Origin of the sequence: Brevibacterium aurantiacum (assembly GCF_007558825.1) — a bacterium.
Classification (GTDB): domain Bacteria; phylum Actinomycetota; class Actinomycetes; order Actinomycetales; family Brevibacteriaceae; genus Brevibacterium; species Brevibacterium aurantiacum_A.
In genome coordinates, this window is sequence record NZ_VLTK01000004.1 from 112725 (window position 1) to 228067 (window position 115343).

Consider the following 115343-nt stretch of genomic DNA (forward strand, 5'->3'; position numbering starts at 1 on the left):
GACATCGGCTTCCCGTCGAGTGTCTCGAAGTTCAACTCCAGAGGCTCCCCGCGTTTGTCCTTGGCCACCTGGGACACGACACCGGAGCCGGACACATATCCCTGATCGGATCCGGCCTGATCGGCCAGTTCGTCATTCTCACTGCACGCGCTGAGAACCACAGCGGTGCCAGCGACCAGTCCGGTCAGGAGGGTGCGACGGTTCATCGGGTTGGTGCGGTCGAACCGATTGGGGCGGGCATTCATGCTCCCGCCACCGCTTGCCCGGGCTGCAGATCTGCACAGATGCTCTCGTAACTCACGGATACAAGTGTGGACGATTCGAATGTGAAACTGGTGATAGATGCCAGGTCACACTCCCGTTTCCGAGGGTCGTGGACGAGCGAGCGCTCCTCCCCCGCCAAGCGTGTCATCCAGATCGGAAGCTGATGGGAGACGATGACGCCCTCGGCCTCGGGTCCATGCTTGGCGAGCTTTGTGCGCAGGCTGGCCATGCCTGCCTGCATCCGCAGAACGATCTGCCTGTAGGGCTCACCCCAGGACGGTGTCAACGGGTTGTACAGCCGGAGCAGATTGCGCGGTTCGGCCAACATGCGACCGTTGACCTTCTGGCCTTCAAAGGAGTTCGCCGCTTCGATCACGCGGTCATCGGTGAAGACCGGCAGCTCGAGTCGCTGGCGCAGCGGGGTGATCGTCTGCTGCGCCCGCAGCAGCGGGGAGCACACGAGCTCGACCGGGGGCGCCGAGGCTGCCGCGAAGTGCTCGCCGACCCGTCGGGCCATCTCGTGTCCGCGTTCGGTCAGACCGAAGTTCGGCAGCCGTCCGTAGAGGATGCGCTCCGGATTGTCGACCTCCCCGTGCCTGACCAGGTGGATCGTCGTCATCAGTTCCCCTGCGTGTTCGGTACACTCGCTGCCGCCTTGGCTGCGGCCGGCAGTGCCGAGATGATCCGATCGAGGATTTCATCGGTGTGGGCGTAGGAGAGGAACCAGGCTTCGAAGGCGCTCGGCGGCATGTGGATGCCCGCATCCAACATGGCGTTGAAGAACGCGGAGTAGCGCTCGACGTTCTGCGTCCGCGCGTCGTCGTAGTTGATGACCTCATGGTCGGTGAAGAACACGGAGAACATCGAATTCGCCGACTGTATGGTGTGCGCCACACCTTCAGCCTCCAGCGCAGAGGCGACTGCGGGGCGCAGAATGTCCGCAGCGCGGGAGATGTGTGAATACACATCGAGTTCAGTCGTCAGCTTCAGCGTGGTCAAGCCGGCGGCAGTGGCCACAGGGTTTCCGGACAGGGTTCCCGCCTGGTAGACCGGGCCTGTCGGTGCCAGATGCTCCATCACGTCGGCACGTCCGCCGAAGGCCGCGGCCGGGAAGCCGCCGCCCATGACCTTGCCGAAGGTGAACAGGTCAGCAGGTCCCTCCGGGTAGCCGAGAGATTCGGCTTCATAGCCGTACCAGCCTGCGGCCGAGACGCGGAAGCCTGTCATCACTTCGTCGCTGATCATCAGAGCACCGTGGGCCCTGGTCAGGCGGCGGATGGTGTTGGTGAAGCCGTCGCGAGGTGGCACGACGCCCATGTTGCCCGGACTCGCTTCTGTGATGACGCAGGCGATCTCATCACCGTGTTCGGCGAAGACGGTCTCCAGGCCGGCTGCGTCGTTGTAGTCGACGACGATCGTGTCCGAGGCCTGTGCACCGGTCACACCCGGGGTGTCGGGCAGGGAGAAGGTCGCCAGACCGGATCCCGCCTGGGCCAGAAGCGCGTCGACGTGTCCGTGGTAGCACCCGGCGAACTTCACGATCTTCGCCCGACCCGTGTATCCGCGGGCCAATCGGATGGCGCTCATGGTCGCCTCGGTGCCCGAGGACACGAGCCGGACCTGGTCGACGGGCTCGACTCGGGCGACGATCTCTTCGGCGAGTTCGACCTCGCCGGTCGACGGTGTGCCGAAGGAGAAGCCCTTGACGGCGGCTTCCTGCACAGCCGCGACCACCTCGGGACGGGAGTGGCCCATGATCATCGGACCCCACGAACCGATGAGGTCGATGTAGTCATTGCCGTCGGCGTCACGCAGCCATGCTCCGGTCGCCGAGGTGATGAAGCGCGGGGTGCCCCCGACGGCTTTGAAGGCCCGCACCGGTGAGTTCACTCCACCGGGGATGACATGTTCGGCGCGCTCGAACAGCGCAGCCGACTTCGCAGTCTCGTGTTTCATGGGTTCTCCTGAAGAGGTCGCCGGATCGGTGGTCGGTTCAGATGTTAGTCGAGTCCGTGAGCTCGGTTCGCAGACGTCGAAGGTTCGGCATCGGTCGGTGGTGAATCGACGGGCCCCTGGCCGATCTCACGCATGTGGGCGGTGACCTTGCCGAACACACGCCCCAGGGTCGCCATCTCCTCTGGCTCGAGCAGGTCGACGAGGTGATCGCGGACGCCTCCCACATGTGTGGGAGCCATTGTCACGAGAAGCTCCCAGCCGGCATCGGTCATCTGGCAGTTGACTCCGCGTCCGTCTTCGGGAATCGAGAAGCGCTCGAGGAGGCCCTTCTTCTCCATCCGAGCCACACTGTGCGTCAGACGCGAACGCGACATCGTCGTGTCCATTGCGAGCAGAGCCATGCGCATCGTCCGGTTCTCATGTTCGCTCAGCCGGACCAGGATCTCGTATTCGGGCATGCCGATGTTGTGGTGCTCCCGCAGTTCCTTGTCCAGCTGCGTGGTCAGCAGCTGGGACCCGGTGAGATAGCTTCTCCAAGCCTTCTGATCGGCGCCGCTGAGCCATCGTGGTTCGCTCATCAGAGTGCTCCGTCCTGCGTCTGCGAGGTCAGGCGCTGCGCGACCTCTGTGGCCCAGTAGGTGAGGATCGCGTCGGCTCCGGCACGTTTGAAGGCGATGAGGGATTCCTCGATGGCGCGTTCGCGGTCGATGGCTCCGGCGGAGGCTGCGAATTCGATCATCGCGTACTCCCCCGACACCTGGTAGGCCCACACGGGCACCGGCGACTCGCAGGCCACCTCGGCGAGGACGTCAAGGTAGGGCATGCCGGGCTTGACCATGACGATGTCGGCACCTTCGGCCAGGTCGAGGTCGAGTTCGCGCATGGCCTCGCGGCCGTTCGCAGGATCCTGCTGGTAGGTCTTGCGGTCGCCTTGGAGCTCCGAATCCACGGCTTCGCGGAACGGACCGAAGAACGCCGAAGCGTATTTTGCGGAGTAGGCCATCACGACCACGTCGGTGAAGCCTTCGAGGTCCAGTGCCTCCCGGCAGGCCGCGACCTGACCGTCCATCATCCCGGACAGTCCCACCACGTGGGCTCCGGCGCGAGCCTGCGACACAGCCATGGAGGCGTAGCGCGTCAGGGTTGCGTCGTTGTCGACTCCGCCCGCGGAATCGAGGACACCGCAGTGTCCGTGAGAGGTGAACTCGTCGAGGCACAGATCGGCCATGATGACCGTCGTATCGCCGAGGTTGTCCCGCAGCAGCGTCAACGCTCGGTTGAGGATGCCCTCGGGATCATCGGCCTGTGAACCGTCATTGTCCTTGTGCTCCGGAATTCCGAACAGCATCAGTCCGCCGACACCGGCGTCCACAGCTTCGTTGGCTGCCTCGAGCAGGGAATCCAGGGTGTGCTGGACGACGCCGGGCATGCTGGTCAGCGGTGCCGGTTCGCTCAGCGTCTCCTTGACGAACATGGGCAGGATGAGATCGGCCGGGTGCAGGCGCGACTCGGAGACGAGCCGGCGCAGGGCCGGTGTCGTCCGCAGGCGGCGGGGCCGAACAGTTCCGGGAACCAATGTCATGTCAGGCCTTCTTTCTGCGGCGTTTCTGGCTGGGGCGCGTCGGGGTGGTTCCCGCCGCCAGGTCGTCTTCGCGTGCGGACATCGCGAATTCGACCAATCCGTCGATGAGGGAGGTGAGGTTGGCTTCCTCGGCGAGGACGTCGACTCGCAGGCCGTGTTCAGCCGCGGTGTTCGCCGTGGCAGGTCCAATGCAGCAGATCACCGAGGTGGCTGCCGGCTTTCCGGCAATCCCGACGAGGTTGCGCACCGTGGAGGAGGACGTGAAGAGGAAGGCGTCGAAGTCACCGGCCTTGATGGCTTCCCGGATGGGAGCCGGAGGCGGCGAGGCGCGCACGGTGCGGTAGGCCGTGACGTCGTCCGGGTCCCAGCCCTTCTCCAGGAGACCGGCCACGAGCACCTCGGTGGCGATGTCGGCGCGCGGCAGGAGCACCGTGTTCATGGGGTCGATGTCGTCGACGTAGTCCGGCCAGGCCGCAGCGAGGCCACGGGCCGAGTGTTCTCCGTCGGGGACGAGGTCGGGGGTGATGCCCCAGTCGATGAGTGAAGCGGCGGTGCGACCGCCGACGGCCGCAACCTTGACACCGGAGAGTGAGCGGGAGTCGAGACCGAAGTCCTCGAACCACATGCGCACGGCGCGGACAGCGTTGACCGAGGTGAAACCCACCCATTCGTACGATCCGTCGACGAGGCCCCGGATCGCCTTCTCCATCTGAGTCGGCGTGCGCGGGGGCTGAACGGCGATCGTGGGGACAACGGTGCCGACAGCACCCAGCTCCCCCAGCGCCTCGGCGGTGGAGGTGCCCTGTTCCTTCGTCCGCGGGATGAGGACCTGCCATCCGAAGAGAGGCTTGGTCTCGAACCAGCTGAGTGCACCCCGCGATTCCACTCCCTGTCCCATGATGACCACCATACGATCTCCGCCGGACTGCGCCATCGTCAGGGCCTGCCCCAGGGTGGTCTCCACACTCGTCTGATCGGTTGTGGAGATGCCCCAGCCCAGGAGCACCTTCGTGTTCTCATCCCAGCCGTCGTCGAGCAGAGCGCGGATCGCCTGTTCCTGATCGGCTGTCGTGCCCGTGAGCACGTGGGTGGTGTTGCGGTGCCGGGACACGTCGACGTGGGTCTGAGGGCCCGCCTCGATGAAGCGGACCGAACGCACTCGGTTCGTCGTCAGCGCGGTGCCGGTGTAGGCGGAGGTTGCCGCCGAAAGTCCGACTCCGGGTACGATCTCGACGTCGACGTCGGCCTTGCGGCACACCGCGGCTTCTGCTGTCGTCGTCGTGAACAGGATGCCGTCATCGGAACTCAGCCGCACCACGGTTTTGTCTGGGCGAGCCAGCTCGGCCAGCTTGCGTCCCCGTGTCGAGGCCGTCGCACCGAGTTGAGCAGCCTCGATGATCTCGGTGGCCTGCGGAACATAGGCGGTGACGATCTCAGAATGCACGTGGGTGTCGTAGACGACGATCTCGGCGTTTGCGAGGATGTCGGCGCCGCGAATCGTCATCAGACCCGACTCACCGGGGCCGCTGCCGATGAAGACGACGCGGGGTGAGACGGGCAGAAGACGTCGGGGCTGAACCTGGCCGGTAGTCATACCTGCTCCTGGACCTTGACAGGGGTGAGGTGATCCGCGGAGTGTGCGGGATCGATGCCGAGCTGTCCCAGCAGATCTTCTGCCGCTGCGGTGCCGAGTTCGTCGGCGAGCCGAGCGAGCTCCTTGCCTGTGATCGACAGCTGGTTCGCGCTGCCCGAGTCCAGATCCACGTCCGGAGTCATGGGCAGCGGGGCGCTCTGGCGAGTGCGGGCGAGGTTTCCGTCGTCATCGGCCATGACCGCGTCGACGACGAAGTCCGAGCCCTGGATTGTGGCCAGCGCACCGATGGGGGCAGAACATCCGGCCTCTGCCCGGGACAGGATCGCCCGCTCGCAGGTCACGGCCAGGTCGGTGGCCTCATCGTGGAGGCGCTTGAGCTGATCGCGGACCTCGGCATCGGCTGCCATGACTTCGTTGTCGAGGGCGAAGGGGCTGTCTGCTCCCCGCGTCTCAACGGCCAGGGCTCCCTGCCCAGGGGCGGGAAGCATCGTGTCGAAGTCGAGGGAATCGGTGGCCTCGGCCAAGCGGCCGATCCGGCGGACACCGGCCGCGGCCAGCACGACTGCGTCGAGCCGTCCGTCACGGACGTGGGCGATTCGTGTGTCGACGTTTCCGCGGACCCCGCGGACCTCGATATCGGGTCTCGCGGCGCGCAGCTGCACAGCACGGCGCGGGGAGCCGGTGCCGACGACGCTGCCTGCGGGCAGGTCCGCAAAGCTCAGGCCGTCCCGGCCGATGAGGACATCGGCGGGATCGACCCGGGGCGGGATCGCAGCCATCTGGATGCCGGCCTCGGGTGTGGTGGGCAGGTCCTTGAGCGAATGCACTGCGATGTCGATCTTTCCCTGATGCAGCGCCTGCCGGACGGCGGAGACGAAGACGCCGGTACCGCCGAATCCGGTCAGGGGCGACATATTGACGTCGCCCTCGGTCACGACCTCGACGATCTCGACGCGCCAGCCGGTCAGTGCCGCCAACTGGTGGGCGATCGCTGTGGATTGGGAGCGCGCGAGCTTCGAGCGGCGGGTGCCCAGGCGGATCGTGCGACCGGAGAAGTGCTCGGGTTCGACGATGTCGAGGGTGTGGTCGGCAACGGGACGCACACCGTCGGCCTCAACGTGATTCGCGCTCGAGGCCGTGGCGATCTTGGTCTCCGGCTTCGCAATCGAGTGGGCGACCTTGTTCGTCGGCAGGTCGAACAGCTGCATCAGCGCCTGCGCGTAGTCGACGTCGGAGTCCGTGACGGCCAGTTCCTTGACCTTGACCGTCGGTGTGTGGATCAGCTTCTCTGCCACACGGTGCAGGGACTTGCGGATCTCGGCGAAGGCCTTGTCATCGACATCGGCGCCGATTTTCTTCTCCAGACGCTTCGTCTCCGCGGCGAGCACATCCTTGGCGTGGCTGCGCAGCGCCGTGACTGTGGGGGCGACCGATCGTTCCTTGGCACCGGACTCGAGCTTGGCCAGCTCTTCCTGAATGATCGCACGCACCGACTCGACGGTCTCGACGACCGCAGCGTCACGCTGGTTCGCGGAGCTGGTGAGCATGGTTCGGATCTCGGCAAGGCCGAAGAGTGCGACGTGTTCGAACTCGCGCACCGTGGGGTCGATGTCGTGGGGCAGGGCGAGGTCGACGAAGGCCTTGTTGGCTGCGCCCTTGGGGTTCTGGGACAGACCGGCCTGTATGTCCTCACGGGTGACCACGACTTCCCGGGCGCCTGTGCAGGAGATGATGAGGTCGGCGTCGGCGATCTCCTCGGCGAGGATCCGGGAGGTCAGTTCGCGGGCACGTCCGCCCACCTCGGCGACGAGGCGCTCTGCTTTGTCCACGGTCCGGTTGAGCACCGTGGTCTGCGACACGCCCTCCTTGTGCAGGCTCGAGACGACAAGGCCGGACATCGCTCCGGCACCGATGACCAGAGCATTCGCGGCCCGCAGGGATCCGATGTGGGCTTGGGCGGCTTCGAGAGCGGCGCTGAAGAGAGAGCGGGCGACCTCGTCGAGTCCGGTCTCCGAATGCGCTCTTTTGCCCACCCGCAGGCTCTGCTGCAATGCATGCGAGAGGTCGGAGGTCAATGCTCCGGCCGACAGCGACTCGGTGAACGTCGAACGCAGCTGTCCCAAGATCTGGGCTTCGCCGATCGCCATGGAATCAAGACCGCAGGAGACCTTGAGCAGGTGCTCCAGGGCTTGAGCATCGTAGTGGGCGTAGAAATGCCCGGCGATGTCCTGCCATTCCTTGTCGATGGAGGAGACAAGGGCATTGCCGAGATCGGCGAGGCCTCCGTGGAAGGCGGTGACATCGGCGATGAGCTCCAAGCGGTTGCACGTCGAGAGAACCGCGAGCCCCTCCACATTGTCGCCGGCCAACGCGTCGGTGCGCAGTGCTCCGACCTCACCGGTGCCGAATGCGAGGGCGTCCAACATGTCGATCGGGGCCGACTGATGGGAAATGCCGAGAACCAAGAGAGTCAATTCCTGTGCTCCTCAAAACCTGGGTTGAGCGGTGCCGAATCTAGCGCCGAATAGTATGCGAGTACTTGCAGCTCACTGGCCAGATCGACTTGATGCACACGGATCGAATCCGGGGCGTCGAGCACGGTGGGTGCGAAGTTCAGGATCCCGCGCACGCCTGCCTCGGCGGCGATGTGCGCCGCCGCCGGTGCCGCGGATGCGGGTACTGCCATGACGACGAGGTCGATGTCCTCGGGCCAGGTGGCAAGTTCGGTGAGGTCTGAGACCGGCAGAGTGCCGATCACGGTTCCGATCTTGGCCTCATCGGTGTCGAAGATTGCGGTGAGTGAAAGTCCGCGGCGTTTGAATCCTGCGTAGTCTGCCAGGGCTGAGCCCAGGCGACCGGCGCCGATGATGGCAACGGTGCGCGACCGGTCGAGACCGAGGAATGTGCGCAGAGTCGAGGCGAGATCCTCACAGGAGTAGCCGACCCCGCGCCGACCCGAGCGTCCCAGCTGGGACAGGTCCTTGCGCAGAATCGACGACGACACACCGCTGCGGGCCGCCAACGCCTCCGAGGAGATCGTTGACTGACCCGTTGCAGCGATCGTCTCAACCGTCTGCAGGTAGATCGGGAGTCGGGAGATGACGCGTTCGGGCACATCCTTGCGGACGACCCCCTCAATGCTGTTGGCGGACAGAATCTCGCCCACGAAAACGCGTCACTCCTTCAAACGATCTCATGCGCCCAGAGCCTCAAGGGCTCTCGACAGCCGGCCCGAATCGACCCGATGGAAGCTGTGCTGCCGGCCGTTGAGCAGGACCACTGGGACATCCCAGCCGTACTGCCCGGCAAGATCATCATCGGTATCGATGTCGATCTCACTCACGCTGACGTCTCTGCCGGCCACAGCCTCGGCGATGGCATCCCTTGCGGTCTCGCACAGGTGGCAGTCGGCGCGTGTCAGGAAGGTCAATGTGACCACTGCACACTCCTCATCGGGCGACAACAAACCCCGCCGAATTCAGATTCGAGCGGGGGCGTAGGACCGTGTCCGGTCTTACTTCTTGTTGCGACGCTGGTGACGTGTCTTGCGAAGCTGCTTACGGTGCTTCTTCTTCGACATACGCTTGCGGCGCTTCTTGATGACTGAGCCCACGCGGGTACCCCTTGTGATCGTCGGTGGAGGTGAACATCTGGTGCCCACCCTTTGAACTAACCGTGCAATTCTATCGCTTGGGCCTCTGCTTTCCCAAAACTGTGTCCAGATCCACAGCGCCGCCGGCACGATCCGCGGATTGGCGGTCTCGCGATCCCCGGGCACGCAAGCCTCAGTCGAAGCAGGCGGCCGACTTCAGTCGAAGTAGGCGTCGAGGCCGAAGAACGGGAACAGGTTCTTGCGGGTGCCCATCACGGCGCGGTCGAGTTCGGATTCGGGGTCGAACCCGTTCGACCAGCGGGTGAATGTGCCGTCGAAGCCATCGGTCATCGACAGGGGCGCTTCCCGCCCGGTCTTCGTCTGCGCGTAGTTGGCCCAGCGGCCAGGAATGCGGGCACCTGGATCGATGTCGAGCCCGGCGGAGATGGCGAGCACGTTGGTCCAGGCTCGGGGCACCACGTCGATGATCGCGTACCCCCCTCCCCCGGTCGCCAGCCATTTTCCGTCGGTGTATTCGGCGGCCAGGTCGCGGACCCATCCGGTGGCCACCCGCATCGCATCGACGCTCAGTCGCATGTGTGTCAGCGGGTCGCTGCGGTGTCCGTCGCAGCCGTGCTGGGAGATGATGATCTGCGGTTCGAATCCGCCGATGATCGCGGGGATCGTGGCGTCGAAGGCCCGCAGCCATTCCGCGTCGAGTGTGCGCGGCGGCAGTGCGATGTTCGCCGCCGAGGCGGCCGCGCGCAGTCCGCCGATGTCGGCGGGGAAGCCGGAGCCGGGGAACAGGAACTTCCCCGATTCGTGCATCGAGACTGTGAGCACCCGAGGATCATCCCAGAAGAACTTCTCAACGCCGTCCCCGTGGTGGGCGTCGAGGTCGATGTAGGCGATGCGCTCGTATCCCGCTTTGAGGAATTCGGTGATGGCGCCGGCGATGTCGTTGTACACGCAGAACCCGCTGGCGTGATCTGGCATCGCATGGTGCATTCCGCCGGTGAAGTTCACGGCGTGGCGGTAGTCCCCGGAGATGATGGCCCGCGCCGAGTCCACCGAACCCTGGAACAGCATCGCCGAGGCGGCATGCATGTTGTCGAACCCGGGCACATCCTCGGTGCCGATGCCGTACTTCTTCCCTTCCTCGTCGCTGAGTTCGGCACCGGCGCCGACCTTCTTCACCGCGGCGATGAAGTCGGCATCGTGGAGATTCGCCAGCGTGTCCTCTTCGACCTCACCGATGCCGTGGATATGAACGTTGTCGGCGTCGAAGAGGCCGAAGTCCATGGCCAATTTCGCAGTCAGATCAAGTCTGAGGGGGTGCATGGGATGGCTGGGACCGAAGTTGTACCCGGTCACCGCGTCGTCCCAGACGACATATACATCGCTATCGGCCATGAGCACCATGCTATATGGCACAGCTCACCTACAGAGATTCGCACGCTTCGGGATCTACCATAGAGTCTGTGTCCAAGAATTCCCCACAGCGCTTCGACCGGATCCTGCGCCCTGGCCGGTGGGTCCGCGACTTCGTCGACGACCTCGCCGTTGCCTCGCCCGCTCGCCTGGCGATCGGATCCTTCGTCGCGGTGGTGGCGTTCTTCGCGATCCTTCTGATGCTGCCGGCGAGCATGCGCGATCCCGGTTCGGTTCCCCAGGTCGAGCACATTGCAAACGCAGTGTTCGTGGCCGTCTCGGCCGTCTGCGTCACTGGACTGACTCCGGTGGTGACTGAGAACTACTGGTCAGACTTCGGGATCTCGGTCATCACCGCCGGAATCCAGGTCGGCGGCCTGGGCATCCTGACACTCGCCTCGGTGCTGGGTATGGCGGTCTCTCGGAGGCTGGGAGTCAGGCAGCGCCTCATCGCCCAGCAGGCCACCTCGGCGCTCAATCTGGGCCAGGTCGGCACCCTGCTGAAGACCGTTGTGATCACCATCTTCACCGCCGAGGCGATCCTTGCCGTGCTGTTCTTCCCACGGTTCCTCATGCGTGGGGAGGAGATCGGCGACGCCGTCTGGTATTCGGTGTTCTACTCGATCTCGGCATTCAACAACGCCGGCTTCACGATCCACCCTGGCGGTGGTGCCCATTTCGCCTCCGACCCGTGGATCCTCTCGCTGATCATGCTCGGCGTTTTCGTCGGCGCCTTGGGTTTCCCCGTTGTGCTCATGATCGCCATTCAGTGGAATCATCCGAGGAAGTGGGACCTGCACACGAAACTGACGCTGACGACGACGACCGCAGTCCTGGCCATCGGGCTCCTGTTCCTCCTCATCTTCGAATCGGCCAACCCGGACACTCTCGGTGACAAGAATGCCGGGCACACCTTCGTCGAGATTCTGTTCATGGCGGTGATGCCGCGTTCAGGCGGATTCTCGACCATGGAGATTGCGGATATGAACCAGTCCTCGCACCTGCTCATGGACCTGATGATGTTCATCGGCGGCGGATCGTCGTCCACGGCAGGCGGCATCAAGGTCACGACCGTGGCTGTGCTGGTGCTGGCCGCCTATGCCGAGGCCCGCGGTCTGCAAGATGTGCATGTCTTCGGCCGGCGCCTGACCTCGTCGACGATCAAGCTCTCGATCTCGGTTCTGCTCACAGGATCCATCATCGTCTTCATCGGCACCCTGGCGATGCTCCAGATCAGCGCCGAGCCGCTGGACAAGGTGCTGTTCGAGGTGATCTCCGCATTCGGCACCGTGGGATTGAGCTCCGGGGTCTCTGCCACGGTCAATGAGGCGGGCCTGTACTGTTTGTCCGTGATCATGCTTATCGGCCGACTCGGTACGATTACACTGGCGGCAGCCCTGTCCATGCAGGATTCGGCTCGCCTATACCGCTATCCCGAAGAAAGGCCAGTCGTTGGCTAACGAACACAACTCAATCCTGGTCATCGGACTCGGCCGCTTCGGGTCGTCGACCGCAGCCACGCTGGCGAAGCTGGGCCGTGAGGTCATGGCGATCGAGCACAGCGCCGAACTGGTCAAGGATTGGAGCGGAAAGCTCACCCATGTCGTCGAGGCCGATGCCACGAACATCGATGCACTGCGGCAAGTCGGCGCCGGTGATTTCTCCACGGCTGTGGTCGGCATCGGCACCTCGATCGAGGACAGTGTGCTGACGACGGCCAACCTCGTCGATCTGGGCGTGGGTCAGGTGTGGGCGAAGGCTATCTCCCCCTCACACGGCAAGATCCTCCACCGCATCGGTGCACACCATGTCCTCTACCCCGAATCCGATGCCGGCCGGCGGGTGGCTCACCTGGTGAGTTCGCGGATGATGGAGTACATCGAATTCGACGAAGGTCACTTCGCCGTCGTGAAGATGCGTCCCCCGCGTGAGATCCAGGGCTTCACTCTCAGCGAGTCCGGAGTGCGCGACAAGTACGGGGTCACGATCGTGGGCATCAAGAACCCCGGTCGCGACTTCACGTACGCTGAGCCCACGACCCGCGTCGGCAAGCAGGACCTGCTCATCGTCGCCGGCCACGTGGAGCTGCTGGGGCGCTTCGCCGGACGCCCGTAGGACAACTGGGCAGAGTGCAACTTCAGCCGCAGGCGAGGCGCGACCCGGCGGAGAGCAGCGCGAGTTAGCGGGGAACCGCGCAACCCGGCGGGGAGCAGTGTGAGCCGGCGCGAAACCGTGCGAGCCGACGGGGAGCAGTGCAGGCCGGCACCCTATGGGCTGGCGAACAGTACCAGCTTGCTGAAAGTGCATAGGTAGAGCACTTGTGCACTACTTATGCACTTATGCCAAGTGGTTGCTTCGTAGCGGCGTCATAATGCTTGGGTTCAGAAGCACTCAGCCCCGCGTAGCCACGGTGCCTGGCCGTACAGTTTGGTCGCTAGGGATTCCACGTCGACTGCCTCGGCGAAACTGAGGCGGACGATCCGGTAGCCCGTTGCGATGAGGCGATTGTATTGTGCAGACTCCTTGCGCATCAGGGAGAACCCGCTGTCGACATACTTCGACACGCCGTCCACAAAGATGATCGTCTTCGATGCCCTGTGCATGAAATCAACCCGCGCGATATGTCGGTGGCCATCGAATACATCGACCTGCTGCTCGACGCCCGCTATCGTGAGAATTGAGAGATTGTAGGAGCATAGACTTTCGGCATAGCTCTCCGACAGTGGGCTGATGGAGGCAAGCAGCCGTTCTGCCCGCCGGTGCCCCTTCGAAAGCCGTCCAACGACCGGAGCAAAGTCCTCTTCTATACACGTTCGCGCAAGCTGACCGGTGTTCTTCGGATATCCGAAACGTGCCGCATCGTCTGCACGGAGATCAGTGCCGAACACCGCTCTCCGCAGAACCTTCTCCAGCGCAGCGAACGCCGCTGACTCCCCCAAGTGCCCAATGAGGTCAAGGGCCGTTCTCACGGGTGAGGTGAGCATCATCTTGCCGATGCGAACCGTATCCTCTTGCGGTATCGATCTGGTCGTGCGGGACAGGTCGCTGCTCTTCCACCGTCGGGACGGATTCGCCACATGGATGAGTCCGCGTGGCGGTCGGTACAGCGGCAGATCATGAATGTAGGCCGCCGAGATTCCGCACACCACATCGTCGGACCGGTACAGCGGATAAGACGCAACTCTGAGTTTCTCGATGGTATCAAGCAGGGCGAAGCTCTTCCGTCCCGTGGCATCCGTCTGCTCGCCAACCGTCTTGATCCACGCTTCGTCAGTGATGAGGTCCATGATTCTGCCGTGACGAGGGCTTTGGCACCTAGCGACAATCGAATACATGCCAAACGTAAGTTTGAGCAGGCAGCAGTCGACCGCACTGCCGATTCGGCGGCTGTGGATCCCGTTGGCGTTCAATTCTCGAGTTCGCACAATGTTGTACATGGACCAATGCTCGAGTGCAGGTGCGACGCGATTCAATGGACGTGCTCAACGTTGTGGAAGCAGGTTTCTCCTCCACAGGGTTCACGCACTTGAGTCACGGCGTCATCCACAACGAAACGAGCCTGAGTCGCCAATGGATGCGGCGGCGACCGACGTGACTTCTGCCCTGGCTGACATGGGACGACGAGGAAAACGGGCTTCACCTATGCGCGCTCTTCCGCTGACATTCACCCGCCAGCAAACTGCAAAGGGCGCAGATCCCTGGTGGTCGCGTACACAACCGCTGGGAACAAGTGCGCAGGTAGAGCACAAGTGACGTACCTATGCACTTTGGGCAAGCGAGCATCGGGTTCACGCTGACTAAGGCGCAGGAACGAGCGCAGGAAGCGTAGGAACGGCAGGGGAACTCGACCCCACCTATATGTGCACGAGAGCGGGCGACGGGAATCGAACCCGCGTCATCGGCTTGGGAAGCCGAGGCTCTACCATTAAGCTACGCCCGCGATCTACCGGCAGAACACGTTCTCATCAGGAAATATACCCTAAAGTGGCGAAAGCGTTTCCACTGCGACTCCCTCAGTGTATGTTTCCACTGCGACTCCCTCAGTGTATATCGACTCACCCCGGGTAAATATTCGGGATGGAGTCCCTGCAGGGAAGGAATGCTGCAACAACGCCTGAGGGGGCGGCCGCAGCCACCCCCTCAGCATCATGTCGTACGAGCGTCATGTCGTACGAACACCATGTCTCACGCTCAGTGGTCGATGGCCTCTTCGGCGCCGAACCCGGTGTGGGCGCGAACGTCCATCTCCGCTGCCAGCTCGGGGCTCTCGACTGTCTTGTCGGTGATCGACGCGATCCAGCCGAGGAGGAATCCGAGCGGAATCGAGATGATGCCGGGATTCGACAGTGGGAAGAGCACGAAGTCTGCCCCCGCAATCATCGCAGTCTCGGAACCGGAGACGACGGGCGAGAACGCGATCAGCAGGATCGCCGATCCCAGACCGCCGTAGATCGACCACACCGCACCGCGAGTGGTGAAGCGCTTCCAGAACAGCGAGTAGACGATCGTCGGCAGGTTCGCACTGGCGGCAACGGCGAAGGCGAGCGCCACGAGGAATGCGATGTTCTGACCCTGCACTCCGATGCCGCCGATGATCGCCACGGCACCGATGACGATGACCGTGCGACGTGCGATCTTGACTTCGGCGTCGGGGTCTTCGACCTTGCCCTTCTTGATCACGCTCGCATAGATATCGTGGGCGAAGGACGCTGCCGCGGTGATCGCGAGGCCGGCGACCACCGCGAGGATCGTCGCGAAGGCCACTGCCGAGATGAAGCCCATGAGGATGGGCCCGCCGAGGTGGAGCGCCAGCAGCGGTGCCGCCGAATTCACTCCGCCCGGTGCGTTCTCAATCGCATCTGCACCCACGAGTGCTGCCGCACCGTAGCCGAGGATGAGGGTGAACAGGTAGAACGCGCCGATGAGCCAGATCGCCCAGACGACCGAACGGCGGGCTTCCTTCGCAGAGGGGACCGTGTAGAAGCGCATCAGAACGTGCGGCAGACCAGCGGTGCCGAGCACCAGGGCCAGAGCCAAGGAGATGAAGTCCAGCGGGTTCTCACCGTACTGCTGACCCGGTTCGAGGATTGCCTCACCGACGCCCGAATTGTTGACTGCCGAGGCCAGCAGGGTCGAGAGGTTGAACCCGTTGAGGGCGAGGACCCAGACGGTCATTGCGAAGGCACCGAGGATCAACAGGACCGCTTTGACGATCTGGACCCAGGTAGTTCCCTTCATACCGCCGACCAGCACGTAGATGATCATGAGAGCACCCACCACGGCAACGACCAGCGATTGGCCGACCTTGCCGTCGATTCCCATGAGCAGTGATACGAGCCCACCCGCGCCGGCCATCTGCGCCAGCAGGTAGAAGAAGCAGACAGCCAGGGTCGACAGTGCCGCAGCCATCCGTACCGGACGCTGCTTGAGGCGGAAGGACAGCACGTCGGCCATCGTGAATTTGCCTGTATTGCGCATCAGCTCTGCCACGATGAGCAGGGCGACGAGCCAGGCGACGAGGAATCCGATCGAGTACAGGAAGCCGTCGTACCCGTTGACCGCGATGGCTCCGCAGATACCGAGGAACGAGGCTGCTGAAAGATAGTCGCCCGCGATTGCGAACCCGTTCTGGGGGCCGGTGAAGGACCTGCCGCCCGCATAGTAGTCGGAAGCGGATTTGTTGTTCTTGCTCGCCCGCAGGACGATGAACATCGTGACCGCTACGAAGGCGGCGAAGATCGTGATGTTGAGAACCGGGTTATTCTCGACCTCGGTCACGCCCTGGGACACTTTGTCGAGGCCGGATGCGAAAATGTCTCCTATGGCAATGGCGCTCATGGGGTTGTTCCTTCCGACTGCTGCTGTAGACGTTCACGGATAGCCGAGGCCGGCGGATCGAGCTTCTTGTTCGCGAACGAGACGTAGAACATCGTGATCGCGAAGGTCGTCACGAACTGCAGGAGTCCGAGGATCAGCCCGAGGTTGATCTCACCGACTACCTTCGTGGACATGAAATCATGCGCGTAGGTACTCAGGATGACGTAGAGGAAGTACCACGCCATGAATCCGATCGACAGTGGTATCACCACCGAGAACCTTTTGCGTTTAAGTGCTTTGAATTCGGGATTCTCCTCTTCGACGAGGAAATCGACCCGATTGCTGACGGGATCGGTCATTGCTTCTCCATTCGAAACGTGCGTCGAGCATCAGTGGTCTGAATCACACAACTTTAAACTAACGGTCAGTCAGCGCTGGGGAATACCACCGAAAGTTGGTAGCTTGTTCACATGAATGCCAAAACCAGAGAATCTCGGGCGCTGAAGGCCGAGACTCGCCGACTCTTCGTCGAAGCCATCGACTCTCTGCACCGCAGCGGGACCGGTGATGTGGTCTTCGGCGGAACGGTCGACGAGGGCGAAGTCACCGTCGAGGCGGTAGCCGGAGGCGGCAAGGACCGCCTGTCCTCGCTCATCGTCAGCACCGGACGCGGGCTCGGTGGACGTGCGCTCACCGAAGGCACTCCACAGCTGACGAAGGACTACGGACTCGACCCCTTCATCACCCATCACTACGACGAAGAGATCCTCGGCGAGGGGATCAAGGTGCTCATCGCCGTCCCGACGCTGCGCGGCGGTGACGTCACGGGCATGATCTACTGCGGTCATCGCGCAAACTACAACTCTGCGGCGCCGCAGACGAGCGACCTGGTCAAGCGGGTCAGGCAGCTGTCGGTGGATCTGGGTCGGCTCGGTCAGCCCCCACAACCCGAGGAACCAGTCGAGCCCGAGCGCCTGTACTCCGATCTCGAGTCCTCGAGCCGGGAAGCTCTGCGGCGCACCTATGCGGAGCTGCGCTCGATCCGTTCAGGCGTCGATGAGAACGAGATGCGCCAGCGACTGAACGTCGTGGAGAACCGCCTGGCCGATATCCTCTCCGGCCACAATTCGGATCTCTTCCCGAACCCGACGCCCACTGTCAGCCTCTCCCCCAGGGAAACCGACATTCTCTCGCATGTGGCATTGGGATGGTCGAATGCCCGGATCGCCGAGGGGCTGGGACTGCGGGAGTCGACCGTGAAGTCCTACCTGAATACGGCCATGGTCAAACTTTCGGCCGGCACCCGGCACGAGGCAGTGTCCATCGCAAGGTCGGCCGGGGCCCTACCCTGATGCGGGGTCTCAGCCGTTGATGACTTCGGAGTTCTCCTTCTCCATTTCAAGGGACCGGTCGCCTGCAGCCTGGGCAGCCGCCTCGGCGATATCGAAGAGCCCGGCGTCGATGAAGGTCTGCAGTCCGGCGAGTGTGGTGCCGCCCTTGCTGCTCACCGCCTGACGCTGTGCGCTCGGGTCCGGCTTCTCGCTCAGGAGCCGACCTGCCCCATCGGCAGTGGCCACGACCATCTGCTTGGCCGTCTCCTCGCTCAGTCCCATCTTCACACCGGCGGCGATCATCGTCTCGGCCAGGAGGAAGAAGTAGGCCACTCCGGAGCCTGAGATTCCTGTCATGGCAGGGATCTCCGCTTCCTTCAGGGCCACAACGAGTCCGGCTCCGGACAGCAGAGTCCGCAGTGTGTCCACTGTGGTCTCGTCCACCTCGGAGGAGGGGGCGAGGGCGATGACGCCGTGTCCGATGGCGCTGGGGGTGTTGGGCATGATTCGCACGATCGGGTTCTTCGGCGCCAGCGTGGCCAGATCGTCCATGGCGACACCGGCAGCCATCGAGACGAGGACCGTGTTCGCGTCCAGGCTCGGGGCGAGCTCGCGCAGCGTGTCGGCCATCATCCACGGTTTGACGCCGAGGAAGACGAAGTCCGCACCTGCAGCGGCTTTCTGGTTCGCCTCGGCATCGTCTTCCAACGAGATGATGGTCGCGCTCGGGAGCTCCGCAGCGAGTCGCTTCGCCGAGGCGGCCGAATTGGTCGTCGCTCGAACGTCGAGCTTCTCGTCGGCGCTCAGGATTCCCTTGATCAGTGCCGAGCCCATGTTTCCCGTGCCGATGGAGGCGATGGAGGTCAAATCAGACCTGCCTTTCTGTGGTGGTTCAATCGGTGTGCGTGCTGTGTTCAGGTGTTCGACTGTCTCTCGCTCGTGCGCAGCTCACTGGTGCGCACGTGGCTCGAGGCATTGCGGTGGCGGTCCTCGGTCTCAAGGCCGAGGTGGGTGCGGGCGAAGGCAAGGGAGTCGGCGAGCATCTGGTCCCGAGTGGACTTCTTCGTCACGAAACGTGTGTTGACTTCGACGACGACGTCGCCGGACCAGTTGCGTTTGGCCAGAAGCTGCAGGGTTTCGGCCACGGGCATGGTGCCGGCGCCGGGGATCAGATGTTCGTCCTTGAGGGATCCGGAGCCGTCTGTGAGATGGACGTGACGGAGTTTGTCGAAGATCTCCGACACGGTCTCGACGGCGTTCATTCCGGCCGTCGAGGCATGGGAGAAATCGAAGGTGAGGGCATCGTAGTCCTCGTCGAGGGGGTTCCAGTCGGGATAGTAGACGAGGACCTCACGCACGCCTGCGCGCCAGGGGTACATGTTCTCCACGGCGAGGACGACTCCGGTCTCCTCTGACACTTGCCGCACACCGTCGACGAAGCCCAGCGCATACTCCCCCTGCCACCTGAAAGGCGGATGCAGGACCACAGTTTTGGCGCCGACCTCCTTGGCGAGGTTCGCGGTGATGCGCAGCTTCTCCCAGTGGTCCTTGTGCAGGACGCGAGGCAGGAAGAGCAGCGTCGGTGCGTGCAGGGACATGACTTCGAGTCCGGTCTCCGCGGCCAGTCCGTTGATGAGGTCGACGTCGCGGGTCTCGGCGTTGTGGGTGACCATGATCTCGACACCGTCGTAGCCGTGCTGGGCTGCTTGGGAGAAGGTCTCGGCAACGGTCATCGGTGACACCGAAGAGCTGGAGAGTCCGATCCGGATCAGGTGGTCCGAACTGTGCTGGGTCTCGTGGTCGTAGACCTGATGGTTGTCGAAGTACTCACGGTGCCGTCGCGAATTGGACCGCGCGGAATTCTTTGCGGTGTAGACTTTACGTGCTGACTTCGACCGTTTCGCCCTGCTCATCTCACCCAGTCTAGTCCTCGAAGATTCCATATTCCCTCAGAGAGCATATGCCCTGAAGTCGCTAAGCGGCAGCGTTGGCCGATCGTCGAATTCGCCGCGCCCGCGTCGACGATGCGCTCTGGCACCGCACGGAGAACACCCACGTCTTCGGCGCAGTGTCCCCGGCGGCGCCAGAGGCCATGGTCACGATCGATCTCGACTGATCCGCCACCTCGGCGGGCGTCGGCCTCGACCGGAGGTCAGCCTTGGAGGGCTTCAACGTCCTCGTCGACCCAGTTCTTCGACTTCTCGACTGCCTTGTTCCACAGTCGGTAGGCGCGAGCGACGGTGTCCTCGTCCATCGACGGCAGCCAGCGCTTGTCCTCACGCCAGTTGTTCTTCACATCTTCTTCACCGTTCCAGAACTTCACGGCGATGCCAGCTGCGTAGGCCGCACCCAAAGCCGTGGTCTCGACGACCTCGGGGCGGATGACGGGCACGCCGAGGAGATCGGCCTGGAACTGCATCAGCGTCTCGTTGGCGACCATGCCGCCGTCGACCTTGAGCTCGGTGAGTTTGACTCCCGAATCGAGGTCCATCGCATCGAGGACCTCGCGGGACTGGAATGCCACCGACTCGAGAGCTGCCCGAGCGATGTGGTTCTTGTTGACGAAGCGTGTCAGTCCCACCATGACTCCGCGTGCGTCGGACTCCCAGTGGGGTGCGAAGAGGCCTGAGAAGGCAGGCACGATGTAGCAGCCACCGTTGTCGTCGACATTCTTCGCAAGCGTCTCAACCTCGGGGGCCTCGGAGATGATGCCGAAATTGTCGCGGAGCCATTGCACGAGGGAACCGGTCACGGCCACGGAGCCTTCGAGTGCGTACACGGCCGCGTCGTCGCCGATCTTGTAGGCGACGGTCGTCAGCAATCCGTTCTTGCTGGCCACGGGCTCGGTTCCGGTATTGATGAGCATGAAGTTGCCGGTGCCGTAGGTGTTCTTGGCCTGGCCCTTCTCGAAGCATGCCTGACCGAAGGTCGCCGCCTGCTGGTCGCCGAGGATACCGCAGATCGGGGTGTCGATGATGAGGCCGTTCTTGGCGCCGTAGCCGTAGACCTCCGAACAGGACTTGATCTCTGGGAGCATCGCGACGGGAATGCCCATCTCGCCGGCGATCTCCTCGTTCCAGTCGAGGCTCTTGATGTTCATGAGCATCGTGCGCGAGGCATTCGTGACGTCGGTGACGTGGACTCCGCCGTTGACGCCGCCGGTGAGGTTCCAGAGAACCCAGGTGTCCATGGTGCCGAAGAGCAGTTCGCCGGCTTCAGCGGACTCTTTGACTCCGTCGACGTTGTCGAAGACCCACTTGGCCTTCGGTCCGGCGAAGTAGGTCGCCAGGGGCAGGCCGACACGATCCTTGTACTTGTCGGGCCCTTCGTCTCCAGCGAGTTCGTCGCAGATCTTCTGGGTCCGTGTGTCCTGCCAGACGATCGCGTTGTAGACGGGCTTGCCGGTGTTCTTGTTCCAGATGACCGTGGTCTCACGCTGATTCGTGATGCCCACGCCCTCGAGCTGGTGGCGGTTGATGCCGGCGCGGGTCAGAGCCTGACCGATCGCCTCGTTCGTGTTCCTGATGATCTCCAACGGGTCGTGTTCGACCCAGCCGGCCCGCGGGAAGATCTGCTCGTGCTCAAGTTGGCCCGAGGACACGATCTGTCCGTCGTGATTGAAGACGATGGCCCGCGACGAGGTGGTGCCCTGGTCGATGGCGAGGATGAATTTTTCCTGACTCATGCTGACTCCTATGGCGAGGTGATGCTGTGGATTGCTGGTGACTCAGACGAAGGTTCGATGGGGTCAGACGAAGGCCTGAGACAGTAGACCGGCAGCGACGCCGCCGACGATGGGGCCGGCGATCGGCACCCATGAGTACGCCCAGTCTGATTTGCCCTTGTTCGGGATCGGCAGCAGGGCGTGGACGATGCGGGGTCCGAGGTCACGGGCCGGGTTGATCGCGTAGCCGGTCGGGCCGCCCAAGGAGGCGCCGATGACGACGACGAGGAGACCGACAGCCAGTGGCCCCAGCCCGTGCGGAGTTCCTCCGAAGAGGAGAATGACGAACACGAGGACGAAGGTGGCGATGACCTCGGTGACGAAGTTCCAGCCGTAGCTGCGGATCTCGGGACCCGTCGAGAAGGTGCCGAGGATGTTGCCGGCGTCCTTCTCCTCGTCGTAGTGCTTCTTGTACACGGCCCAGGCGAGGACAGCACCGATCATGGCACCGATCATCTCGGCCGCAAGGTAGGCGATGGTGTTGCCGAAGGTCACGGCGATGCCAGGGGCGTATTCGTCGGCGCCGCTGGCAAGGATGCCGAAGGTCACTGCCGGGTTGAGGTGCGCTCCGGTCTTGAAGGCGACGAAGACACCGGCGAACACCGCCAGGCCCCAACCGAACGAGATGAGGAGCCAGCCTCCCCCGTTGCCCTTGGTCTTGCCCAGAACCACATTGGCGACGACTCCGACGCCGAGCAGCATGAGCATGGCGGTGCCGCCGATCTCATAAAGGAAGATAGTACCCATATTTCACAAACTCCTATGTTTGTCCTGCTTCTCGGATTTACGGTTTCAGTGTCTCCTCGACGAGAGCCGCAGCGGACGCATCGTCGTGGGTGGATTCGGCGGCGATCTGTGCGTCGGCGTGAGCGTTGAAGTCGGCGATCTCCTTCGCCTCCCGCTCATCGTCCCAACCCAGGATCGGGGCGACGATGGCGGCGACCGCCTCGGCGGCGGCCTTGCCTCGGTCCCTGACCTCATAGTTGAGGCGCATTCGGCGCTCGAGGATATCGCCGAGGTGGACGGCACCTTCCGAGCTCGCCGCGTAGTGGGCCTCTGCGCGCAGGTAGCGCTGCGCGCCGGAGAGTGGGCGCCCGAGTTCGGGATCCTCGTCGACGAGGTCGAGGATGTCCTCGAGCAGGGTGCCGTAGCGGCGGATGAGTCTCTTCACGCGGTCCTCGTCCCAGCCGTACTTCTCGGCGATGCCTGCCTGACCGCGTCTCACGGCTCCGACGCCCTGGGCGCCGAGCAGCGGAACCGATTCGGTCAGTGAGCGCCGATCCTTCGCATCGTCGCCGAGAACGAAGTCGACGGCGTCCTCGGCCATCACCCGGTAGGTCGTGAACTTTCCGCCGGCGATCGCAGCGAGTGCGGGTTCGACCTCCATCACCGTGTGCTCGCGAGAGACCTTCGTCGAGGCCTGGCCTTCCTTGACCACGGGCTGAAGCAGAGGTCGGAGTCCGGAGTAGACTCCGATGACGTCGTTGCGGGTGAGCTTCTCGGTCAGAATCGCGTTCGCGTGCTTGAGCAGATAGTCGATGTCGTCGGAGTTGGCCACCGGAGAGTCGACATCCTGGTCCCACGGCGTGTCCGTGGTGCCGATGACCCAGTAGCCCTCCCACGGGATCACGAAGAGCACGGATTTCTCCGTCTTCGAGATGATGCCGGTGTCCGGGTCGGCCTTGATCTTGTCCTGGTCGACGGTGATGTGCACGCCCTTGGACGCGAGCACATGCAGGCCTGCGTCGGCTTGGGCCAGGTCCTGCTGCTCCTCGGTCCAGACTCCCCCGGCGAGGATTGTGCGGCGGGCGTGGATGTCGAACTCGCGTCCGGTCATCTCATCGCGGGCGCGGACGCCGGAGACTCGTTCTCCGTCGTGGAGGTAGCCGATGACGGAGACATGATTGGCCGCGGCGGCGCCGTAGCCCACAGCGGAGCGGATGAGCGTCATGACGAAGCGGGCGTCGTCGACCTTCGCATCGTAGTATTCGAGCGCACCGACAGCGGCATCATCGGCCAGGCCGGGGAAATGCGAGTTCAGGGCCTTCTTGCCGAGATGCCGACGCAGGGGCAGAGCGCGTTTGCGACCGGGGCGGGTGGCCATGGTGTCGTAGAGCAGAACGCCGGAGCCGATGAACGCCCGGTCGATGAGGCGATGTTCGAAGGGGAAGACGAAGGCGACGGGCTCAACCAGGTGGGGCGCCGTGTGCTGGAGGAGGAGGTCGCGTTCCTTCAGCGCTTCGGCCACGAGCTTGAAGTCGAGCATCTCGAGGTAGCGCAGTCCGCCGTGCATGAGCTTCGATGACCGCGAGGAAGTACCCGAGGCCCAGTCCTTGGCATCGACGACCCCGACCTTCAGTCCGCGGGTGGCTGCATCGAATGCGGAGCCGGCTCCGGTGACACCCCCACCGACGACGAAGACGTCAAGGGGGTTGTCGGCTGTGGTGTTCTCGAGGGTGTGCAGGGCTTCATCGCGGAACGATGGGGACAGCTCGCCATTTCGCATTGACAGTTCTTTTCCTTCTTCGAGCGTGTGTGTTCCCACCATTATCACGCCCCGATATCAGCATGTGGTCCGCGTACGGCAGTTAGGAAAAATCTAACAGGCAATGCGCAGAAGTGAAACACAACGGACAGAAGCGAAAGGGCTCAGACCAGTTCCACCCGCATCGCCGAGGAGGTCTCCGCGGAATCGAGCAGGTCGAGTTTGCGCATGATGATCCCTTCCCGCAGTGCCCATGGGGAGATGCTCATGACGTTGACGTCGAAGATGGCGAAGGCCGCGTCGGCGACGATGGCGCCCGCGAGGATCTGTCCGGCCCGAGCTTGGGAGACTCCGGGCAGCGTCGCACGCTCCTCGGGGGTCCGGGACGACAGGGTCTCGATGATTCCGGCGAGGTCACGGCGGAAGAGTTTGCGTGGGGCGTAGATGCCGTCGCCGCTGGGTGCCGCGCCGGCGATCCGAGCCAGCGAACGGAACGTCTTCGATGACCCCACCACCTGATCGGCGGTGCCGACTCTGTTGATCTTGCCGGCGATGCGACCGATCTGGGACCGCGCATACTTCTGCAGGCTGTGGATGTCATCGGCACTGGGCAGAGGATCGGGGAGGAAATCGGAATAGGTGCGACCAGCGCCCAAGGGCACTGACACGGCCGCCTCCGGGTATTCGTCCTGACCGGCCGCGATCTCAAGGGAGCCGCCGCCGATGTCGAGCAGCAGGATCTTCCCCGCCGACCAGCCGAACCAGCGCCTGACTGCGAGAAAAGTCACCCGCGCTTCGTCCTTGCCGGACATCACGTTGAGAGTCACGCCAAGTTGAGCATTGATGGCATCGATCAGCTCGCCACCGTTCGGGGCGTCCCTGACCGCCGAGGTGGCGAACGCCAGGATCTGTTCCGATCCTTGGTCTTCGGCGATCTCCACCGCCTCGGCGATGAAGTTGTGCAGTCGTTCCTGACCTGCGGCATCGATCATCCCGTCGTCGCCGAGGTACTCGGCGAGGCGCAGGATCTCTTTGTGGGAGGTGGCAGGCAAGGGAGGGGCTCCGACGTGAGCGTCGACCACGAGAAGGTGGACGCTGTTGGACCCGATATCGAGGACTGCTAGGCGCATTCGATCAGTTTAACCACTGTTCACGGCTTTTCCGGTGCCGACCCCGTAGGTATCGACCCTTCAGCCCAGTCCGTGCCCCGGAAGCCGAATTCGGGCGTGCGCTTCGCGAAGAATGCCTCCTGTCCGCGGGCGATCTCCGCCTGGTAGGCCTCGTCGAGCCACGGCGGTGGGTTGAAGGCGGAGTCGTCAGTGGCGCTCTCCCTCAGCTCTCCGGACAGGACTGCTTTGGATCCCAGCTGGGACAGCCGTGAGAGCCCGACGATCTTCTCGCCCATCACCTGTGCCGAGTCCAGCGGAGTCTCGGAGACCTCGTGGAAGAATCCGAGCTCGCGCATCGTCTCGAACTTGACGATCGAGGCTGTGACCAGCAGATACCTGGCCCAGGAGTCACCGAGCACGGTGGCCAGGCGGTGGGTTGGCCCCGGTGGGTAGACGAGGCCGAGTTTGGCAGCCGTGACGCCGTAGATCGAGCCGGGGGCCGCGATGCGGATGTCGCAGGCGGCCGCGATCTCGGTGCCCCCGCCCACGCAGTTGCCGGTGATGGCCGCGATCGTCGTGGTGCGGGCATCGGCCACAGCCGCCTCGGCGGTGGAATTGAGTTCCCAGAAGTCGGCGAGGGCGACGTTGAGGTCCGCGATGTCGGACCCGGCGGAGAAGTGCCCGGCCGCGCCCGTGATCACCAGAGCCCCTATCGAGTCATCGGCGTCGATGCCGGCGATGATCTCCGGCAGGGCCCGCCACATCGGACGGGAGATGGCGTTGCGTTTTTCGGGCCGATCAATGACGAGGGTTCCGACTCCACCTGTGACGGTGAAATCGAAACCCTCGAGATCGACCGGACGGTATGTGCCGTCAACGGTCATGTGCGTAGCCTTTCAGCTGTCCCGGTTTTCGGGGACCTCGCGCTGTTCGTGACCGTCGTAGGCGCTCAGCGGACGGATCAGAGCATTGTTGGCCTGCTGTTCCATGATGTGAGCCGTCCAGCCGGTGATGCGGGCCATGACGAAGATCGGCGTGAACTGATCGGTGTCGAAGCCCATGAGGTGGTACGCCGGGCCTGAAGGGTAGTCGAGATTCGGGTAGATGCCCTTGCGTGAGACGAAGTCTTCTTCGAAGGCATTGTAGAGATCGAGGAGATCGGTTGCGCCCTTCGCCGCGACCATGTTCTCGAAGGCCTTGCGCATGGTCGGAACGCGCGAGTCGCCGTTCTTGTAGACACGGTGTCCGAAGCCCATGATCTTGGCCTTCTTCGCCAGGGCGTCGTCGATCCACGCCGATGCCTTGTCGGCGGTGCCGACCTCTTCGAGCATCGCCATGACGGCCTCATTGGCACCGCCGTGCAGGGGGCCCTTGAGGGCGCCGATGCCACCGGCGACTGCCGAGTACAGGTCAGATGTCGTCGAGGTGATGACGCGGGTGGTGAACGTCGACGCGTTGAACGAGTGCTCCGCGTAGAGGATCATCGAGATGTCGAAGCAGCGCACGACAGCCTCGTCGGGAACCTCATCGAAGACCATCTTGAAGAAGTTCGCGGCGTAGTCGAGGTCCTCGGTCGGAGCGACCGGGTCGAGGCCATGGCGGCGACGGTGGTCGATGGCCACGATCGTCGGCAGCTGTGCGTACAGACGTTCAGCCTTGGCCAGGTTGGCCTCTTCGCCTTCGACGTCTGCGTCAGGATCGACGGCGCCGAGGTAGGACACCGCAGTCTGCACCACGTGCATCGGGTGGCAGTCCTTGGGCAGGTCGAGGATGAGCTGGACGAGCTTGTCGTCGACTGTGCGCTGTGAGCGCTCGCGGGCCTTGAACTCGTCGAGCTGAGCCTTCGTCGGCAGTTCACCGTTCCAGATCAGGTAGGCGACGTCTTCGAAGTTGCGCTCGGCAGCGAGTTCCTGCACGGGATACCCGCGGTAGGTGAGCGAGTTCGTTTCCTGGACTACCTTCGAAACTGCCGTGGTGTCGACGACGACGCCGGCGAGGCCCTTCTTGATTTCTTCGGTCACTGGTGACCCTCCTGTGAAAAGTTGAATACGGCTGCGTCAAAATCGTTGTACGCAGCGTAGTCGATCGTGTCGTAGAGGTCCGCACGGGTCTGCATTCCCTCGAGCAGATCCACCTGGGTGCCCTGATCTCGAATGGTCTGCAGGCCCGATTTGATCGCACCCATGGCGAGACGCAGAGTTGTGACCGGGTAGATCACGACTTTGACTCCGACGTTCGCCAACTGCTCGGTCGTGAACAGTTCGCTCTTTCCGAATTCTGTCATGTTCGCCAGAATCGGAACATCCACGCTGCTGGCGAATTTCTCGAACTCGCTCAGGTCGCGCATGGCTTCGGGGAAGATCAGGTCCGCTCCGGCGTCGACGTAGGCCTTCGCGCGATCGATCGCCGCGTCAAGGCCTTCGCCTGCGCGGGAGTCGGTGCGGGCGCTGATGACGAAGTTCTCATCCCGCCGGCCCTTGACGGCGGCGGCGATGCGCTTGCTCATCTCAGCAGCGGTGACAACCTCTTTGCCGTCGAGGTGGCCGCAGCGCTTCGGATTCACCTGATCTTCGAGGTGCATCCCCGAGATTCCGGCGTCTTCGAATTCCTGGATGGTGCGCGCCACGTTCATGGCTTCGCCCCAGCCGGTGTCGGCGTCGATGAAGGTCGGCAGGTTCGTCACACGGGCGATGTTGCGCCCGTGATCGGCCACCTCGGTGAGGGAGGTGAGTCCGATATCGGGCAGACCCATGGCAGCGGAGAAAGCACCACCGGAGATGTAGACGCCCTCGAATCCGGTCTGCTCGATGATCTGAGCGTTGATCGGATTGATGGCGCCGGGGAACTGCACGATCTGGTCACCGGCGAGGAGCTCACGGAACTTCGCGCGGCGCTCGGCCGGGGTTGCGGTTGCCCCCAACATCAGAAGATGCCCTTCGAGCCGGTGTGCTCGAGTCCGTCGACGGTGAAGCTGAGTTCGGCAACACCCTTCGCGTCAAGGTTCTCGAGGTTCTCGGCCAGGTCGATGAAGCGAGTCTGCTCGGCACCGGTGAGGATGCCCTCGGACAGAGTCTTGAACTTCTCGATGTAGTTCGCGCGGGCGAAGGGACGGGCACCGAATGGGTGTGCGTCGGCCACAGCGATCTCGTCGACCAGGGTCGATCCGTCCTCGAATTCGATCTCAACGCGGCCACCGAAGGCCTTCTCATTGGGATCGGTCGAGTGATAGCGGCGAGTCCATTCCTTGTCTTCGGTGGTCTCGATCTTGTGCCACAGCTTGACGGTCTCTGGCCGTCCGGCACGCTCGGGAGCGTAGGAGTGCTCGTGGTGCCAGCCCTGATCCTCCATGGCCACGGCGAAGATGTACATGATCGAGTGGTCGAGGGTCTCGCGGCTGGCCTTGGGATCCATCTTCTGCGGGTCGTTCGCGCCCGTGCCGATGACGTTGTGTGTGTGGTGCGAGGTGTGGATGACGATGCGCTTGATCTTCGTCAGATCCTCGATCTCGCCACCGAGCTTGCGGGCGAGGTCGATGAGCGCCTGGGCCTGGTACTCGGCCGAGTGCTCCTTGGTGTATGTGTCGAGGATCGCGCGCTTGGCCTCACCTGCACCCGGCAGGGGGATGGTGTAGCGAGCCTCGGGGCCTGAGAGGATCCAGGCGATGAAGCCGTCTTCACCTTCATAGATCGGGTTGGGTGCACCCTCGCCGCGCATGGCACGGTCGACGGACTCGACGGCCATCTTGCCGGCGAATGCAGGAGCGTGTGCCTTCCAGGAGGAGATCTCGCCCTTGCGGGACTGACGGGTCGCGGTGGTCACGTGCAGGGCCTGCTGGATCGCCTGGAAGGTGATTTCGGTGTCGAGGCCGAGCATGGCGCCGATGCCGGCCGCTGCGGATGGGCCGAGGTGGGCCACGTGGTCGATCTTGTGCTCGTGCAGGCACATTCCCTTGACCAGGTCGACCTGGATCTCGTAGCCGGTGGCGATGCCGTTGATGAGGTCCTTGCCGCTGATGCCCTTGTGCTGGGCGACTGCAAGGACTGGTGGGATGTTGTCGCCGGGGTGTGAGTATTCGGCTGCGAGGAAGGTGTCATGGAAGTCGAGTTCACGAACGGCGACTCCGTTGGCCCAGGCTGCCCATTCTGGGGAGAAGTGCTCGCCCAGGGGCAGACCGAAGACGGTGGCTCCGGGTGAGTACGGGTGGGTCTGTGCCTGTTCACGGGCGTGCAGCGGGGCCGAGCGGCGCACCGAGGCTGCGGCCACCGAGGCGTTGTCGATGACGCGGTTGATCACCATTTCGGTGACCTCTGAGTCCACCGGAGTCGGGTCTGAGGCGACCTCGGCGATCTTCCAGGCGAGTTGGTCTTCGCGAGCCAGGTTCTCTGAGCTCTTGTGCGTGCGGACTTCATGATCGATCATGGTTAACCCCTTCAAACGTCCTTGACCGTTCAGGTCTTCCAGTGGCAGACACAACTGTAGGCTACGTCACGTCACTGTCACGGTCTGGTCAGAATTTTATCTCGACATCAAGATACTTTACCCGACCGCACCGAGTTCCCACCACCCGGCCTCGCGATGCCGATCCGGCGCCGCTCGCTCGCGCAGCTGCGGCGAGGGAGAGCCGCGCAGTCGCGGTGGAGGAGAACTGCGCAGCTACGGTACGGGAGAGCCGCGCAGAAGTGAGGGCCCAGCCCGGAGAAGCGAGACTCAGCCTCGCAGGGGTGAGCCTGCGATATCGAAGCGGTAGCCGCCGAATTCACCGGAGAGCAAGGGGCGGGCTTCTGCGATCGAGGCCTGGACTTCGGGCAGCTGCAGGGACTCTCGGTGTGCATCCTCGCCCTCCCAGAGTTCGATGACGAAGACGGTGTCGGGATGATCATCACTGACTCCGACTTCATAGCTCAGGCAGCCGATCCGCTTGAGGTAGTCGTTGCGACGAGTGAGGAGAGCAACCAGGACATCGCGCTGTCCGGGCAGTGTCCCGAGGGTGCCGACGTTCGCGAAGACCATGGCCTCAAGGATACCAGCGGACGTGAACTGCATCACGTGCCGATGTGCCACAATTGAGCCATGACGCGCACCGCTCTGGACTTCGACGATAACTGGTTCGACGATGCCGAGTTCGCTCAGCTGCGACGGCGACTGCCCATCCCCTATGTCAATGCGATTCCTGTGCGGGTGGGCGAATCGGGAGACGTCGAGCGGATCGGCCTCCTGCTGCGCAGCCTAGACGATGGAACTCTGGGGCGAGAGGTCGTCGGCGGGCGGATCCGCTTCCACGAGAGTATCCGCTCAGCGCTGATGCGCCATGCAGAGAATGACCTCGGAACGATGGCACTGCCGGTCATTCCGCCTGCGATCGCACCGTTCCACATCGCCGAGTACTTTCCCACCGAAGGCTCATCCCTGCTCCACGACCCCCGCCAGCATGCGATCTCAATGTGCTTCATCCTCGAAGTCCGAGGCGAATGCACTCCTCGTGCGGATGCACTGAGCCTCGATTGGCTGACACCGGAGGAAACGCTGCGCTCGGACATCGTCGGCGAGATGTGCCACGGTCAGGAACACATCCTCCGCTACGCACTGGCCCATATGGGCTTCGCAATCTGACAATTTTTCTACATTACGTAGAAATCCCTGGGTAGACTGAGTCCACGAGGACGGTTCTGATGACGGGGCCATCGTCTTCGTCCGGGTACAGTCGGCCCCCACGGGAGGTCTGCCATGACTGCCGAGAACCGCACCGCTGACCAGACATCGACGAACCTCGGAATCCTCGTCGGTTACGACGGCTCCGAACTCGCCGCGCGCGCCCTCGAGTACGGGGCAACCGAGGCCACTCGCCGCAGCGCCGCTCTCACCGTCGTCGCCGCTTATACCGTTCCTGCGATGATCTATCCGAATATCGCATCAATGCCGGAGGAGAACGAGGAGCAGGTCTCACTCCGAGCGGTCGAGAAACTCCTCGGTGAAGCGGCCGGACTCCTGCGAGACCATGTAGGCAGGGTCTCCTACCGCGCCGATCGGGGAGACGCGGCCGGGGTGCTGAAGGATCTGAGCGCACACGCACGGACAGTGGTCGTGGGAGCGAGAGGCCGCGGCGGATTCATGGGCCGAATTCTCGGCTCGGTTTCCACAGCACTGCCTGCCCACTCCCACTGCCCGACGATCGTGGTCCCGGGCCACCGATCGGAGGCGGACGATGCACCGGTGGTCGTCGCCGTCGACGGCTCGGATGCCGGACGTCTGGCGATGTTCACCGCCGCCGAGGTGGCCAGCTCGCGAAATGCCGCACTCAACATCATCTGCGTCCTCCCAGCCGGCGAGGAATGGCTCTACTGGTACCCCGAGCTGGAGCTGAGCGCCGAGGTCTCCGATCGGAGGAAGAAGCAGCTCGAGGAAGCGCTCGAGGCCGAGGTCGCGGCAGTGGCTCAGCAGTTTCCCGACCTGCAGGTCGAAGCCGAGGTGCCCATCGGAGACCCGACCGAGATTCTCGTCGAAGCCGCAGCGACCGCACAGTTGACCGTCCTCGGTTCCCGCGGACGCGGAGCAGTCCGAAGTGCACTTCTGGGCTCAGTTTCACGTGGAGTCCTCCACCGCGCGGACGGTCCGATCATGGTCGTCCCGAGCTGAGCTGGCGGCGTCAGCGCAGATCGCCGGCGTCCGTCTCTGGAACGTCATTTCCGGCGCGAGTGATCTCAACATCGTCGATCTTCTCGGACGCTGTCTGCGCTTCAGGCTGCTGTGCGCCGCCTGCTGGGACCTCATAGGTCGTTGCCTGCAGCGCTCCGTCACTCACCCGCACTCGGGTGAAGGCTGGGGTGTCGTTGTGGACGCTCTTGGCCTCCCACTCCAACCCCGGAACGTAGTCGTAGAACTTCGAACCCGAGGATGAAGTCAGCGTCAGGTACATCGTCTGCCCTTCCTCCTTCTCCTGCTCGAAGCCGGCATCGGAGCCTTCGACCTTCTTACCCTCGGAGTCCATGAGGAACGTCCGGTTGTAGATGTGGTCGTGACCAGACACCACGAGGTCGATGTCGTTGCGCGCAGCTACCGGTGGAATCGCATCACGCAGCTTCTTCACATCAGGGTCGCTGTTATGCGTCGCGGTCGAATAGATCGAGTGGTGGAAACCGAGGACCTTCCACCGGGCGTCGTCGCCGTGCTCCTTGACGACTTCGTCGATGAATTCGGCATGCTCGTCGCTGTCGCGACTGTTCGAATTGATGTTGATGAACAGAACCCCGGAATCGATGAACCAGTAGTCCCCGCCGGAGGTGATGGCTCCACCTTCGCCGTGGTCCTGGCTGACATTGGGTCGGTTGAAGTGCTGCTCATAGGATTTCGAAGCGACATCATGGTTGCCGATCGTCGTCGCCTGCGGAACGGTTGTCGTCGCCTCGGGTGCCAAGTACTCCTCGTACTGGCCCTGATCATGGGCGGAGTTCACCTGATCGCCCAGAGAGTAGATCAGCTGCGGTCCCTGTGCAGTCGCCAGCGCCGAAGTGAGCGTCCTGTTCCAGCCGGTCGCATCGTCAGGGTTGCCGCCACCGGCACCGATCTGCGGATCGCCGAAGACAAGGAATTCGCTGTCCCCGCCTGCTGTCCGTGTAGCGAACCGCGCCACTGATGAGAAGCCGTCTTCCTCACTTCCGACCTGGTAGACGTATTCGGTGTCCGGCTCCAGCCCGGTCATGCTCGCATGATTGTAGTGGCGCTTGAGATCAGTTGAGAGCCCGGACTTCGTGGTCGCGGCGCGCTTCGCGTCGGTGGGAAGGTCCCGACCCTCAAGTTCGGAAGCCTTGGCCCAGCGGACCTCTCCCCCGCCGGAGCTCTCACTCATCCACGACAGGTTGCGCGTTCGCTCGTCGGCTCCGATGTGGAGGACGGGATCGGTGATCGCTGATGTCCGTTCCTGGCTCTTCGCAGTGGGGTCACTGCCGAGCGTCTCGTTCTGGGCATGTGCCGGAATCGGGGCCGACACGAGCGCCGCCAGCAGCGCCAGCGCGGACAGGAAACTCAGTGGCCTGATCAGATGATGTTGTGCTTTCACCCGATCATTCCTACCCGTCGGTAATGAAGGTTCCACCCCCAACGGGCGGCTGCCGAGTCAACGGCAGGTGAAATTTCGCCACGGGCCGTTGCCGTGAACTGTTGTACAGTTGGCCCTACACGACAGGGGAGCGCCGACAGGGGCGCTGAGAGTGCAGATGAAGCTGCAGACCCTCGAACCTGATGCGGCTAGCACCGCCGAAGGAAGTCGAGACTCTTCTACCCCTCCTTGATATGAGGAGGCACAATGCCAGAAACAGCCGCGCCTGAATCCACTTCGAAGACCGCGCGAAAGCATTCCCACGTACCGGCGACGAAGCAGTGGCGGGTCGTTGACTATGTCGTCACTGCAGTGCTCGGGATCAGCGTCGGGCTCATCTTCTGGGTCCTGGCCCTGAGCTGGAAGGTCCTCGAACTCGGGTTCCAGGCCTTCCCTCCCTCGATCGGCCTCATCGCCGGGCTCTGGGTCCTCGCCGGGCCCTTGGCCGGTGCCATCATCCGCAAACCGGGTGCCGCCCTGCTGTGCGAAATGATCGCCGCCATCGTCGAGGCAGTGCTGGGCTCCCACTTCGGCGCAACCGTCCTGCTGTCCGGACTGGTCCAGGGCCTCGGCGCCGAACTCATCTTCGCAGCCTTCGGCTATCGCAGGTTCACCCTGTGGGTCACGAGCCTGGCCGGCCTCCTGGCCGCCGCGTTCATGTCCGTGAGCGAGAACATCATGTACAACGCCGAATGGCAGTTCGGCTTCCAAGCTGCATACACGGTGTGCGCCATCGTCTCCGGCGTCGTCATCTCCGGCATCGGCGCCTGGTTCGCCTACCGCGCGATCGCGAAGACCGGGGCGCTGAGTTCCTTCGCCTCCGGTCGCCTGCGCTGATGGCCCTGCCGATCGACGCCCACAGCTTCTCGTGGCGCCACGCTGATCGTGAGCAACCTGCATTCGTCCCCCTCGACCTGCACATCGACGCAGGTGAGAAGGTGCTTCTGCTGGGCCCGTCCGGGGCTGGCAAGACCACCCTGCTGCATGCGATCGCCGGGGTCCTGCCCGCCGAATCCGGCGACGCCGCAGGCGAGCTGCTCGTCGGTGATCGACCACCCGATCCTCGCCGAGGTGAGACCGGGCTCGTCCTGCAAGATCCCGATTCGCAGGTGATCTTCTCCCGCGTCGGCGACGATGTCGCCTTCGGAATGGAGAACCTGGGACTGCCTGCGGAGATCATCGATTCCCGCATCTCCACCTCGCTGCGAACGATGGGCCTCGATCTGCCTCATGACCATCCCACCGCAGCGCTGTCCGGGGGTCAGAAGCAGCGGCTGGCGCTGGCGGGAGTCCATGCGATGGCACCACAGGTGATCATCCTCGACGAGCCGACTGCGAATATAGATCCGGATTCGGCCGCGTCCGTTCGGGATGCCGTCCTCGATACGCAGGCGGCCACCTCGGCGACGATGGTCATCGTCGAACACCGGGTCGAACTGTGGCTCGATCACGTGGACACAGTGATCGTCCTCGGACCAGATGGGCTGCTCGCTCAGGGCATACCGAGTTCGGTCTTCGGTGACCCCGAACTCGCCGAGGTGCTTCTCGAGTGTGGAATCTGGGTGCCGGGAACGACAGAATCCTTGGCCGGAGACGATCGGAATCCGGTGGAGTCTGTATCAGGCACTGCTGCGGTGTCTACCGGAGAGCTCGTCCTCAGGACCGAGCAGCTCAGCGTTGCACGACCGAGGGTGAAGGCCCCGGCCGCGACCGGTCTCGATCTGTCCATTCGGGCTGGTGAGGCCGTCGGCATCGTCGGCGCCAACGGGGCCGGCAAGTCGACGCTGGCACTGACCTTGGCCGGCCTCATTCCCGAGTTCGCTGGAGAAGTCAGCGCGCTGGGCTCTCTGCGGGCTGGGGCCAAACATGCCCGGCCCTTCCGCTGGCCCTCAGCTTTTCTGGCTCCTCGTATCGGGCTGGTGTTCCAGGAGCCTGAGCATCAGTTCCTGCGCTCGAGCGTCGCAGAAGAGCTGGCGCTGGGTCCGCGTCTGGCTGGATGGTCAGAGGATCAGGTCGAGGAGCGTGTCGCCGAGCTGCTGCAGGCGCTTGGCCTTGAGACCCTCGATGAGGCGCATCCGCAGGGGCTTTCAGGAGGCGAGAAGCGGCGACTGTCGGTGGCGGCCATGATGGCTCCCCGGCCGCAGGTCCTCATCGTCGACGAGCCGACCTTCGGTCAGGACGCCCTGACCTGGGCAGGATTGGTCGAGCAGTTCCTCGATGTCCTCGCACGCGGATCAACGGTAGTCGCCATCAGCCACGATCATGCCTTCCTCGAAGCGATCGGAGCCAGACGCGTCGTCCTCGGCGGTGCCAAGCAGCCCAGAGTGGAGAAGACCGGAGCTGGAGACACCCGTGAGAGGCGAGAGAATTGAGTGCGGCAACACCGTCACCGGTCGCAGTCCACGACCCTGGTCAGCTCATTCCGCTTAAACGCAGGACGGCGCTGGTCAGGTGCAATCCGCTGACGAAGATCGTGGTGGCGCTCGTCCTCATGGTCGGGACACTGCTGAGTATCGACATGGTCTCGGCGGGAATCGTCCTCGGGTTCTGCCTGCTTGCGCTGCCGGCGACGGGACTCGATCTGCGGGCAGCGCTCCTGCGGTTGTGGTTCCTGCCTCTCGGCGCACTGTTGGCCGCGTGGGGCACGGCGATCTTGGCGGAGAAGACCGGCGCGGTGGTCATCGACGTCGGTCCGATCCTGATGACAACTGGTTCGCTGGGTGCCGCGGGGGCGATCTTCCTGCGAGCTCTGGCTCTGGCGATTCCGCTCATCGTGCTCGCTTCGACCATCGATCCCCGTGACCTGGCGGATGCGCTCGTCCAGCGGCTGCGGCTGCCCGAGGTGGTCGTCGTCTCGGTGCTGGCGGCCAGCAGACTGCTCGGTCTGCTCGTCAGCGAATGGCAGACCCTGGCGATGGCCAGACGAGCCAGGGGCGTAGCCGGCGGTTCGATCATCCGGCGCACGCGCAGTCTGTTCGCCGGCATCTTCGTGCTGCTGGTGCAGTCGATTCGTCGCGGCACCACCTTGGCGATGGCGATGGAGGGCCGTGCGTTCGGTCGTCCTGGGCGGACCTGGCGTCGAGAGTCGACCTTCGGCTCCGGTGACCGTCTGGCGGTGGCGGCGTCTCTGGCAGTCTGTGCTCTTGCCATCGTGGCCGCACACATGCTCGGAACCTGGAATCCGATCGTCGGCGGGAACTAGATCTGGGAGAGAAGTCCCTTCAGGTCTGACCGCCATTCCTCGAGCCTCTCGGCGCTGGGCAGTTTGGAGACTGTGAGGACAAGGAGTGTTCTGTTCTCGTCCTTCGGTTCGGCCGCTGCCTCGAACTTGGTTCCATCCTCGAGATTCGCCCGCCAGAAGGAGCGCTTCTCCGTCTTCGACGTGCGCGCCTCACCGTCGAGGGCCAGGCCTGCCAATGTTCCCTCATCGATGAGGAAGGCGAATCGGGTGATGACGTCATCACGCTGACCGGTCACGGTGCGTGAGACCGCCACGTCGAAGGTGCCGTCGGCACGCTGGCCCGGCACCCGTCTGCCGATCTCTTGCTCGTAGGCCACGACCGCGCCTTGGACCCACCAGCCGTGCTTCTCGACGACACCGTCGAACTGCGGGTAGAGGGCGTCGGCAAGTTCTTTGTGACTCGCCGACGCTCCCCCGGCCGCTTCAAGGCGGGCCCTGGTCTCCGCCCAGGGTTCGCCGAGGGCCTGCTCGATCGCCTGCACATTCATCGCTTTGGTCGCCATGAGTGAAGTCTAGGCAACTATCGCCCAACCGTGAATGCTCAGCGGGCCGATAATGCCCAGAGCTGCAGAGTGGCCTCAGTCGATCTGCAGTTCGCCCATCTCGTCCCAGCCTTCGCCGTCGATCTTGCGGGAGATGATCTTCGGCGTCGACGCCAGGTGCGGACGCATAGCCTCGAGGCCGGCAGCGAAGTGGTCGCTCTTGACGTGGGGCTCGGCCCCTTCGTCGGTGAATGCTTCGATGAGGACGAACTCGTTGTCCTTCTCCAGGCTCTTGGACCATTCGAACCACAGGTTGCCCGGCTCCTGTCGCACTGCCTCGGTGAAGGTGCCCACCGCCTCGGGGAACTTCTCGACGCTTTCGGGCTTCACGTCATACTTCACAACGATGAAAATCATGCTGACCGCTCCTGTGTTTGTGCGAGTTGAGTCGAACCGTGTCCGTCCGACGCAACCAGCCAATCATGTTTCCCGCGCAGCACCAAGAGCCACCCTGCCTTCACAGCTTCGATGATCGTCCGCGTTCACGCACGTTCGGCAATGAGCACGAGGAAGCCGGAATCAGGCTCGAAGGGGTGGAGTTCCCAGGTCGAGAGCTGGAGGTTGACGAGCATCCCGGTCGACTTCACATCGTCGATGAAGTCCGCGAAGTCGTAGCCGCGGCCGGCCCCGAAGCCGGCGACGAAGCGTCCGCCGGATTTCAGCGTCGATCTGATGTTCGACAGAGTCTGGCGACGTGAGGCGGGATCGAGGAAGGACAGGACGTTGCCGGCGCAGAACGCCACGTCGATGTCGTTGATGCCCGCATCTGCGAAGTCGAATTCGGCCAAGTCGCCGGTGTGCCATTCACCGCTTGGGAAGTCCTCCTCGGCGACTGAGATGAGGAACTCATCGAGGTCGACGCCGTAGACCGTGTGCCCTTCGCTGATGAGCAGGCCACCGGCACGACCGGTGCCGCAGCCGGCGTCGAGGATACGTGCCCCACGCGGTGCCATCGCATTGACGAATCTCGCCTCTCCCCCGATGTCGTGGCCGGAGGCGGCGAGTGTGCGCCACCGCTCGGCATAGTTTGCGGAATGGTCGGGATTGGTCTCACGGATGCGGTTCCACTGATGATCGAAGCTCATGGCCCCATCCTAGGACGAAAGACTTCGGCCACCACCTCGGCGACGGCGGCGACCGGATCTGCCGGGTCCGGGGAGGTCAACACGATGATCTCCCTGCCGCCCGCCTCGTCGATGGGATGGAGGTCGACGTCGGGCCCGCCCAGGGACATCATGATCGGCGTCGCCAGGGTCAGCCCGAGTCCCGTGCCGGCCAAGGCGAGCGCGACGGCTGTGTCGGTGACGATGTGGGTCTCCTTCGCAGCGATCCCCAGCGCCGAGGTGGCCAGGCGCATAGCTCGGCCGAAGAGCTCTTCGGCCGGCGGCAGAATCCAATCGGCTTCGGCCAAGTCCTGCCGTGTGGGACCCGGCGCGCCCGCGGGCACGACTATGCCGAAGTCCTCACTGGCCACTGTCGTCCACCTCAGGCCCCGCATGGGCGGCAGCGGCACGGCCGGATAGTTGATCCCGATCCCTAAGTCGATGGCTCCATCGATGACGGCCGCCGACATCGTCTCGACATTGATCTCGCGGGCCCGGACCTCGATGTGCGGGTGCTGTTGGCCAAGGAGGCGCACTATGGACGGCAATGCCCTCGTCGATGCCGAACCGAAGACGCCGAGCGTGACGATGGCCTCGCTGCGGAAGTCTCTGCCCAGCATCGCCATCTCTGCCTGCTTCTGGGCGGCGAGGATGCTTCGGGCGCGCGGGAGCAGCGTTCTGCCCGCTTCGGCAAGGACCATCCCCCTGCCTCGGCGAACGAACAGCTCGGAACCGACCGCGCGGCGCAGAGCGCTCATGTGCTGCGAGACCGCCCCGATGCTGTAGCCCAACTGTTCCGCGGCTCGGGTCATCGACCCAAGTTCGGCCACCGCGACGAAGGTGCGCAGCTGCCCCAGAGTCCATGCCATGGCCACAGCCTAACTGTTTTCAGGTTACCTAAAAACAGTTTTCATAAACTCGCCCTTGTCCTTAAACATGACTGGAACCACAATGGGCAGTGAGCCGCAATACGCCGACATCGACGTCGGCGCTCCCCGTTGCCGCGACGACCAAGGACGGGCGTTCGCAGCAGAAGACAGTGAGGTGGAAGTTGGAGAGCACATCACCGACAGGTACGGCCCCGACGAGCGCCGAGGTGGTCATCATCGGTGCCGGGGTCATGGGAGCATCCATCGCCTATCACTTGGCCGAACACGGCGTGAAGGACATCGTCCTCGTCGAACGCGACGTCCCCGGTTCGGGGTCGACGTCGAAGGCCGCCGGCGGGGTGCGCTGCCAGTTCTCCGATGAGGTCAACATCGCCCTGTCCACACGCAGCCTTGAGGTGCTGCGCAGCTTTCAGACCGAATTCGGCGTCGACATCGATCTGGTGAGCAATGGGTACCTGTTCCTGCTCGACTCCGCCGAGGATGCCGAGACCTTCGCCGCCAACGTCGAACTCCAGCAGCGGATGGGTCTGGATTCCCGGATGCTCACCGTCGCCGAGGTGGCTGAGTTGGCCCCGTACATCGATACAGGGGGACTCGTTGCCGGTGCCTTCAATCCCGGAGACGGTCATTGCACTCCTGAGGCCGTGGTGTCCGGGTACGTCAATGCCGCACGGAACCTGGGTGTGCAGGTGCTCAAGAACTGCGAGGTCACCGGGTTCGAAACCGCCGGCGGTGACGGTTCGGTGGGCAGCGCCGGTTCGAACAGCGGTCACAGAGTCAGCGCGGTGACGACGAGCAAGGGCAGGATCGAGTGTGCGCAGGTCGTCTGTGCCGCCGGCGCCTGGTCCGGTCTCATCGGTGAGGCGGCCGGGGTCGATCTGCCGGTCAGACCCCTGCGCCGCGAGATCATGGTCAGCGAACCCGTGGATGAAACGCAGCTGGGCATCGACCTGTCGCGGATGCCCTTCACCATCGACTTCTCCACGAGCTTCTACGTCCATCCGGAGGGTCCGAGCCTGCTCTTCGGCTGCCCGGACGAGACGGACGTGTGGGAATTCGATGACAAGCGCAACCCGGACTGGCTGCCCACCCTGGCAGAGCTCATCGAATCTCGGGCTCCGGCCCTAGGCGATGTTGAGGTCAAGCGCGGCTGGGCGGGACTCTACGAGATGACGCCCGATCACAATGCGCTCATCGGTGAAGCGGAGGAACTCACAGGCTTCTTCTATGCCTGCGGATTCTCCGGCCACGGGTTCCTCATGGGCCCGGCAGTCGGGGAGGTCGTCGCCGACCTCATGACCGGCCATCAGCCCTTCGTCGACGTCTCGGGCCTGGACAAACGACGCTTCGCCACCTCCGGTCTGCGCAAGGAGCTCAACATCGTCTGACACCCAGCCCCCACCACTGCGATCGACCGTGACTCACACATCATCAGATTCCCGCTCATCAGAAGCACCAGCGAAAGGACAGCAATGACTGCATTGCCCACCGACCAGACCATCTCCGATCTCCTCACCTCCGGACTCAAGGCCTGCGGAGTAGACGCCTCCGTGCTGAACGCAGGGTCCACTGACTCGGCGAACCTGCCTGCCCGCTCCCCCATCACTGGCCAGAGCCTGGGCACACTGGCTGCGGACACCAAGGAGTCTGCTGCGGACAAGATCGCCGCAGCCGCCGAAGCGTTCGCTGCCTGGCGTGACGTTCCCGCACCAGTGCGCGGCCAATTGGTGCAGCGCTGGGGGCAGCTGTTGGCTGAGCACAAGGAGGATCTTGCGAAGATCATCACGGTCGAGGCGGGCAAAACCCCGTCCGAAGCCGCTGGAGAGGTGCAGGAGATGATCGATATCTGCGAGTTCGCGCTCGGTCAGTCCAGGCAGCTGTGGGGCAAGACCATGCCCAGCGAACGCCCCGGGCACAGGCTTATGGAAACCTGGCATCCGCTCGGCGTCGTCGGAGTCATCTCGGCCTTCAACTTCCCCGTGGCCGTCTACTCCTGGAACACTGCTCTGGCCCTGGTAGCCGGCGATGCCGTGGTGTGGAAGCCCTCGGAGAACGCCGTGCTCGCAGCCCTTGGCGCCCAGTCCCTTCTGGCCCGCGCCGCCACCGAGGTGGGTGCACCGGAGGGACTCGTCCCTGTGCTCGTCGGCGGCAGGGACATCGGCGATGTCATGATCCGCGATGAGCGCGTGGCCCTCGTCTCGGCCACCGGCTCGGTGCGCATGGGTCGCGAGGTCGGTCCTGTCGTGGCCGAGCGCTTCGGTCGAGTCCTCTTGGAACTCGGCGGCAACAATGGTGCGATCGTGGCCCCGAGTGCGGACATCGACTTGGCACTGCGGGGTGTCGTCTTCGCCGCTGCGGGAACCGCGGGGCAGCGCTGCACCACTCTGCGTCGCCTCATCGTCCATGAATCCATCGCCGATGACTTCGTGGACAAGATCGTCGCCGCCTATAAGACGCTGAGCATCGGGTCTCCCACCGAGGACGGCGTGCTGGTGGGTCCACTCATCAACGAGGCCTCCTACGATGCGATGCAGGCGGCCCTGAAACAGGCCGAGTCTGAAGGCGGCACCGTGCTCTGCGGTGGTAGGCGCGTCCTCGACGATGATCGACCGGACGCTCACTACGTGGAACCGGCTGTCGTGCGGATGCCTGCCCAGACCTCGGTGATGGAGTCGGAGACCTTCGCCCCGATCCTCTACGTCGTGACCTATAACGACCTCGACGAGGCACTCGAAATCCATAATGGGGTACCGCAGGGACTGTCATCAGCGATTTTCACCTCGGAGCTGGCCGAGTCGGAGAAGTTCCTCTCCCGATCCGACTGCGGCATCGCCAATGTCAATATCGGCACCTCCGGTGCAGAAATCGGCGGCGCGTTCGGCGGTGAGAAGGAGACCGGTGGCGGCCGCGAATCCGGCACCGACTCGTGGAAGGCCTACATGCGGCAGGCCACGAACACGGTCAACTATTCGGGTGAGCTCCCGCTGGCCCAGGGAGTGGAGTTCCTCTGAAGTGGAGTTCCTCTGAAGGCAATCTGTCGGGTGCGATAGTCTGCTGACATGTCTGAGACTCCCCTGTTGCCAGCTTGGTACGACTTCGCCTGGACCGCGATCCTTCTCGTCGTCATCGGTCTGGCTGTTTGGTCATTGGTGTCGTTGGCTCAGTCGAAAGTCGATGCGCCCACCAAGCTGGCGTGGGCAGTATTCATCATCGCTGTACCGATTCTCGGTTCGGTCGTCTGGCTCGTCTCTCGCCGCAGAAGTTTGGCGCAGCGCAAGCATTCCGAGGAGTTGGCGTAATAGTCAGCGACCCTGTTCTGCCTGTTGATCAGAATCGCAAGAATCCGGGCGTCGGCTTTGACCCGACGCCCGTTTTCTGTCCTTGAGAAGCAACGATGTCTCTCATGTCGCGGAATCTACCTCGCAACAAGCCTCCTTGCAATCAGATTCGCTCGCAACTGTCTGCTTGATCACGGAATGAAGGTGCGACCGCGACGGAAGGGACCGGAACGACTAAAGTTGCCAATGAGCCCGTGATGATTGAAGGAGAACACCAGTGATTGAGTTGAAGACACCCGCCGAGATCGACAAGATGGCGGTCACCGGTCGATTCGTCGCGAAGACACTGGCCGAATTGTCTTCGATCGCAGAACCGGGCATGAACATCATGCATCTGGAGAAGCGCGCCAGGAAACTCATCGAAGAGGCCGGCGCCGTCTCCTGCTATTGGGACTATGCACCATCATTCGGTGAGGGCCCCTTCCGAAACGTCATCTGCCTCTCGGTCAACGACGGGGTTCTCCACGGCAAGCCCCACGACCACGTGATGAAGGACGGCGACCTTCTGACCTTGGACTTCGCCGTGTCCATCGACGGCTGGGTCGCCGATGCAGCACGGTCCGTCGTCGTCGGGAACGGCAGCGAGGACGATCAGCGCCTTATCGACTCAACCTGGTCGGGCCTCGAAGCCGGCATCTCCGCTGCACAGCCGGGCAACCGCCTCGGCGATATATCGAAGGCCATCGGCGATGTCGCCGATGAGCAGCGCATTCCGGTCAACCTCGATTTCGGCGGTCACGGACTGGGACACACGATGCACGAGGATCCGCACGTGGCCAACCGCGGCAAGGGCGGACGCGGCCTGGTGCTCAAGCCCGGCCTGACACTGGCGATCGAACCATGGTGGTCGTTCACCTCGAAGAAGCTCTCCGTCGACAAGGACGGCTGGACCCTGCGTTTGGCCGACGGATCCAACGGCGCGCATTCGGAGAACACGATCGCCATCACCGAGGATGGCCCAAGGGTCCTCACCACCCTGGACTGATGTCTGCGAACAGCATAATCGGGCTTCCGGCGAATCATTCGTCGGAAGCCCGATTGCATGTGGGGCGGTCCCGCCGGTGGAGGACAATGGTGGGATGAGCGTGACGATCCGGAACATGGTGGACGGTGACTGGTCAGCAGTGGAACGCGTCTATGCGGCCGGGATCGCCGGCGGCAGCGCAACCTTCGCCTCGGAGACTCCGACGAAGCAGGACTTCTTCGCAACGAGACTCGCCGAACTCAGCTTCGTGGCCGAGCTCGACGGCAGCGTCCTCGGTTGGGCAGCGGCCACACCGACCTCGGATCGCGACGTCTATCGCGGTGTCATCGAGCACTCGGTCTACGTCGATCCCCACGCCACAGGTCGAGGACTCGGCTCGGCCCTTCTCGAATCGCTCATAGAGCGGGCGCGTGGCCTGGGTTTCTGGATGCTTCAGGCCTCCATCCTGCCCGAGAACACCGGCAGCCTACGGATCCACGAGAAGGCCGGATTCCGTCGGGTCGGCCGCCGCGAACGCATCGGCTTCATGACCTTCGGCCCGCACGCCGGCACTTGGCGGGACACTGTCCTCATCGAGAAGCGTCTCTGAGTCCTCTGCTGTCCTCCTACCTTCGCGAGGTGCAGCACATAGTCGTGTCAGTAGGGCGTGCCAGAATTGTCCTATGTCTTTCACCTGCACCGAATGCGGCTATTCGACCGTCAAGTGGCTGGGCCGCTGCCCCGAATGCCAGGCCTGGGGCACGCTCGAGGAGAAGGGCGCCGGCAAGTCCTCGGTCAAGACGAAGGTCAAAAAGTCCAGCGGTGCGAAGTCGATCAACCAGATCGACTCCACACTGGCCCAGGCGAAGACCACCTATGTCAGCGAATTCGACCGCGTCCTCGGTGGCGGCATCGTCCCCGGCGCCGTCGTTCTCCTTTCTGGTGAACCGGGTGTCGGCAAGTCGACGCTTCTGCTCGATGTCGCCTCGCGCGTCGCGAAATTCGGAGCCAAAGTTCTCTACGTCACGGGAGAGGAATCGGCTGGGCAGGTACGGCTGAGGGCCGAACGCATCAACGCGCTCGAAGACTCCCTGCTGCTGGCCGCGGAGACCGACCTCGGCGCGGTTCTGGGAATGATCGAGGCGGAAGAGCCCGAAATGCTCATCGTCGACTCCATCCAGACCCTCGCCTCATCGGAGATAGACGGGGTTCCGGGCGGGGTCACCCAAGTCAGAGAGGTGGCTGCGGCCCTGATCCGTGAGGCGAAAGCCAGGTCACTGCCCACCGTGCTCGTCGGCCACATCACGAAGGACGGCACGATCGCCGGCCCCCGGCTGCTCGAACACCTTGTCGATGTTGTGTGCAACTTCGAAGGGGAACGTCACTCCCGACTGCGTCTTCTTCGAGCCGTGAAGAACCGGTTCGGTCCGACCGACGATGTCGGCTGCTTCGACATGGAGGAAAACGGCATCAAGAGCCTCGAGGACCCCTCTGGCCTCTTCCTCTCCCGCAGCGGCAGCAATCCCCCAGGGACCTGTCTGACGGTGACGCAGGAGGGCAAACGACCGCTCCTCGTCGAAGTTCAATCACTGATCACAGAATCCGCCGGCGGACAGTCGCGCAGATCCGTATCCGGAGTGGACTCCTCCCGCGTGGCGATGATGCTCGCCGTGCTCAGCCAGAAGATCGGAAACATCAGTCTGGCCAAGTCCGATGTCTTCACCGCAACTGTCGGAGGCGCGAAGCTGGCAGAACCGGCCAGCGACCTGGCGATCTGCCTCTCACTGGCCTCGGCCGCGATCGGAAAGTCGCTGGCCGCTAAATTCGTGGCTATCGGTGAAATCAGCCTCTCGGGCGAGATTCGCAATGTTCCCAACTTGGGGCAGAGGCTCAATGAAGCGTCGCGCCTGGGCATCACCCATGCGATCGTGGCCCACGGTGCGCTGCGCAACGTCTCCACACCCCAGGGCATGCGCGTGAAGGAATGTGAACACGTTTCAGAGGCCGTCGAGTTACTTTTGGGAGGTAATCGGTAAAAAATCCGGGACATCTGCATCAAAATGGCGCATCCTGGAAGTATGACCACGACAGTCTTTCCCGCAATGAGGACCACAGATGCGGCCGCCACGACCGCTCTGTTGATCGCGCTCGGTTTCACCGAGAGGCTCATCGTCAGGGACGAGTCTGATTCCGAGATCGTCGTCCACGCCGAATACGCACTGGGCGAGACGGGTGGAATCATGTTCGGCTCCGTCCGCAATGACGGTTCCGCTTTGGACAGCGTCGGCGGGAGCTCTATCTACGTCGTCGTCGACACCGAACGGGAGGTCGACCGGCTCTACGCGAAGATCGTCGACATGGGCCATGCGATCGTTCGCCCCGTGGCAACGCAGCCTCACGGCGGTCGGGAGTTCGACTTCCGTGACCATGACGGCAATTCCTGGGGCGTGGGGTCCTACCGCGGAGCCTGACCAGCAGCCGGCTGTGTCAGCAGGGATCTACTCGTCTGTCGACTTCTCATCCGATGGCTTCTCGTCAGGCGCCTCGGACTCCTTCTCCTCCGACTTCTTGTCCTCGGCTTCTTTCTTCTCCTTGGCCTTGGTGGCGGCGTCCTTCTCCAGTTCGAACTTCGCCGGTTTGCTCTTCTCGTCGCCGAGTTTGACGACGAGCTCGTACTCCCCCGGCCCGAAGGCCTTGTTCGTGCGATTGCAGTTCTTGTCGACCTGCACCCGGTTCCATTCGAACTGAGCAGTCTTCTCAGACTCGGGCGCGAACTCGGTCGAGACTTCAGCGTTCTCGTCCTCATCGGCGGCGCAGAACGTCGATGACCAGACGACGTCACCGTTCTTCTCGACCAGGAACTCCTGATCCTTGGTGCCGACCTCGATCAGGCATGTGGCCGTGTGGTTGTTCTCGATCACCATTTCGAACGTGGGCTTGGCCTCTTCTTTGAAGCTCTTCTTGTCGACTTTGGCTTTGAGTCCGACCTTCTCCTCGGGGCACTTCCCACTTGCGGCCTTCTCATCTGGGACCGGTGCTGCCGACGTCGTGCTTGCCGACGGAGTCTCCTCGGCGACAGGATCGTCTTTACTGCCCCCGCCCAGTCCTTTGACGATTCCGAGGACTCCGAGCACCAGTAATGCGACTACAACGAGGCTGGCCACCAACAGCGCGTAACGCCGCCGACGGTACACGTGTGCTGGCAGCTTCCCGCTAGACTGGCGGGGCTGCCTGGCGCCGTTCTTCGGCTGCGAACCACGATTGGAAGGAGTCATCGCTTTGAGCCTAGGCCGAAGCGATTGAGCATCCAAATGACACACCGAACCTCTTCCGAATCGAGATCTTCGCGCCGCGACTCTCCGTTCCCCGCAGTCGCGAACGCGGACATCCACCACGTTCGCGAGACGATCATCACCTGGTTCGAAACCGCTGCTCGCCCTCTGCCTTGGAGAGATGCAGACACCAGCGCCTGGGCCGTGCTCGTCAGCGAGATCATGTCGCAGCAGACTCCGGTCTCCAGAGTCGAACCCCGTTGGCGGGAATGGATGCATAAGTGGCCGACGCCTGCAGATCTGGCACAGGCACCCACCGCCGAAGTGCTCCACAGTTGGGACCGCCTCGGCTACCCACGGAGGGCACTGCGACTCCAAGAAGCCGCGCGGGTCATCGCCGAGGAACTCGACGGTCACGTGCCGCAGACTGCGCAGGAGCTCGAGCGTCTCCCCGGCATCGGTTCCTATACCGCAGCGGCAGTGGCCTCATTCGCCCACGGTGAGCGCACCACTGTGCTCGACACAAATGTGCGACGTGTTCTCATCCGGCTCTTCGCCGGCCGCGATCGTCCCTCAGCTTCACCGGGTCGCGCAGAGACCGATTGGGCCAGCCAGTTCGTTCCTGAGACGAACCACGAGAAGTGGAACGCCGGGGTCATGGAATTCGGGGCACTCGTATGCACGGCCAGGAACCCCCGTTGCGAGACCTGCCCGCTCAGCGACATGTGCGCCTGGCAGAAGGCGGGAAGACCAGCTTCGGAGGTGAAACCGAAGACACAGAAGTGGGCGGGCACGGACCGTCAGCTGCGCGGTGCCATTATGGATGTGCTCAAGTCCGCGCACGAACATTCCGCCGGCAGCGACAATTTCGGCTCCGTCTCTTTTGATCTCTTCACCGCATCCATCACCGAGGTGGATCCCGAGCTGCTCGACTTGCTCCCTTCGCACACGTCGACGAAGCTTGCACAGGTACGGGAACTCAGCGCAGATCCCGAACGGATCTCCCGTCTCATCGGTGATCTGATCTCTGATGGTCTGGCAGCTCAGGACGGTGAGATGCTTCGTCTTCCCGGGTGAGCGCCGAGGATACAGCAGACCGGGTTGCTACACTTCGGACATGTCTGGTCGACGCAATGTCCCTTCGGCTGCTTCGTCAGCCGATCACCGCGACGGGGTGGGACGATTCAGGTCAGCAGAGGCGCGCGGACGGTTCCTGGAGCAGCTGAATGCCGTACTCGAGTCATGGCCAGAGCGCACCGACTTGTCAATAGAGACCTCTTTCGGCACGACTGCGTACTCCACCATCTCCCCCTCCGGCCCATCTGCCCTCGGTGAGTCGAGCGTGACGCCGCTGGTGCTCCTCCAAGGCGGCAACAGCACCATTGCCGGCTGGTCGAAGCTCATCGGACCTTGGTCGAGGACGCGCACTGTCGTTGCGATCGACACGGTCTGGGAGGCTGGTCGCAGCGTCCAGCTGGCCCCGATGAACGATGGTGAGCTGGTCGCGCAATGGCTTGAAGAGGTCATCGACGCCTTGGGCCTGGAATCGCTGCACCTGATCGGCTATTCATACGGGGCGTGGGCGGCGCTCAATCACATCCTTCATGCCCCCGATCGTCTGGCGACTGTCACTGCCATCGATCCACCGGGGGCGATCACTGGGATACCCCTGCGTGCTTGGGCCCGACTGATCAGGCTGATGAGAGGCGGCCGAGAAGAAGCACTGGACTTCCTTGCCTGGGTGAGGAACGGTGAGCTGCCGCCCCCGCCGATGAGGGATCTGCTGCTGAGCTCGACGCTGGACTTCGTCAAACGGGGCAGCCCCCTGCCGAGAAGGCTGCGAGCCGACGATTGGGCGGGCATCACAGTCCCGTTGGAGGTCATCGTCGCAGGCAGCAGCCAGTTCGTTCCCCGTCGCGCACTGCGTACGCTTCGCCGCCATGCCCCTGACATCGACGTCCACGTCCTCGATGGGATCGGTCACGCTGTACTCTCAGATGCGCCCGAGGATACGGTCTCCATAGTCGAAGAGTTCATCTCGAGGTTCGAGGCCCAGTGATCTTCACAGGAACTTGATCATCCGGGCGTTGCCCAAGGTATTGGGTTTGACACGGGCCAAGTCCAGGAACTCTGCCACACCTTCGTCGGCGGAGTGCAGGAGTTCGACGTAGACCTCTGGGGAAACTGGAATGCCCTTGATCGGCTCGAATCCGATTGCACCGAAGAATCCGGTCTCGAAGGTCAGGCAGAAGACCCTGTCGACGCCGATCGCCACGGCGTCTGCCAGGAGCTGCCGGATGAGGGCCTTGCCCACTCCACGCCCCCGATAGGCCGGCGAGGTGGCAACGGTGCGCGCCTCCGCAAGGTCTGCCCAGATGATGTGCAGTGCCGCACATCCGGCCAGAACTTCGGTTCCGTCCGGCTGCGGATCCACCACCAGCCAGAATTCCTGCAGGGTCTCGAAGTAGGTGACGGTGTCCTTGGCCAGCAGGATGCGCTGTTCGGCCAGCGGTGCGACCAATGCCTCAATCCCCTTGACGTCGCTCGTCCGAGCCCTGCGCAGGTAGAGCCCGCCGGGAAGGGAATGGTTGAAGTGGTGGTCTGCGGAGACCTGTTGATGGTCGAAATCGACTGGGGCTGAGGTCATATCTTCATTCAACACCATTGGCTGCGGGCATGAAAAAGCCCGGGAACTCAGCGGCTGCTGTGATCCCGGGCTTCTTCAGCGCACTAGGAGGAGATCAGGAAGCGGAACTTCCCGATCCGCTGCCACCGGACGAACCGGCACCAGCGAGTTCTCCACCGGAACCGGAATCATCCGGACCGCTGGCGGCAATGCTCTCGGTCTCCGCACCTTCAAACGTGAATTCCGCTTCCTTGCCTTCTCCCTTGACGTCGACCTTGATGGTCTGACCGCTGCCGATCTCCTTGAACAGGATCTTCTCGGACAGGTGGTCTTCGATCTCGAGCTGAATCGTCCGACGCAGCGGACGAGCGCCCAAGACCGGATCGTAGCCACGGTCGGCCAGCAGGCTCTTGGCCGCATCGCTGACGTCGACCTTCATGCCCTGATCGGCCAGACGGGCGTCCAGACGTGCCAGGAACTGATCGACGATCTGCAGAATCTCTTCCTTGTTCAGCTGAGGGAAGACGATCGTGTCATCGACACGGTTGAGGAACTCGGGGCGGAAGTGCTGCTTGAGCTCCTCATTGACTTTCTGCTTCATGCGCTCGTAGTTGTTGTTCGTGTTGCCCTCAACTTGGAAGCCCAGCTGCAGGCCACTCGAGATGTCTCGAGTACCAAGGTTGGTGGTCATGATGATGATCGTGTTCTTGAAGTCCACCTCACGACCCTGCGAGTCGGTCAGACGGCCATCTTCGAGGATCTGCAGCAGCGAGTTGAAGATATCCGAGTGAGCCTTCTCCACCTCGTCGAAGAGGACCACTGAGAACGGTTTGCGACGGACCTTCTCCGTCAGCTGGCCGCCCTCTTCGTAGCCCACATAGCCGGGAGGAGAACCGAAGAGCCGGGACACGGTGTGCTTCTCCGAGTACTCCGACATGTCCAGGCTGATGAGCGAATCCTCATCACCGAACAGGAACTCCGACAGAGCCTTCGCCAACTCGGTCTTGCCGACACCTGTGGGGCCAGCGAAGATGAACGAGCCGGAGGGGCGCTTCGGATCCTTCAGACCCGCACGGGTCCGGCGGATGGCGCGGGAGATCGACTTGACCGCGTCGTTCTGCCCGACGATGCGCTTGTGCAATTCGTCTTCCATCCGCAGCAGACGCGAGGACTCTTCCTCGGTGAGCTTGAAGATCGGAATACCGGTGGCTGCCGCCAGCACCTCGGCGATCAGCTCCGCGTCGACGACTGCAGAGGTGTCCTTGCCGCTCTTGCGCCAGGCTTCGGTCTGTTCGTCCTTGTCCTGCTGCAGCTTCATCTCCGAGTCACGCTCAGATGCCGCGAGCTCAAAGTCCTGAGCGTCGATGGCGGCTTCCTTGCGGTGACGGGCCTCGAGGATCTGCTCCTCCAGGTCGCGGATCTCCTGCGGCACCGACAGACGCGAGATGCGCAGCTTGGCACCTGCTTCGTCGATGAGGTCGATCGCCTTGTCCGGCAGGTACCTGTCGTTGACATAGCGATCCGACATGTTCACAGCGGCCGAGAGCGCACCTTCCGTGATCGTGACCTTGTGGTGCGCCTCGTACTTGTCGCGCAGACCCTTAAGGATCTCGATCGAATGCGCCAGCGATGGTTCGGGAACCTGAATCGGCTGGAAGCGACGTTCGAGAGCAGCGTCCTTCTCGATGTGCTTGCGGTACTCATCGAGAGTTGTCGCACCGATCGTCTGCAGCTCGCCTCGCGCCAGCATGGGCTTCAGAATCGAAGCAGCGTCGATGGCACCTTCAGCGGCACCCGCACCCACCAGAGTGTGGATCTCGTCGATGAAGAGGATGATGTCGCCGCGTGTGCGGATCTCCTTGAGGACCTTCTTCAGGCGTTCCTCGAAGTCACCGCGGTAGCGGGAGCCTGCCACCAGTGAACCGAGGTCCAAGGTGTAGAGCTGCTTGTCCTCGAGAATCTCCGGAACTTCACCGTTGACGATCGCCAAGGCGAGTCCCTCGACCACTGCGGTCTTGCCGACACCCGGTTCACCGATGAGGACAGGATTGTTCTTGGTTCTGCGGGAAAGGATCTGCATCACGCGCTGCATCTGCTTGTGTCGGCCGATGACCGGATCGAGGTTGCCTTCGCGCGCGGCTGCGGTCAGGTTCGTTCCGAACTGGTCGAGGACGAGCGACCCGGATGGGGTTCCCTCCTCGCGTCCACCTGCGGAGACGGGCTCCTTGCCCTGGTAGCCCGACAGAAGTTTGATGACTTCCTGGCGGACTCGTCCCAGATCGGCGCCCAGCTTGACGAGCACCTGTGCGGCAACGCCTTCGCCCTCGCGGATCAGACCGAGCAGGATGTGCTCGGTTCCGATGTAGCTGTGTCCCAGCTGCAGCGCTTCACGAAGGCTGAGCTCGAGGACCTTCTTGGCACGCGGGGTGAACGGGATGTGCCCGCTCGGTGCCTGCTGCCCCTGTCCGATGATCTCCTGGACTTGGTCGCGCACCTGCTCGAGGGAGATGTCCATTCCCTCGAGTGCTTTGGCTGCCAGGCCCTCACCCTCGTGGATCAGGCCGAGCAGGATGTGCTCGGTTCCGATGTAGTTATGTTTGAGTAGTTTGGCTTCTTCCTGGGCAAGCACTACCACTCGGCGTGCTCGGTCAGTGAACCGCTCGAACATATTCACCCTCCTCGGTCTTGTTATTCTTTAGAGCCTAACGACCATTGGCCACGATCTATTGCTCGTTTCGCCATCAGCCGAAACCGTTTGGCTGTGGGCGAAATTCGGTGTTCGTCCCTTCGTCACCCTTCTGCACGACAGACTGCCGCCCCGTCCTGGGCAGAGTCCGGTCCTCTGTGTCGCTGAGGTGTGTTGACTCCGTACTTCGCAGCGGGAGATCGAGATGCTCCATAAATCGCTGCGGACACAGATTACCGCGGACAGAAATTGAGTAAAACGTCTTACTTTACCGTCGGCGATCAAGTGACAACTTGTTTGCAGTCAACCGTCATTCGACAACTGTGCTGAGGCGTCATCCGGTCTAACGTCATTCGCGGGGTGGATATTCCGGTGCCGACTCAGAAAGCCCGGCCTGCGAAACTCATAAGCGAAAACACTGAAGGACCAACGGTTCAACCGTTGGTCCTTCAGGAAGCGATTATCGAATCAGTCGCTATCAATCGATTCGCCATACCGCTTCAGTTATCGGCAGTGACTGGATTCAGTCGGATCAGCTGTCTGCAGCTTCGTATGCCTGGACGATCTCAAGCGGAATACGTCCGCGATCGCCCAGCTGGTAACCGTTTGCCTGCGCCCATTCGCGGATCTTGGCGGTGTCGCGCTTCGGACCCGCGGTGGAGCCGGCCCCTGCGCGACGTCCACGGCCTCCAGGGTTGGCTACCCTACGAGCCTTGGCGATGAACGGGGCGAACGTTTCACGGAGCTTTTCGGCGTTCTCTGTCGACAGCTCGAGTTCGTAGGTACCTTGGTCGAGGCTGAAGCGAACGGTTTCCGACGCCTCCGAGCCATCGAAATCATCCGTGAGAACGAGTCGCATCTCCCTTGCCATGTTCACTCTTTTCATAATCAGAAGTATTTGTCGCAGTCATCTTAACATCTGATTCATGATTATCGCCTGATTCGCTAACTTCATGCTCTGAATAGAATTTATCTATCTGCTCTCGTTCTGTCCGATCTGCACGCAGGATGTTTCTCATCACGTACCAGAACAGCAAACCAACACAGATCGAAGGTAATAGTGCCTTCATCAGATCCATCATGTGCTCAACCTTCCTCAGCCATTTCCGAATTACCGGGTGCAATTGGCTTCGTGAATGGGAAGAGAATGGTTTCTCGAATTCCCAGGCCAGTCAAAGCCATGAGCAGACGATCAAGTCCCATTCCCATACCGCCGGTCGGCGGCATTCCGTGTTCCATCGCGGTGAGGAATTCCTCGTCGAGCCCCATCGCCTCTTCATCACCCTTGGCTGCGTCGGCCGCCTGAGCCTCGAACCGTTCACGCTGAATGACCGGGTCGACGAGCTCGGAATAGCCTGTGGCCAATTCGAAGCCGCGAACATAGAGGTCCCACTTCTCCACGACGCCCTTCTTGGTCCGGTGTTCACGGACCAGAGGTGAGGTGTCGACGGGGAAGTCGGTGACGAATGTCGGCACCCACAGCTTGTCCTGGTAGAAGTGCTCCCACAGCTCCTCGACATATTTGCCGTGTGAGCGGAATACTCCACCCAGTTCGACGTTGTTGTCGGCTGCGATCTTGTCGAGGACGTCGAGTCCGGTCTCCGGGGTGACTTCGACTCCGGATTCCGCGGACAAGGTCTCGTACATGCTGACGACTGGCCAGTCACCACCGAAGTCGTAGTCCTCACCGTCTCCCAACTTCACCACGAGAGATCCGGTGGCGTCCTGTGCCGCGTTCTGGACCAGCGTCTTCGTCAGTTCGGCGATCGAGTGGTAGTCGCCGTAGGACTGGTAGGCCTCGAGCATCGCGAACTCCGGTGAGTGCGTGGAGTCGGCACCCTCATTGCGGAAATTGCGATTGATCTCGAAGACGTTCTCGATGCCGCCGACGATCGCCCGCTTGAGGAAGAGCTCCGGCGCGATGCGCAGGAACATATCGATGTCATAGGCATTCATATGCGTCTTGAAGGGACGCGCTGCAGCACCACCGTGCATGAACTGGAGCATCGGAGTCTCGATCTCGATGAACTCCTGTTCAGCGAACGTCCGACGCAGGGATGACATGACCTCTGCTCGGGCGAGCATGTTCTTCCGCGCGTCTTCGCGGGTGATCAAGTCGAGGTAGCGCTGGCGCACACGAGTATCCTCGGCCAGCTCGGTGTGCAGGCCCGGCAGAGGACGCAGCGCCTTGCTCGCCATCGACCAGGAATCGGCGAGCACCGAAAGTTCGCCGCGTTTGGACTTGATGACCTTGCCGTGGACGAACAGGAAGTCGCCCAGATCGACGTCGGTCTTGAAGTCGCCGAGTCGTTCCTCCCCTACCTCACGCAGAGACAGCATGCCCTGAAGGCGCGTCCCATCTCCCGACTGCAGTGTCACGAAGCAGAGTTTGCCCGTTGTCCGGACGAACACGACACGGCCGACGACGCCGACGATGTCCTCGGTCTCGTCACCGGCTTCCAGCCCGTCATGCGCGGCATGAACCTCGGCGAGGGTGTGCGTGCGAGGAATTCCGACCGGATAGGCATCGGTGTCGGAGTCTAAGAGCCGCTGGCGCTTTTCCTTTCGGATCCGGATCTGTTCGGGATCGAGATGCTCGGGTGAAAGATCTGCGTTTTCGGGCGTGTTCGACTCGGTATCTGCCATACCCTCCAGGCTACCGTGAGCGCGGCCCCAGGGGGAATTCGGAACGACCACCGGCCCCGGCCGCCAGTTCCAGCACGTCGTTCAGTCCAGCCGGGACAGGATCTCCTGCGCCTGCGACTCCGTGATCCGCCCCAAGCTCAGCGCCTTGGCGGTCGTCGATCTGGCCAGCGCTATATAGCTGTTGCGTGCCGCGGGGCTGGAGACGTTGAGACTGAACTCACTGAGCGCTGCCAGGTGCGCGGAGACCGTGCCCACGTCTCCGCGGCTGACGGGTCCGGTCAGGGCCTTCGGACCGTTCTGCAGGGTGTTCGTCACGCTCGCGTCGACGAGGGCGGTGAGCACACGTGAAGGGTCACTGACTCCCGCCTCGGCGAGCATCTCCATCGCTTCGCTGATGATCGTTATCGAGTGGTTGGAGGCGTGGGTGATGGCTGCATGGTAGAGCGGACGGTCGGCCTCGGCCACGTCAATCGGCTCGGCGCCCATTTCGACGACGAGCGCCTGACCCACCGGACGGATCGGTGCAGGTGCGGTGACGGCGATCGTCGACTGCCGCAGGCGTGGAAGATCGACTGCGGTGCCGGTGAAAGACAGCGATGGGTGCAATGCGATCGCCAGCGCGCCGAGGCTGGTCCCGGCTTCGAGGACGTCCGTTCCGTACCGGCCCGAGCAGTGGACAAGGATCTGCCCCGAATGGATTCGTGATACCTTCGCTAGGCCGCTGACGAGGGATTCGATCTCATCGTCGGGGACGGTCAGGAGAAGAAGCTCCGCACGGTCTGCGACATCGTCCGGTGGCAGTACCGGTACTCCTGGCAGCATCTCCTCGGCCCGTTGCAGGCTGGTCGCCGAGGTGGCACTGACACCGATGATGGCATGACCGGCTTCGCGCCAGGCTGCTCCGATGGTCGCGCCGACCTTCCCACAGCCGATGATTCCGATTCCCAGACGAGGGGCCCCGTCCTGGCCCATTCCTGCGTGGCTCATGGCCTGCCTTCCTTGGCCCTGCGGGCTTCCTCGTCGTAACGCTGCCGAGCGAGTCGCGTCCGGTCGGAGTGCTCGCTGAAGAACCGCTTCGCGTCGTCGACACTCTGATGGGTGACGCGGGGATCGATGGGACCAGCAGTGGAGTGCACGGCGACCGTGCCCAGACCCAGCGCGCGCATCAGCGGACCCTGGTGATAGCTCATCGACTGCACGCGCACATGCGGCACGAAGTCGACTCGACGGTCAAGGACACCCATTCTCAGCACGAGCAGGGAACCGGTCACGACATAGGCCCGCCGCTTCCACACCAAGGGGTCGACAAGCCGGGAGGAACGGGGCTGACCGTGGAAGAGCGTTTCTGCGGATTCGGCCTGCGGGTCCTCGGACTTGCGGTCGTACATGGCCGATCGCACCAGGCTCGCAGCGCTGACCCCGTCTGGCATCTGCGGATCCGGGAGCGCGAGGCCGACCATGAGCAGTGCCTGGTCGATGTCGCCGACGGGCAGCAGAATGTTCGTCTCGCCCGAACCTCCTGCGCTGGCGATGTTGTATTCGACCTTCCACCAGCCGGCCCACCGCCACAGCAGCGGCTGATGGAGGCACACGGCCTGCAATCGGTCGAGTGGGATTACCTTGCGGGAGGTGGAGACGAGCCCGTGGTTGACTGCAAGTCCGTTCTCTCCCAGCTTGACCACGAAATTCGCGTTGTCAAGGTTCTTCCTGAAGGCTGAGAAAGCAGCGAAGAGGCCGGGGATGACTGCGACGAGCACCGGGATGAAGGCCTCGGTCAGCCCCATAGACAGGAGAACGATGGCTGCGGCGATGACAATGAGTACGGCCAAGACAGAGATGATCGTCTCTGTCTTCAACAGCGAGGAGACCACGACCCGGTGGACGGGCACGCGGACGATCTCGCCTTCGTCACTGACGTCGGCGGAGACATTGTACGGAGCCAGAAGTTCGTTGATGCTGAACTCCGCCTCTGCCGAGGCCCCTTCGGCCAGCGAGCCGAGGCGTTTGCTCAGGCGTACGCCGATGCTGTCATCGCGACGTTCGGGTACGCTGCGATCGATGGCGGGCTCGGCGCCGGAATCGCCCGGTGCACCCGTGGCTTCGGCCTCGCCGGGAGCTCCGGGTTCAGTTCCGGCGGGCGCACCGACGGCGTTCGAAGGTGTGCCAGGCACCGCGGCGGCGGATACTCCCGAGGTCGGGGTTCGCTCACCCTGGTGAGCTCCTTGCTTCTTCTCGCGGACAGCGGCGAGAAGCTCGTCCCGCAGTCCTTCGGCACGCTTCTTCGACAGGTACTTCAGGGAGATGTTGGAGTCGGTGCCTCCGGCGACGTCGAAGACGAGTTCCGCCATTCCCAGCAGTCGGGGCAGCAGCTTCTGCTGCAGGTCGATCGACTGCACGCGATCGAGCCTGGCTTTGCGCAGCTTCTTCGACAGCAGTCCGCGCCGATAGTAGATCGATTCGGAATCGATCCGATAGCCCATCACCCTCCAAGCCAGCCAGCTGAAGAGTGCGGTGATGAGGAGGATGAGAACGAGGCCTCCGACGCCGCTGAGGATGACGAGGGGGTGGGTGCGCAGCCACCCGGCGAATCCCAAATCGACGTCATCGCCCCTAGCCAGGTTTTCGATGGCGGCCTGAGCAAAGTTCTGCAGACCGTAGGCGGCCGCGATGAATATACCCACGAGCACGCCGAAGCTTTCGAGAATCGGTGTCAGGGGGTGGACCCTGTGCCACACCTCGGGAGCCGCCACGTCCTGGTCTGCGGGCTCAGCTGCCGGCTCGGTCGTGGGTTCGGCTACGGGACCACCCGCTGGTTCGGGAGCTTGGCCCTTCGGTCCGTCCTCGGTCATGCTCACAGCCCTGCCAAGTTGGCCTGGCCCAGACCAGCGAGGCTGTCGCGCAGACGATCGGCCTCGGCACGTGGCAACCCCGGAATGGTGGCATCTGTGGCCGCCGAGGCAGTATGAAGTTTGACACTGGCCAGGCCGAACATGCGGTCGATGGGGCCGGCATCCACGTCGACGAACTGCAAGCGTCCGTAAGGGACGACCGTGGCCTTGTGGAACATGATGCCGCGCCGAATGAGGAGGTCGTCGGCCCTCTCTGCATAGCCGATGGCTTTGGCCTGACGGATGATGATGACGATGAGGAAGACGGTGAACGCCACAAGGCCGGCCCAGATCGCGTGCAGCCAAGGAACGTCGGAGGTGAAGATGATGGCGAAGACGAGAGCCACGATGATCATCGGGACGAGCATCGTCAGAGTCGCGATCGTCTCCTTGAGTCCGTACTTGGGACTGACCCGGTTGAAGTCGGCGTCTGTTCCGGACAGATAGTTGAATTCGCGGCTCATGCTGCTTCAGCTCCTGGGGGATCTTGAGGGGGCAGCTCGCAGAAGCCTTCGACGATCAAGCCGACGATCATCAACGCTGCGGCTGCGATCATAGCGAAAAGCATACCTGCCGCCAGATCATTGCGGATGCCGGGTGCGGACAGGAAGTAGTAGGCGGCGTTGCCCATATACCAACCGGCCAGTCCGGCCCCTGTCAGGGCACTGGCCTTGGCCATGACGGCTACGCGCGCTGCTTGGAGAGGGTCGATCTCCTTGGTCCGGTCACCGTCATTCCATTTCTTGATCGGCCACCCCAGGACCAGCAGGACTGCAGCGAGTATGAGCATACCGATGATGGCGAACCAGGGCAGCCCCGGCAGAGCAAAGCCCTGACTCTCCAGCAGCACGTCGACCGTCGGCGCCACCACGGCACCGATGACGGCCCAGATGACGAGAGTCCCCGACGATGTTCGCTGCATAGCTCCAAGTCTCTCAAACCCTGGCCCCTTATGGGGCCGGGATTCGCTTGATTTCCTGGTCGCCCAGCTCGCTCAGGACGGCGGTGATCGATCGCGGACCGGTGGGTGTGCGGATTTCTGCGGCTTCATCGAGCTCGGCCCATGGTGCGAGGACGAATGCACGTTCGTGCGCCCGTGGGTGGGGCAGGGTCAGTGCGTCGGTGTCGAGGATGAGCTCTGCCTGCGCAGTGCCGAAGCGGATCAGGTCGATGTCGAGGGTGCGTGGTCCCCAGCGCAGTTCCCGGGTCCGGCCGCAGGCGACTTCGATTCCCTGCGCCACTGCTAGGAGCTGTGGGGCGGGCAGGCTGGTGGCCACGATGATGCCCAGATTGAGGAAATCGTTCTGGTCGACTCCGCCCCAGGGCGCGGTGCGATACAGGGAGGATCGCCTGAGCACGGTGATCTTGGGATGTCGATCGAGTGCGGCAACGGCTTGCTCGAGTGTGTCCGTCGCATCGCCGAGGTTGGCCCCGAGATTGAGGTAGGCCTCTGTCTCGGCAGGCTCGGTCCCTGCAGGCTGATCATCGACCGTGTTGGCCGCAGCAGCGTCGGTGGTGTCGCGGGAACGGACGACGGTGACGCTGACGTCGTTGAAGCTGCGTTGGATCGGTGCTCCGGGCTTATGGACGACGACCTCGACATGTTCGGCCAGGCCCAGGCAATGCTCGGCGATCCGGGCGGCCAGGGTCTCGATGAGGTCGAAGATGTTGTCTTCGACGATGTGTGCGACGTCTTCGGCCAGTTCGCCGTAGTGGACGGTGTCGGCGATGTCGTCAGTGGCCGCTGCCCGCGATACGGAGGTGTGCAGGGTGACGTCGATGACGAAATCCTGGCCCTCACGCTTCTCGAAGTCGAAGACTCCGTGGTTGCCGCGCACTCTCAGCCCGCGCAGTTCGATCCGATCCGAATCGGCACTCATGCCTCTCCCTCCGCTGCACGCTCATCCGGAGTGGCTGCCGGGGCATGTGCGTTCACTGCGTGAATGACCTTGGCCGCGATCGCCGAGGTGGAAGGTTCGTGGACGCGCACCGCCCACGCTCCTGCCCTGGCCGACAGGGCCGAGATCGCAGCTGTGGCCTGATCCTTCGCCGACTCCTCGGCGAGTTTCGGGTCCTCCGGTGAGAGCAGGGTGGAGATGAAGCGTTTGCGGCTGGCCGCGACGAGGAGCCGATGATCCAGATCCGCAAACTCGTCGAGGGCACCGAGGATCTGCCAGTTGTGTTCGGCGTTCTTCGAGAAGCCCAGGCCCGGATCGAGGATGATGTTCTCATGTTTCACACCCACAGCCGTCGCTTCGTCGATTCTCGTCTTCAGCTCCGTGATCACCTCGGTGACGACATCGTCGTAATGGAAGGACGCCGACGCACGGTCGAGGTAGCCTCGCCAGTGCATGAGCACGACCGGGGCTGCGGTCTCGGCGGCGACGGTCAGCATCGCCGGATCGGAGAGTCCCGCGGAGACGTCGTTGATGATGTGGGCGCCGACGTCCAGTGATGCCTCTGCGACCTTGGCTCGCATGGTGTCGACGCTGATGAGGGCACCTGCGGCGGCCAACTCTCTGATCACTGGGACGACGCGGCGCAGCTCCTCCGCTTCATCGACTCTAACCGAGCCGGGGCGAGTGGACTCCCCTCCGACATCGATGATGTCTGCGCCCGAGCGCAGCAGTTCGAAACCGTGGGCGATCGCGGCGTCGTGGTCGAAGTAGCGACCGCCGTCTGAGAAGGAGTCGGGCGTGACGTTGAGGACGCCCATGATCTTCGTTCGTTCCGGTGTGGGCATGTGCGACCTCTATCTCCGGATGATCAGACTCATGGCTTCTGCTCGGGATGCCGTTTCGCGCAGCTGCCCGCGCACCGCCGAGGTGATGGTCGAGGCACCCGGTTTCCGGACTCCCCGCATGGTCATGCACAGATGTTCGGCCTCGACGACGACGATCGCGCCCTGAGGCTCGAGGTGTTCGACGAGTGCGTCGGCGATCTGAGTCGTCAGCCGTTCTTGGACCTGGGGGCGACGAGCATAGATCTCGACGAGGCGGGCCAACTTAGACAGTCCAGTGACTTTGCCGTTCTTACTCGGGATGTAGCCGATGTGGGCGACTCCGTGGAACGGCACCAGATGATGTTCGCACATCGAATACAGGTCGATGTCTCGGACGAGGACCATTTCCTCGTGGCTGATGTCGAAGGTCACGCCCAGAACGTCGGCCGGGTCGCGGTGGATGCCGGCGAAGACCTCTTCGTAGGCACGAGCGACCCTGGCCGGGGTCTCCAGCAGTCCTTCTCGATCAGGATCTTCACCGACGGCGATGAGGATCTCACGCACGGCGGCGGCGATCCGTGGCTGGTCGACCTTGTTGCCGGTGCCGGCGGGCGCCTTGCCGAGGACCTCCGTCACCTCTTCGAGCTCTGACATCAGTAGCCGCTCTCCCCGCTGCCGTCGATATTGCGTGGACCTGTCGGTCCGGATGGACCGGTCGGATCGTTGGGATTGATCGGACCCGTAGGGTTATGGGGCACGTGAGGTCCGCTTGCACCCGTCGGTCCCGCGCCGGGAACGTCGGTGGTGTCGACCTCCGAGCTGCCGTTGCTCTTGCCGTTGCGGTCCCCGCTCAATGGTGCAGGCGGATCGATGGGTCCGCGTTCGGAGACCGGGCGCTCGTCGTTGGCCAGCCACACATCGCGTGTGGGGCGTTTGACGATGGGGGTGAAGATCTCTGCCAGTGCCGCCTGATCAAGAGTCTCCCGCTCGAGCAGCTGGTAGGCGAGGTCGTCGAGGACGTCGCGGTTGTGCGTCAGCGCCCAGTAGGCATCAGCATGGGCGGCGTCGATGATGTCGCGAACCTCGCCGTCGATCGAGGACAGGGTCGCATCGCCGTACTCGTCGCCCCCGCCGTAACCGCGACCGGCGAAGGGCTCGCCCTGATCGTCGCCGATCTTGACCATGCCGAGCTTGTCGCTCATGCCGTACTGCGTGACCATCTTCCGGGCGATGTTCGTCGCCTTCTCGATGTCGTTGCTGGCACCGGTGGTGGGATCGTGGAAGACGACTTCCTCGGCCACGCGGCCGCCCATGGCGTAAGCCATCTGGTCGAGCAGCTCGTTGCGGGTCGTGGAGTACTTGTCCTCATTCGGCAGGACCATGGTGTAGCCCAGGGCGCGGCCACGGGGCAGGATAGTGACCTTGGTGACCGGGTCAGTCTGGTTCATCGCCGCGGCAACGAGTGCGTGTCCGCCCTCGTGATACGCGGTGATCAGGCGTTCCTTGTCGTTCATCAGTCGGGTCCGCTTCTGCGGTCCGGCGATGACGCGATCGATCGCCTCGTCGAGGATCCTGTTGTCGAGGACCTCCGCGCCCTCACGAGCGGTCAGCAGAGCTGCCTCGTTGAGGACGTTGGCCAGGTCCGCGCCTGAGAATCCGGGGGTGCGCTTGGCGATCTGGGCCAGATCGACGTCATCTGCTAAGGGCTTGCCCTCTGCGTGGACCTCGAGGATGTGCTGACGGCCCTTCATGTCCGGGGCCTCAACCGGGATCTGCCGATCGAAGCGACCGGGGCGCAGAAGCGCCGGGTCGAGAACATCGGGTCGGTTGGTGGCGGCGATGAGGATGACGTTGGTCTTCACGTCGAAGCCGTCCATCTCGACGAGCAGCTGGTTGAGCGTCTGTTCGCGCTCATCATGGCCGCCGCCCATGCCGGCTCCGCGCTGACGGCCGACAGCGTCGATCTCATCGATGAAGATGATGCAGGGAGCGTTCGTCTTAGCCTGATCGAACAGGTCGCGCACACGGGAGGCGCCCACGCCGACGTACATCTCGACGAAGTCAGAGCCTGAGATCGAGTAGAAGGGCACACCGGCTTCACCGGCCACGGCCTTCGCCAACAGGGTCTTACCGGTACCGGGCTGACCGTAGAGGAGGACGCCCTTGGGGATCTTGGCTCCCACGGCCTTGAACTTCTCCGGTTCGGCCAGGAACTCCTTGATCTCCTCGAGCTCTTCGAGTGCCTCGTCGACACCGGCGACGTCCTTGAACGTGACGTCCGGGTTCTCCTTGTTGACCAGCTTCGCCTTGGACTTGCCGAAGTTCATCATCTTCCCGCCCGACATCTGCGAGATGAGGAACCAGAAGACGACGAAGATGATGACGAACGGGATGAGAGTTCCCAACAGGGACATCAGCCAGCTCTGCTTGGGCACCTCGTCGGTGTATCCCTTGCTGGGCTCGGACGAGTCCACGGCCTTGACGATCTGTTCCCCACGCTGCTCCACGTAGAAGAACTGAACCTTCTTGCCGAAGTCCTCGCCCTCGATCTTGAGATCGTCTTTCAAAGTCAGGTCGACGCGCTGATCCTTGTCGACGATCTTGGCCTGTTCGACCTTGTCGTCCTGGAGCAGTTCGAGGCCTTGCTGGGTGTCAATCTGGCTGAATCCGACTCGGCTGAAGAGCAGAGCACCGATAGACACTACGAGGAGTGCCAGAACGATCCAGACCAATGGGCCCTTCGTCGCCTTGTTGAGCAGTGGGCGACGCTTATTCGACTCGGCCATAAGTCCTCTCAGGAAAAAGATGTGGGCAACCTGTTCAGGCTACCGAGGCTGCCTGGGAACATCCCCCACAGCCTAATACCTCGCACTGACATAGCTCGAATGCACCTGGTTTTGTTCCCGGGTGCGGTAGGCACTCAGTCAATGCGCGGAACGCTCATGCGCAACGCTCAGCTGTAGACGTGCTGAGCCAGGGTCGCGACGAACGGAACGTTGCGGTACTTCTCGGCATAGTCGAGTCCGTAGCCGATGACGAATTCGTTCGGAACGTCGAAGCCGATGTATTTGACGTCGATGTCGACCTTGACTGCTTCGGGCTTGCGCAGCATCGTGCAGATCTCGACGGTCGCCGCTCCACGCGAGCGCAGGTTCTGGACCAGCCAGGACAGAGTCAGGCCCGAATCGATGATGTCCTCGACGATCAGTACGTGACGGTCGGAGAGGTCAGTGTCGAGATCCTTGAGGATACGGACGACACCGGACGATTTGGTGCCCGAACCGTAGGAGGAGACGGCCATCCAGTCCATGGTCACTGGCGAATGGATTGCGCGAGCCAGATCCGCCATGACCATGACGGCACCTTTGAGGACACCGACGAGCAGAATGTCCTTGCCCTTGTAGTCTTCATCGATGGCGGCTGCCAGTTCAACGAGTCGTGCGGCTATCTGTTCTTCCGAGACAAGTACTTTTTCGATGTCATTGCCGAGATCGTTGATGTCCACAGGTGTCGAATCTCCTCGCTTGGGGTGGGGTGTGTCTCCATTATGATTCACTTCTGCCCTGGCGTGCCACCAAGGAAGTCGTTCGTGCCACCACGGAGGTCGTTCGTGCCACCACCGAGGTCTGATGGTGCACCGCGGGCGCCAGGTACGGCCAGCTCATCGTCGACTGTCCCCGGGGCGGCAGCAAGGTACCCGGTCACGCCCATGAGCGCCGAAACGCAGATCATGAACCCCAGCGGCACCGACCAGCCGCCGCTGAGTCCGAGGAGTCCGCCGACGGCCAAGGGGCCGATTGCCGCCAGCACATAGCCGCTGGACTGCACGAATGCTGAAGTCCTTGCAGTGATGGACACAGCTTGGGTGCGGCCCGTAATGAGGGCGAGCGCGGCGGGGAAGGCGAAGCCGCCGTAGCCTAGAAGGACTGCCCACAGCACCGGCACGGTGGTGGGCATGAGGAGCAGTCCGAGGTAGCCGCACACAGCGCTGACGGAGAAGCTGACGAGGAAGAAGCGAGGCAGGATGCTGCGCATGATGATCTGCGGGGCAAGGAAGCCGCCGGGGATCCCCCCGAGTGTGACGACGGTGAGCATGAGTCCGGCGAGGACCGGATCGATGCCCGCGTCACGGTAGATCTGCGGCACCCATCCGAACTGGACATAGGCGTTGACCGACTGCAGACCGAAGAACATCGCCATGTATCTGGCCTTGGCGGAGGTGAAGATATGTCGCCGAGGCGGGCCAGCCTCGTGCGTGTCCTGCTCGGGCTGATCCAGGCGGGGTAAGGATCGGACGAGCTTGAGGATGATCCAGGTGATAAGTGCGCAGGCAGGCACGAGCGCCCAGATGCCCAGTCCCACCCGCCAGTTGTCGAAGTGGCCGGTGAGCGGTGCGGTGAGGAAGGCGGGGAACATCGCGCCCAGTCCCAGGGACACCGTGAAGGCGGTGGCGCCGAGGTTGGCTCGGTGGGGGAAGCGCGTTTTCACGTACACCGGCAGAATGACGTTTCCTATGGACATTCCGGCCAACGCGACCACGGTCAGCCCGGCGAAGCCGAACCAGTTGTCGACGAGGACCCGGGCGCCTACTCCGACCGCGATCAGCACGCAGGTCATCGCCAGCGAGCTGAAGAGTCCGATCTTCTTGAGCACGGGAACGGCGATGAACCCGCAGAGTGCGAAGATCAGGCCGGGAAGTGCTGTGAGCAGGCCCGTCTGCCATTCGACTAAGGCGTAGGCGCCTTGGACTTCGGAGAGGACGGGTCCCAGAGACGATGCGGCCGGTCGCAGGGAGCAGGCGATGAGGATGAGGCCCACGAGTGCCAGCACGTCGAGTCCCCGACCCGTACGATGGCCGCATTCGGGCTGAGAGGTCATTGGCTCATCCTTTCAGACGCTGTGCTCGCTCGGTCCGGGGCCCTCATTCGGTGTGGACCCGTGCTCGTTGTCGGTCCGCACCCGAGCCCCACAACGGTATACCATTTGGAGATCAAGTGCCCTCCTACTCTCAAGGACGACGATGACCACTCTGAGAAATATTCGCCTCTTCCCCCGCACTGCCGATGCCCAGACTGTCGATGTCGAGATCGAAAACGGACGTTTCACCTCGTTCACGCCGACTCCCTCGGCGCAGGCGATCGGCCGTACCGATGCAGCCAGCGCCGAAGACATCGATGGGCCCGACATCATCGATGGGGCTGGGCGAGCGCTGCTGCCCAGCCTCGGCGACGTCCATGCCCACCTCGATTCGAACCGGATGGGCCAGACTTTCCGTCCCCACACTGCAGACGGAACGCTGCACGGCTACATCATGAACGATCGGGAGAACTGGCGGCAGGGCGAGCGCAGCGTCCGTGACCAGGCTGCCTTCGTGATCGCAGAGATCGTCTCCTCCGGCGGTACGCGCATCCGCTCACATACCCAGATCGATGCCGACTGCGGTCTCGAGCGCTTCCTCGGCGTCCGGGATGCACTGGCCGATCACGCTGCGATCCTCGACTCTCAGATCGTAGCCTTCCCGCAGGCCGGCATCGTACGCGAAAAGGGCGTCAGAGATCTTCTCGACGCGGCCTTGAGCGAGGGCGCTGATCTGGTCGGAGGACTCGATCCGCTCCAATACGACCGCGATCCGGTCGCTCATCTCGACGTTGTCTTCGGGCTTGCCCAGAAGCACGGCAAAGGCGTCGACATCCATCTGCATGAGCGCGGCAGCGCAGGCGTGTTCAGTTTCGAGGAGATCGCCCACCGCACGAAGGCTCTCGGAATGGAGGGGAAGGTGACGATCTCCCACGCCTTCGCCCTGAGTTCCAACCCTGCACCAGAGGTCGAACGGATCATCGAGCTCGTCGCCGAGGTGGGCATCTCGCTGACGACTGTGGCACCGCAGAGCGGCGTCCTGCCGCGGCGCAGCCTGCGTGAGAATCGGGTAGCTTTGGGGCTTGGCGAGGACGGTCAGCGCGACTACTGGAGTCCCTACGGTGACGGTGACCTGCTGCGGCGGACCTGGCAGCTGGCATTCACGAATGGGCATCGCCAGGATGAGGACATCGAGGCGTGCCTGGACATCGCCTCCCGAGGTGGGGCACAGGTGATGGCCGGTGCCCGACCGGACGGAACCGCACTGGTCGATGATGTCCGCTTCGGTCTGGGCGTCGGTGCGCCGGCGGACTTCATGCTGCTCGAGGCCGATACGGTCACCTCGGCGATCATGGACTGCCCTGCCGATCGCGACGTCTTCAAGAATGGAGAGCTGGTGGCCACCGGCGGCCACCTGGTCGACGGCAGGGCCTGAGCCAAGGACCGGAGCTTGCAGTCACCTCGTCTTCGCGTCGCGACGAAAGCACAGGAGCTGCCTGGTGATGATCACTTCGGTGTCACCGGGAAGCGACAGACGAGCATGTGGGCGCCCCGTGGCCCCAGGTTCGCGAATCTGGGCGCACAGTTGCGCCACGCGGGCGGCGCCGAGGCTCTGTGCGGGCACGCCGAGGGAGATCAGCCACTCGCGGACGACGCGGGAGAGGATCGCATCCTCCATAACCGCCAATTCGGCCAACGGCACCTCGGTGCGTCCGCGCACGGCGGCGGCCGAGGTCTCGGCGAGCCCATCGAGGAGGTCAGCATCGGCACGGCACAGCTCGGCGGTGCGGGCCAGGTTCGCGGTGACAGGCTGGCCCAGGTCGGCCTCCAGAGTGGCCAGCAGGGTGCGGGCACGCACCCGGGCGAAGGAATCGTCGGCGTTCATCGGGTCATCCCAGACCTCGATGCCCTGAGCCCGGCACGAGGCGACGTTGGTCGCCCGTTCGATGTCGAGCAGGGGGCGCACCACTGTGCCGGTGCGCAGAGCCATTCCAGCCAGGGACCTCGTGCCCGAACCACGCATCAGTCCCAGCAGCACCGTCTCCGCCTGGTCACTGCGGGTGTGCGCGGTCAGCACCCACTCGGCCCCATGCGCTTCCCGGGCGGCTTCGAGTGCGCCGTAGCGGGCATCGCGGGCGGCGGCTTCGAGGCCCTCGTCACCGGCTGCGACGGTGACGGTGGCGACCTCGGCGGGCAGACCCCAGGATTCGGCGATGGAGACGACCCGGCGGGCCACCTCGGCGGTCGAGGACTGCAGACCATGGTCGACGGTCACGGCATGCGCATGCAGCTCCCCACGACGGTGGAGGAAGGCGCAGGCGTGCAGCAGCGCCATTGAGTCCGCTCCCCCGGAGACCGCGATGATGACCGTGGGCTGTAAGCTGCCCAACCGGGCCAATGTTTCACGAACACTGCTGCGGATCGCTCCGCTGGCCGGATCGAGGCTCGGTCGCCGAGGTGGTCGCGCCTCAGCCGTGGACACGGTCCAACCACAGGCTCGGGGTGTGGATCTCCTCGCTCCTCGGCAGGTTCTCCGGTTTGGCATAGATGGCGGAGAAACCGGTCTGGCCGACTTCCTTGCGGATGGCGCGGACGAACGTGGCGCCGTCACGGTACTGAGCGAGTTTGAGGTTCATGCCCAGCAGGTTCGACAGGAATCCGCCCTGACCCGCGTCGCGGCGAGCTTCGAACTTGCGTCGCAGCTTCCGCACGCTCGGGATCACTTCGATGCCGACCTCGTCCATGACCACGTCGGCGTGCCCTTCGAGCAGGCTGAGGATCGCCGTGGCCTCGTCGAGGGCGCTGCGCATCCCCTCGTCCCTGATCAGATCGACCATGCTCGCATCGCCCTTGATGATCCGGCCCACAGTGGAGAAGACGTCAGCGAGACCGCTGATGCCAGGTGCCTTGAGCGGGGTCGCGACGACCTGAGACAGGAGAGAGCGCATGTGCTCACGCAACCAGGGCGCGGTGGCGAACTGCACCTGGTGCGTGGCCTCGTGCAGGGCCACCCACATGCGAAAGTCGCGCGGCTTGACGTTCATCGCCGCTTCGGCGTTGAGAATAGCGGGTGCGACGAACATCAGCCGGCCCGTGTCCACAGCAAAGGGGTCGAATTGGCCCAGAACTCGAGTCGACAGCAGCGAGAGCACGCCTGCCAATTCCACGGCGGCCGCTTTCGCTGCTCCCGGACCGACCGGGGCGGGCAGGGAATCCGCGTCGACCATGCCGTTGAGCGACTGCGCATTGGCCTTGATCCAGCCGATCTGATCGAGCACGAGCACGGAACCGGCGCCCAGGCGACTGCGCACGTCATCGGCATGGGCAGGGTCGAGGAGGAATGAGTCGACGACGAGTTCCTGCGCCGTCAGCGCATTGTCTTTGAGCCCGGCGACCAGCGCGTCGAGTTCATCGGTGTCGGGCATACGCGCTGCGGGGACGACTTCCCGGGCTGTGCGGGCGGCGAACTTCTCATCGACGATCATCGGCAGCCGCAATTCGCGAGTGCTGCGACGATATCGTCAACCGTCTTCCTGGCTTCCAAAATCTTGTCCTTGTCCACGTCGTCGATCTGCAGGGTGAAGACGAGATAGCGTCCATCGGCATCGAGCACCCCTCCTGCCAGTGAGGTCACGGTCGACAGGGTCCCCGTCTTCGCGTGCACCGTCCCGGCTGCAGTCCTATCTTTGGTGAAACGTTCGGCCAGTGTGCCGGTCAGTCCTCCGACGGGCATGTAGCTGATGAGGCTGGAGAGCGAATCATCGGCGACGACTGATGCCTGCAGGATCGTCGTCAGATCGTGCGGACTGATCCGGTTGTCATAGGACAGGCCCGAGGTGTCCTCCAGGTGGGTCTTACCCAGGTCCACGGAATCGGACAGGGCCGCCAACACGGCTTCGGGGCCGGATTCCAAGCTTCCCGACTCGCCCTGGGCGATGGCGACTTCGTTGCCGAGGACCTCGGCTACGACGTTGTCGCTGTGCACGAGCGCGTATTCGACGATCTCGGAGATCGTGGCCGATTCCACCCCCGCCAGCTCGGTGATTTCGGAATCTCCGTGAGACTTCGCGTCGTCACCTGTCTCAGCGGCAGGTGCAGGCTTGTCGGTGACCGTGACTCCAGCTGCCTTGAGCTCTTTGGCAAAGACTGCGAAGGCGTCCTTGGCCGGGTGCTCGCTGCGGCCTCGCCATTCCTTGTCTTTGCTGCCGACATACCCGGTGTCGATCATCAGCGGCTGGATCGGCGTGATGACGCCCTTGGCGATATCGGCACGCTCCCATCCTGGACTGAAGTCCTCGCCCGTGTATCGGGAGGTGTCCAAGTCCAGGGCCACCTCGGCGACGTTCCGGCTCTTGAGTGATTCGGCGGTCTGCTGAGCCAGCGTCGTCAGGCCCGCGTGACCGTTCACGGCACCCGGCTGGGACTCCCCCGCACCCAGCAGCGAGTCTCCGCCGCCTGTCAGCGTCACCGTCGAGGTGGACGGGTCGAATTCCGTGGTCGTGCTCAGCCGCTTCTCGCCGCCGATGCTCAACAGCGCCGCCGAGGCGGTGAGGACCTTGGTCACCGAGGCCGGCGTGCGAGGTTTGTTCTCGTTCTCGGCGTAGAGGATGTCATCGCTGAGCCCGTCGCGGATCTCGATCCCGAAGCCCTTGACTTTGGCATCCGAGAGGACCCTATCCACCGTGTCGGGGACCTTGGTGGGCACAGGTGCGGAATCATCCAGCGCCGAGGCGGGGGCGGGCATGTCCTTCCCCTGTGCGTGAGGAGCGGGGACCGCCTGGACCTCGACGGCGGGGTCGGTGGTCAGGATTCCCGGGAGCTCGGGAAAGACGTCGTAGGCGTCGATTGCAGCAACCGCGCCCAGCACGATGGCGAGGCTGCCTGCGGTGATGCCGGCGACAGCCTTCTTCGACCGCTTCCGCCTCTTCCGCTCCGGGGTCTGGTTCAAGCGCGGGCTCTCATTCTCATTGCCATCGTCCTCGCCGTAGCCGTTGTGGTTGTCGTTCGTGGGGACTTGTAAGCTCTATTCTAGTGATGCAACCCTAGCTTGAAGGAGCACTATGGAACTCTTGGCCACAATCGAGATCCCGCGCGGATCGCGCAACAAGTACGAGGTCGATCATGAGACAGGTCGAGTCAAGCTCGACCGCTACCTCTACACCTCGATGCAGTACCCCGCTGACTACGGCTTCTTCGAGGACACACTGGGCAATGACGGGGACCCGCTCGACGTTCTCGTGCTGCTGCCCGAACCCCTCTTCCCGGGCGTCCTCATCGACGTCCGCCCCATCGGCATGTTCAAGATGGAAGACGAAGCAGGCGGCGACGACAAGGTCCTCGGCGTCACGGCCGGCGATCCCCGCTGGGAGAGCTACCAGGACATCGGCGACGTCGATCAGTTCACCCTCGACTCGATTGAGCACTTCTTCACCCGCTACAAGGATCTTGAGCCCGGCAAGTTCGTCAAGGGCTCCAGCTGGGTCGGCCGCGCTGAGGCTGAGGCCGAGGTCGAGGCTTCGATCAAGCGCTTCAAAGACTCTCACTGAGTTCACCCTCACCGAGGTGGTGTGAAGCATCGCCTCACCCGTGATCCGAGACCGTCCGGACCTCGCCGTCCGGGCGGTCTCTGCATTCATCAGACGAGCGGCTGCCGCACCTGGAACGACCCACTACTTAGGTGAACCTAATGAGAAGTGTGAGCCAGGTTATGCGATTGTCGAGACATGAAACTCGATCATGTGTCATTCGCCAGCGAACCAGACGGGTACAAAGCCACTGCCGAGCGCATCTCGGAGAAGCTCGGCGTGGTTCCCTACGACGGTGGTGTGCATCCTCGATTCGGTACCAGAAATCTGATCTTCCCTCTCGCGAACGGTCATTACCTCGAAGTCGTCGAAGCCTTGGAGCACCCGGCCGCGTTGTCAACACCCTTCGGCCAGGCAGTGCGAGCTCGTTCCGAGCTCGGCGGCGGCTGGATGGGCTGGTGCGTTTCGGTCGATGACCTCGCCGGAGTGGAGACCCGCCTCGAACGCAAAGCCGTCGACGGAAACCGCACCCCGGAATCAGGCCTGGAACTCAAGTGGCTGCAGATCGGAATCAAGGGGCTCATCGCCGACCCTCAGCTTCCGTTCTTCATCAAGTGGGCAGCCGACTCGTCTCAGCATCCTTCGTCCTACAAGACCAATGGCGATGTCGCCATCGACACCCTGCAGATCGCCGGGGATCGTGATCGACTCCGCGACTGGTTGGGAACCCAGGATCCCAAGCCCATCCCAGAGATCCACATCGACTGGTCGGCGCCGCACGGCACCCCCGGCATCATGTCGATCAGCTTCGACTCCGCCAAGAACGGCCTCGTCACCATCTGAGTCGCCGTTGTGGCCGTTGCCGGGCGACCGGCTGCGCACAGCCCAGAGGGCATCACACCAACGCGGTGTGATGCCCTCTGCGCTTCGTCGGCCCCCTCCCTGTCCGGTCTCAGAGGAGGCACTCGGTCCACCGTGGTTCGCCGCGACACGTCGCCAGACAGCCGAAGAGTGGGCATTCAGCACGAATGCCCACTCTCAAGCGGATTGGCACAGGGTCAGACCTCGACGCGGTCTTCGGTGCCTAGATCAGTTGTCCCGACCGTTGCCATTGCCCCGACCGTTGCCGTTATTGCCGTTGGAATCCTTCTTCGGCGGTTTGCCGTTGTCCTTGCCCTTGCCCCGCAGGACCTGGACGACGGATGGGCGCGGCATCGCGGCGACTCCCGCGTCGACATCGGTGGCATCGACGAAGTCCGGGAACTGCGAGTGCTGGTTGGCCCAGCTTCCGTCCTCACCTGGATGCTGGACGGCGACGAAGGCTGACTTGTCGTCGTCGTGGATCAGCGGTCCGCAGACCTCTCCCTCACGCGGGACGGAGAGGAACTGCTCGACGCGGCCCCTCTGTTTGCCTTCGATCGTGACCTTGAACAGCCCGTCGCAGTACCCGATTCCATCGGGGGCGCCATCGGTGGAGATCCACAGATTGCCGGCGCTGTCGAAGGTGACGTTGTCGGGACACGAGATCGGCGAGACCTGGTCGACAGGGAAGCCGGAGAAGTACGTCTTGTCTCCCTGCTTCGGATCGCCGCAGACCATCAGCAGGGACCAGTCGAACTCGGTGCCGGTGTGGTCACCCCCGCGTTCGGTCAGCTCCACAATGTGACCGTCACGGTTCTCAGTCCGTGGGTTGGCCTCATCGGCTGCTGCTTTGCCGTCTGTGCCGCGGTCAGAGTTGTTGGTGCAGGCGACGTAGATCTTCCCGTTGACCGGGTTCGGCTCGACGTCCTCGCAGCGGTCCATCTTCGTGGGCCCGACCTTGTCCGCTGCCAGCCTGGTGTTGACCAGCACCTCGTCGATCGCCATTCCGGAGACTTGGGACTTGCCGTCCGTGATCAACGGCAGCCACTGCCCGCTGCCATCGAACTCTCCGTCTGCAGGCACTGCGCCGCTGCCGTCGATTTCGCTCTTCGGTGAGTTGCCGGTGAACTTCGCAACGAAGAGGTCGCCCTCGGACAGGAGGGTGAGGTTATGGGGCAGGTCGCCTTCGATGTACTTGCCCTTGGACACGAACTTGTAGAGGTAATCGAACTTCTCGTCATCACCCATGTAGGCGACAGCGTGCCCTGATTCCGCGATCGTGATGTTTGCGCCCTCGTGCTTGAACCGGCCGAGGCTGGTGTGTTTGAGCGGAGTCGATTCCGGGTCCCGAGGGTCGACCTCGACGATCCATCCGAAGCGGTTCGCTTCGTTGCCGTAACCGGATTTGTTCGTATCGAAACGCTGCAGATCGTCTTCCCACCCGTAGGCCGAGGCGTCATTGGTCAGTCCGTAGCGCTTATCGGCTTCGGATTTGCCCTGCGCCCTGAAATAGGAGTTGAAGTTCTCTTCACCGGAGACCAGTGTTCCCCACGGGGTCAGGCCGCCGGAGCAGTTGCCCAGTGTGCCCTGGACCTTGTCACCCTTGGGATAGTCTCGAGTCCGGAGCAGATCGGATCCGGCGGCGGGCCCGGTGAACTCGTATTCTGTGCCGATGAGGAAGCGACGGTTGTTCGCACCGTTGACGTCGACGGCCCACGGAGTCTTCGCGTTCCTGCGCTCGAGCTCGACGACGGTGAGTCCGTGTGCTTCGCGGCTGATGGCCCGCTTGGTCTTCTCGTCCATGGAGTCGGGGTACATGATGGCATCGTTGCTGTACTCATGGTTGGCGAAGAGCAGGGCCCGATTGCCGTCTCCGCTGCGATCGACCTGAATCTCGAGGAAGTCGTTGTTGTACCCGAACTGGCGTCGCTGCTTCTTCACCGACTGGTTCTCCGGATCGAACGGCTCCGAGTCGGGGAAGAGTGCGTCACCCCAGCGCACGATCGGGTGCCAGGAGTAGCCATTGGGTACGACGAACTCGTCGATTTCGTGGTGCACCGGGTCGATGGCCTTGAACGCGAGGCTCTTCCCCTTGGCTGTTGCACTGCTCGCGCTTGGGCTGGGCGCCGTCGTCACTGCGATCGCCAGGGCTCCGGCGGCTGAAGCGCCGAGTGCGGCCCGTCGGGTCAGCTGGGTTCCGACGATGTCGCGGAAGTAGCTGTTCGATGACGTGTTGCAGATTGCCTTGCTGCACGCGTTGTCGCATTTGAGTGCGCAGGTGACGGGGCTTCGCTTGCCACGGACATGTCCGGCCATGGGCAGAAGTTCACGTAGGGGTGCCATCGGTTGTCTCCTCGGATCGGGTCTTTCGGTTCCCTCCTCACCAGGCGAAGGGGAACTCACCCGATCGAGAATTCCACCGTGACTTGGCCCCAGTCCTACCGCTTGGTGAACTGGGAATGAACCCACGAACAGCAGTGCATTACGTCAAGCGAAACTTACCTAAAAGGATCTCGCACGCTCAGATGGGAGATTCTGCTCAGCCGACGTCGACGAGACTGAGGATCCCCGGTGCCAGGAAGCCCACGGCATCGATGATGAAATGCGCCCACACCAGCGGCATCAGCCTGCCCCGACGCATGAAGTACCACCCGAAGATGATGCCCATGGCGAGGTTGCCGATGAATGGCCCGATACCCTGGTACAGGTGGTAGCTGGCACGGAAGACTGCCAGGCTGATGATGATCGGCCACATCCCGTAGCCCAGGCGCTGGAGCCGTTCGACCCCGAAGCCGAAGATGATGACCTCTTCGACGATGCCGTTCTTCGCCGCTGCCAGAATGAGCACGGGAATAGTCCACCAAAGATCGCCGAGGTTGGCCGGCTGAATCTCGGCCGTGATCCCCAATGCCCTGCCGCCCGCGTAGACGGCGAGAGTGCCGATGCCGATGATGGTGAAGATGAGCGTTCCGCGGCCGAGGTCCTTTCCGCACTGGCCGTTCACACCCAACCGTGTACTCAGGGGCGGAGCATTCGGGTCGCGAGTCAGCAGGTAGAGGGCCATGAGCACTGGTACGAGGGTGAACCCGATGTCGAGGATCTGGTAGACGAGGTCGAAACCGGGTCGCGGCGACATCGAGGTGTTGAGCTTCGCCTGGGCGTCGCTGATCGGACCACGGGTGGTGATGTCGACCAAACGCACGATCGCATAGACCGCCGATTGGCCCAGCGAGAGCGCCGCAATGAGACCGAGCTCGAACCACAGGCGCTTCTTCTCCTGTGGCTCGAGCTCGTCTCTCATGGACCCCACTGTAGTGGGCGAGGCCTCAGTGCTTCGATTCCTCTCCCGTGTCGGGGCGCTCACCCTGGTCAGGACGCTCAACCGCGGTGTCCGAAGCCGCCTCGGCTGTGGTGTCCGCCTGAGCTTCTGAGCGCGCACGATCCGCAGAGTCCGGAGGCTGCGCGGCCCTCGCCTCGGCGACGTCGAGAACCTGGCCGCGGGCCATGTTCTTCACGTACTTCTTCTCTCCGCGACTTTCCTTCGCCCCTTCGAGCAGGAGGTAGAGTACCGGCACGAGGATGAGCGTGAGCAGAGTCGAGCTGACGAGACCGCCGATGACGACGATCGCCAGCGGCTTCGAGATGAACACTCCCCCGCCGGTCAGGCCCAGCGCCATCGGCACGAGCGCGAAGATCGTCGCTGCCGCGGTCATGAGGATCGGGCGATAGCGCAGTCTGGCGCCGTGGACGATGGCCGCGCGCAGATCGACGCCTCGCGCCCTGAAGTGGTTGATCAGGTCGATGAGCACGATCGCGTTGGTGACCACGATGCCGATGAGCATGAGCAGACCGATCATTGAGGTCAGGCCCAGCGGAGTATCCGTCAGCAGTGACAGCGCGATGGACCCGGTGGCCGCGAACGGGATCGAAACCAGGAGGATCAACGGCTGCAGCAGCGACTTGAACGTGGCGACCATGATGACGAACACGATGAGGATCGCTGCGAGCATGGCCAGTCCCAGTTGGGAGAACGCTTCGTTCTGCTCCTGGGTGGCTCCACCGGTGTCGACGCTGACCGAGTCGGGGATGTCGACCTCGCCCAGCGCTGACTGCACATCGGCGGAGACGGTTCCCAGGTCGTCGCCGGCAGGGGTCACCGACACGGTGGTCGAGCGCTGCGAATCCGTGTGACGGATCGTCGGCGCGGTCTTGACCTCCTTCACCTCGGCGACGTCACTGAGATCGATGAACCGAGGCTCAGACGTCGGCGCTGGAGCGCCTGCCATGGCGCCCGGGTCACCAGCGGCACCGGCGCCACCACCAGCACCCGCTCCACCGGCTGCACCTGCGCTGCCTCCGGCCTCACCGGCTCCGCCCGCAGCACCGGCACCACCGTCGCCTGCACCAGCAGCGCCTGCCGCGCCAGCGCCACCGGCGGGAGCGGTCTCCTCCGGCTTGCCGGGGATCTTGAGGTCGCGCAGTTCGTCGACCGTGTCGGCGTTGCGGTCGAAGAGCAGCACCGAATGCGACACGTTGTCGATGACGACCTCACCGATGTTCTGGCCGTGCATCGCCCGCTGCACGTACTGGCCGATGGTGGCCTCCGTGAGATTCTCCTCGGCGGCCTTCTCATGATCGACATTGACCTCGATCACGGGCTGGACGGCTTCGAGATCGCTGGTCACCGACTGGGTGCCCGAGACGCCCTCGAGCTTGTCCGTGACTGCCTTCGTCGCTTTGTCGAGCTCTTCGACATCCGAAGCGGAGAGCGTGACGTCGATGGTCTGAGCGCCGGGCATCGAGCTCTGACTCTGCACCTCGACCGTTCCCACATCCCTCAGCTCGTCGAATTCCTTCTGCAGCTCGTCGGAGATCGACTGGGCAGAGACGCCCGATGTGGAGTTGACGGTGTAGGTGCCGGTGAGCGCGGAATCATCGGTGAACCCGAAGTTCGAGCCCCCGACGGAGAGCTGATAGGACTCGACATCGCTGTTGTCTCTGAGGACCTTCTCGACCGGTTCTGCCTGCCTCGAGGCCTCATCGAGGTCCGTGCCGGGATCGAAGGTCTGAGAGACCTGCAGGCTGTCCTGGCCGGTGTCGCCGAAGAGCTCGGTCTTCAACTGCGGGACCATCGCTCCCGTTCCGATGAGGAGGAGGACCGCCACGAGGATCATCACGACCGGGTGCTTGGTGGAGAAGGAGATCACCGGCATATAGGTCTTCTGCAGTCGTGTCACCGGCGAATGCATACCGGCGAGCTCATCGACCTCGCTCGTCCCCTCCGCGGTGGAGTCAAAACCTGACCCCGCCGAGGTGGTGGCAGCACTCGCAGTCGTGGACTCGGTACCGGGCTCATCATGGCGTCCAGCGGTGAGGATGTCCTGCTTCTTGGACGCCTTCTTCGCGGCCCTGGTCTCGCTCTTCCATTCGGAGAGCATGCCCTTGCGGTTGCGGCGGATCTCCTTCTTCTCCGCGCGGGTGAGTTTGACCTTCGCCTCACGCTGCCTCAGGAACCAGTAGGCGAGGACGGGCACGATCGTCAGCGCCACGAACAGACTCGAGAGGAGTGCGATGGTGGCTGTCAGGGCGAAGGGTCGGAACATCTCTCCGGTCTGGCCGGAGACGAAGGCCAGCGGCAGGAATACGGCGACGGTCGTCAGCGTGGAGGCGGTGATGGCCCCGGAGACTTCGGAGACCGCGGCGAGGATGTTCGCGAACTTCTCACCACCGGCAGCGTGCCGTCGTCGGATCGCCTCGATGACGACGATCGAATCGTCGACGACGCGTCCCACGGAGATCGTCAGAGCACCCAGTGTCAGCATGTTCAGGGTCTCACCACCCATCCACAGACCGACCATGGCGATGAGCAGTGAAAGCGGAATCGAGATCGCCGTGATGATCGTGGCGCGCACCGAGAGCAGGAACACGAGGATGACGAGGACCGCGAAGAACAGGCCCAACCCGCCTTCGACGAGCAGATCGTGGATCGACTGCTCGATGAATGGCGCCTGGTCGAAGGCAGAGACGAACTCCGTGTTCTCCCCCATCGACTTCTCAAGATCGGGCAGCTTCTGGGCTACAGCGTCGGAGACGTCAACGGTGTTGGCGTCGGATTCCTTCATGATCGACACCGACAGTGAGGGCTGTCCGTTGGTGCGCGAGATCGATTCCACGGGCTGGTTCTCGATCGTGACGTCGGCGACGTCTGAGAGCTTGATCGGCTCGTCCTTGCCGCTGATGACGAGATCCTTGATGGCATCCACGGAGCGGATGCGGGTGCCGACCTCGACCGGCGCGGTGCCATCATCGCTCTTCAGCTCGCCCGCCGAGGTGGGGATTCCGTTGGACTGGAGGATGCCGGCGATCTCGTCGAGGTTGGCTCCCTCGTCCTCGAGGTCGTCACGCCGGATGGTGACCTCAACCTGTTTGGTCTTCGCACCGGCGATCATGACCTGGGAGACGCCGTCGATCTTCTTCAGTTCGGGTTCGGCGATGTCATTGAGGTTAGCAGCGAGCTTGTCCTCTTGCGCGTCCGAGGTCACGGACAGGGCAAGGACGGGGATGTCATCGGTTCCGGTGGTATTCACGGTGGGTTCGACACCGTCTGGCAGAGTGGCCTGGACCTGTGAGACCGCACGTTGGAGGGACTTGACGACATCGTCGGAGTCCTCACCGTACTCGGTGCTCACGGTGATCGAGGAGCTGCCTGCCGAGGAGGTCGAGGTCATGTCCTCAACCTCAGGCAGGGCCGTCAGCGCACCTTCGAGAGGATCGGTGACCTCTTGTTCGACGGCCTCGGGAGTCGCACCCTCATACGAGGCGGTGACCGTGGCCTGCGGGTTCTCCAGGGAAGGGAACAGCTCCTGTTTGAGAGCTCCCGCTCCGATGATGCCGAATATGATGGCGACGACCGAGATGAGCGCAATGAGTGCGCGGTTCTTCAGGCTCAAACGGGTCAGAAAACTCACGTGGTGACTCTCTTGTCGGTGTCGCATGCGCAGGGATCGTCTGCAGGGGATGGTGCTCCGTGGACCAATACTAGTGATTCACACTATCCAAATCACGTGAGCAGACTCTGAGCACCCGGGCACTGCCGAGCTCAGCTCAGATCGTCCTCAATCCGCGCGTTCTGCTCCGCTTTGCGCACCACGCGTGGCCGTGTCTCACGACCGGTGATCCAGTACGCAGCGGCCAGGATGCCGAGGACACCTGTGAGCATGAATGCCCAGGAGTAGTCGAAGTGGTCGACGACGGCACCGGCGATGACGGGGCCGAGGATTGCTCCCGCGTCGAGCGCCATCTGGTACTTCGCCAGGACGCGGCCGCCCTTGCGATCGCGTCCGATGACATCGGCAACTGTGGCCTGCTGGGCGGGATTGGCCAGTCCTGAGCCGATTCCGGCGAAGACGGAGAGGAGGAAGAACAGCCAGATCGAGTCTGTGAAAGCCAGCGCCGAGGTGGTCACGCCGAGGACGAGCAGGCCCCATTGGATGAAGGGTTTGCGTCCATAGGTATCGGCGTATCTGCCGACGACGGTGACCGCCGAAGCATTGCCGATCGCGAACATCGTCAGGGCCAGACCGGCGACCGCGGTGTCGGCCTTGAGCGCTTGGATCGCGAAGAGCGGGTAGATGGCCACACGGATGCCCATGGCCGACCAGCCTTGGACGAAGGCAGAGATCAGGGCGGCGCGGTAGGCAGAGTCCTCCCACGCCTGTCTGAACGTCATCACCTCCATCTGCGTCTCGTCCTTCGTTGCTTCCAGGCGAGCGCGCCCGAGCTTGGTCGAGGAGCCTTCTGAGGCGGTGGAGGCGAGGAAAATGCGAACGACGATGGCGGCGATGAGGAGCCCGACGGCGTAGATGATGAACGGGATGCGCATGCCCCATCCGGCCATCGCACCGCCGAGGACGGGGCCGGCAATATTGCCGACGAGGAAGGCCGTGGCATAGGTGCTCGAGGCCTTGGCGCGGGCATTGATCGGGGCCAGCCGGATGATCAGGGCCATCGCTGAGACGGTGAACATCGTGGAGCCGATGCCTCCCAGACCGCGGAAGATCAGCAGCTGCCAGTAGTTCTGGGCGAAGGCGACTGCCGCGGTGGAGGCCGCGACGATGAGGAGACCGGAGATGTAGATGCGTCGCTCACCGAAGGCGTCGACGAGGCGCCCAGAGGACGGTGAGAACACGAACCGGAAGAAGGCGAAGGAGGAGACCACGATCGTGGCGGCGGTGACGCCGAAGTTGAAGCTCGCCGCGAACTGCGGAAGCACGGGGGCGATGATGCCGTATCCAAGAGCCACGATGAAGGCCGCCGCGACGAGGACGTAGATTTCCTTGGGGAGTCGGCGCGAGGCCGCAGTCGACTCTGCCTGTTCGTCGTCGTGGTTCGTCGAGCTGTCGTTGTTCGTCACAGGGTATCGAGGAACTGCTCGGGCTCCGGCAGCGGTCGAGTGCTGTTCGCCATGCGCTGTCGGTAGCGTTCGGGGACCGCTCCGATGTAGAGCCAACCCATGAGCAGTTCCTTGTCCTTGAGCCTGTGGAGTCTGCGCACGGCAGGTTCGTTCGTGAGGTTTCCGCTGCGCCACATGACGCCCCAACCTGCCTGCCACAGAGCGACTTCGAGCAGGTGACCTGCTCCGGCCGCTGTGGCGTGCTGTTCCCATTCGGGGACCTTCGGGTTGTCCCGCGGTGCGGCTACGAGTGCCAGGAGGAGTTCTGCCCGCAGCGGCTTTTCGTTGATCTCACCGGACTTCCGGTGCACTCCACCCGCTTCGTCGAGGGCCGCGCCGAGGCGGATCCTGTCGTCACCGCGGATGATGATGAACCGCCAGGGCTTGAGCCCCTTGTGATCGGCGACCGAGGAGACCGCGTGGATGAGTTCACGCAGATCGGAGTCGTTCGGCGTCTCCGGGTCGAGTTTTGAGATCGAACGTCGGGTGGAGATCGCGTGCAGGACAGGGTCGGCGACGATGTCGATGGAACTCGGGGCCGAATAGTCCGGGCCCAGTCGGCGCGCAGGATGCACCGTCTGCTCGTCCGCTGCCGTTGCCTCTGCTGATGTCGTGGCAGCGGACGAACCTGCGGCCAGCTTCTTCGCCCAGGGACCTGTCTCGCCCTCGAGGAAGTGGGCGCGCACGCGCCCCTTCGTCACCTCGCAGGCACCGTCGTCCTTCGGCTTCTTCTTCTTCGAGCCGCGACGCTCAGACGAGTCCTTGTGTTTCGACATTCAGCTCACCCAATCCGCAAAGGCCTCCCGTGCATGGGACAGCTTCGGATCAATGATGACACGGCAGTACCCGTTGTTGCGGTTCTCGGTGTAGAAGTCCTGGTGGACAGCCTCGGCGGTGTGGAAGATGCCCAAGGGCTCAAGCGTCGTGACGATCGGAGCCTCGAAGATTTCCTGTGCCTCGGCGATGGCGGCCTCGAAGCGCGCCTTCTCCTCTTCGTCGGCGTAGAACATGGCCGACCGGTACTGGGTGCCGACGTCGTAGCCCTGAGCATTGAGGCTCGTGGGGTCGTGTCCGGTGAAGAAGAGGCCCAGGATGACGCTGTCCGGGACGATCTCCGGATCGAATGTCACCTGCAGCGCCTCAGCATGACCCGAGGTGCCTGAACAGACTTCACGGTAGTGCGGATTCGGGGTATGCCCTCCGGTGTATCCGGAGATCACCGAGGTGACTCCTGTGGTCCGCTGGTAGACGGCATCGAGGCACCAGAAGCATCCGGCGCCCAAGGTCAGGGTACGAAGTTCGCTCATACTCCGTACAACGATGAGACGCGCAGGTTATTCCCTGTCGGTACGGAACGTCAGATCGGCTGCGTCGGGCCATTCCGACAACAGTACGAACTCGTCTTCTGTCTCCGTGATGTCGAGGCTGCTCCAATACCCGACTCCTTCTGCGCCGACGTCCACGCCGTCCGGGTGGAGAGTTCCGATGCCAGAATCGGCCGGGAGATCGTCGGAGAGCAGAGGAATCGGCTCGGCGTCCCGTTCCGAGAATTCGAGCCGACTGAGATATCCGTCGATGAACTCGAGCCGCAACTCCATCGTCGGCTGCGACTCCTTCGTCCTCACGCCGATGACCGGGTACGTCTGAGTCGCGGGAACTGCCTTGGGACTCGCTGCGCTCGGATAGACGTCGATGCTCGTGATGTCTTCATCGTCGAACAGATGGGCCAGTTGTCCGGAATTCACGGTCACCGGATCAGTACCCGAATGAAGTGCGCTCGGATAGGTGACTCCGACGAAGAATCGGGCCGAATCGAATTGTGCTCGTGCAGCCTCGGCGGCCTGCCCCGACATGGGGTGAGGTTGAGACAGCAGCCGTAGGATGCAAGCGCGGATATGGTCCGGAAGGTCGATTTCGACCTGGCCGTAGTTCAATTGCTCACGGTCTTCGCAGGCCCAGCTTTCGAGCTTGTCGATGACAGCTGCACTGAGTGCGACGAGTGATCCGCTGGCGACGGCGCTCAGCCCTCGCCCCATTCCCGCGGGCAGCCGTGCGTCGATGGCTTCTGTGATCTTCTGAGTCGAGCCCCACAGGCTCCAGCTGATCACCCCGGAGGCCGCGGCAGTCGTGGCGTTGAGGAAGGCCTGAGACCTCGCCGTCGCGTTCTCGTCGAAGTGTTCGTCTGCGGTCGAGTAGCGGACCGGCTCACCTGCATTCTTCCCGAACGGGCCGAACACCGCTCCCAGATCGAACTCGTCACCCGCCCGGCCGAGGAAAGCCTGCGTACCGGTGATCCACGTCAGGCCGGCTGAAGCGAGTGCGTTGCCGAGCCTTGCTGTCGATTCATGTTCGGGCGCGAAGTCACGTCGCCGGACAAGCGCGAGAGCACCCGTTCCCGCCGCAGCGATGGTGCGAGTGAGTCGGCGATGTCGTTCGGGAATATCGGGAAGACGCATGGAAGCAATTGTCACATGAGCATGCCGCTGGGCAGGGTGAACCCGAGCTCGGCGGCGGCCTTCTGCGTGGACGGTTGGCTCCAGAACCTCGCGACCGAGGTGTTCGTCGACAGGGATCGCATCTCTGCCTTGTCCAGGAACATGATGCCTTCAAGGTGATCGGTCTCGTGGGCGACGATGCGTGCCGACCAACCGGAGACCACCTCGGCGATGGGCGTGCCCTTGAGATCCTGGCCTCTCAGCTCGATCTCGCGGGGACGGGCCACGACCGCTTGGTAGCCGGGGATCGAGAGGCAGCCTTCGAAGAACGCGACGTCCTCGGAGGTGGCGGGGGTGTAGTCGGCGTTGAGGACGACGCGCAGGGGCATCGGGGTCCGCTGCCGCACCTCGGCGGTCTCAGGGTCAAGACTTCCGGGGTCTTCGGCCACGAACATCGACAGACCGATGCCCACCTGCGGACCAGCCAATCCCACGCCTGGGGCGGCGAGCATGGTTGCCCGCATCACCTCGGCGAGCTGGGCCAGTTCCGCATCATCGACCTGCCCATCGAAGGGTCGCGTCACCGAGCGGAGGATCGGGTCGCCGGCTTCGACGATCGGGGCCACTCCCCCGCCTGTCTCTGCCGCGGCGAGCACGGAGCGGATCTGAGTGGCGATGAGCGCATCGGCATCATTCATGGTCATGGCCCTTTCGACCGGCTCACACGTCCCGAGCGACGATGAGCTCGGCGTGTTTGAGTAAGGGTGCGTCGATCATCTTGCCTTCGTAGGCGAAGGCGCCCTTCTCGGTCTTCGCGAGTTCGAGCACGGCCTTCGCCCAGGTCAGCTGCTCCTCACTTGGGCGGAACGCATCGCGGACGACGGGAACGTGATTGGGGTGGATGGAGACCTTGCCGCTGAAACCGGACTGCACGGCGTCTTCGGCTTCCTCCCCCAGCCCGTCGAGGTCGGGGATGTTCGCCCAGATCGAGTCGAGGGCGAATCTTCCGTGTGCGCAGGCGGCCAGCAGGGTCGAGTTGCGCACGTGTTTGGCCACGTCGCGGTAACCGCCGTCGGCAGTGCGCGACGATCCACCGCCGAGGTCGGCGATGAGGTCCTCGGATCCCCACATGAGTGCGTAGGCGTTGGGTGCGGCGGCGATCTCGGCGACGTTGACTGCGCCCAGGGCCGTCTCTATCAGTGCGATGACCTGGTAGTCGCCGAGGACCGTGAGGTCGGAGGCGTGCTCGGACTTCGGCAGCATCACGGCCGTGTACTCTGTCTTGGCGAGCATCCTCAGGTCCTCGCCGAGGTGCTCAGAATCCCGGGCATTGATGCGGACCACTGTGCGTGTGGGGTCGAGCGGGTAGTCGATGATCGCTTCGCGGGCGGTGGCCTTGTCGGCGTCGTTGACCGCGTCCTCGAGGTCGAGGATGACGATGTCTGAACGTTCGGCTGCCTTCGTATAGCGGTCGGGGCGGTCGCCGGGGACGAAGAGCCAGGCGGGCTTGAACTCGAGTGCCATCGTGGTGCTCACTTTCCGGTTTCGGGCTGGGTGTTCTTCTCGACTGCTTCGTCGGCGTGACTGGAGTCGAACATCATGGTCTGGCGCACGGCCTTGGCGACGAGGGTCCCGTCCTGGTTGTAGCCGCGGTGCTCCAGGGTCACGATGCCCTGGCCGGGCCTGGACTTCGAGTTGCGCTTGTCGAGGATCGTCGTCTCCGCATACAGGGTGTCGCCGTGGAAGAGCGGAGCAGGGAAGGAGACCTCGGAGAAGCCGAGGTTGCCCACGATCGTGCCTTGAGTCAGCTGTGTGACCGAGAGGCCGATGAGGGTGGAGAGGGTGAACATCGAGTTGACGAGTCGCTGGCCGAAGGGCTCGGTCGCAGCGAAGGCTGCGTCAAGATGCAGAGCCTGCGTGTTCATGGTCACGGCGGTGAACCAGGTGTTGTCCGCCTCGGTGATGGTCCGGCCGGGCGCGTGCTTGTAGATCGCGCCGACTTCCATCTCGTCCAGCCACAGGCCTCGTTGTTCGATGACTTTCTGCTCACTCATGCGTCACTCCTCTGTGTCACTGCTGATCGCCGTGTGTCACTGACCACTTGTCGTGATTTGAGCTTATCGCCTGGGGCCGAACGACAAGTGACCCGGGTCCGCCTGCCGGAACCCGGGTCACCATCCGTCGGAGTCTCACCCAGCGATCTCGGCTTCCAAGACGTTGAAAGCGGAAGTCCACCCGTCGAAGACGCTGTCGACGGCGCCGGAGTCGCTCGGGAGGCCTGTGAGCATAAAGGTCATCCGCGTCGTCGTCTCGTCGATCTCCTCGAACTCGAGGCTCACAAGCGGAGAAATGTCCTCGTCACCCTGCTTCCCCCAAGTGAAGTCCAATCGCCGAGGTGGCTCGACGCGGCGGTACCTCCCGCCGGTGGGAAACTCCTCACCGGTCTCGTCGACGATCATCGTGTAGGCGTAGATTCCGCCCTCTCTGAGATCGACGCTCACCGATTCCCGCGGGGTGTGTAGTCCCTCCGGGTGATACCAGCGAGCCATGACATCGGGGCTGGTCCAGGCATCCCAGACCCGTTCGCGTGATGCCGCGAAGTCGCGGACGATGGTGAAGCCCGGTTCGTCGGTGGCGGATGGGGTGCTGTTGGCGGACATGCTGTTCTTGTTCATGATGGTTCTCCTCCTTGAGTTGATCAATCATCTGTCTGCTCGGTCCGACCCTCGGAATGCTGATCCCCAGCCAGCACCTGGTCGAGGTAGTCGAATCGCTGCCTCCAGTCCTCGCGTGCGGCTAGCATCCAGTCAGTTGCGCCTGACAGCCGTTCGGCGTTGAGATGCACGATTCTCTGTTGTGCGCTCTTGGCCCTGGTGATCAACCCAGCGTTCTCGAGCACTTTGAGATGCTGCGACACCGCCGACCTGCTGATGGTCAGCGGTTCAGCCAACTCTCCTGCACTGAGGTCGCCTGCTCGCAGACGATCGATCATCGCCCTCCGAGTCGGATCGGCCAGAGCACCGAACACAGAATCCAAATTCATTTCAGCAATCCCTTAATTAAGTGATTACTACAATACGCCGATGCAATCGACTGTCAAGGGTTTTCTGCGGAACCGGACCGGACGCGTCGACCCGCTAGGCTGGTGGCATCGGCTCAACGACTATCTTCAGGAGAGACATGGATCGCGATTCGATCGAATGCTGGTTGACCGACATGGACGGTGTCCTGGTCAAGGAGAACAATCCCCTACCGGGCGCGGCCGAGCTTCTCGCACAGTGGCGACAGGCAGAGATCCCCTATCTCGTGCTGACGAACAATTCGATCTACACCGCTCGGGACCTCTCTGCCAGGCTCCGGTCGAACGGCCTCGACGTTCCCGAATCGAAGATCTGGACCTCCGCGATGGCCACTGCCGACTTCCTGTCCAATCAGGTCGAGCACGGCACCGCCTACGTCGTCGGCGAGGCGGGACTGACCACGGCGATCCATGAAGCTGGGTTCATCATGACCGAGAAGGATCCGGATTTCGTCGTCGTCGGCGAGACCCACTCCTATTCCTTCGAAGCGATCACCAAGGCGATCCGCCTCATCGACGGCGGTTCACGCTTCATCGTGACCAACCCCGATGCCACCGGCCCCAGCCCCGAAGGCGTCCTCCCTGCCACCGGCGCCATCGCCGCGCTGATCACGAAGGCCACGAACCGAGACCCCTATGTGGTGGGCAAACCCAATCCCATGATGTTTCGTTCCGCGCTCAACCAGATCGGCGCTCACTCGATGAGCACCGCGATGATCGGCGACCGGATGGACACCGACATCATCGCCGGGATGGAAGCAGGCATGCACACGGTTCTCGTCCTCTCGGGGATCTCCACCGCCGAGGATGTGCGCCGCTTCCCATTCCGCCCCAATGAGATCGTCAACGGCGTTCACGATCTCCTTGACGTCCCACTGGATCAGCGAGGGACGCTGGGACCAGACGTCACCGGCTCCGCCTGAGGCCGCCTGCCGACCGAGAAACGGCCCCAGCGTCGAAACACAGGCTCGCGATCAGAGACCTCCGGCGAATAACGGGCTGAGTGTCGAAAAACTCATGTACACATGTGGTTTTCGACGTTCAGCCCGATTTTCAACGAGAACCTTCCCCGCACGCAACTGTGCAGTTTAAGACTGTTTGATGATGTTTGATTGCACTTAGAGCAGTTCGAGCGCATACTGACTCCATGTTTCAAGTGCTGACTGCCCAGCAGCTCCGCGAACTCGGCATGACTCGAGCCCAGTTAGCTGAGTCCGAACGGTGCTGCCTGCGCAAGGTCAGGAGAGGCCGCTATGTGATTACTCGCAAATGCGATCAGGAGCACCAGAAGGCAGCAGCGCACCTGTCTGAGGCTGAGGAGACGACGTTCCCCAGAGCCTACGGCGACATCAGGGACCATGCCGAGACACTGCGGCTGCAGATCGCCTGCCGTCATGATTCGGTTCAACCAGGTGATGTGTTCTCGCATATCTCGGCTGCGCTCATCCACGGCCTCGACCCGATCCTCACGGCAACGCCGAAGGTCGAGATCTCGAGGCGGTCTCCTACCCGCAACTACAACAGCCTCTACATCTACTCTCGTGATCTCTCAGCCGAGGAGACCACCGATAGTTTCGCCTATCCGGTCACCACGTTGGCGCGCACACTCGCCGACCTTGCTCTCGACCATTCACTCGAAGTCTCAGTGCCACTCATCTCCCATGCATTGCGCGCCGGATCGGCGTCTCTCCACGACATAGAAGAACAGCTGGTCAAAGGCCAGCGCGGTCGCAGGAGAGCCCAACTGGCGCTCAAGCTCTCCGACGCTGATTACGAGTCGTCGGCTGAGGCCTTCTGTGCGGTGAAGTTCCATCGACACGGCATCACGGGGATGGTGCCTCAGCTCGACGCTTTCACTGATTCCGGGGAGTTCATCGGTCGCAATGACTTCCGCCACGAGAAGGCACCGGTGGTCGTGGAAGTGCACGGAGTCGGAAAATACTACCTCGATCCCAATGGCCCCGATGAAGCTGCGAAAAGGAATCACCAGCGCAATATGAACCTGCTCAACGCCGGATTCACTGTGTTCAACCTGACCTTCGGTGACTTGTTCCGGCCCCGGATATTCGCCGAGATCAAACGAAGCATCGAAAAGGCAGTGCAGTCCATCTCTCGCGGCAAAACGGGTTAAGCGTCGAAACACGCACGTGCACAACCGTTATTCGACGCGCAGCCCGCGTATCGCCGGGGCTGGGGGCTGGGCTGGGGGCAGGGCTGGGGCTGGGGGCATGTGATTCGGGCTGATGCGGCCGCCACAGATTCACTGCAGCGACGAGGTCAGCCTCATCACGGACTCCAGGTAGCGGCGAATATAGGGTCGCTGCTCCCATTCCTCGAGGGAGAGCTCACGGCTCGTGCGTTGGTAGTCCACTACCACCTCGGCGATGTCGTCGACCAGGTCTCCGCCAGTAGTCAGCAGGCTGATCTCATAGTTGAGGCCGAATGAGCGCATGTCCAGATTCGAGGACCCCATCACTGCGTACTCGTCATCGACGATGAGGCACTTCGTGTGCAGAACCTGCGGCTTCGGGTAGAGGAAGATCCGCACCCCCGCCTCGAGCAGCGACCGGTAGTACGAGGATTGGGCATAGTCGACCATGAACTGATCGGCCTGTTCGCTGACGTAGAGTTCAACGGCGACCCCGCGCTCGGCGGCGGTGACGACGGCGGCCAGCAGGGATTCATCGGGCACGAAGTACGGGCTCACGATCGCCAATCGGTTCTGTGCCAGATACATCAGCGAGCTGAAGACCTTGAGGTTCGGTTCGGTGGTGAAGCCGGGGCCCGAGGGCACGAGCTGCATGGCACTCGTCTGGCCGCCCACATCTGGTTCGTAAGCGTCGCGCTCATAGGACCTGATCCCCAGGGATTCTCCGCATTCGGTGTACCAGTCGGTGGCGAACACCGCTTCGACGGCGGCGACGATGGGTCCGGAGAGTTCGACCATGATGTCGTGCCAGGCCCGCCCGACCTTCACGTTCGCCTTCTTCAGGTACGAGGAGTCGATCATGTTCTGCGATCCCATCATCGCCTTCTTCCCGTCGACGACGAGCAGCTTGCGGTGGTTGCGCAGATCGATGCGCCTGGTCTTGCCGCGCCAGGGGATGAAGGGAAGCATAAGGTGCCAGTCGATTCCGCCGGTGGTCAGGCGCTTGCCCAGACGGTGGAATCCCGGATACTTGCGAGAGCCGATGTGGTCGAAGAGAACTCTGACCTTCACGCCCCGGTCTGCGGCACGTTCGAGGGCCCTGAAGAAGACGTCGGTCGTCGAGTCCCAGGCCATGATGTAGATCTCGACATGCGCGTATTCGCGGGCCTCGTCGACGAGGCTGGCCATGCGCGCGATGCTGGCCTTGTAGTCGGAGATGACACCGTGGCTGTCGCCGGTGACCATCGGCAGGGCCGTGAGTCTGCGCCCGAGCTGGGCGATCGACACGAAGCCGGGGGCGGTCTGCAGCGATCGAGGCACGTCGGGCAGATCGTCGGCACCTTCGTGCATGAGCTCATCGGCCTGGGCCTGGATGCGAGCCCTCCGTCGGTTGATGTAGGGGCTGCCGAGCATGAGGAACAGAGGGATCCCGACGATCGGCACAAACAGGATCAGCAGCAGCCAGGCCGAGGACGACGAGGGCCTGCGGTCCTCAGGGACGACTCCGACGGCGATGATCTTCACCGCGTATTCGACGACGATCCATCCCACGCCCAGGACGGACGCCACGACACTGAGATCCACGCACACCCTCCTGCACTCGGCTTATCCTCTGTTCCACACTAACGGAGCCCGCCCCAGACAGATGACAGCACCGCCCGCCGAGGTGGCCCTGCACTTCCGGACGGAAGTATCGAGCCGCCTCGGCGGGCGGTGTGATTGCGGCTGAGCTCAGATGCCGAGTTCGCGGGCGATGAGCATGAGCTGGACCTCGGTCGTGCCTTCGCCGACTTCGAGGATCTTCGAGTCACGGTAGTGGCGGGCGACGAGGTATTCGTTCATGAAGCCGTAGCCGCCGTGGATCTGCGTGGCGTCGCGGGCGTTGTCCATCGCGGCCTCGCCGGCAACCATCTTCGCAATCGCGGCTTCCTTCTTGAAGGGAAGTCCTGCCATCATGCGCGATGCCGCGAGGTAGTACGCGGAACGGGCTGCGACGACGCGGGCCTCCATCCGGGCGATCTTGAAGGAGATCCCCTGGAAGTCGGAGATCGGCTTGCCGAAGGCCTGACGCTCCTTCGCGTACTTCACGGATTCGTCGACACAGCCTTGGGCGGCACCGACGGACAGCGCGCCCACAGCGATGCGGCCCTCGTCGAGGATGCGCAGGAAGTTCGCGTATCCGCGACCGCGTTCGCCCAGCAGGTTGGCTTCGGGCACCTGCACGTTGTCGAAGGTCAGCGGGTGCGTGTCCGATGAGTTCCAGCCGACCTTGTCATAGGCGGGCTCGGCGGTGAAGCCGGGGGTGCCCGTCGGGATCATGATCGTCGAGATCTCGGGGACCTCGCGGCCGGAACCGGAGGTTCGGGTTCCGGTCACGGCGGTGGCTGTGACCAGACGCGTGATGTCGGTGCCCGAGTTCGTGATGAAGCACTTTCCGCCGTTGACCGTCCAGGTGCCGTTCTCCAAGGTGGCCTTGGTCCGCGTGCCGCCGGCGTCGGATCCTGCTTCCGGTTCGGTCAGGCCGAAGGCGGCCAGCCCGGAGGCATCGGTGAGCTTCGGCAGCCATTCGCGCTTCTGCTCCTCGGTGCCGAAGCGGTAGATCGGCATTGCTCCCAGGGAGACTCCGGCCTCCAGCGTGATGGCCAGCGACTGGTTGACGCGGGCGATCTCCTCGATGGCAAGTGTCAGCGCGAAGTAGTCCCCGCCCATGCCGCCGTACTCTTCGTCGAAGGGCAGACCGAACAGGCCCATCTGCCCCATCTTCTTCACGAGTTCGTAGGGGAATTCGTGCTTGGCATCGAGTTCGGCGGATACTGGCGCGACTTCTTCGTCGGCGAACTTCGCGACGCCGGCTCGCAGGTCTTCGTATTCTTCGGGCAGCATGCCCGGAACGAAAGCTGTCATGATTTCCTCCCCGCTGTATGCGTGGTCAGTGAGTTTCGGATGGTCAGTTGCTTGCTGCTGCTGCTTCTGCGGCGGCTTCGTCGACGACGGTGGCGAGCACCTCGTCGAGGCCGACCTGGACGCCCTGGACTGCGGTGACGGTGACGATTCCCGTGGCCGGTGCGGTGAGCACGTGCTCCATCTTCATCGCCTCGACGACGACGATCGGATCGCCCTGATCGACGTGGTCTCCGGACTCCACTCTGACCTCGACGACGGATCCGGGCATCGGGGCAAGCACCTCGGCGCCGTCGAGCCCCGGAGTCAGGGACGTATCGGCCTGGGGCCGGGAGAACGCGTAGACGCCCTGGTCGCTGCTGACCCAGATGCTGCGATCGCGAGCATCGGAGAACACTCGTGCGGTGCGCTGCACTCCGTCGATCGTCAGGTGCCAGAGGCCGCTGTCATCGACGAAGACATCGCCGACGTGTGATTCCACTTCGGTCACATCTCCTCCGGAGCTCAGCGCCACGGTGGGACGGAAGTCCGGGCGTGAGGTCCGCCAGGCAGATGGCCTCCCCCACGCCGAGGCGGTCGCGGAGTTCTGCGGCAGCTGAGCTGCCGTGATCGCTCCGGTCAGTTCGGTGCCGGCCTTGCCCCCGGTGACGAGCACGGCCGCAGCGGCAAGCTGACGGTCGTTCCCGCTCGGTGCATGCGCGAGCTGGTCCTCACTGAGGTTGTCGATGAGTGAGGTATCGAGATCGCCGGAGACCACTGCGTCGAGGTTGATGAGCGTGCGCAGGAAGTCGATGTTCGTGACTATTCCCGGTACAGCCGAGGCGGCAAGCGCAGCATCGAGGCGCGCTATGGCTGACGCCCGGTCCGGGGCGTGGACGATGAGTTTGGCGATCATCGGGTCGTAGTCCGAGGCGATCGTCTGTCCTGCTTCGAGTCCGGCATCGACGCGGATGCCCTCGCCTTCGGGGAAGACGACGTCGAGGGCCCGACCGCCGGTGGGCAGGAATCCGCGCGAGGGATCCTCTGCGTAGATGCGCGCCTCGATCGAATGACCGGTCATCGTGATCTCGTCCTGGCTCAGTGCCAGCTCTTCACCTGCCCCGACGCGCAGCTGGAGCTCGACGAGGTCGATGCCCGTGACCTCTTCGGTCACCGGATGCTCGACCTGCAGCCGGGTGTTCATCTCCATGAAGAAGAACTCGTCGGGACGGTCGGCACCGACGATGAACTCGACCGTGCCTGCCCCGCGGTAGCCCACGGACTTCGCGGTCTCACAGGCAGCTTGGCCGATCCGCGCCCGGGTTGCCTCGTCGAGCAATGCCGAAGGAGCTTCCTCGATGACCTTCTGGTGGCGGCGCTGCAGGGAGCACTCGCGTTCGCCGAGGTGGATGACATTTCCGTGTGCATCGGCCATCACCTGGACCTCGATGTGACGCGGGGTCGCGACGAGGCGTTCGAGGAACAGCGTGTCATCGCCGAAGGAACTCGCGGCCTCACGTCGGGCGGTGTCCAGTGCTGCGGACAGTCCGGAGGGTTCGAAGACCGCGTGCATGCCCTTGCCACCGCCACCGGCGGAGGGTTTGATGAGCACCGGGAAGCCGATGTCGGCCGAAGCCGCCAGGAGGGCCTCGTTGCTCATGGCGGCGTCCTTGGTGCCAGGCACCAAGGGAACACCTCGCTGGGAGACGGCGTTCTTCGCGGTGATCTTGTCGCCCATGGTGCGGATGGCTTCGGCACCGGGGCCCAGGAAGACGATTCCTGCGGTGTCACATGCGGCAGAGAAGTCAGCATTCTCGGACAGGAATCCGTAGCCGGGGTGAATCGCTTCGGCGCCGGTGGCTTTGGCCGCGGCGATGACCTTGTCGATGCGCAGGTATGACTCCGAGGCCTGGGCGGGACCCAGGTGCACGGCGGTGTCGGCGGCCTTGACGTGGGCGGCGTGGGCGTCGGCGTCGGAGTAGACGGCGACTGTTCTGATGCCCAGTCGACGGCAGGTGCGGATGACGCGCAGCGCGATTTCGCCGCGGTTGGCGATGAGTACGGTATTGAACATGGATGAGCTCACATTCTGAAAACGCCGTAGCCGCTGGCATTCAGCGGGCGTTCCATGGGTCCGAAACGGGCGAGTTCGAGTGCCAGGGACAGCACCTGGCGTGTGTCGGTGGGTTCGATTATTCCGTCATCCCAGAGGCGTGCTGTCGAGTAGTACGGGTTGCCCTGAGCTTCGTACTGATCGCGGACTGGCTGTTTGAACGTGTCTTCCTCTTCGGCGCTCCAGGTCTCGCCACGGCCCTCGATCTGGTCGCGTTTGACCGTTGAGAGCACGCTGGCGGCCTGTTCGCCGCCCATGACGGAGATGCGGGCGTTGGGCCACATCCACAGGAAGCGAGGCGAGTAGGCGCGACCGCACATCGAGTAGTTGCCGGCGCCGAAGGAGCCGCCGATGACGACGGTGAACTTGGGCACGCGAGCGGTGGCGACGGCGTTGACCATCTTCGCTCCGTGCTTGGCAATGCCGCCGGCTTCGTAGTCGCGGCCGACCATGAAGCCCGAGATGTTCTGCAGGAAGATCAGCGGCACGCTGCGCTGGTCGCAGAGTTCGATGAAGTGGGCGCCCTTCTGTGCGGACTCGCCGAAGAGGATGCCGTTGTTGGCCACGATTCCCACCGGGTGTCCATCGAGGTGGGCGAAGCCGGTGATGAGGCTGGTGCCGTATTCGGCTTTGAATTCGTGGAGTTCAGAACCGTCGACGAGGCGGGCGATGACCTCGCGGACATCGTAGGGAGTCCTCGAATCGACGGGAACGACCGAGGTGAGCTCCTCGGGAGAGTGCAGCGGTTCGCGGGCTTCGACGATGTCCCAGTTGGCCGCCGGCTTCGGTCCCAGCGTGGAGACGATGTCGCGCATGATCTCCAGGGCATGGGAGTCGTTGGCCGCGAGGTGGTCGGTGACTCCGGAGACGCGTGAGTGGAGTGCTCCGCCGCCGAGGTCCTCTGCGCTGACTTCCTCACCTGTGGCTGCTTTGACCAGCGGTGGGCCGCCGAGGAAGATCGTGCCCTGTTCGCTGACGATGATCGATTCGTCGGCCATGGCCGGAACGTAGGCACCGCCGGCTGTGCAGGAACCGAGAACGGCCGCCAGCTGTGGGATGCCTGCGGCGGAGAGCGTGGCCTGGTTGAAGAAGATCCGGCCGAAGTGCTCACGGTCGGGGAATACGTCGTCCTGGTTCGGCAGGTTGGCTCCGCCCGAATCGACGAGGTAGATGCACGGGAGATTGTTCTCCTTCGCGATCTCCTGGGCGCGCAGGTGCTTCTTCACCGTGACGGGATAGTAGGTCCCGCCCTTGGCCGTGGCGTCGTTGGCGACGATGATGCACTCGCGTCCGTTGACGCGGCCGATGCCCGTGATGATTCCCGCTCCGGGACTGGCATCGTCATACATGTCGTTGGCTGCCAGGGGCGAGAGCTCGAGGAACGCTGTGCCCGGGTCGAGGAGATTCTCGACGCGCTCGCGTGGAAGCAGCTTGCCGCGGTCGATATGGCGCTGCCTGGATTTTTCGGGCCCGCCCAGGGCCGTGGCCCGGATCCGCTCCCGGAGTTCAGCGATGAGTTCGGTATGGGCCTCGGCGTTCGCCTGCCCCGTTGCCGGACTGACCGCAGTTCCCACTGCTCTCATTCCACTCCCCATTTCAGTTAATGTTTGTTAACTGACTGCTATGATACTGCTCAAAGGCCATTGTGACAATGCGCACGATCGAGCAGACTTCAAGCCGGGTGCGAACGAGGGAGATGAGGTGACGGATATGGAGCTGAAGGCATCTACGCGCTCCGCGACGGCAGAGACGGGATCCGCGAGGACCACCCGCGCAGCGGCGAAGGCCGCGCGTCGTGAGCAGCTTCTCTCGGTAGCGAAGACCCTCTACGCTCAGCATGGTTTCCACGGGGTCCGCCTCGATGATCTGGGCAAGGGTGCCGGTATCTCCGCCCCGGCGGTGTATCGCCATTTCGAATCGAAGGAAGCGGTCCTCGAGGAGCTGCTCGTCGGAATCTCCGAGTATCTGAACTCGGGCGGGGACGCGATCATCGCCCGCCATGAGAACGACGCGGCCACCTCGGCGCTGGACGAGCTCATCGATTTCCACGTCGCCTTCGCCATGAGCGAGCCCGAGCTCATTCGGATTCAGGATCGCGACCTCGCGGCGCTTCCCGAGTTTTCACGGCGCACGGTCCGTCGCCTGCAGAGAAGCTATGTCAGCCACTGGGCTGAGGTCGTGGCTCGGGCCAACCCGGATTGGTCGATCGACGCCGCGACGGTACGTGTGCACGCAGTATTCGGCATGATCAATTCGACCCCGTACCAGGCCAGGCGTTCTAGCGCCGAGGTGGTCGGGGTCGAATTGCGCGCCGCCGCGTGCGCGGCGCTGGGTATCGCCTGACGTCGTTCAGGGGACGATGACGATCTTTCCGCGAGTATGGCCGGTGGCACTGGCCTTGAACGCCTCGGGCACCTGGTCGAGACCGTAGGTGTCGGCGACTTCGACCGTGAGCTCGCCCGAGTCGACGAGTTCGGCCACCCGCGCGGTCTGCGAGCCGTATGGGCGCACCCAGATGTAGCGTCCTCCGTGTTCGGCCACTGAAGGGTCTGCGACGGAGGCATGTGCTCCGCCGTCTTTCAGTACCGCGAGGGTGGTTTCGAGCATTTCTCCGACGAAGTCGACGACCCCGTCGATCGGGCCGCCCGCGATCTCGAGAACACGATCCCTGAGTCCGTCCCCGTAGGTGACCGGTTCGGCGCCGAGCGTGCGCAGGTAGTCATGATTGACCTCCGACGCGGTGCCGATGACTCTGGCACCGAAGGCCTTCGCGATCTGGACGGCGAAGCCGCCCACTCCCCCGGATGCCCCGTGGACGAGTACGGTCTTTCCGTTGATGTCGCCCAGCGCCTCGAGGGTGCGCAGAGCAGTGCCGCCGGCCAGCGGCAGTCCGCCCGCCTGTTCCCAGCTGAGGCTCTTCGGCTTGGCGGTGACCGCGTGGACGGGCACCGCGACTTTCTCTGCGAAGGTGCCCCCGCCCAGCACATCCTTGCGGGCGTATGCGATGACCTCATCGCCGATGGAGAATTCCGGAGTGTCGAAACCAAGTCCGATGACAACCCCGGCGACATCCCAGCCGGGAGTGACCGGGAACTGGGTCGGCATGACCGGATCGAGGTGACCGCCGACGAGTTTCCAGTCGACCGGGTTCACACCCGCTGCCCGGACCTCGATGAGCACGGATGCCGGCGGGACTTTCGGGTCATCGACATCACGGACCGTGATGTCGTCGAAGTCATCGGTGTACTGGTCGTAGACTGCTGCGCGCATAACGGCGGCCTTCCGGTAGTCATCAGTGGATAGCTGATGAACACCGAAAGGCCGCCGACCTATTCCTGCGTGCGGTTCCTACTCGTAGGTGTCGTTCGACTTCGCACGCTCGACGAGCGAAGCCGGCGGGGTGAACCGGTCACCGTAGGCTGCTGCAAGTTCCTTCGCCCGTTCGGCGAAACCGCTCAGGCCGCCCTCGTACTGGTTGACGTATTGGAGCACGCCACCGGTCCAGGCGGGGAAGCCGATGCCGAAGATCGAACCGATGTTCGCATCCGGCACAGAGGTGAGCACTCCCTCGTCGAGGCATTTGATCGTCTCGATCGCTTCGGCGAAGAGCATCCGCTCCTGCAGGTCTGCGAAGGGCTGGGTCGCGGAACCGGAGTCGTACTTCTCGCGCAGGCCCGACCACAGCTTGCCGCGTTTGCCGTCCTCGTCGTATTCGTAGAATCCGGCGCCGTCCTTACGGCCTGTTCGTCCGGCTTCCTCGACCATCCAGTCGAAGACCGCATCGGAGGGGTGGTTCTCGCGCTTTCCTCCGGCGGCTTCGATGGCCTCTTCGGTCTCCTTCCGAATCTTCTGCGACAGAGTCAAGGTCAGTTCGTCGAGCAGCTGCAGGGCACCGGTCGGGTACCCGGCCTGCAGTGCGGCCTGTTCCACTGATGCCGGTTCCACGCCCTCACCGACGGCGGCGACCGCCTCGGCGATGAATGTGCCGATCACGCGGGAGGTGAAGAAGCCACGGCTGTCGGTGACGACGATCGGTGTCTTCTTGATCTGCTGCACGAGGTCGAAGGTGCGTGCCAGGGTCTCGTCCGAGGTGTTCTCACCACGGATGATCTCGACCAATGGCATCTTGTCGGCGGGCGAGAAGAAGTGGACTCCGATGAAGTCGGAATCTCGCTTGACCCCGGTGGCCAGGTCGGTGATCGGCAGGGTCGAAGTGTTGGAGCCGAGCACCGCGTCGGAGTCGACGACGTCCTGGATCTCCTGGAACACCTGCTGCTTGAGGGGCACCGATTCGAAGACCGCTTCGATGACGAAGTCGACGCCGGCGAAGTCATCGGCCGAAGCACTCGGCGTGATCCGATCGAGGACGGCCTTGCTCTTCTCTGCGGTGGTCTTACCCTTGGCCAGAGCTGATTCCTCACGCTTGCGCGCATAGGCCTTGCCCTTGTCCGCGGCCTCGATCTTGACGTCCTTGAGGACGACATCGATACCGGCCTTGGCTGCGGTGTAGGCGATCGCGGCGCCCATCATTCCTGCACCGAGGACGCCGAGCTTCTTCACCTGACGCGGTTCGAAGCCATCGGGCCTCGAGCCGCCTGAGTTGATGTGACCGAGGTCGAAGAAGAACGCCTTGATCATGTTCTTCGCCACCGGGGTGTGGGTGAGGTGGATGAAGTAGCGGGTTTCGACGGCCAGGGCCGTGTCGATATCGACGTAGGCGCCTTCGACGGCGGCGGCGACTGCCGCACGTGGCGCCGGCATCGGCGCACCATTGGTCTGGCGGCGCAACAGGGCAGGCAGCGCGGGCAGCATCGCACCCAGTGACGGTGAGGTGGGTGATCCGCCTGGGATTTTGAAGCCCTTGACGTCCCAGGGCTGAGTCGCCTCGGGGTTGGCCTTGATCCAGGCTTTGGCACGATCTTCGAGCTCGGCCACGGGGGCGAGTTCGTCGATGAGGCCGAGCTTGAGAGCCTCGGCTGCCTTGAACTTCGTCGACGGCAGGATTGCCTTCTGCAGTGCGTTCTGGAGGCCCATCAGGCGTACGGCTCTGGCGACACCGCCACCGCCGGGCAGGAGGCCCAGGGAGACTTCGGGGAATCCAACCCGCAGGCTGGAGACGTCCTCCGCTGCAATGCGGTGATGTGCGACGAGCGCGACCTCGAGGCCGCCTCCGAGTGCGGCACCGTTGATGGCTGCGACGACGGGCTTGCCCAGCGTCTCGAGGCGGCGCATGACCGCCTTCATGTGGTTGGTCAGTGCGGCTTCGGCCTCCGAATTCTCAGGGTCGGCGGCGCGCAGCTTATTGAGGTCTCCACCTGCGAAGAAGGTCTTCTTCGCCGAGGCGAGGACGACGCCGGTGATGTCATCGACGTTTGCTTCGAGCCAGTCCACGACGCCCTCGAAGGCATCCTTGAAATGGTCGTTCATCGTGTTGACCTTGGAATTCGGGTCGTCGAGGACGACGGTGACGATTCCGTCCGAGTCAGTGGAATGGGAGTAAGTCGTTTCAGTGTTCGTCATGTCAGACCCTTTCGATGATCGTCGCAATGCCCATTCCGCCGCCGATGCACAGCGTGACGAGGCCACGCTGAAGATCGCGACGTTCGAGTTCGTCGAGGACGGTGCCGAGGATCATGGCACCGGTGGCACCCAGAGGATGGCCCATGGCAATTGCTCCGCCGTTGACGTTGACCTTGTCATGCGGAATGTTGAGGTCCTTCATCCACTTCAGGACCACTGCACCGAAGGCTTCGTTGAGTTCGAACAGGTCGATGTCCTCGACGGTCAGTCCGGCCTTGTCCAGCGCCTTCTGAGTCGCGGGTGTGGGACCGGTGAGCATGATGGTCGGCTCGGATCCTGTGACGGCAGTGGAGACGATGCGAGCGCGCGGCTTCATACTCATCGTCTGACCCACCTCGGCGTCGCCGATGATGACGAGGCTGGCCCCGTCGACGATTCCCGAGGAGTTCGCTGCGGTGTGGACGTGGTCGATCTCCTCGACCCAGTGGTACTTCTGAAGAGCAACCTCGTCGAAGCCTGTCTGCGCAGCGACCTTGGTGAAGGCCGGGGGCAGCTTCGACAGGGACTCCACCGTCGAACCGGGACGCATGTGCTCATCGGTGTCGAGCAGGGTCACACCGTTGATGTCTTTGACGGGGACGATCGAGTTCTCGAAATAGCCGTTCTTCCAGGCGTTGGCGGCGCGCTTCTGCGACTCCTCGGCGAATTCGTCGATATCGGTGCGGCTGAATCCCTCTGTGGTTGCGATGAGATCAGCGCTGATGCCCTGGGGCACGAAGTAGGTGTCGAAGTTCGTCGTCGGGTCCTGTGCCCATGCGCCTCCGTCGGACCCGAGGGGAACGCGCGACATCGATTCGACACCGCCTGCCAGGACGAGGTTCTCGAATCCGCTGCCGACCTTCTGAGCTGCGATGTTGACCGCCTCGAGCCCGGATGCGCAGAACCGGTTGACCTGTACACCGGCGACGGATTCATCGAGGCCTGCGACGAGCGCCGCGGTGCGGGCGATGTCTCCGCCCTGTTCACCGACGGGTGAGACAACGCCCAAGACCATGTCGTCGATCGCTTTGTCGTCGAGATCGGGGTTGCGTTCGCGCAGGGCATCGATGAGCCCTGTCACAAGATCGATTGGTTTGACGCTGTGCAGGGCTCCGCCGCGGTTCTTTCCGCGCGGGGTGCGCACTGCGTCGTAGATGTACGCTTCGCTCATCTGTTCCTCACAGTCCTAGAGAACGGTCGACGATCACGTTCGTGACTTCGACCGTGGATACGTCAATGACGCCCGTTCAGCCTCATCGGCTGATCGATCGTTCAGTAACATTCACTCCACCATTCAATACCAGTTGCTTGTGATGGTCAACACGAAAACACCCGGCAGCGACTGTGACGGGGCACTCACAGGGTGTGACTTTTCCGTGACCTTTAAATCACGGGCGAAGTGTTTATAATAATGAAACCTCACGCTCTTAGTTTCCTGGAGAATCATGACCTCGATCATTCCTGCCCGATTCACAGCGGCTCAAACTGCGCCCGCTGCTTCCCACAGTGCGCGCTCGCGCATGGGTTCTAAATTCCTCGCGCTGACCTTGGCTGCGGGACTGCTCGCTGGTCCAATCGCGCTCGATGCCCCTCCCGCCGAGGCCGCCACGAAGAAATGTGCGGCGAAGATGTCGATCTCGAAACCGCGGCAGTACTCAAACACCGTGGTGAAGGTTTCCAAGGTTGGGGCGAAAGCGAAGGTCACCACGACCGCGCACTACAAGACGACGAAGACCAAGAAGAAGGCGACTGCTTCGACGAGGGGTGCTGCGAACCTCAAGTACTACATTTCGGGAGCGATTCCAGGCAAAAAGGTGTCGGTGACCGTAGTGGCGAAGAAGGGCAAAACGACCTGGAAATGCTCGACCTCGTTCAAACCCAAGAAGAAGTAGGCCGCCTGGGCGCGTAGAACAATCGCCGGTCGGTGGGAAGATGAACCATGCGTCGATTCTTCGCGGTGACCTCGATTCTGTCTCGGGGACGGGCAGGCTGGATATACTTCTGGCCGATCATGGCCTCGCTGTGCGTGTATGTCATAGCTCTGTCCGTCCTCGTTCCTCTCTTCGGCACCATCGAACGGGCGGGTGCCGACGAGAGAGGCCAGACTCCGGCCCCCGCTCCGACGACAGCGGAACATCCACCTAGCTCACCCCCGAATTTCTCAATTGCGGTCGGCACGGACGACGAACCGCGGGAGATGCCGGCGATCCAGAGCGCAATGACGGACTACCTGTCATTTTCGGATCAGTTCTTCACCAGGCTCGAGCAGGGCGCGATCCCTCCCGACTTCTCCACGACTGAACGCGAGCTTTCACCTGACGCCGCCCGCGCTCAGGTGAAGGATGGGACTTCGGTGCTCGCAGTCCTATTGCCGAAGGACCTCACTCCGCAGGCCATCGACGACATCAGAGCGTATTATCGCGGTGACATCGACGCCCCGCGCTACACGATCACTGTCCTGGCAAGTTCGCAGGCACTGAACGAAGACAAGTTCGTCCTCAACCAATACCGGGATCAGGTCATCCGCCAAGCGGAGGAGCATGTCTCCGAGCAGATTCGCATCATCGCCGAGAAGTTCGGATGCGAGACCGGGGAGCAGACCTGCCCACGTACTTCGAAAGAGGCCCAACGCGCCTTCGAGCGGCCCTTCGACATCAACGTTGAGAATGTCAGCGGCCCACCGGCCGTCGACTACTTCAGCCAGAAAACGGATGAGAGCAGTCCTTCGCCTCATGTCCAGCCCTCTGCACCTGCAACGGCAGCTGCCTCGCCGTCCGACCCCGCTGCCACGTCCTCCGCCACAGATGCCGCATCCTCCCAATCGCACGCTCCACAGTCGTCGACCAGTGCCGGAATCTCCGCGATCATCAGTGCACTTATCCTCGCCGCGGTCACTTTGGCCATACTGTCATCGGCGACCGTCAATCGGGCGGCGGGACTGCAGGTCGCGATCATCGGGCCATGGCGATCGCTGTCACCTCAGAGACCATTCCCCAGAAGAACGTTGCTGAGCCAGAAATTCGGACTGGCCGCCGCCGGGACACTCGCACTGACTACGGCGGCCGCCGTCAGTACGGCATGGCTGGGACGAAACATCGTCGACAGCCTCGGCGCCTACCCGGGTCTCCGACTGATCGCGATCATCGGATTCCTCTGTCTCGTCTGCCTGACTGCAGTGATCGTCATCCTCGCCGTCACCGACACTCTGGGGGTGCTGGCCGGAGTCGTAGTCGCTGTCGGCGCTGTTGTCTGGGGAACCGTCTGGAACACCGTGGCGAATCTTCTCGACCCCAGCCATTCGGACTGGTGGTCCAGTGCCACGATGCTCATCGGCGGAAGCAGACATCTGGCTGGGGAACTGGTGCCGACGCTTGTCGTCCTGCTGATCATCCTTGTCGCAGCATTTATCGGCAGCCTCGCCGTGACCGGTGCTTTCGATCGGAGATTCAGCACTCAGATCACGCGGTCATAGGGGGCCTGGGTTACGTTGCCCGGCCTACTTTGCGTACTTGCTGTTGCCGCCGTGGACACTGCTGACTTTGAGGCCCACGTTCGGACGGTTGCCAAACTGCCCCTCGGGTCGGCACTTAGATAGGATCTGGCTCTTCCTGGGCCCCGAGCCCGTCTCATCAACGGTGCTCATAGTCCGATGACCACGACGGTCTGTTCGACATGCACGGTCACGCCGTTGAGAACAACGTGCTGGAGGTCGCCGATGATGAGGATGCTGGTGTCGAATCCGTGGTTAGGGATGATGTTGGTGAGGGTGCCTTTGCGGCAGCATCATGGGGCTGAGGGGTTCGGCAAGGCGATTGTCGTGCCGAGTTCAGCCGCGTCGAAGTGTCTTGCGATCACGCACGAAGCTTGTGACCGGGCACGGCTGGAATCCCCACATAAACACCCACCCAGGCTATGCCGGCCCGAGGGTTGTTCTACACGAGATGACTCCAATTACCTCGCCTGGTTGGGAAGTTCTCCATGTCGATTACGATCGGTTCGCAATTGCCATCGTGGTACACGACTTCACCACCGGAAGCCGTATCCCAGTCTTCGTGATGGTCCTCGAGGATACGGTTTGCGATACGCGCGAGCGCTGCATGCTGTGCTCCGCGACTGTTTCCCATCGCGACGACCGCGTCTGTACTGTTCGCCTCAACTTCGTCTGCGAGTCCCTGGACGTTGAGGCTGAAACTCACAAGCGGCCCTTCACTGTCACGCATCGGGAATGTCATTTCAGGGCCACGAACTTCACGGTCTCCTACCGCCCCCACCATGTCGGCCAGGCGTCCGGCGAGAACGTAGTCTAAGTCTCGGATCTTCTTGGTCATTCGCGCTTCTTTGCCGGGCATGAGGTGTATGAGGTGATTATGTTTTTGCCTTTGAACGAGCCTGACGCATTGGTCCGCCCCACTTATACGGCCGCAGCTCCGAGTGGCACCTGAGATTTCATCGGCTTCATCAGTTTTCCCTTTGAGGTATTCCACAAGTTAGGTTGCCACTATTTAGCGACCCTCGTGAACCTACCTGCCGCCGCGCTTCTTCACGACCCTCATAAGTATGAGATTCGGCCTCCCGTGGCACACTGCCGCATATGGTTCCAGGCACCTTGCACGAGCTGTCGAAGTATGACCGGCTGATTCGCGACCTGAAGAAGACTGCGCAGACTGCGGCGGCTTGTGAGGCGTTGTACCGACGCATCGATTGATCACTCGAGAGTTACCTCGTCGTACTCGACGGACTCGTGGATGCCGCCTACAGTTACGCTCCGGACGTCGTCGATCGAGTCAGATTGCTGCAGATGGCTAGTTCCTTCGCGCTTCACTCTTACCTTAAGCTACCTGGTTACACGTCGGATGGTGTGGACAATGCGTCCAAGTAGTTGGGCCACTCCGAGATCGGTGTGACGGCGAAACACTATGCCCAGCGGTTCAATATTGGTCCCGCGAGTGCCGTTGGTGTGCTCGACAAGTGCGTGCAAAGCGTGTCGTTCGTAGCTCTGAGCAAGAAAAATCCCCTCCCCCAGACCGTCAAGCCTGGTGGGAGAGGATGGACGAGCCGCCTGCGAGAATCGAACTCGCGACCTATTCATTACGAGTGAATCGCTCTACCGACTGAGCTAAGGCGGCAACCGAGCTAACTCTAGCCAAAACCAGGACTCCTGGTCAAAAGGAACGCAGCCGAACCCCACCGACGTAACACAGCTCACATATGCTGGACTTCCCTGCGCATTCTCTCCCCATCTCAGGAGGAACATGAGAACCGTTGTGCTGAACGTCCCTCAGGTCTCAGAACTTCCCGATATCGGTGCTGTGCTCGATCGATGGCAGTCCGATGCCGGCCCACTTCACCTCCACACCGGCGACCTGGGCTGGTATTCGCTGAGAGGTGCAGAAGCAACAGCTCAGGCACTGCGCGTCTGGCGATGCCAGGACAGGATCCTGGCAATCGGGTTGCTTGACGGCGAGAACCTTCTACGTCTGTCTGTTGACCCGGATCTCACTCACGATGACGTTTTGGCGCGGCAGATCGAATCCGACATCGACTCATCGGACAGGACTGCTTCGAGGACGGACACCTCTGTCTTCGAAAAGGGAACGGCAATCGTCGAAGCTCGGGGAGCAATTCGCCTCTGCGATCTTCTGAAGACCCGTGGATGGGGCAACGATGAGCCGTGGACTCCGATGAGCCGTGACTTGAGTCTGCCGGTGGAACAATCCGACATCGGAGTTGACGTTGCCGGGCCAGACGGTGCTGCGGCCTGGACGACCATTCACTGGTCGGCCTTTCGCGGTGTGCCCTACACCGCTGACGACAGACAGCGATTCGTCGACCGATGGCACACGATGATGTCTGGCCCTTTCTCCTCCCGAGCACAGTGCCTAATGGGGTATGACAACAGCGGTCTGCCGGTCGCCGTGGCGACAGTATGGTCTGCGGGTCCGAACCGTCCCGGACTGCTCGAACCATTGGCTGTCCACCGTGACCAGCAGGGTCACGGCTATGGAAAAGCCATGGCGATCGCTGCGGCAAGACGCCTGCAGCAGTTGGGATCATCGTCAGCATCAGTCTGCACGGAGAGTTCGAACAGGGGCGCCGTCGCCGCTTATTCGTCTGCCGGCTACCTTCCTCGCCCCCAGGTGAAGGATCTTCGCCGAGGCAGTTGAAGCCTCCCAGCCCTGACGTCTCTGCGGCAGTTCACCGGTTAACCTGGTGGAGACAGACATTCCACAAGAGAAAAGGGTGACGCACGTGGTCGAGTTCGACTCGAAGGACTTCATGAGTGATTTCCAGGCGCTCATCGAATGTGAGTCGTTCTCCCAGGATCCCGAATCATTGGCCCGCAGCGCTCGGCTCGTCTCTCGGATCGGCACCGGTCTGCTGGGGGCAGCCCCTCACATCATCGAAACCGACTCGCACCCACACGTACTGTGGCGCTTCGGGCCCGGGCCCCGCAAGGTCGTGCTCATCGGCCATCACGACACTGTGTGGCCCACCGGCACTCTTGCCGATTTCCCCTATTCGGTCACCGACGGCGTCGTGCGTGGACCGGGCGCCGACGATATGAAGGGCGGTCTGCTCATCGCTCTCTATGCGATGGCGCGTCTGCGCGAGGAGCGCGGGAACCTCGATGGCGTCAGCATCCTCATGACCGGAGACGAAGAGCTCGGTTCCCCCGGCTCACGCCAGATCATCGAGGACGAAGCCCGTGGAGCCAAGGCGGCTTTGGTCTTCGAAAGCGGCGCACCCGATGGGGCTGTGAAGATCGCGCGCAAAGGTGTCGCCATCTACTCACTGGAAGTCACTGGTTTGGCCGCTCATGCGGGTGTGGAGCCGGAGAAGGGCATCAACGCCACGATCGAGGTCGCCAACCAGGTCGTCAAGATCGCGGGCCTTCATGATCCGTCTGCGGGGACCTCGGTTGTGCCGACCGTCATGCACAGCGGTTCGACGACGAACACCGTGCCGGCCAAGGCTGTTGTCGGTGTCGACTCCCGAGCCGCCTCGGTCGCAGAACAGGAACGCATCGACGCAATCATGAGCTCCCTCTCCCCCACTGTGGCTGGGGCCAAGGTCGACGTCCTCGGTGGGATCAACCGAGCCCCGCTGGAGGAGAATATGGCAATGGGGCTCTACGCCCGAGCTCAGCGACTGAGTGCTCACCTGGGGCACCCGCCATTGCGGTCCGTGGCCGTCGGCGGTGGATCGGACGGCAATTTCACAGCCGGAGTCGGAACACCGACCATTGACGGACTCGGCACTGTGGGCGGGGGTTCGCATGCGAGAACCGAGCATGCCCTTCAGGTGTGGATCCCTCGCCGTGTTGAGCTCACGACTGCTCTGGTCGGTGAACTTCTCACCGAAGACTGAACCTCAAAGCGCCCCAGTACGGTCCTCGAGCAGCCAGGGGTTCGACAGCAGCACGAATGCCGATTCGACGATGAGCACGGGCGACATGTTCGTCTGCAGCCGTCGTCTCGCCTCGGTGATGGCATCGATGCGCAGCAGAGTCGTGTCAGGTCCGTCCCGGTTCGCCTGCTCGGCGATGAGATCGCCTTCTCCGGCGTTGATCCATCCCTCGCGGATCCCCAACTGGTGCATGAGGATGTCGCGGTAGAGACTCATGAGTTCGAGGAAGATTCGGTCGAGTTCGTCATTGCGGGCGCGCACCGACCGGCGCTTCTGCTCCTCTTCGAGCTTCCTGATCTGAGATCTCGCCGAGGGAGGGATGGACTTCTCGGATTCGATGCCCAAAGTCGCCATGAGATCGCTGCGCTCAGAAGCATTGCGTTCCTCAACACGAGACTTTGCGGTCTCTGCGGCTTCATCGACGATGCGTCCCGCCAAGCGGATCGTCGCGCCGACCGAAGTCAGCTTCCCTGGGATCGCGAGGAGCTGCTTGCGCTCCTCACCGGCGGAATCGTTGAGCGCCATGTACTTGGCCCGACCGATGTGGTTCTGCGCCACGGCGGCTGCCCACTGAGCCCTGTCCTCGTCGACGTGGTCGCGTTCGATGAGGAGCTGTGCCACGGCGTCCCGAGAGGGGATGCGCAGGCGAACGGGCCGGCATCGAGAACGGATCGTGGTGAGCACATCGATGGGACTCGGCGCGCACAGCAGCCACACAGTGGCCGGGGGCGGTTCTTCGATGGCCTTGAGAAGGACGTTGGCGGTCCGCTCGCTCATCCGGTCCGCGTCTTCGATGATGACGACTCGCCACGGGGAGTTGACCGGGGCTGACTGCGCTCTCGATACCAGTTCCCTCACTTCATCGATGGCGATCACCGATTTCTGAGTCGACATGATCGTCAACGATTCGTGATGCCCCTTGAGCACGCGCGAGGTGACTTCGTCGGGCTCCTCGCTGCCGGAGATCAGCGCCGCAGCGAAGGCCCGAGCCGCATTGGATCGACCGGACCCCGGGGGGCCGGTGAATAGCCAGGCATGGGTCATCGCGCCCGGTGAATAGAGTGCGTACTTGAGCTGGGTGATGACCTCGTCCTGGCCGACGAGCTCATTGAAGACGCTCACTCAGTGACCTTCCGGGTTGTTGAAGCGCTGATGGTTGCGTTCTCGCTGTTTGCGCAGCCGCTCGCGTGCCTGACGTTCGATCTCAGCCTGGGCATGCAGTCGCTCTCGGCTCATCTGTCGGGCGTTTCGCATGGGCAGCACCGTTGTCGCTGCATCTTCGTCACCTGCGTCGGTCCCGCCACCCGGCTGAGCCTCGGACCTCGGTGGAGTCCCGTCACCACTGCGGGGGTCGACCACACGGGTTTCTGCTTCTTCCGAGTCAGGCGTTGCGATCTCATTCGTCGGCACAGCGTCCTCATCTTCGTCATCCGCCAAGGAAGCACTCGGCGCAACTCCGCGGGTCGGCAGCACCGTGGTGGCCGCATCCTCGTCGACCTCGGGTTCGGACTCAGGCGCAGATTCAGACTCAGGTGCAGATTCGGACTCAGGTGCAGATTCGGACTCAGGTTCGCTTGCGTGAGTCGGAAGCACCGCGGTGGCCGCTTCATCATCGCCCTGTTCGTCTGGCTGTCGCAGATCAGCGCCGAGGTCGACTCTCTCAGTTTCGACGCCGTCATTGCGCTCTTCGGATTCGAGGCGGTCAGTGGATTGCGGGATGAACCGTTCGTTCGAAGCTGGAACGAATCGGACTCCGGGCTCGGGTGCGACCGACTCGTCGGCGGTAGTCGACACCCCCTCATCGGACTCCGCGGCGGACGCACCGACGACGGCTTCGGAGGGATGGTTCTCCTCCACCTCGGCGTCAGTTGACGTGCTTGTGACGACACCTGCGTCGGTGGCGGCCGTACTGCCCACCTGCTGCGGCAGCCGGGTGCGGATAGCGGTGAGGATTTCGGCGGTCAATTCATCCTCTGACACCGATGCGTCGAGGACGACGTACCGGTCGGGCTCTTTGTGCGCACGGGTCAGGTAGGTCTGACGGACCCGCTGGTGGAACTGCCGGTTCTCCTCGTCGAGGTAGTTGTTCTCGCTGCGTTTGCCCATCCTGGCCGCAGCGGTCTCGGGATCGATGTCCAGGACGATTGTCAGATGCGGGACGAGTCCCTGAGTCGCCCATTTGCTCAGCGCCAAGATCGTCTTCGGGTCGAAGTTGCGGCCTGCAGCCTGGTAGGCGATCGTCGAATCGATGTACCTGTCGGTGATGACGATGTTTCCGCCGTCGAGACTCGGATCGACCAACGAGGCCACGTGGTGGGCGCGATCGGCGGCAAAGAGCAGCGCCTCGGTGCGGGGGCTCGGAGGTTCGGAGTCGAATAGCACCGAACGGATCTGTCGCCCCAGTTCGGTTCCGCCTGGTTCCCGGGTCGCTTCGACGTTGTGTCCCTCGTCGGCCAGGGTCTGTGAGATTCGCTTGATCTGTGTGCTCTTGCCCGAACCATCGCCGCCTTCGATGGCGATGAAGAATCCGGCTCCCAGTCGTTCCGCGGAGTTTCCGATACCGTCGTTCGCTCCGTTCTCGGCGGCGCTGGGCGGACGGAATCCATGCACGATGTCAACGGACAGTCCCTGGAGACCGTGCGGGTCGAAGATGAAGAGTCCGATGACTCCGGCGACCAGAGCGGCCAATCCCAAGATTCCGAACGCAACGTCGCTGGGGGCCAGCAGCCATTCCATGGCCGAGCCGACAGGGATGGTGATGCCGAAGTCGATGGAGTTGAGGACGAGGGCGACCACCGCCCCGCCGACGGCTCCGATCCGCCGCGAGAAGTCATAGGGCTGTGAGCGCACCCCGATTCCGACGAGGAAGGCGATGACTGCGGACAGGACGACCTTGCCGGAGAGCTCGCCGATGGCTCCTGTGGCGATCAGCAGAATTCCGGACACGGTCAACGCGAAGGCGGAGACGCGCGGCCGAGACATTCCGGGCGCGAAGGTGGGCCCCATCTCGAAGCCGATGGCCCAACCCACCAGACACGACGCAATCATGAGGGCGAAGCCGGCTTGGCCGAAGCTGTGTTCAACAGCGGTCGGCTGGGCCAGGATGACGGTGGTTCCCAGCACTGCGAACAGCGCGATGCAGACCCACGGCATCTTAATGGTCGCGGCGGGTCTGGCCACACGTGCCTTGGTCGAGGGGAATGCGCCGGTTGTCGCTGCTTCGGCGTGGAGAGCGCGCTCGGGGGTGAGGAAGATGATCACGGCGCCGACGGCCATGGCGATGCCCACCAGGAGACTCATCCATCCCAGGGACTGAGTGCCTGCTGCGGACCCACCGATGATCTGGAAGGCGAATGCGACGAAGACGAGTATCGCTGCGGGGATGCCGACTCGACGCCACGGCTTCTCGTTCGTGAACGGGTTGATGCTCATCAGCAGGCCAACGACGGCTCCGAGGAATAATGCGGTGACCCAGGTCAGCCATGCACTCGGCGCGAGGGAGAGGACGATGAGCAGCCCTGCCTCGACGACAGCTGCGATGCTGAGCGCCAGTTTGCGCACGGCTGGGCCCTTGCTCGCCAAGATCTTCTGCGGAATGAACAGTCCGGCCCCGGCGAGGACGAAGACGATGAGGAGAGACACGCTTCCCAGCTGGTTGTCGAAGCCTCCCGCACCGATGCTGTCGGCCGTTGCGGTAAACGCCCGACCACCGATCGTGGCGAAGAATCCACTGGTGCCCGCCACGACATAGCTGATCGCCACGAGCACTATCAGTGCGCCCCAAGCAGCGGTCTCGGCAACCAACCGGCCAGGGGCTCCGGGAAGTCGATGTCCTGTAGTAGTCAACATACTCACAGCTCTACAATATCTGCCGCGACTGACATATCTCTTGGAACGGGCCGGATCTCTTCTCACTGACGCCTGATCATCTACTCTTGATTGCGTGCACACAACGAATACCGCCATGTCAGCAGTTGCGACCACCGGACTGAGTCCGATCGAGGAGCTCGCCTTCGCCCGAGTCCTCCTCGACTCGGTCAAGCATGGCAGCAGCGGGGCGACCCTGCGGATGTACAGCCCCGCTCCGACGGTGGCATTCGGTGCCAGGGACCGTTTCCTCCCCGGGTTCCCGAGCGCCGTCGAAGCAGCCCGAGATCACGGTTTCACTCCAGCTCTGCGCAGCCTCGGCGGGCGAGCCGCAGCCTATCACCGGGGGTCCCTGGTCATCGACCACATCGAACCCAGTGATGCCTTCATCAAGGACACGACTGCCAGGTTCACCGGGTTCGGGCAGGACTACGTCGAAGTGCTGCGAGGCATCGGAGTCGACGCCCGCCTCGGCGAGATTCCCGGTGAATACTGCCCTGGTGAGCACAGCGTCAACGTGGCCGGTCGGATCAAGGCCATCGGAACCGCGCAGCGGGTGGTCTCGGGTGCGTGGCTGTTCTCGTCGTCCGTGATCGTCGAGGATCCTGATCCCATCCGTGCCGTCCTCACCGACGTCGAGGCGGCCCTGGGCATCGAGTGGGACCCGGCCACGGGCGGTTCGATCAGTGAAGTCCACCCCGAGATCACGACCGATGCCGTCGCCGAGGCCTTCGCCTCCTACTATTCCTCTGCCGATCCGCACACGCCCGGTGAGCCCACCGCCGACGAGCTCGCGGCGCTGCCGGAGAAAACCGGCACTCACGTGCTGTGACGCCCTTAGAACTGTGACAATTCCTGCACTGTGACGCTGAAGCGATTGGAGACTATGACCTCATGAATGTGCGCGAGGCGACGAAGGACGATCTGCCGGACATTCTCCGACTTGTCCATGCTCTGGCCGTGTACGAGAAGGAACCCGACGCGGTCGACGCCACCGAGGACGACTTCGCTGCGGTGATGTTCCCAGACGATGGCCGTCCGAACACCTATGGGCTCGTCGCCGAGGTGGACGGGCAGATCATCGGCATCGCAATCTGGTTCCATTCGTTCTCCACCTGGACTGGAAAGAACGGGATCTGGCTCGAGGATCTGTTCATCGACCCTGACTATCGCGGCAACGGGGCGGGCAAAGCCCTGCTGGGACGCTTGGCCCAAATCTGCCAGGAACGGGGGCTGACCCGACTCGAGTGGTGCGTGCTCAAGTGGAACGAACCCTCGATCGGGTTCTACCGCTCGCTGGGCGCAAAAGCACAGGACGAGTGGGAGACCTTCCGTCTCGATGGTCAGGCCCTGCACTTGCTCGCCGATGAATCAGCCGTGCACTAGTCGCGAGGCTGACTGGTGTTGAGATGCTGAGTTCACCGACATCACCAGTGCGATTTGAAGAAGAAGTGGGCCGATCCTCCATAGAGAAATCGGCCCAGAACTTCCTATCACAACCTCAGGGTGTCTTCGGCTTAGCCGTTGTGGTCTTCTTGGCGGCTGTCGTCTTCGTTGCCGTCGTCGACTTGCCCGTCGTCGACTTGCCCGTCGTCGACTTGGCCGTCGTCGACTTGGCCGTCGTGGCTTTCTTGGCTGCCGTCGACTTCGCAGCTGTCTTCGCCGGAGTCTTCTTTGCAGCGGTCGTCTTGGCAGCCGTCGTCTTCTTAGCGGGAGCCTTCTTGGCTGGTGCCTTCTTTGCCGGCGCTTTCTTCTTAGCCGGACCCTTCGCACGCTTTTCCGCCAGGAGCTCGGCGGCACGGCCGATGTTCATCGACTCGACCGTATCGTCCTTGCGCAGAGTTGCATTGAACTCACCGTCGGTGACGTAGGGGCCGAAGCGACCGTCCTTGACCACGACCGGCTTCTTCGAGATGGGATCCTCGCCCAGTTCCTTCAATGGTGCTGCGGCTTGACGGCCACCGCGCTGCTTCGGCTGGGCGTAGATCTTCAGTGCCTCGTCCAAGGTGATGTTGAAGATCTGCTCTTCGTCGGTCAGCGACCGTGAGTCCGTGCCCTTCTTCAGGTATGGACCGTAGCGCCCGTTCTGGGCGGTGATGTCGGTGCCCTCTTCGTCCTGGCCGACGACCCTGGGAAGACTGAGCAGGGTCAGTGCCGTCCCAAGGTCGATCGAGTTCAGGTCCATGGACTTGAACAGTGAGCCGGTGCGCGGCTTCGGCTTCTTCGCTCCGCGTTTGGGCTTCTCTTCGGGCTCGGGAAGAATCTCGGAGACATAGGGGCCGAAGCGCCCGTTCTTCGCCACGATCGTGTGTCCGGTCTCCGGATCGACACCGAGTTCACGGTCGCCATCACCCTGCGATTCGATGAGTTCGGCGGCCTTGGCTGCGGTCAGCTCGTCCGGGGCCAGATCTTCTGGCACGGACACGCGCTTCGGATCCGCGCCCTCTTCGGAGGCCGGGACCTCGAGGTAGGGGCCATAGCGACCTACGCGCAGATTCACGCCTTCGCTGATGACGACGGTGTTGACCTCGCGGGCGTCGATGTCACCGAGGTCGTCGACGACTTCCTTGAGTCCTTCGCGATCCTGGGACTTGTCACCGAAGTAGAAGCGGGCCAACCACGCTTTGCGGTCTTCCTCGCCCATGGCGATCCGGTCGAGTTCGGATTCCAAGTCGGCGGTGAACGCGTAGTCGACAAGCCGAGTGAAGTGCTCTTCAAGGAGGCGCACGACGGAGAAAGCCAACCAGCTGGGCACCAGGGCGTTGCCGCGGGAGGTGACATATCCGCGGTCCTGGATGACGGAGATCGTGGCAGCATACGTCGAAGGTCGGCCGATGCCGAGCTCTTCGAGCTGCTTGACCAGGCTGGCTTCCGTGAAGCGTGGCGGTGGAGCCGTCGTGTGTCCGTCGGCTTCGGCCTTGACCACGGACAGGGCCTGACCTTCTTCGACCTGCGGAAGACGGGATTCGCCGGACTTCGTGTCGTAGCGTCCGGCGTCGGTGCCCTCCTCATAGGCTGCGAGGAATCCGCGGAAGGTGATGACGGTGCCGCTGGCGCTGAAGCCCGCATCATGGCCGTCAGCAAGGTCGGCGCGGACCTTGATAGTTGCGGTCTTGCCCTTGGCATCGGCCATCTGGCTGGCGACGGTGCGCTTCCAGATCAGGTCGTAGAGACGGAACTCTTCGCCGCTGAGCGACTTCGAGACCTGGGCTGGGGTGCGGAAGGAGTCGCCCGAGGGACGGATCGCCTCGTGGGCCTCCTGCGCCGACTTCTGTTTACCCGAGTAGGTACGCGGTGACTGTGGGACGAATTCGGGACCGTAGAGTTCAGTCACCTGTTTCCGTGCCGCGGAGATCGCTTGGCCCGACAATGCAGAGGAGTCGGTACGCATGTAGGTGATGTAACCGTGCTCGTACAGCGACTGGGCGGTGCGCATGGCCTGACGAGCACTCATGCGCAGCTTGCGGCCGGCTTCCTGCTGCAGGGTCGAGGTCGTAAACGGTGCCGCAGGCTTGCGCGAATACGGCTTCGACTCGACGGCAGTGACCGTCAGCGCGTCCTTCGCGGTGCCGTTGAGCTCCGTGGCCAGCGCTTCGGCCCTGGTCTGGTCGACGACGGTGGCCGATGAGTTCTTCAGCTCACCCTTGTCATTGAAATCTCGGCCTGAGGCCACGCGAGCACCGTCGAGGGTCGAAAGGTTCGCGGCGAACGGGCTGGTGCCGTCGGGCAGCCCCAGGTCGACATCAAGGTCCCAGTAATCGGCGGAGACGAAGGCCATGCGTTCGCGCTCACGTTCGACGACGAGGCGGGTTGCCACCGACTGAACACGACCGGCGGAGAGTCCGGCGCGAATCTTGCGCCACAGGACGGGCGAGATCTCGTAGCCGTAGAGGCGGTCGAGGATGCGGCGAGTCTCCTGTGCATCGACGAGAGCGGTGTCGATCTCACGGGTGTTCGCCAGAGCCCGCTCGATGGCCTCGGGGGTGATCTCGTGGAAGACCATGCGCTTGACGGGGATCTTCGGCTTGAGGACCTCGAGAAGGTGCCAGGCGATGGCCTCACCTTCGCGGTCCTCATCTGTTGCGAGATAGAGTTCGTCGGCGTCCTTGAGGAGGCGCTTGAGTTCGGTGACCTTCTTCTTCTTACCCGGGTCGACGCGGTAGTAGGGATCGAAGTTGTTGTCGACGTCGACAGCGAACTTTCCGTACGGTCCCTTCTTCATGTCTGCCGGGAGTTCGGACGGGGTGGGAAGGTCGCGGATGTGGCCGACCGACGCTTCAACGTCGTAACCCTCTCCGAGGTACCCAACGATCGTTCGCGCCTTCGTCGGGGACTCGACGATGACGAGACGGCGGGGCTGCTTCTCGGTTGTGGTCACGCTTTCACATTCCTCTCACGGCGCCGGTTGATCGAATAAACGGACGATCCGGCCCAATGTAACACTGATGATCGTGCCCGACCTGCATCGGGTTGATGCAGTGAACGTCAACGGCAACGGTTTTCGATACTACCGTTATTCCTGCTTCCCCTCGTTCACAGGCAACAGCGCACCGGCGATGACGAGTTGTCTCACCTGAGAGATGAGCTGGTCTTCGAGTGCGGTCGGATTGACGTCGAGCAGCTGTGCAAGAGCCACCGCTGTCTGCCGCAGAGTCAAGCTTCCGTCAGCGACCGAGACGAATCCGGCCAGGGCTGTGTCAAGGTCGAAGACCTGTCCGAATCCGACGCCCTGCTCCAGAGTAATCGAGCTCGGGTCTGATTCTCCGGGCATATGGTGGCGGTGCTCGACGAGGTCCGGGGAGCGGGTGAATATGGTGTTCGCGATCTCTTCGGCGCCGGCAGTCGCCAACCACGACCGCAACGCGAACGTGGTCGCGATGAATTGTCCGAGTCCATGCGGATTGTTCGCTATCGCCGAGGTCGTCCTGACCCTGGCCTTGAACACGGAGGACGGCTGTTCGCCGTTGCCGGCAATCGTGTGGTCGGCAATTGTTGGGACATCGTTATCTGTGTCCAAGGTGTGCTCTGCTCTGTGCATGATGACGTATCCGAAGACGACCTCGGTCACATCACGTGTGTCGAAGTCCTCAATCCAGGCTGCAGTTGCCGCGTTCCAGTCCTCGCTGGCACGAGGGATGCCTCCGTCTCTGATCCATGTCTCGGCATAGGCGATGGGGTCGAGGCCCTCACGTTCGATGACGAGCACCGAGGTCTCCGGGTCCGTGACCCAGGCCTCCGGCCCTGCATCCACCGCCGAGGTGGTCTCCCAGTTCCCGAGGCAGACGGACCGTCCACCCGGGTGCAGGTGGTCGGGAATCGTGGTGAACAGGGACCGAACAAGCCGGTCGCCGGCCATCCCGCCGTCCCTGTATTCGAAGTTGGCCACAGTCGTGCGCGGGGTGATGACAAAGGGTGGGTTGGACACGAGCAGATCGACTGGTTCGCTGAGCGGTTCGAGCATGGATCCTGCCCTGAGTTCGATGTTGTCCACGCCATTGAGTCCGGCGCTGAGCCCTGTCAGGTGCAGAGCGCGCTCGGAGATGTCGGTGGCGATGACGCGGTCGCTGTGCCGGGCCAACAGCAGAGCCTGGATCCCACACCCGGTGCCGATGTCTGCGGAGATGGAGACATGCTCACGCGGCGTCAGTGCCACGAGCGTGCGTCCGGCCCCGCCGAGTCCGAGCACGAAGTCGCCGTCGAGAACATCGGGATTGATGAGAGTTCCATGGTCGCTGACGAGATAGAGGTTTTCGTCGCCGGGGCGGAACCCGCGTGGAACCCCGACCGGCAGATCATAGGGAGTGACCGCAAACGGAGCGGACACGTGTCCCGGTTCCCCCACCTCGGCGTTCGAAGTCCCGGCACCATTGTCTGTCGTGCTACGACTGCTGGTCACGAGCAGTCCGCCGTCGACTGCGATATCGAACGCGTCGTCGCCGAGGGCTGCACGAGCAGTTTCGGTGCTGACCTCGCGATGGAAGTGGAAGAGCATGGCCAGCGTCGCCAGGTGCTCGTCGAACCGTTGTGGAGCCTCACCCGACTCCTGTGCGTCCGTCTGTGTCTGTGGCTGTGTCTGAGCGGATTCGAGCACCGTCTGACAGAAATGGATCGCGGGCGCCGCGTTGTTGCGCACCAGCGCGGAGGCGATGGGTCCACCCCAGAACTGTCGGAGCCGTGGCTCGGTGTATCCGGCCCGGTAGAGTCGGTCTGCCACGAGGGTCATGTCTTGTTCAATCACACACAAATCCTAGCGACTGCATCCCG

General features: G+C 63.1%; 104 protein-coding genes, 2 tRNA genes and 1 riboswitch (1 of these 107 only partly in view). Of the genes, 31 read left to right on the forward strand and 75 right to left on the reverse strand.

Annotated features, from left to right (window positions below; genetic code table 11):
* The 11 genes from FO013_RS07895 to FO013_RS07945 form a co-directional block, all read right to left on the reverse strand.
* Nucleotides 1-245, reverse strand: the 5' end (the start) of a protein-coding gene (locus FO013_RS07895) for a TlpA family protein disulfide reductase (protein WP_143922009.1). The gene continues 370 nt to the left of window position 1, outside the view; only the first 245 of its 615 coding nucleotides appear in the window; the start codon lies at nt 243-245; its stop codon lies off the left edge, out of view.
* The gene (locus FO013_RS07900) at nt 242-883 is read right to left on the reverse strand and encodes a histidine phosphatase family protein (protein ID WP_143922010.1); all 642 of its coding nucleotides are present in this window, start codon (nt 881-883) and stop codon (nt 242-244) included. The genes FO013_RS07895 and FO013_RS07900 overlap by 4 nt, the downstream gene beginning before the upstream one ends.
* Nucleotides 883-2220: a glutamate-1-semialdehyde 2,1-aminomutase gene (hemL, locus tag FO013_RS07905; protein ID WP_143922011.1), complete on the reverse strand. Its 1338-nt coding sequence runs from the start codon at nt 2218-2220 to the stop codon at nt 883-885. The genes FO013_RS07900 and hemL overlap by 1 nt, the downstream gene beginning before the upstream one ends.
* A gap of 44 nt (nt 2221-2264) precedes the next feature.
* A complete protein-coding gene (locus FO013_RS07910; protein WP_143922012.1) occupies nt 2265-2798 on the reverse strand; it encodes a MarR family winged helix-turn-helix transcriptional regulator in 534 nt (177 codons plus the stop codon).
* Nucleotides 2798-3802, reverse strand: a complete 1005-nt coding sequence (gene hemB / locus FO013_RS07915) for a porphobilinogen synthase (RefSeq protein ID WP_143922013.1) — start codon at nt 3800-3802, stop codon at nt 2798-2800. The genes FO013_RS07910 and hemB overlap by 1 nt, the downstream gene beginning before the upstream one ends.
* Before the next feature lies 1 nt (nt 3803).
* Nucleotides 3804-5396, reverse strand: a complete 1593-nt coding sequence (locus FO013_RS07920; protein WP_143922014.1) for a bifunctional uroporphyrinogen-III C-methyltransferase/uroporphyrinogen-III synthase — start codon at nt 5394-5396, stop codon at nt 3804-3806.
* On the reverse strand, nt 5393-7870 hold the full coding sequence (gene hemA, locus FO013_RS07925) for a glutamyl-tRNA reductase (RefSeq protein ID WP_143922015.1): 2478 nt from the start codon (nt 7868-7870) through the stop codon (nt 5393-5395). Before hemA ends, FO013_RS07920 begins: the two co-directional genes overlap by 4 nt.
* Nucleotides 7867-8562 carry a redox-sensing transcriptional repressor Rex gene (locus FO013_RS07930; protein WP_143922016.1) on the reverse strand — a complete coding sequence of 232 codons (696 nt, stop codon included), beginning with the start codon at nt 8560-8562 and terminating at the stop codon, nt 7867-7869. Before FO013_RS07930 ends, hemA begins: the two co-directional genes overlap by 4 nt.
* A gap of 27 nt (nt 8563-8589) precedes the next feature.
* Nucleotides 8590-8835 carry a glutaredoxin family protein gene (locus FO013_RS07935; protein ID WP_143922017.1) on the reverse strand — a complete coding sequence of 82 codons (246 nt, stop codon included), beginning with the start codon at nt 8833-8835 and terminating at the stop codon, nt 8590-8592.
* A gap of 75 nt (nt 8836-8910) precedes the next feature.
* A complete protein-coding gene (locus tag FO013_RS07940; protein WP_009882927.1) occupies nt 8911-9009 on the reverse strand; it encodes a 30S ribosomal protein bS22 in 99 nt (32 codons plus the stop codon).
* Between the two features lie 195 nt (nt 9010-9204).
* Entirely contained in the window at nt 9205-10410 is a 1206-nt protein-coding gene (locus FO013_RS07945; protein WP_143922333.1) for an acetoin utilization protein AcuC, read from the reverse strand.
* Between the two features lie 59 nt (nt 10411-10469).
* Between FO013_RS07945 and FO013_RS07950 the strand changes: the two genes are divergently transcribed.
* Nucleotides 10470-11879, forward strand: a complete 1410-nt coding sequence (locus tag FO013_RS07950; RefSeq protein WP_260848051.1) for a TrkH family potassium uptake protein — start codon at nt 10470-10472, stop codon at nt 11877-11879.
* Complete coding sequence (locus FO013_RS07955) at nt 11872-12534, forward strand: potassium channel family protein (protein WP_143922019.1); 663 nt, start codon at nt 11872-11874, stop codon at nt 12532-12534. The genes FO013_RS07950 and FO013_RS07955 overlap by 8 nt, the downstream gene beginning before the upstream one ends.
* A gap of 266 nt (nt 12535-12800) precedes the next feature.
* Here the strand turns inward: FO013_RS07955 and FO013_RS07960 are convergent, their stop codons facing one another.
* From FO013_RS07960 to FO013_RS07975, 4 genes are all read right to left on the reverse strand, one after another.
* Nucleotides 12801-13706 carry a hypothetical protein gene (locus FO013_RS07960; RefSeq protein WP_143922020.1) on the reverse strand — a complete coding sequence of 302 codons (906 nt, stop codon included), beginning with the start codon at nt 13704-13706 and terminating at the stop codon, nt 12801-12803.
* Nucleotides 13707-14288: 582 nt separating this feature from the next.
* A tRNA-Gly gene (locus tag FO013_RS07965) sits at nt 14289-14359 on the reverse strand.
* A 251-nt stretch (nt 14360-14610) separates the two neighbouring features.
* The gene (locus FO013_RS07970) at nt 14611-16257 is read right to left on the reverse strand and encodes a solute symporter family protein (protein ID WP_260848052.1); all 1647 of its coding nucleotides are present in this window, start codon (nt 16255-16257) and stop codon (nt 14611-14613) included.
* Complete coding sequence (locus FO013_RS07975; protein ID WP_143922021.1) at nt 16254-16595, reverse strand: DUF485 domain-containing protein; 342 nt, start codon at nt 16593-16595, stop codon at nt 16254-16256. The genes FO013_RS07970 and FO013_RS07975 overlap by 4 nt, the downstream gene beginning before the upstream one ends.
* A 111-nt stretch (nt 16596-16706) precedes the next feature.
* Between FO013_RS07975 and FO013_RS07980 the strand changes: the two genes are divergently transcribed.
* Nucleotides 16707-17588, forward strand: coding sequence for a LuxR C-terminal-related transcriptional regulator (locus FO013_RS07980; RefSeq protein ID WP_143922022.1), 882 nt, complete (start codon nt 16707-16709; stop codon nt 17586-17588).
* Between the two features lie 9 nt (nt 17589-17597).
* Here FO013_RS07980 and proC read toward each other — a convergent pair whose 3' ends face one another.
* Both proC and FO013_RS07990 read right to left on the reverse strand, forming a co-directional pair.
* Nucleotides 17598-18434, reverse strand: a complete 837-nt coding sequence (gene proC / locus FO013_RS07985; protein ID WP_143922023.1) for a pyrroline-5-carboxylate reductase — start codon at nt 18432-18434, stop codon at nt 17598-17600.
* Nucleotides 18435-18481: 47 nt separating this feature from the next.
* A complete protein-coding gene (locus tag FO013_RS07990; RefSeq protein ID WP_143922024.1) occupies nt 18482-19480 on the reverse strand; it encodes a sugar phosphate isomerase/epimerase family protein in 999 nt (332 codons plus the stop codon).
* Between the two features lie 74 nt (nt 19481-19554).
* Here FO013_RS07990 and FO013_RS22815 point away from each other — a divergent pair, with 74 nt between their 5' ends.
* A complete protein-coding gene (locus FO013_RS22815; RefSeq protein WP_260848053.1) occupies nt 19555-19683 on the forward strand; it encodes a hypothetical protein in 129 nt (42 codons plus the stop codon).
* Nucleotides 19684-19719: 36 nt separating this feature from the next.
* Here FO013_RS22815 and glpK read toward each other — a convergent pair whose 3' ends face one another.
* The 9 genes from glpK to FO013_RS08035 all read right to left on the reverse strand — a co-directional run bounded on the left by glpK (nt 19720) and on the right by FO013_RS08035 (nt 29895).
* Nucleotides 19720-21252: a glycerol kinase GlpK gene (gene glpK / locus FO013_RS07995; protein WP_143922025.1), complete on the reverse strand. Its 1533-nt coding sequence runs from the start codon at nt 21250-21252 to the stop codon at nt 19720-19722.
* Nucleotides 21253-21315: 63 nt separating this feature from the next.
* Nucleotides 21316-22038, reverse strand: a complete 723-nt coding sequence (locus FO013_RS08000) for an MIP/aquaporin family protein (RefSeq protein WP_143922026.1) — start codon at nt 22036-22038, stop codon at nt 21316-21318.
* A gap of 37 nt (nt 22039-22075) precedes the next feature.
* The gene (locus tag FO013_RS08005; RefSeq protein ID WP_143922027.1) at nt 22076-23797 is read right to left on the reverse strand and encodes a glycerol-3-phosphate dehydrogenase/oxidase; all 1722 of its coding nucleotides are present in this window, start codon (nt 23795-23797) and stop codon (nt 22076-22078) included.
* A 143-nt stretch (nt 23798-23940) separates the two neighbouring features.
* Complete coding sequence (locus FO013_RS08010) at nt 23941-24906, reverse strand: Ppx/GppA phosphatase family protein (protein WP_143922028.1); 966 nt, start codon at nt 24904-24906, stop codon at nt 23941-23943.
* Between the two features lie 20 nt (nt 24907-24926).
* A complete protein-coding gene (locus FO013_RS08015) occupies nt 24927-25769 on the reverse strand; it encodes an enoyl-CoA hydratase/isomerase family protein (RefSeq protein WP_143922029.1) in 843 nt (280 codons plus the stop codon).
* 12 nt (nt 25770-25781) lie between these two features.
* Nucleotides 25782-26906 (reverse strand): bifunctional 2-methylcitrate synthase/citrate synthase, encoded by a 1125-nt coding sequence (locus tag FO013_RS08020; RefSeq protein WP_143922030.1) that lies wholly within the window; start codon nt 26904-26906, stop codon nt 25782-25784.
* Nucleotides 26903-27808, reverse strand: coding sequence for a methylisocitrate lyase (gene prpB, locus FO013_RS08025; protein WP_143922031.1), 906 nt, complete (start codon nt 27806-27808; stop codon nt 26903-26905). Before prpB ends, FO013_RS08020 begins: the two co-directional genes overlap by 4 nt.
* Nucleotides 27808-29304, reverse strand: a complete 1497-nt coding sequence (locus FO013_RS08030; protein WP_143922032.1) for an MmgE/PrpD family protein — start codon at nt 29302-29304, stop codon at nt 27808-27810. Before FO013_RS08030 ends, prpB begins: the two co-directional genes overlap by 1 nt.
* Before the next feature lie 288 nt (nt 29305-29592).
* A complete protein-coding gene (locus tag FO013_RS08035) occupies nt 29593-29895 on the reverse strand; it encodes a putative quinol monooxygenase (RefSeq protein WP_143922335.1) in 303 nt (100 codons plus the stop codon).
* A gap of 60 nt (nt 29896-29955) precedes the next feature.
* Here FO013_RS08035 and FO013_RS08040 point away from each other — a divergent pair, with 60 nt between their 5' ends.
* Together FO013_RS08040 and FO013_RS08045 are read left to right on the forward strand one after the other, a co-directional pair.
* Nucleotides 29956-30495: a DUF4916 domain-containing protein gene (locus tag FO013_RS08040; protein ID WP_143922033.1), complete on the forward strand. Its 540-nt coding sequence runs from the start codon at nt 29956-29958 to the stop codon at nt 30493-30495.
* Nucleotides 30496-30609: 114 nt separating this feature from the next.
* Nucleotides 30610-31518, forward strand: coding sequence for a universal stress protein (locus FO013_RS08045; RefSeq protein ID WP_143922034.1), 909 nt, complete (start codon nt 30610-30612; stop codon nt 31516-31518).
* Between the two features lie 10 nt (nt 31519-31528).
* On the opposite strand, the gene FO013_RS08050 is transcribed toward FO013_RS08045, so the two are convergent.
* Nucleotides 31529-32938, reverse strand: coding sequence for a purple acid phosphatase family protein (locus FO013_RS08050; protein WP_143922035.1), 1410 nt, complete (start codon nt 32936-32938; stop codon nt 31529-31531).
* A 114-nt stretch (nt 32939-33052) separates the two neighbouring features.
* Nucleotides 33053-33161: riboswitch (TPP riboswitch) on the forward strand.
* 23 nt (nt 33162-33184) lie between these two features.
* Between FO013_RS08050 and FO013_RS08055 the strand changes: the two genes are divergently transcribed.
* Genes FO013_RS08055 through FO013_RS08065 form a run of 3 tightly spaced genes read left to right on the forward strand, consistent with a single transcriptional unit; the run spans nt 33185 to nt 36179 of the window.
* Entirely contained in the window at nt 33185-33814 is a 630-nt protein-coding gene (locus FO013_RS08055) for an ECF transporter S component (protein ID WP_143922036.1), read from the forward strand.
* On the forward strand, nt 33814-35349 hold the full coding sequence (locus FO013_RS08060; protein WP_143922037.1) for an ABC transporter ATP-binding protein: 1536 nt from the start codon (nt 33814-33816) through the stop codon (nt 35347-35349). Before FO013_RS08055 ends, FO013_RS08060 begins: the two co-directional genes overlap by 1 nt.
* Nucleotides 35346-36179, forward strand: a complete 834-nt coding sequence (locus FO013_RS08065) for an energy-coupling factor transporter transmembrane component T family protein (RefSeq protein WP_143922038.1) — start codon at nt 35346-35348, stop codon at nt 36177-36179. Before FO013_RS08060 ends, FO013_RS08065 begins: the two co-directional genes overlap by 4 nt.
* Here the strand turns inward: FO013_RS08065 and FO013_RS08070 are convergent.
* The 4 genes from FO013_RS08070 to FO013_RS08085 all read right to left on the reverse strand — a co-directional run bounded on the left by FO013_RS08070 (nt 36176) and on the right by FO013_RS08085 (nt 38732).
* Nucleotides 36176-36721, reverse strand: a complete 546-nt coding sequence (locus FO013_RS08070; protein ID WP_143922039.1) for a hypothetical protein — start codon at nt 36719-36721, stop codon at nt 36176-36178. The genes FO013_RS08065 and FO013_RS08070 overlap by 4 nt on opposite strands.
* 75 nt (nt 36722-36796) lie before the next feature.
* Entirely contained in the window at nt 36797-37117 is a 321-nt protein-coding gene (locus FO013_RS08075) for a putative quinol monooxygenase (RefSeq protein WP_143922040.1), read from the reverse strand.
* Between the two features lie 125 nt (nt 37118-37242).
* The gene (locus tag FO013_RS08080) at nt 37243-37845 is read right to left on the reverse strand and encodes a class I SAM-dependent methyltransferase (RefSeq protein WP_143922041.1); all 603 of its coding nucleotides are present in this window, start codon (nt 37843-37845) and stop codon (nt 37243-37245) included.
* Nucleotides 37842-38732, reverse strand: coding sequence for a LysR family transcriptional regulator (locus FO013_RS08085; RefSeq protein ID WP_143922042.1), 891 nt, complete (start codon nt 38730-38732; stop codon nt 37842-37844). Before FO013_RS08085 ends, FO013_RS08080 begins: the two co-directional genes overlap by 4 nt.
* Before the next feature lie 89 nt (nt 38733-38821).
* Between FO013_RS08085 and FO013_RS08090 the strand changes: the two genes are divergently transcribed.
* From FO013_RS08090 to FO013_RS08120, 7 genes are all read left to right on the forward strand, one after another.
* Entirely contained in the window at nt 38822-40141 is a 1320-nt protein-coding gene (locus FO013_RS08090) for an NAD(P)/FAD-dependent oxidoreductase (RefSeq protein ID WP_260848055.1), read from the forward strand.
* An 84-nt stretch (nt 40142-40225) separates the two neighbouring features.
* The gene (gene amaB / locus FO013_RS08095; protein ID WP_143922043.1) at nt 40226-41764 is read left to right on the forward strand and encodes an L-piperidine-6-carboxylate dehydrogenase; all 1539 of its coding nucleotides are present in this window, start codon (nt 40226-40228) and stop codon (nt 41762-41764) included.
* A 48-nt stretch (nt 41765-41812) separates the two neighbouring features.
* Nucleotides 41813-42052: a PLD nuclease N-terminal domain-containing protein gene (locus tag FO013_RS08100; protein WP_143922044.1), complete on the forward strand. Its 240-nt coding sequence runs from the start codon at nt 41813-41815 to the stop codon at nt 42050-42052.
* Nucleotides 42053-42308: 256 nt separating this feature from the next.
* Complete coding sequence (gene map / locus FO013_RS08105) at nt 42309-43076, forward strand: type I methionyl aminopeptidase (RefSeq protein WP_143922045.1); 768 nt, start codon at nt 42309-42311, stop codon at nt 43074-43076.
* Between the two features lie 94 nt (nt 43077-43170).
* Nucleotides 43171-43665: a GNAT family N-acetyltransferase gene (locus FO013_RS08110; RefSeq protein WP_143922046.1), complete on the forward strand. Its 495-nt coding sequence runs from the start codon at nt 43171-43173 to the stop codon at nt 43663-43665.
* 73 nt (nt 43666-43738) lie between these two features.
* Nucleotides 43739-45091, forward strand: coding sequence for a DNA repair protein RadA (gene radA / locus FO013_RS08115; protein ID WP_143922047.1), 1353 nt, complete (start codon nt 43739-43741; stop codon nt 45089-45091).
* Between the two features lie 42 nt (nt 45092-45133).
* A complete protein-coding gene (locus FO013_RS08120) occupies nt 45134-45526 on the forward strand; it encodes a VOC family protein (protein WP_260848056.1) in 393 nt (130 codons plus the stop codon).
* A 27-nt stretch (nt 45527-45553) separates the two neighbouring features.
* Here FO013_RS08120 and FO013_RS08125 read toward each other — a convergent pair whose 3' ends face one another.
* Complete coding sequence (locus tag FO013_RS08125; RefSeq protein ID WP_260848057.1) at nt 45554-46330, reverse strand: hypothetical protein; 777 nt, start codon at nt 46328-46330, stop codon at nt 45554-45556.
* 36 nt (nt 46331-46366) lie between these two features.
* Between FO013_RS08125 and FO013_RS08130 the strand changes: the two genes are divergently transcribed.
* Nucleotides 46367-47404: an HhH-GPD family protein gene (locus tag FO013_RS08130; protein ID WP_143922048.1), complete on the forward strand. Its 1038-nt coding sequence runs from the start codon at nt 46367-46369 to the stop codon at nt 47402-47404.
* Between the two features lie 40 nt (nt 47405-47444).
* Complete coding sequence (locus FO013_RS08135) at nt 47445-48386, forward strand: alpha/beta fold hydrolase (protein ID WP_186293022.1); 942 nt, start codon at nt 47445-47447, stop codon at nt 48384-48386.
* Nucleotides 48387-48389: 3 nt separating this feature from the next.
* Here the strand turns inward: FO013_RS08135 and FO013_RS08140 are convergent, their stop codons facing one another.
* The 15 genes from FO013_RS08140 to FO013_RS08210 all read right to left on the reverse strand — a co-directional run bounded on the left by FO013_RS08140 (nt 48390) and on the right by FO013_RS08210 (nt 64773).
* Complete coding sequence (locus tag FO013_RS08140) at nt 48390-48974, reverse strand: amino-acid N-acetyltransferase (RefSeq protein ID WP_186293023.1); 585 nt, start codon at nt 48972-48974, stop codon at nt 48390-48392.
* A 94-nt stretch (nt 48975-49068) separates the two neighbouring features.
* Nucleotides 49069-51621 carry an ATP-dependent Clp protease ATP-binding subunit gene (locus FO013_RS08145; RefSeq protein WP_143922050.1) on the reverse strand — a complete coding sequence of 851 codons (2553 nt, stop codon included), beginning with the start codon at nt 51619-51621 and terminating at the stop codon, nt 49069-49071.
* A 550-nt stretch (nt 51622-52171) separates the two neighbouring features.
* A complete protein-coding gene (locus FO013_RS08150; protein ID WP_143922051.1) occupies nt 52172-52510 on the reverse strand; it encodes a histone-like nucleoid-structuring protein Lsr2 in 339 nt (112 codons plus the stop codon).
* Complete coding sequence (locus FO013_RS08155) at nt 52476-52721, reverse strand: hypothetical protein (RefSeq protein ID WP_143922052.1); 246 nt, start codon at nt 52719-52721, stop codon at nt 52476-52478. The genes FO013_RS08150 and FO013_RS08155 overlap by 35 nt, the downstream gene beginning before the upstream one ends.
* Before the next feature lie 4 nt (nt 52722-52725).
* Nucleotides 52726-54285, reverse strand: coding sequence for a lysine--tRNA ligase (lysS, locus tag FO013_RS08160; RefSeq protein ID WP_143922053.1), 1560 nt, complete (start codon nt 54283-54285; stop codon nt 52726-52728).
* Nucleotides 54286-54366: 81 nt separating this feature from the next.
* Entirely contained in the window at nt 54367-55272 is a 906-nt protein-coding gene (locus tag FO013_RS08165; RefSeq protein ID WP_143922054.1) for a Rossmann-like and DUF2520 domain-containing protein, read from the reverse strand.
* On the reverse strand, nt 55269-57134 hold the full coding sequence (locus FO013_RS08170) for a PH domain-containing protein (RefSeq protein ID WP_143922055.1): 1866 nt from the start codon (nt 57132-57134) through the stop codon (nt 55269-55271). Before FO013_RS08170 ends, FO013_RS08165 begins: the two co-directional genes overlap by 4 nt.
* Nucleotides 57135-57136: 2 nt before the next feature.
* Nucleotides 57137-57637 carry a PH domain-containing protein gene (locus FO013_RS08175; RefSeq protein ID WP_143922056.1) on the reverse strand — a complete coding sequence of 167 codons (501 nt, stop codon included), beginning with the start codon at nt 57635-57637 and terminating at the stop codon, nt 57137-57139.
* Nucleotides 57634-58095 (reverse strand): DUF3180 domain-containing protein, encoded by a 462-nt coding sequence (locus FO013_RS08180; RefSeq protein WP_143922057.1) that lies wholly within the window; start codon nt 58093-58095, stop codon nt 57634-57636. The genes FO013_RS08175 and FO013_RS08180 overlap by 4 nt, the downstream gene beginning before the upstream one ends.
* Before the next feature lie 28 nt (nt 58096-58123).
* Entirely contained in the window at nt 58124-59053 is a 930-nt protein-coding gene (gene folK, locus FO013_RS08185; RefSeq protein ID WP_143922058.1) for a 2-amino-4-hydroxy-6-hydroxymethyldihydropteridine diphosphokinase, read from the reverse strand.
* Nucleotides 59050-59916 carry a dihydropteroate synthase gene (gene folP / locus FO013_RS08190; protein ID WP_143922059.1) on the reverse strand — a complete coding sequence of 289 codons (867 nt, stop codon included), beginning with the start codon at nt 59914-59916 and terminating at the stop codon, nt 59050-59052. The genes folK and folP overlap by 4 nt, the downstream gene beginning before the upstream one ends.
* A gap of 9 nt (nt 59917-59925) precedes the next feature.
* Entirely contained in the window at nt 59926-60549 is a 624-nt protein-coding gene (gene folE / locus FO013_RS08195) for a GTP cyclohydrolase I FolE (RefSeq protein WP_143922060.1), read from the reverse strand.
* Nucleotides 60549-62681 (reverse strand): ATP-dependent zinc metalloprotease FtsH, encoded by a 2133-nt coding sequence (gene ftsH / locus FO013_RS08200; RefSeq protein ID WP_143922061.1) that lies wholly within the window; start codon nt 62679-62681, stop codon nt 60549-60551. Before ftsH ends, folE begins: the two co-directional genes overlap by 1 nt.
* 167 nt (nt 62682-62848) lie before the next feature.
* A complete protein-coding gene (gene hpt / locus FO013_RS08205) occupies nt 62849-63400 on the reverse strand; it encodes a hypoxanthine phosphoribosyltransferase (RefSeq protein WP_092103277.1) in 552 nt (183 codons plus the stop codon).
* Nucleotides 63401-63447: 47 nt separating this feature from the next.
* Nucleotides 63448-64773, reverse strand: a complete 1326-nt coding sequence (locus FO013_RS08210) for an MFS transporter (RefSeq protein ID WP_143922062.1) — start codon at nt 64771-64773, stop codon at nt 63448-63450.
* Between the two features lie 142 nt (nt 64774-64915).
* On the opposite strand from FO013_RS08210, the gene FO013_RS08215 reads away from it, so the two are divergent.
* Nucleotides 64916-66187 carry an amidohydrolase family protein gene (locus FO013_RS08215; RefSeq protein WP_143922063.1) on the forward strand — a complete coding sequence of 424 codons (1272 nt, stop codon included), beginning with the start codon at nt 64916-64918 and terminating at the stop codon, nt 66185-66187.
* Between the two features lie 21 nt (nt 66188-66208).
* Here the strand turns inward: FO013_RS08215 and tilS are convergent, their stop codons facing one another.
* The 3 genes from tilS to dacB are packed head-to-tail and all read right to left on the reverse strand — an operon-like array spanning nt 66209 to nt 69700.
* A complete protein-coding gene (gene tilS / locus FO013_RS08220; protein WP_260848058.1) occupies nt 66209-67234 on the reverse strand; it encodes a tRNA lysidine(34) synthetase TilS in 1026 nt (341 codons plus the stop codon).
* The gene (locus FO013_RS08225) at nt 67221-68237 is read right to left on the reverse strand and encodes a zinc-dependent metalloprotease (protein WP_143922065.1); all 1017 of its coding nucleotides are present in this window, start codon (nt 68235-68237) and stop codon (nt 67221-67223) included. The genes tilS and FO013_RS08225 overlap by 14 nt, the downstream gene beginning before the upstream one ends.
* Nucleotides 68234-69700 (reverse strand): D-alanyl-D-alanine carboxypeptidase/D-alanyl-D-alanine endopeptidase, encoded by a 1467-nt coding sequence (gene dacB / locus FO013_RS08230; protein ID WP_143922066.1) that lies wholly within the window; start codon nt 69698-69700, stop codon nt 68234-68236. Before dacB ends, FO013_RS08225 begins: the two co-directional genes overlap by 4 nt.
* A gap of 112 nt (nt 69701-69812) precedes the next feature.
* On the opposite strand from dacB, the gene FO013_RS08235 reads away from it, so the two are divergent.
* Nucleotides 69813-70298 carry an inorganic diphosphatase gene (locus FO013_RS08235; RefSeq protein WP_143922067.1) on the forward strand — a complete coding sequence of 162 codons (486 nt, stop codon included), beginning with the start codon at nt 69813-69815 and terminating at the stop codon, nt 70296-70298.
* A gap of 177 nt (nt 70299-70475) precedes the next feature.
* On the forward strand, nt 70476-71120 hold the full coding sequence (locus FO013_RS08240; RefSeq protein WP_143922068.1) for a VOC family protein: 645 nt from the start codon (nt 70476-70478) through the stop codon (nt 71118-71120).
* A gap of 246 nt (nt 71121-71366) precedes the next feature.
* On the opposite strand, the gene FO013_RS08245 is transcribed toward FO013_RS08240, so the two are convergent.
* From FO013_RS08245 to FO013_RS08300, 12 genes are all read right to left on the reverse strand, one after another.
* A complete protein-coding gene (locus FO013_RS08245; RefSeq protein WP_143922069.1) occupies nt 71367-73481 on the reverse strand; it encodes a PhoX family protein in 2115 nt (704 codons plus the stop codon).
* 196 nt (nt 73482-73677) lie between these two features.
* Complete coding sequence (locus FO013_RS08250) at nt 73678-74439, reverse strand: CPBP family intramembrane glutamic endopeptidase (RefSeq protein ID WP_143922070.1); 762 nt, start codon at nt 74437-74439, stop codon at nt 73678-73680.
* Nucleotides 74440-74464: 25 nt separating this feature from the next.
* Nucleotides 74465-78106, reverse strand: coding sequence for an efflux RND transporter permease subunit (locus tag FO013_RS08255; RefSeq protein ID WP_260848059.1), 3642 nt, complete (start codon nt 78104-78106; stop codon nt 74465-74467).
* Between the two features lie 131 nt (nt 78107-78237).
* Nucleotides 78238-79551: an MFS transporter gene (locus FO013_RS08260; RefSeq protein WP_143922071.1), complete on the reverse strand. Its 1314-nt coding sequence runs from the start codon at nt 79549-79551 to the stop codon at nt 78238-78240.
* Nucleotides 79548-80366: a nitroreductase family protein gene (locus FO013_RS08265; RefSeq protein WP_260848060.1), complete on the reverse strand. Its 819-nt coding sequence runs from the start codon at nt 80364-80366 to the stop codon at nt 79548-79550. The genes FO013_RS08260 and FO013_RS08265 overlap by 4 nt, the downstream gene beginning before the upstream one ends.
* Entirely contained in the window at nt 80367-80897 is a 531-nt protein-coding gene (msrA, locus tag FO013_RS08270; protein WP_143922072.1) for a peptide-methionine (S)-S-oxide reductase MsrA, read from the reverse strand. It abuts the gene before it with no gap.
* 27 nt (nt 80898-80924) lie between these two features.
* On the reverse strand, nt 80925-82046 hold the full coding sequence (locus tag FO013_RS08275; RefSeq protein ID WP_143922073.1) for a hypothetical protein: 1122 nt from the start codon (nt 82044-82046) through the stop codon (nt 80925-80927).
* 11 nt (nt 82047-82057) lie between these two features.
* Nucleotides 82058-82729, reverse strand: a complete 672-nt coding sequence (locus FO013_RS08280) for a peptide deformylase (protein ID WP_313900576.1) — start codon at nt 82727-82729, stop codon at nt 82058-82060.
* A gap of 16 nt (nt 82730-82745) precedes the next feature.
* On the reverse strand, nt 82746-83549 hold the full coding sequence (locus FO013_RS08285; RefSeq protein ID WP_143922074.1) for an HpcH/HpaI aldolase/citrate lyase family protein: 804 nt from the start codon (nt 83547-83549) through the stop codon (nt 82746-82748).
* Between the two features lie 8 nt (nt 83550-83557).
* Nucleotides 83558-84079: a MaoC family dehydratase gene (locus FO013_RS08290; RefSeq protein ID WP_143922075.1), complete on the reverse strand. Its 522-nt coding sequence runs from the start codon at nt 84077-84079 to the stop codon at nt 83558-83560.
* A gap of 135 nt (nt 84080-84214) precedes the next feature.
* Complete coding sequence (locus tag FO013_RS08295) at nt 84215-84700, reverse strand: SRPBCC family protein (protein ID WP_143922076.1); 486 nt, start codon at nt 84698-84700, stop codon at nt 84215-84217.
* Nucleotides 84701-84723: 23 nt separating this feature from the next.
* On the reverse strand, nt 84724-85068 hold the full coding sequence (locus FO013_RS08300) for an ArsR/SmtB family transcription factor (RefSeq protein WP_143922077.1): 345 nt from the start codon (nt 85066-85068) through the stop codon (nt 84724-84726).
* A 137-nt stretch (nt 85069-85205) separates the two neighbouring features.
* Here FO013_RS08300 and FO013_RS08305 point away from each other — a divergent pair, with 137 nt between their 5' ends.
* On the forward strand, nt 85206-86027 hold the full coding sequence (locus tag FO013_RS08305; protein ID WP_143922078.1) for an HAD-IIA family hydrolase: 822 nt from the start codon (nt 85206-85208) through the stop codon (nt 86025-86027).
* A 224-nt stretch (nt 86028-86251) separates the two neighbouring features.
* A complete protein-coding gene (locus tag FO013_RS08310; protein ID WP_143922079.1) occupies nt 86252-87235 on the forward strand; it encodes a hypothetical protein in 984 nt (327 codons plus the stop codon).
* A 129-nt stretch (nt 87236-87364) separates the two neighbouring features.
* Here FO013_RS08310 and cls read toward each other — a convergent pair whose 3' ends face one another.
* The 4 genes from cls to FO013_RS08330 form a co-directional block, all read right to left on the reverse strand.
* The gene (gene cls, locus FO013_RS08315) at nt 87365-88837 is read right to left on the reverse strand and encodes a cardiolipin synthase (RefSeq protein ID WP_313900577.1); all 1473 of its coding nucleotides are present in this window, start codon (nt 88835-88837) and stop codon (nt 87365-87367) included.
* Nucleotides 88838-88984: 147 nt separating this feature from the next.
* Nucleotides 88985-90157 (reverse strand): acyl-CoA dehydrogenase family protein, encoded by a 1173-nt coding sequence (locus tag FO013_RS08320; RefSeq protein ID WP_143922081.1) that lies wholly within the window; start codon nt 90155-90157, stop codon nt 88985-88987.
* A gap of 43 nt (nt 90158-90200) precedes the next feature.
* Nucleotides 90201-92207, reverse strand: coding sequence for an acetyl/propionyl/methylcrotonyl-CoA carboxylase subunit alpha (locus tag FO013_RS08325; protein ID WP_143922082.1), 2007 nt, complete (start codon nt 92205-92207; stop codon nt 90201-90203).
* Nucleotides 92208-92215: 8 nt separating this feature from the next.
* The gene (locus FO013_RS08330) at nt 92216-93829 is read right to left on the reverse strand and encodes a carboxyl transferase domain-containing protein (protein WP_143922083.1); all 1614 of its coding nucleotides are present in this window, start codon (nt 93827-93829) and stop codon (nt 92216-92218) included.
* A gap of 127 nt (nt 93830-93956) precedes the next feature.
* On the opposite strand from FO013_RS08330, the gene FO013_RS08335 reads away from it, so the two are divergent.
* Nucleotides 93957-94589, forward strand: coding sequence for a TetR/AcrR family transcriptional regulator (locus tag FO013_RS08335; RefSeq protein WP_143922084.1), 633 nt, complete (start codon nt 93957-93959; stop codon nt 94587-94589).
* A gap of 6 nt (nt 94590-94595) precedes the next feature.
* On the opposite strand, the gene FO013_RS08340 is transcribed toward FO013_RS08335, so the two are convergent.
* The 3 genes from FO013_RS08340 to FO013_RS08350 form a co-directional block, all read right to left on the reverse strand.
* Nucleotides 94596-95516, reverse strand: coding sequence for an NADP-dependent oxidoreductase (locus FO013_RS08340; RefSeq protein WP_143922085.1), 921 nt, complete (start codon nt 95514-95516; stop codon nt 94596-94598).
* Nucleotides 95517-95594: 78 nt separating this feature from the next.
* On the reverse strand, nt 95595-97766 hold the full coding sequence (locus tag FO013_RS08345) for a 3-hydroxyacyl-CoA dehydrogenase NAD-binding domain-containing protein (protein WP_143922086.1): 2172 nt from the start codon (nt 97764-97766) through the stop codon (nt 95595-95597).
* 1 nt (nt 97767) lies between these two features.
* A complete protein-coding gene (locus FO013_RS08350; protein WP_143922087.1) occupies nt 97768-98976 on the reverse strand; it encodes an acetyl-CoA C-acetyltransferase in 1209 nt (402 codons plus the stop codon).
* Nucleotides 98977-99325: 349 nt separating this feature from the next.
* Between FO013_RS08350 and FO013_RS08355 the strand changes: the two genes are divergently transcribed.
* The 3 genes from FO013_RS08355 to FO013_RS22820 all read left to right on the forward strand — a co-directional run bounded on the left by FO013_RS08355 (nt 99326) and on the right by FO013_RS22820 (nt 101600).
* Nucleotides 99326-99697, forward strand: a complete 372-nt coding sequence (locus FO013_RS08355; RefSeq protein WP_143922088.1) for a hypothetical protein — start codon at nt 99326-99328, stop codon at nt 99695-99697.
* Between the two features lie 47 nt (nt 99698-99744).
* Nucleotides 99745-101277, forward strand: coding sequence for a hypothetical protein (locus FO013_RS08360; protein ID WP_143922089.1), 1533 nt, complete (start codon nt 99745-99747; stop codon nt 101275-101277).
* 200 nt (nt 101278-101477) lie between these two features.
* Nucleotides 101478-101600: a hypothetical protein gene (locus FO013_RS22820; RefSeq protein WP_260848061.1), complete on the forward strand. Its 123-nt coding sequence runs from the start codon at nt 101478-101480 to the stop codon at nt 101598-101600.
* A 137-nt stretch (nt 101601-101737) separates the two neighbouring features.
* Here FO013_RS22820 and FO013_RS08365 read toward each other — a convergent pair whose 3' ends face one another.
* Both FO013_RS08365 and FO013_RS08370 read right to left on the reverse strand, forming a co-directional pair.
* The gene (locus tag FO013_RS08365; protein WP_143922090.1) at nt 101738-102133 is read right to left on the reverse strand and encodes a hypothetical protein; all 396 of its coding nucleotides are present in this window, start codon (nt 102131-102133) and stop codon (nt 101738-101740) included.
* A 725-nt stretch (nt 102134-102858) separates the two neighbouring features.
* Nucleotides 102859-102931 (reverse strand) — tRNA-Thr (locus FO013_RS08370).
* A 126-nt stretch (nt 102932-103057) separates the two neighbouring features.
* On the opposite strand from FO013_RS08370, the gene FO013_RS08375 reads away from it, so the two are divergent.
* Together FO013_RS08375 and FO013_RS08380 are read left to right on the forward strand one after the other, a co-directional pair.
* Nucleotides 103058-103969: a GNAT family N-acetyltransferase gene (locus tag FO013_RS08375; protein WP_143922091.1), complete on the forward strand. Its 912-nt coding sequence runs from the start codon at nt 103058-103060 to the stop codon at nt 103967-103969.
* Between the two features lie 112 nt (nt 103970-104081).
* Complete coding sequence (locus tag FO013_RS08380; protein WP_260848062.1) at nt 104082-105173, forward strand: M20/M25/M40 family metallo-hydrolase; 1092 nt, start codon at nt 104082-104084, stop codon at nt 105171-105173.
* Nucleotides 105174-105176: 3 nt separating this feature from the next.
* On the opposite strand, the gene FO013_RS08385 is transcribed toward FO013_RS08380, so the two are convergent.
* Together FO013_RS08385 and tmk are read right to left on the reverse strand one after the other, a co-directional pair.
* Nucleotides 105177-106334: a DNA polymerase III subunit delta' gene (locus FO013_RS08385; RefSeq protein WP_143922093.1), complete on the reverse strand. Its 1158-nt coding sequence runs from the start codon at nt 106332-106334 to the stop codon at nt 105177-105179.
* The gene (tmk, locus tag FO013_RS08390) at nt 106335-109061 is read right to left on the reverse strand and encodes a dTMP kinase (protein ID WP_260848079.1); all 2727 of its coding nucleotides are present in this window, start codon (nt 109059-109061) and stop codon (nt 106335-106337) included.
* Nucleotides 109062-109176: 115 nt separating this feature from the next.
* On the opposite strand from tmk, the gene FO013_RS08395 reads away from it, so the two are divergent.
* Both FO013_RS08395 and FO013_RS08400 read left to right on the forward strand, forming a co-directional pair.
* Entirely contained in the window at nt 109177-109911 is a 735-nt protein-coding gene (locus tag FO013_RS08395) for a lipoate--protein ligase family protein (RefSeq protein WP_260848080.1), read from the forward strand.
* Nucleotides 109912-109973: 62 nt separating this feature from the next.
* Entirely contained in the window at nt 109974-110465 is a 492-nt protein-coding gene (locus tag FO013_RS08400; protein WP_143922094.1) for a GNAT family N-acetyltransferase, read from the forward strand.
* Nucleotides 110466-110580: 115 nt separating this feature from the next.
* Here FO013_RS08400 and topA read toward each other — a convergent pair whose 3' ends face one another.
* Nucleotides 110581-113457: a type I DNA topoisomerase gene (topA, locus tag FO013_RS08405; RefSeq protein ID WP_143922095.1), complete on the reverse strand. Its 2877-nt coding sequence runs from the start codon at nt 113455-113457 to the stop codon at nt 110581-110583.
* Nucleotides 113458-113592: 135 nt separating this feature from the next.
* Nucleotides 113593-115317: a class I SAM-dependent methyltransferase gene (locus FO013_RS08410; RefSeq protein ID WP_260848063.1), complete on the reverse strand. Its 1725-nt coding sequence runs from the start codon at nt 115315-115317 to the stop codon at nt 113593-113595.
* Nucleotides 115318-115343 lie beyond the last annotated feature (26 nt).

Bases quoted from the DNA above. Each gene is read 5' to 3' on its own strand.
- FO013_RS07900 (WP_143922010.1), bottom strand. From the start codon at position 883: ATGACGACGATCCACCTGGTCAGGCACGGGGAGGTCGACAATCCGGAG.
- hemL (WP_143922011.1), bottom strand. From the start codon at position 2,220: ATGAAACACGAGACTGCGAAGTCGGCTGCGCTGTTCGAGCGCGCCGAA.
- FO013_RS07910 (WP_143922012.1), bottom strand. From the start codon at position 2,798: ATGAGCGAACCACGATGGCTCAGCGGCGCCGATCAGAAGGCTTGGAGA.
- hemB (WP_143922013.1), bottom strand. From the start codon at position 3,802: ATGACATTGGTTCCCGGAACTGTTCGGCCCCGCCGCCTGCGGACGACA.
- FO013_RS07920 (WP_143922014.1), bottom strand. From the start codon at position 5,396: ATGACTACCGGCCAGGTTCAGCCCCGACGTCTTCTGCCCGTCTCACCC.
- FO013_RS07945 (WP_143922333.1), bottom strand. From the start codon at position 10,410: ATGGTGCTCATGGCCGATAGCGATGTATATGTCGTCTGGGACGACGCG.
- FO013_RS07960 (WP_143922020.1), bottom strand. From the start codon at position 13,706: ATGGACCTCATCACTGACGAAGCGTGGATCAAGACGGTTGGCGAGCAG.
- FO013_RS07970 (WP_260848052.1), bottom strand. From the start codon at position 16,257: ATGAGCGCCATTGCCATAGGAGACATTTTCGCATCCGGCCTCGACAAA.
- FO013_RS07975 (WP_143922021.1), bottom strand. From the start codon at position 16,595: ATGACCGATCCCGTCAGCAATCGGGTCGATTTCCTCGTCGAAGAGGAG.
- FO013_RS07980 (WP_143922022.1), top strand. From the start codon at position 16,707: ATGAATGCCAAAACCAGAGAATCTCGGGCGCTGAAGGCCGAGACTCGC.
- FO013_RS07990 (WP_143922024.1), bottom strand. From the start codon at position 19,480: ATGAGCAGGGCGAAACGGTCGAAGTCAGCACGTAAAGTCTACACCGCA.
- glpK (WP_143922025.1), bottom strand. From the start codon at position 21,252: ATGAGTCAGGAAAAATTCATCCTCGCCATCGACCAGGGCACCACCTCG.
- FO013_RS08000 (WP_143922026.1), bottom strand. From the start codon at position 22,038: ATGGGTACTATCTTCCTTTATGAGATCGGCGGCACCGCCATGCTCATG.
- FO013_RS08005 (WP_143922027.1), bottom strand. From the start codon at position 23,797: ATGCGAAATGGCGAGCTGTCCCCATCGTTCCGCGATGAAGCCCTGCAC.
- FO013_RS08010 (WP_143922028.1), bottom strand. From the start codon at position 24,906: ATGCGCCTAGCAGTCCTCGATATCGGGTCCAACAGCGTCCACCTTCTC.
- FO013_RS08015 (WP_143922029.1), bottom strand. From the start codon at position 25,769: ATGACCGTTGACGGCACATACCGTCCGGTCGATCTCGAGGGTTTCGAT.
- prpB (WP_143922031.1), bottom strand. From the start codon at position 27,808: ATGTTGGGGGCAACCGCAACCCCGGCCGAGCGCCGCGCGAAGTTCCGT.
- FO013_RS08030 (WP_143922032.1), bottom strand. From the start codon at position 29,304: ATGATCGATCATGAAGTCCGCACGCACAAGAGCTCAGAGAACCTGGCT.
- FO013_RS08035 (WP_143922335.1), bottom strand. From the start codon at position 29,895: ATGGTCTTCGCGAACGTCGGCACCCTCGGGACACTGCCCGGACAGCGC.
- FO013_RS08040 (WP_143922033.1), top strand. From the start codon at position 29,956: ATGACGCGCACCGCTCTGGACTTCGACGATAACTGGTTCGACGATGCC.
- FO013_RS08045 (WP_143922034.1), top strand. From the start codon at position 30,610: ATGACTGCCGAGAACCGCACCGCTGACCAGACATCGACGAACCTCGGA.
- FO013_RS08055 (WP_143922036.1), top strand. From the start codon at position 33,185: ATGCCAGAAACAGCCGCGCCTGAATCCACTTCGAAGACCGCGCGAAAG.
- FO013_RS08060 (WP_143922037.1), top strand. From the start codon at position 33,814: ATGGCCCTGCCGATCGACGCCCACAGCTTCTCGTGGCGCCACGCTGAT.
- FO013_RS08070 (WP_143922039.1), bottom strand. From the start codon at position 36,721: ATGGCGACCAAAGCGATGAATGTGCAGGCGATCGAGCAGGCCCTCGGC.
- FO013_RS08075 (WP_143922040.1), bottom strand. From the start codon at position 37,117: ATGATTTTCATCGTTGTGAAGTATGACGTGAAGCCCGAAAGCGTCGAG.
- FO013_RS08080 (WP_143922041.1), bottom strand. From the start codon at position 37,845: ATGAGCTTCGATCATCAGTGGAACCGCATCCGTGAGACCAATCCCGAC.
- FO013_RS08085 (WP_143922042.1), bottom strand. From the start codon at position 38,732: ATGGCATGGACTCTGGGGCAGCTGCGCACCTTCGTCGCGGTGGCCGAA.
- amaB (WP_143922043.1), top strand. From the start codon at position 40,226: ATGACTGCATTGCCCACCGACCAGACCATCTCCGATCTCCTCACCTCC.
- FO013_RS08100 (WP_143922044.1), top strand. From the start codon at position 41,813: ATGTCTGAGACTCCCCTGTTGCCAGCTTGGTACGACTTCGCCTGGACC.
- FO013_RS08110 (WP_143922046.1), top strand. From the start codon at position 43,171: ATGAGCGTGACGATCCGGAACATGGTGGACGGTGACTGGTCAGCAGTG.
- radA (WP_143922047.1), top strand. From the start codon at position 43,739: ATGTCTTTCACCTGCACCGAATGCGGCTATTCGACCGTCAAGTGGCTG.
- FO013_RS08120 (WP_260848056.1), top strand. From the start codon at position 45,134: ATGACCACGACAGTCTTTCCCGCAATGAGGACCACAGATGCGGCCGCC.
- FO013_RS08125 (WP_260848057.1), bottom strand. From the start codon at position 46,330: ATGACTCCTTCCAATCGTGGTTCGCAGCCGAAGAACGGCGCCAGGCAG.
- FO013_RS08130 (WP_143922048.1), top strand. From the start codon at position 46,367: ATGACACACCGAACCTCTTCCGAATCGAGATCTTCGCGCCGCGACTCT.
- FO013_RS08135 (WP_186293022.1), top strand. From the start codon at position 47,445: ATGTCTGGTCGACGCAATGTCCCTTCGGCTGCTTCGTCAGCCGATCAC.
- FO013_RS08140 (WP_186293023.1), bottom strand. From the start codon at position 48,974: ATGACCTCAGCCCCAGTCGATTTCGACCATCAACAGGTCTCCGCAGAC.
- FO013_RS08145 (WP_143922050.1), bottom strand. From the start codon at position 51,621: ATGTTCGAGCGGTTCACTGACCGAGCACGCCGAGTGGTAGTGCTTGCC.
- FO013_RS08150 (WP_143922051.1), bottom strand. From the start codon at position 52,510: ATGGCAAGGGAGATGCGACTCGTTCTCACGGATGATTTCGATGGCTCG.
- FO013_RS08155 (WP_143922052.1), bottom strand. From the start codon at position 52,721: ATGATGGATCTGATGAAGGCACTATTACCTTCGATCTGTGTTGGTTTG.
- lysS (WP_143922053.1), bottom strand. From the start codon at position 54,285: ATGGCAGATACCGAGTCGAACACGCCCGAAAACGCAGATCTTTCACCC.
- FO013_RS08165 (WP_143922054.1), bottom strand. From the start codon at position 55,272: ATGAGCCACGCAGGAATGGGCCAGGACGGGGCCCCTCGTCTGGGAATC.
- FO013_RS08170 (WP_143922055.1), bottom strand. From the start codon at position 57,134: ATGACCGAGGACGGACCGAAGGGCCAAGCTCCCGAACCAGCGGGTGGT.
- FO013_RS08175 (WP_143922056.1), bottom strand. From the start codon at position 57,637: ATGAGCCGCGAATTCAACTATCTGTCCGGAACAGACGCCGACTTCAAC.
- FO013_RS08180 (WP_143922057.1), bottom strand. From the start codon at position 58,095: ATGCAGCGAACATCGTCGGGGACTCTCGTCATCTGGGCCGTCATCGGT.
- folK (WP_143922058.1), bottom strand. From the start codon at position 59,053: ATGAGTGCCGATTCGGATCGGATCGAACTGCGCGGGCTGAGAGTGCGC.
- folP (WP_143922059.1), bottom strand. From the start codon at position 59,916: ATGCCCACACCGGAACGAACGAAGATCATGGGCGTCCTCAACGTCACG.
- folE (WP_143922060.1), bottom strand. From the start codon at position 60,549: ATGTCAGAGCTCGAAGAGGTGACGGAGGTCCTCGGCAAGGCGCCCGCC.
- ftsH (WP_143922061.1), bottom strand. From the start codon at position 62,681: ATGGCCGAGTCGAATAAGCGTCGCCCACTGCTCAACAAGGCGACGAAG.
- FO013_RS08210 (WP_143922062.1), bottom strand. From the start codon at position 64,773: ATGACCTCTCAGCCCGAATGCGGCCATCGTACGGGTCGGGGACTCGAC.
- FO013_RS08215 (WP_143922063.1), top strand. From the start codon at position 64,916: ATGACCACTCTGAGAAATATTCGCCTCTTCCCCCGCACTGCCGATGCC.
- FO013_RS08225 (WP_143922065.1), bottom strand. From the start codon at position 68,237: ATGATCGTCGATGAGAAGTTCGCCGCCCGCACAGCCCGGGAAGTCGTC.
- FO013_RS08235 (WP_143922067.1), top strand. From the start codon at position 69,813: ATGGAACTCTTGGCCACAATCGAGATCCCGCGCGGATCGCGCAACAAG.
- FO013_RS08240 (WP_143922068.1), top strand. From the start codon at position 70,476: ATGAAACTCGATCATGTGTCATTCGCCAGCGAACCAGACGGGTACAAA.
- FO013_RS08245 (WP_143922069.1), bottom strand. From the start codon at position 73,481: ATGGCACCCCTACGTGAACTTCTGCCCATGGCCGGACATGTCCGTGGC.
- FO013_RS08250 (WP_143922070.1), bottom strand. From the start codon at position 74,439: ATGAGAGACGAGCTCGAGCCACAGGAGAAGAAGCGCCTGTGGTTCGAG.
- FO013_RS08265 (WP_260848060.1), bottom strand. From the start codon at position 80,366: ATGTCGAAACACAAGGACTCGTCTGAGCGTCGCGGCTCGAAGAAGAAG.
- msrA (WP_143922072.1), bottom strand. From the start codon at position 80,897: ATGAGCGAACTTCGTACCCTGACCTTGGGCGCCGGATGCTTCTGGTGC.
- FO013_RS08275 (WP_143922073.1), bottom strand. From the start codon at position 82,046: ATGCGTCTTCCCGATATTCCCGAACGACATCGCCGACTCACTCGCACC.
- FO013_RS08280 (WP_313900576.1), bottom strand. From the start codon at position 82,729: ATGACCATGAATGATGCCGATGCGCTCATCGCCACTCAGATCCGCTCC.
- FO013_RS08285 (WP_143922074.1), bottom strand. From the start codon at position 83,549: ATGGCACTCGAGTTCAAGCCCGCCTGGCTCTTCGTCCCCGGCGACCGC.
- FO013_RS08290 (WP_143922075.1), bottom strand. From the start codon at position 84,079: ATGAGTGAGCAGAAAGTCATCGAACAACGAGGCCTGTGGCTGGACGAG.
- FO013_RS08295 (WP_143922076.1), bottom strand. From the start codon at position 84,700: ATGAACAAGAACAGCATGTCCGCCAACAGCACCCCATCCGCCACCGAC.
- FO013_RS08300 (WP_143922077.1), bottom strand. From the start codon at position 85,068: ATGAATTTGGATTCTGTGTTCGGTGCTCTGGCCGATCCGACTCGGAGG.
- FO013_RS08305 (WP_143922078.1), top strand. From the start codon at position 85,206: ATGGATCGCGATTCGATCGAATGCTGGTTGACCGACATGGACGGTGTC.
- FO013_RS08310 (WP_143922079.1), top strand. From the start codon at position 86,252: ATGTTTCAAGTGCTGACTGCCCAGCAGCTCCGCGAACTCGGCATGACT.
- FO013_RS08320 (WP_143922081.1), bottom strand. From the start codon at position 90,157: ATGACAGCTTTCGTTCCGGGCATGCTGCCCGAAGAATACGAAGACCTG.
- FO013_RS08325 (WP_143922082.1), bottom strand. From the start codon at position 92,207: ATGTTCAATACCGTACTCATCGCCAACCGCGGCGAAATCGCGCTGCGC.
- FO013_RS08330 (WP_143922083.1), bottom strand. From the start codon at position 93,829: ATGAGAGCAGTGGGAACTGCGGTCAGTCCGGCAACGGGGCAGGCGAAC.
- FO013_RS08335 (WP_143922084.1), top strand. From the start codon at position 93,957: ATGGAGCTGAAGGCATCTACGCGCTCCGCGACGGCAGAGACGGGATCC.
- FO013_RS08340 (WP_143922085.1), bottom strand. From the start codon at position 95,516: ATGCGCGCAGCAGTCTACGACCAGTACACCGATGACTTCGACGACATC.
- FO013_RS08345 (WP_143922086.1), bottom strand. From the start codon at position 97,766: ATGACGAACACTGAAACGACTTACTCCCATTCCACTGACTCGGACGGA.
- FO013_RS08350 (WP_143922087.1), bottom strand. From the start codon at position 98,976: ATGAGCGAAGCGTACATCTACGACGCAGTGCGCACCCCGCGCGGAAAG.
- FO013_RS08355 (WP_143922088.1), top strand. From the start codon at position 99,326: ATGGGTTCTAAATTCCTCGCGCTGACCTTGGCTGCGGGACTGCTCGCT.
- FO013_RS08360 (WP_143922089.1), top strand. From the start codon at position 99,745: ATGCGTCGATTCTTCGCGGTGACCTCGATTCTGTCTCGGGGACGGGCA.
- FO013_RS22820 (WP_260848061.1), top strand. From the start codon at position 101,478: ATGCACGGTCACGCCGTTGAGAACAACGTGCTGGAGGTCGCCGATGAT.
- FO013_RS08365 (WP_143922090.1), bottom strand. From the start codon at position 102,133: ATGACCAAGAAGATCCGAGACTTAGACTACGTTCTCGCCGGACGCCTG.
- FO013_RS08375 (WP_143922091.1), top strand. From the start codon at position 103,058: ATGAGAACCGTTGTGCTGAACGTCCCTCAGGTCTCAGAACTTCCCGAT.
- FO013_RS08380 (WP_260848062.1), top strand. From the start codon at position 104,082: ATGAGTGATTTCCAGGCGCTCATCGAATGTGAGTCGTTCTCCCAGGAT.
- tmk (WP_260848079.1), bottom strand. From the start codon at position 109,061: ATGTTGACTACTACAGGACATCGACTTCCCGGAGCCCCTGGCCGGTTG.
- FO013_RS08395 (WP_260848080.1), top strand. From the start codon at position 109,177: ATGTCAGCAGTTGCGACCACCGGACTGAGTCCGATCGAGGAGCTCGCC.
- FO013_RS08400 (WP_143922094.1), top strand. From the start codon at position 109,974: ATGAATGTGCGCGAGGCGACGAAGGACGATCTGCCGGACATTCTCCGA.